This is a genomic window from Simiduia agarivorans SA1 = DSM 21679 (assembly GCF_000305785.2).
Taxonomy (GTDB): domain Bacteria; phylum Pseudomonadota; class Gammaproteobacteria; order Pseudomonadales; family Cellvibrionaceae; genus Simiduia; species Simiduia agarivorans.
In genome coordinates, this window is record NC_018868.3 from 2541371 (window position 1) to 2656713 (window position 115343).

A 115343-nucleotide genomic window follows, 5' to 3' on the forward strand; every position below is an offset into this window, starting at 1 on the left:
AACGAAGTTTCACTGCCCAAGGGCGTACTGGACGGGCAGAATCTGGGGCTGGTTCTGCAAGACATTTTTCAGCACACCAACAGCATATCCCAATTCGATCAGCTGCCGATTCCGTTCCGCGCGGTCGCCACCAACCTGGAAACCGGTGAGGCGGTCGTCTTGCACGATGGCAGTCTGCCCGCCGCCGTGCGCGCGAGCATGTCGATTCCCGGATTACTGGCCCCGGTTCAACACAATAAGATGTTGTTGGCCGATGGCGGCATGGCCAATAACATGCCCGTGGATGTGGCACGCGCCATGGGCGTAGACCGCGTGATCGCCGTGAATATCGGGTCACCTTTGCTTAAACGCGAAAATATCGATTCAATTTTTGCCGTGTCAGAACAGGTCACCACCTTTCTGACCATTAAGAGCACAGAGTACCAGAAAGCCAGCTTGCTACCCCAGGATTTGCTGTTGGAACCGGTACTCGAGGGTATTGGCTCGGTGGATTTCGACGCGGCAGCGGATGCAATCGAGCAAGGTTACCAAGCGACCATGGCGCAAGCCACTGCACTGGCCTCTTTCCAATCCGCCGGCGCGCAAGCACAAGCTGAACTTACGACTCACAAAGACCCGATTATCTCAGCTATCAGCCTTCAAAATAATTCCTATTTACACGATGAAGCGATTCTGTCCTTCATCCGGCAACCCAAGGGCGAGCCATTCAACCAGGCCTTGTTGATTCACAACATCAACACCCTGTATGGCTTGGATTATTTTGTCAGCGTTAATTACGAACTACATGACGCCGCCAACGGTACCAAACGGTTGCATATTTTGGTCAATGGCGACACCCGCCACATGAGTTTCGTTCGCCTGGGATTCAGCACCAGCGATGACCTCAGAGGCAATAATTACTACAACCTGGCCGCCAGTTTTAATAAAGCCGGCATTACCCAGTACGGTGCCGAATGGTATACACAACTGCAGCTGGGCAATAACGCTTTGTTGAGCTCCGAGTTTTTTCTGCCACTTGGCTACGAAACACCCCTGTATATCAAGCCGGTGTTGTCCTACACCGCGCGCGACATTCCGATTTATGACGAAGCGTTGAAAACCGAACGCCTGATCGTGCGCGACCGCAAATCCAGTGCCGGCATTGAAGGCGGATTTATGTTCAGCCAATACACCGACATATCATTGGGTGTGCATGTGGCCGATGGCCGACTCAACGTAAAAACCGGCGAAGCGCTCATCGATGAGCTCGGATACGATCAAGGTTATCTGGAAGCGTCTTTCCGCCTGGACAGTGAAGACCATGTGTACTTTCCAACACAAGGCGCCCGCACAGAACTCAACTACCGCAGTTATGAAAAATCACTGGGCTCGGATGAAAATTACTACGAAGCCGATGCATTACTGTCTTATGCCCACAGCCTGGACCGAAACACCTGGGTTTTCCGTGCACAGGCGGCGCGCACCAATGGCGAAAACGTGGTGCCGTCCAGCCGTTTTCTGTTAGGCGGACTGGGCCACCTCTCCGGCATGCCCGAAGGCAGCCTGGTGACCCAGAATAACGATTTACTGAGTTTGCGTTACACGCGGCTGCTGAATGACCCTTTACTGGTATTCAATACCCGTTATTACTTTCTCGCTACGCTTGAATACGGGCGCGCGTGGAACCGGGGCTTGAGCGACCTGCCGTTCGACTCTGGCTATCTCACGGCAGGCAGCCTGGGCGTGGGGATGGACTCACCCCTGGGGCCAATCATTTTTGCCTATGGCCGCAACAGTGCAGACCGTCACTCGGTGTATTTATCTATCGGCCGGGCACTCTGATCGGCCGGGCGCCATAAACTGCCGACAACCAAACAGGCTGTCGCGACAAGAAAGCCGACAAAATGCGGTGGCAACACCGCATCAGTGGCAACCCACTCCAGAATCAACCAGGTCGGCACGCCCAATATCAACCCAAGCCCCACGCCGAAGGTGGATGTCTTTTTCCAATAGAGACCAAACAGTAATGGCGACAGCGCCATCACCATGGTGACTTTGTAGGCGTTTTCCACCATATGGTGAATGGACGTTTCTTCGCTTTGTGAATACAGCGCGTAGACACACACCAGGCTGGCGAACACCACCACCACCACCCGGTTCATCCACAAAAACTGGTGATCCGACAAGGCATTGTCCGGTAAAAATTCTTTAATGACGTTTTCCGACAAGGTAACCGACGGCGCCAACAGCGTACCCGACGCCGTACTCATGATGACTGACATAAGCGCACCATAAAAAATAACCTGCGCATACAGCGGCATGTGCTCAATAATCAGCGTGGGCAGAATTTCCTGCGGATCACCGGCCAATTTTTCGGAGGCCATGGCCGGATCGATAATGAACGCTGAGTAGGCCAGAAAGATCGGTACGAAAGCAAAAATAAAGTAGGCCACGGCACCAATCACTGTTCCCCAAACGGCGATCTGTTCGTTTTTGGCGGAATTGGCGCGTTGGAAAATGTCCTGCTGGGGCGTCGAGCCAAACGCGATAGTGATCATGCCGGCCGAAAAGGTCACTATCGCCTCCCACTCCAAGGGCGGCCAGAATTCAAATTTATTCGCGGCGCGCGCATGGTCAATGACAGGCTGAACACCGCCAGTCATGTCCGTCGCCAAACCGGTTATCCACAACAGCCCCAAAACGATAATGACCATCTGGAAAGAGGTGGTGACGGCAACCGACCACATGCCACCAAACAATGTGTATAAGGTGACAATCAGGGTGCCGATGATAATGCCCATCTGCACCGTTACCTCGCCGCCGGTCAGCACTGAAAAAACGATCCCCAATGCCACCACCTGGGCTGACACCCAGCCCAGATAAGAGGCAGCAATCGCCAGACTCACCGACACCTCAATGGGCCGGTTGTAGCGCTGTTTGTAATAGTCGCCCAGCGTAAGAAGGTGCATGCGATAGAGGGGGCGAGCGAACAATAAGCCGAAAACAATCAGCGCGATGGACATGCCAAAGGGATCAGACGCCAAACCACCCAGGTTGTCCGCGGCAAAGGTGGCCGGAATGCCGAGCACGGTTTCCGCGCCGAACCAGGTGGCAAACACCATCGCGACCACCATCACCATGGGCAGGCTACGACCGGCTGAAATATAGTCCTCGGTATTCTTGACCCGCATGGAGGCCCACAGGCCCAACGCCACCGATAACACCAGATAGAGGCTGACAAAGCCGATTAACATAGTATTCCCCCCATAGTTTCGGCCAGTGTAGACCTTACGCGGCTAAATCCCAGCCCCCAATCGAGTCATTGTCAGGCCGGTAGCTGGGGTCCGCGTTACCAGAAAGCCGGCAATAATGACGCAAATACCCAAATTATACAGAGGTGCCAACTTGAACAATTAATAACCAAACAGCACAATGGCGCCCCAATTCGCGGCTCGTCCTAACCCAATAGCGCCTGCTACACTACAAGGTGCACGCATGCACCAATTTGGGCCAAAGGACAGCCCACAACCCAGACTGCAAGGCTGTTCAATGACATTGCATTACCGGACACGTACCCTTTCACTGATATCCGGCCTTGCGCTGATGTTTTTCAGTGCACTGACCCTGGCCGAATCCACGACCTATTCGGCCCTCACTCAGGCGAATCAGCCGATGTTTGCGGCCCGCCTGACCACGCCGGCGGCACCGGATGCCGGCGATTTACTCAGCCGCACACCAGCGGCCACCATGGAGTACCGGATTGTCTCTGAGCGGTTGAATAACCGGCGCTTCTTCAAACTCATCGCCGATGCCATCGCCGTCAATACCGATGCGCGTACCCTGGCCAAGAACGCCACCTACATATCCCGCTCCCGCGCCGCCGTGGCGGTAGAACTGGAGCCCGGCGATGCCATCGTGTATCGCTTTGATGGCCAGAAAACCGTTACCCTGAGCCTCAATGGCATTGAGCTGGCCAGCTACGACGCGCCCGATTTCTTCCGCATGCTGTTGTCTACCTGGATGGGCGATGTGCCCATCAGCAGCCGGTTCAAGCGTGAAATTCTGGGGCAAGAGAAGCCCGAGTCCGACGTGATCAGCTGGTTTAACAATACACTCCCGCGCGAAGGCCGGGTTGCCGCCATTGAGGCGACGCTCAAACCGGCCAGTCCTGAGCCTGTGCCCGTTGTCGCCGCGGCCGCCACCGTCGTGGCGGCAGCACCCAAGCCCGCGCCAGCCCCAAAACCCGTGGCCGCGCCCAAACCGACGCCCACTGCCGCGCCTAAAGCCACACCCAAACCAACGGTGACGCCCAAGCCTGTCGCAACGCCCACGCCCACCGCGACTCAGGTGGCCAAGGCTGCAGTCGAACCAAAACCCAAGGCGAGCCCGGAGGCCAAACCTGCGCCCGCTGCCAAAGTGGCCAAAGCAGCGCCGGTAAAAGTGCTTTCCGAGGAAGAAGAGGCGCGCCTGTTGCTCCTGCGCCAGGAATACCTGAAGACGCTGAATCGTGAAATCAACACCCACAAACACATCCCGCAGCGCGCCTTTACCCGCCGTGCCGAAGGCTCGGTGCGTCTGGCGATCAGCCTGGACAGCAATGGTAAGTTGCTGAAGGTTGAAGTGGTGGAGCCTTCCAAGCACAGCATGTTCAACGAACAGGCGTTGGAGGCCGTTGGCAACGCGCAACCCTTCCCGCCACCGCCCAGTGATCTGGAGTCAGATCCGTTCGAGTTTGAAACCACGCTGTATTACGATTTGCCTTTGTGAGTCGTGTAATGAAAAAGGGCCCTTGGGCCCTTTTTTGTTTTTGACTTAACCCACCGATTCGCCGCGCAGTTCATCGGCCGTTTTGGCTATCAACAAAAGCGTTAACGGGATACTGAGCATCTTTACCGCTTCATACACCCAGCCGCCAACCGGGCTGCCTATGGCACTCAGCACCAGGTAACAGGTGTAGGCAATATAAAGTGCCAACAGACCACCGGCTTCCACCCGTGAAATCTGGTGGCCGGTAAAGAAAACCGGCAAGCAGATCAACGCCACCATCACCATCAGGGGAATGTCGATGTGCAACATCACCTGGGGCACCGCCATGGGTTCAGGCGACACCCAGCCCGCCACACCCAACACGCCCAGCAGGTTAAAAATATTGCTGCCAATGACGTTGCCCACGGCGATGTCACGCTGGCCTTTTATCGTCGCAACCAAGGACGTCATCACCTCTGGTAACGAGGTGGCGGCGGCAACCAGCGTCAACCCGATCACCAGTTCGCTCACACCCAGCATCAGGGCGATAGCAACCGCGCCTTTTACCATCAGCTTCGAACCCACCACCAACAGGGCCAGGCCCAGTACCGCCATTAAGCCGTGGCGCCACATTGCGGTATTTTCCGCCAACGTGAAGCCCACATCATCCGGCGTCGGATTAGCGCGCGCCCGGTACACCAGGCTGACAAGATAAGCGGCCAGGCCGGCCAACAGTAGCATTCCTTCCCACCAGACCAGCGCGCCGTCAGCGGCGAACAACCAGGTCAGCAGACTGGCTCCGAGCATAATGGGCAGGTCCCATCGGATCAGTACCGAAGACACCATCAACGGTGCTACCAGGCCACACAGTCCGAGAATAAACAATACGTTGAAGATATTGCTGCCCACCACGTTGCCCAGGCCAACACTCGCCTGCCCAGCAAGGGCGGCATCGACGCTGACAGCCAGTTCCGGTGAGCTGGTGCCAAACGCCACCAGTGTCAATCCAATCAATAACGGGGGGATGCGGAAGCGGGCAGCAATATTGGCACTGCCCTGAATCAGAAATTCTGCGCCTTTCACCAACAAGAGCAGGCCAAGCACTACCCAAAGTAGATTCATCATAGTCGGGCACCTCATTGCCCGCACAGAATATAGAGCGCGCGCAAGTGACTTTAAAGTGGCTCACAAAAATAGATTTTTGCGCAGTTTTTTGGCACGTTATTTTCCCAACGAGGTATGATAGAAGTCAGGAATAACGCCGTATCAGGGACCCGGGCATGATCATCATTCCAACCGAAAAGCGCTTTGACTGGAGCCGGAAACCCTGGGTACTGGTTAGCCTGGTCTTGCTCAACGTACTGGTTTTCTTCTGGTACCAATCCGGTGACCAGGACAAACTGGAACAGGCAATGGAGACCTACGCACCCTTGCTGCCGCTGGAATGGCCCCTGTATCAAACCTACCTGGAGCAGTCCGGCGACCTGGAAACGCTGGAGCAAGCGCGCGAAGCACATGCGCTGGAACCTGAATTCAGTGCCCAGTTCATGCTGTTGGATCCCGATTTTTTCCAGCATCTGAGCACCGCGATGTTCAAGGCACAGAGCTACGATACCGCTACTCAGTGGCTGCGCGACCGTGAACAGGTGAATCAGCAAGTGGCTAAACTGAGTTGGATCCGCTGGGGCTTAATACCCAGTGAGTTAAAGGTCACACGCCTGATCAGCCACCAGTTTTTGCATGGCGATACCATGCATTTGTTGGGCAATCTGTTTTTTCTGCTGATCTGCGGGTTCGCGGTGGAAGCCGCCATTGGCCATTGGCGGTTTCTCGCCTTCTACTTAATCAGCGGTATCGCCGGCGGCTTGATGCACGCCATGTTTGAAGCGGATTCATCCATTCCCTTGGTGGGTGCATCCGGCGCCATTTCCGGCGTGATGGCCATGTACCTGGGTGTTTTCATGCTCAGGAAAATTGAATTCTTTTATTGGCTGTTTGTATTTGTCGGCTATTTCCGTGCGCCGGCATTGATTATCCTGCCACTGTACATTGGCAAAGAAATTTTCAGTTATTTATCTGATCCCGATGCAGGCGTTGCTTTCATGGCACATGCGGGCGGCTTTATCGTCGGTGCTGGCCTGAGCTTGCTCAACAACAAGTTCAGCCCGCAAACGCTCAATAACGATTATATTGAAACGCCCGACAGCGACCCGCAGGAAGATGCGGATCTGATAAAAGTGTTAAAGCACATTGAAGCCTATCAGTTTGAGCAGGCATTACGGGCCGTCAACACCGCACTCAAAACCCGGCCCGACAATTTCAGGTTGCACCAGATACGTTATAACCTTTGCAAAATCGCAGGCGGTCAACTGATGGAAAAAGCCGCTGCCGGCTTACTCGGCGCCGCACCGGAGACCAGCGCGGACATCCACACGCAGGTGCAACTTATCCGACGCACGCCCGATGCCGTCGGCTTTGTCGGTCGCGACGCTTTGATTGCACTGGTGGCGCGCCTTTGTGATGAAGGTGAAACCCAAGCCGCCGAACAAGCCTACAGGGCCGCAGAGAAACGTATTTCCGACAGCAAACAACTGATGCGCCTGGCGGTAAAACTGGCGCAAAGCTTTGCCGAGTTGGGCCAGATTCCCAAAAGCAAAGAGTATCAACAACGCGCCCATGCGCTACAGGAAGCCACCTCATGAGCCGCTGCTACTACCATCCCGCCAGCGCAGCCAAATGGGAATGCGAACACTGTTGCACGCCCTTGTGTGACAACTGCGCCGATGAAAGTGGCAGTCGCGGTGGGCCGCGCTGCTTCCAGTGCCAGGCCGAGCTGCACAACCTTGGCGCCAGTCATAGCGCAGAGCCGTTTTGGCGCAAGCTGTCCGATGCCTTCCGTTACCCGGCCAATGCGCAGGCTATCGTATTGATCGTTTTGTGCAGCGTTGGCAGTGCAATCGCCGGTTACATGCCTTTCAGCCTGATAATTTATCTGCTGGCACTGGGCGCCATATTGCGTTACGCCTTTACCTGCCTCAAAACCACGGCACTGGGTAAAACCCAGCCACCGGAATGGAACGAAACCAATGGCGGCGGTTTAACGCTGGTAATGCAACTGTTTGCTATTGCACTGGTATTGGGTGTGGTGGTGTTCGCGGCCTATCATTACGTGGGCGCTGGCATGGGTGGCTTTATGGCAACCCTCTCTATCCTGGTATTTCCCGCCATCGTGATTTTGTTTGCCGACCGCGACAACCTGGTTGAAGCACTCAATCCGCTGAACATTCTGCAACTGATACTTGCGCTCGGCACATCCTACGGGGTATTGCTGGGCATGATTATGATCATGATGGCCAGCGTAGAAGTGTTGCACAGTCTGGTGGGCGAACACGTGGGTTTTATCGGCTATATTCTCCAAGGCGCCATCAGCAATTATTACCTCATTGTCACCTTTCACATCATGGGCCTGATGATTTTTCAGCATCAGGGCGATCTCGGCTACATTGCCCGCGAGGACTCGGATGTTCATCAGCGCAGCGATAAAGACCGACACCTTTCAAAAATTGATATTGCGGTAAAGCAAGGCGACTACAACAAAGCCGTTGACCTGTATGTAGAAGCCAACAGTCTGTTTCCACAGGACATACAATTTTACGAACGCTGCTTTGATCTTTTGTGTGCTGCCCGTCTGAAAGTGCGGCTGGAAAAGTTTTTTCCTCACTTTATCCACCAACTGGAAAAGCACAATCAAACGCTGAAGGTCTATCCGGCACTGAAAAAAATCCGGGCCCTGTTGCCACAATACTGCCCGGAAGCACCGTCACAAAAGTTATTGCTGGCGCAGTACGCCAAGCGTCACGGCGACCCCAAGCTCGCGCTTCAGCTATTGTTGGATCTGCCCAAGAGTCACCCGCAATTTGCACAGTTAAATCTGGTCATGCGCACAATTTCTGAGGCATTTCTGGACATTGGCAAAGAATCGCAGGCACAGAAAGCGGCGGCCTTGGCCGACAAGCTGGACCAGAAATTAGCTGATGAAAAAGAACAGACCCAGGCGCCCACGCGCAAGCGCCGTGTGCCAAAGGCGTTGAAGACCGGCAATCAGAGTGAAGAATGGAATAAAGCAGAATCGGAAGACAAACTGAAGGGCGGGCAGGATGACAATGGCAACCTGCCGCCCATCGAATTCAAGCTGTGAGGAATCAGAGCCTGCAGCGGTATACGCCAAAGGTCATCGAGCCATCTTCACCAAGCTCCGATGACCGTACAATGGTATCGCCGCCCATCTTGTAGGCTTCATCTTTGGCCAGCGCCGCCAGCTCAGTAATGACTTTTTCGTCCTTGCGAACGTAGATACCCACTTTGCTGACCCCTTTGGAACTGGCATTCCCAAGGTGCTCACAATGCTGTACATCGCTGGCAGTGGCCAGTTTGATGCCCGCCGCCTCGGGTTTGGGTTCAACCCAGGTACAGGCACTCACCGCCAACACCGCCAGGGCTAAAATTGCTGATTTCATGTTGCCTCCAGGCTGTTTGAATCAGCGCCCACTTTAACCGCTTGTGGCGCCAACGCAAGGGCCGACGCCACAATTTGGCGGTTACTCGAACTCGATCCAGGTGGTTTTGAGTTCAGTGTAATCGTCGAACGCATGCATGGATTTATCCCGGCCATTGCCCGACTGTTTAAAGCCGCCAAAGGGCACGGTCATGTCGCCACCAAAGTAGTTGTTGATGCCCATGGTGCCCACACGGACCGCCTTGGCTACGCGATGTGCCACATTGATGTCCCGACTCCACACCGCACCGGCAAGACCAAAAATGGAATCATTGGCGATAGCGATGGCGTCGGCCTCCGTATCGAAAGGAATCACGGTCATGACCGGACCGAAAATTTCTTCCTGAGCGATGCGCATTTTATTGTGCGCGCCGGTAAAGATGGTGGGTTCGTGGAAATGGCCGCCGTCCACACACGCAACCCGTTTGCCACCAAAGGCCAGGGTCGCACCCTCGTCCAGACCAATGCGCACATACTCGGCCACGGTATTGAACTGCGCCTCATCCACCATCGGGCCCATACTGGTGGCCGGGTCCAGGGGATTACCCGGCATCCAGCCCTTGGCGTGCTCAATGACTTTGGCAATAAATGCATCGTGAATGCTGCGCTCTACCAGAAGGCGGGTACCGGCGGTGCAGGTCTGGCCACCGTTGTAAAATACCGCCGTGGCCGCCATGGCTGCCGCCTTGTCGAGGTTGGCATCAGCAAACACAATATTCGGGCTCTTGCCGCCAAGCTCCAGGAATGTGCGCTTCAGATTGGACTGGCCGGAGTACTCCATCAGGGTTTTACCCACGGGCGTTGAACCGGTAAAGGTCAGGCCTTCCACGTCCATATGGCGGGCCAAATGGCTGCCCAACGAGCCACCCGGTCCTGGCAGGACTTGCAGCACGCCATCGGGCAACCCGGCCTGCTTGGCAAGACCCGCCAGGCGAATGGCCGTCAACGGGGTGTTGGAGGCAGGTTTCAGAATCACGCTGTTGCCCGTGGCAATCGCCGGCGCCAGCTTCCAGGCAGTGGTCGAAAACGGGAAATTCCAGGGCACGATCGCCGCTACCACGCCCAAGGGCAGGCGCTGCACCAGGGCGAGAGAATCATGGGAAGTGGGCGCCACTTCATCGTAGAACTTATCAATGGCCTCGCCACTCCAGCGGATTGTGCGAGCAGCTGAAGGCACATCCACGTTCAGCGTATCGCTGATTGGCTTACCGACGTCCAGCGATTCCAGCAACGCAAGCTCTTCGGCATTGGCTTCAATGAGCTCTGCCCAGCGCACCATGACTTTTTTCCGGTCCGCAGGTGCCAGATTGGCCCAGGTACCAGCTTCAAATACGGCTTTGGCCGACGCGATAGCCCGGTCTGCATCTTCAGGACCGCAACTGGCTACATGAGCCAGGGTCGCGCCATTGGCGGGATTAATAGTGGGGCGGGTATTACCCGACGCCGCCGCTACATATTCACCATCGATAAATGCACGCGCTTCAATCTGTAAACCATCGGCCATCGCCGACCATTGCGCCAATGTCTTATTGCTCATGATAAATCCTCCAAAAACTGCCTCTATTGTAGTCAGCCAGCGCAAAGACCCAATGCCCCAAGTTGGTATCCACCAAGAGAATACTCAAGAGCAAAAAAATAATTTGCTGTGATGTTAAATGGATCCAGATCTCCGTCAAACCCGGCTGACAGCATCCCGGCAACACATAAAACTTATCTATTATCGTTATTGCTGACCTAAATCCTGTAAAAATTTTAGCCTTCCTCGGGGTTTTGAAGTCCGGATTTACCAAGTCCACTTGGCACATTCGCTCAAAATCCACGCTAATGACCCACTTTTTGTAGCATAACTACACAACAATCACCTTTATTTATCAGATCTATAGCTAGAAGTCGGCTAATAGGCTTCGTTAAGATGTGCGTCCGCTTAAATTTCGAGACCGGGCACACGGTCATAGCAAACACATTCAAAAAAGGGCGGGTGCATAGGAGGACTAATCATGCTTATCGGCATACCCCGTGAGCTGGACGCTGGCGAAACCCGCGTGCCACTACTGCCTGATGGCGTAAAAAAACTGGTGGCAGCCAACGCCACTGTCAGCATCGAATCCGGCCTGGGCCAATCGCTGCAGATCCCCGATCAGGTCTACATTGATGCGGGTGCTACGGTCGCTAGCGACCGCAAAACCCTGCTGGGTCAAAGTGATCTGGTCTTGCGCCTGCGCAAGCCCGATCTGGCAGAAGTGCCCCAGCTGAAAAAAGGTTCAATTCACATTTCGTTTCTGGACCCTTTCAACGAGCACGCACTGGTTGACGCCCTGGCGGCGCAGGGCGTAACCGCGATCAGCATGGAAATGATTCCGCGCATTACCCGCAGCCAGAAAATGGACGCCCTGTCATCCCAGGCCAACCTGGCCGGTTACGCCATGGTACTGCTGGCGGCCGAACGACTGGACCGCATTCTGCCCATGATGATGACACCGGCCGGCACCATCACTCCGGCACGGGTATTTATCATTGGCGCCGGCGTGGCGGGCCTGCAGGCCATTGCCACCGCTAAACGACTGGGCGCGCGGGTCGATGCATTCGACACCCGTCCGGTGGTAAAAGAGCAGGTGGAATCCCTGGGCGCCAAGTTCCTCGAAATCGATCTGGGCGAAACCGGCCAGACGGCTGGCGGCTACGCCAATCAGCTGACCGAAGAGCAAATCCAGAAGCAGCGCGAAGGCCAGATGGATGTGATGAAAAACGCCGATATTGTGATCACCACCGCACAGGTGTTTGGTCGCAAGGCGCCGCGCATTATCACCGCTGAAATGTTGTCGGTGATGAAGCCGGGTTCAATCGTGGTCGATATGGCGGTGGATTCCGGCGGCAATGTGGAAGGTTCACAACCGGATCAGGAAGTGGATCTCAACGGTGTGAAAGTCATTGGTTACCGCAACCTGCCCGGCCGCGTGGCCCAGAATGCCAGCCAGATGTATTCCAACAATCTGATCAATCTTATTTTTGATTATTGGAACAAGGAAACCGCCAATTTTGACCTGAAGCCCGACGAAGAAATTCTCAAAGGCTGCGTCATTACCCACGGTGGCGAATTGGTGAACCCGGTTATCAAAAATGCACGCCAGCCGGTTGAGAAATCGGCGGCGGCCTGATTAAAGGAATACGACAATGACTCCCGAATTACAGCAGATAGTGTATCTGTCTTTTATCCTCATGCTCGCCATCTTTCTGGGCTTTGAGCTGATCGCCAAGGTGCCGGCCACCTTGCACACGCCTTTGATGAGCGGTTCCAACGCCATTTCCGGTATCACTCTGGTGGGCGCCCTGGTAAGCGCCGGTGCCGAACAAACCGCCATGGCCACCTGGTTGGGCGCCGCCGCGGTAACGCTGGCCACCATTAATGTGGTGGGTGGTTACCTGGTAACCGACCGCATGCTCGCCATGTTCAAGAAGAAAAGTAGCGGAGGTGCACAATGAGCTCAGCCGTGATCATTAACTTCGCTTACATCGCCAGCGCGCTGGCATTTGTGTTCGGTCTCAAAATGCTGGGTTCGCCCGCCACGGCGCGCAAAGGCAATGCACTTTCCGCCATCGGCATGTTGCTCGCCATTGTTGTTACATTGCTGGACCAGCAAATCCTGACGTTTACCTGGATTGCAGTCGCCGTGCTGATTGGTTCGGTGATCGGTGTACTGACTGCGCGCCTGGTTGCCATGACCTCCATGCCGGAAATGGTGGCCTTGTTTAACGGCTTTGGTGGTGCCGCCAGTTTGCTGGTGGGTTGGGCTGCGCTGTTTGGCGGAGAAGCCAGCAGCTTTGTGGCCATTACCATTGTATTGTCAGTTCTGATCGGTGGCGTCACCCTGTCGGGCTCGTTAATTGCGTGGGCCAAACTGTCGGAGAAAATGCCGGGCAAGGCCATTACCTTTAAAGGTCAGGCGTTCGTCAATGGCTTGATCGTGCTGACGCTGGTATTGAATGCGATCTGGTTTGTGCAGCAGCCGGTGGGCGACTCGGTCTACCTGTATGCCGTCATTGGTGTGAGCCTGGTATTCGGCATTATGCTGGTGATCCCGATTGGTGGTGCCGACATGCCGGTAGTGATTTCTCTGTTGAATTCCTACTCGGGTCTGGCCGCCTGTGCTGCCGGCTTTGTATTGAATAACAATCTGTTGATTGTCTCCGGTGCATTAGTAGGCGCGAGCGGTATCATCCTCACCAACATCATGTGTAAGGCCATGAACCGGTCGCTCGCCAATGTATTGTTCTCTGGCTTCAAAGCGGTGAAAACCTCTACTGCCAAAGTGGAAGGCGAGATCAAACCAATCAACTGTGAAGATGCCTACCTGGTTCTGGAAGCCGCTTCCAATGTGGTATTCGTACCCGGTTACGGTATGGCGGTATCCCAGGCGCAGCACGTCGTGCGCGAGCTGGCTGATCACCTGGAAAATAACGGTTGCCAGGTGCGCTACGCCATTCACCCGGTGGCCGGCCGCATGCCGGGTCACATGAACGTGCTGTTGGCAGAAGCGAGTGTACCCTACGATCAGTTGGTGGAAATGGATGCGATTAACCCGCAAATGGATCAGGTGGACGTGGCCATTGTCATTGGTGCCAACGACACGGTGAACCCGGCAGCCACCGAAGATCAGGGCAGCCCGATCTATGGCATGCCAGTTATCCAGGTCGCCAACGCGCGCACCGTTTTCGTACTCAAGCGCGGTATGAATGCCGGTTATTCCGGCGTGGAAAACCCGCTGTTTTACAAAGACAATGTGCGCATGCTGTTTGGTGATGCCAAGCACAGCGTGCAGACCATTGCGGGTGAGTTTGCGGCGTAATGCGACGTAAAAGCTAGTTTGATGAGCCCTCAGATTTGAGGGCTTTTTTTATCCAGCGCTAGCTCAGCGAAGTTTTCACAATGAGATAGAGCGTTAAAATATTTCCGCGAAACTGGTAGTAGCTTTACCTCTCTGCCAAAGGGGCCTACAAGGGAGGCTCTTCGCCGCTCAACGATACGTCCTGTATCGATTCGCTCACACCCCATCCCTGGGGTTTGCGAAGTGCCCCCCTTGCAGTCCCCTGCGAGCAATGTCGAGTATTCCGCGGAAATCTCTTGCACCCAACCACGTGCTAAAAGCTAAGGTTGAAGATAGCGAAAGAGGCTGAACTGTCAAAATCCTCAATAATCTTGGTTTGGCGATTCGTTTAGGTCATTTGCAAGCCACAGGGATGTGGCGCGAGCGAATCGATACAGGACGTATCGTTGAGCGGTAAATGATCTAAACGAATCGCCACCCGAAGTGCCCAACTTTAGCCTTTACGATACTCAGATAAAACTTGAAGTAAAGTTATTCACACAATGGAATGCGTAGGATCGTCCCGCGATCCCCACGCTTTGCTTACTTTAATTCAACTTTAAGCTCATTGCCCTGAAAACGGATCACGCGCCAATAAAAACGCGCGCATATCCGCTTTGTTTTCCTGCTCGTTCAGCCATTCGCGGGTCGCCAACAGTTTTTCATAATTTGCATCGCCAAACTTCCGTCGGTATACCGCTTCCAGCGTAGCCTTGGCATCGTCTGTGCGGATTTTGCGCTGCCAGGCATCGGTGACAATATGGCCCACGCTGCCTGCCAGACCATACTCCTTCAACAGTGCCCATTCACCTTTATCGAGCCAAAGCCCGCCAGTGTGCGGCGAATAATCCAGCTTATGGTTTGAACCTGACGCAATGCGGTATTTTTGCATCAATCGCCCGGTGGCGGGACAGGTGAGAGCTGAAGCAGATTCCTCGATAACGGGCGGATGTTCAACTTCACCCAACACGCCGCCATTGGCTTTCCACTGAACAAAATCCTCCACATAGAGCCAATGACCACCACAATGATCACATTCGTGCGCACGGAGCCCCGGCTCCAGAAAGCAAGGATTCAGTTTGCCGGCTTTACAGGCTGTACATTGCATAGTTTATTCCTCCGGGTTGTCTGAAGCAGGTTTTTGACCCACCAACGCTCGCAGTTGATTGGACACATCCTGCATGCGGTCATGCGTACGCAGATCGATATCCAACTTTTTGTCCATATTGCGTACCAGCGGGAAAATACTGTGCTCCAACGTATTGGCGAGGGTTGTGAGGATTTGTTCGAGACCGGGCACCGGTTCGTTCACAACCTGCACCTGAGGCGACAGATTCTTGATACTGTGCGCAATCCGCACCATGCCCTTGGCAATTAACTGCGCGGTGGCATGGTTGCTATCTGCTGCCGGTTCTGAACTGCTACGTGAATGGGTCACGGTCGCGTTCAACTGTTCGAGCACACCGACAATATCGGTGAGTTGCGCCACCAGCTTCATGCCGGTATCCGCATCGTCTCCGCCCATGGACTTATTGCGCAGGAAGTCTTTCTTGATCGCGGCCCAACGGGCTTTTTGCTCGTCCGTCATCTGGTTACGGATTTCGGCCAGCTTGAGGAGGTTCGCTTCGGCACCGGTGGTCAGTAGTTGCGCTTCGCCCACATAGTGATCGGCAATCAGCTGATTGATTTCCTGCTCGTTCATTACCGCTGATAATTTTTCTGTCAGCTTGTTCATATTGCGGTAACTGCCCTGCAACTTGAACGGCGGCTCGGTACGATATTTATCATCCTTGGCGGCTGAGGCAATGTATTCCTGATTCACCCGCAACACCACATCGCGCACGCGCAGCATATTGCGCAGCACCCCGGTGATTTCTGCTACTTCACTGCCACTGTATTCATGGGACAGATCGGTGGTTGCCACCTCCTCACCTTGCGCCATGCGCACAAACTTATACAAATCCTTCAGATCGCGCGTGGCCAGGGGAGCCAACACCGGATTAGACGTCATGGAGTTTTCGATATAGCTCAGACCAAACTGTTCGTCCATGCCCCCGAGAATGTCACCCAGGTTATAAATATCGGCCCGGTTGGCGAGCATATCCGGAATTTTGAATACCTCACCGGACTCCGTATAAGGGTTACCTGCCATGACAACGCAGAATTTTTTCCCGCGCATGTCGTAGGTTTTGGTGTCACCCTTCCATACACCCTCGATGCGGCGTGTACCGTCACACAGTGAAATGAACTTCTGCAAAAACTCGGGGTGGGTATGTTGAATATCGTCCAGGTACAACATCACGTTGTTGGACATCTCCAACGCCAGGTTGAGTTTTTCCAGTTCCTTGCGCGAAGTAGCATTGGGCGCCTGCTCGGGATCCAGCGATAGCACCTCGTGACCCAAGGATGGACAGTTGATCTTCATGAAGATCAATCCGAGGCGATTTGCCACGTATTCCATTAATGTGGTTTTGCCATAGCCCGGCGGCGAAATCATCATCAACAGACCCATCAGGTCTGTCCGCTTGTTTTCACCCACTGTGCCCATTTGCTTGGCGAGGTTGTCACCAATCAGTGGCAGATAGGATTCATTGATCAGACGGTTCCGGACAAAGGAAGTCAGTGGCCGCGCCTTGAAGCTCGCCAGCCGCAAGTCTTTTTTCTCCCGCTCGGCAATGGTGGCGCGGATGTTCAGGTAGTTTTCGTAGCCTGGCTTTACGACCCGATCATGGTGGCGCATGCGCCCCAGGTAGTTGTCCGGAATCAGCGACAAGCGGCCCTGCTCGATACGCGCGTGGTTGCCTAAAAGCCCGTTTACCTGCACGTTCAGCTCGGCAGACAGGGCCCGATAAGCCAGCGTGGATTGCAACAGAAACAGGGCCACACATTCATCCGCATAGTGGCTCAATTGCGCCTGCCCTTCTTTGCCGATGACGGCCCGTACCCACGACGACACCATGGCCACCTGGTCTTTTAACGGCAGCGGTTTGGCAGCCGCGCGCAATTCCGCCATCGCCTGATCGCCCATGGCCGCGGTGAAGAGCTTGAGCAATTCCGATCCATACCGGCTGCTGGCAAATTGCAGCACCGGTAGCTCACATTCTGCCACCAGATATTCAGCCGCCTCTGCAATCACATCGCGGAACAGGCCGGACTCTTCCGAAAACAACGCAAGCGCTTGCTCAAGATCTGCAATCAGCAACTGGGTAGCCGCACGGCTTTGCAGGCGCTCCCGCATGGCCAGCCCCGCCCGGGCACGACTTTGCCAGTGCGACAGCTGGTCGGATTTGGCGGGCAATGAGGCCACGAAGTACTGTGCCAGTACTCGTGCCTGAGGCGAGTACTGCAGCGTGTCGGCAATTTCCAGTACCGACATCAACTGCTGCAAAATCAGCGCGGCGTCGTGATCGTGAATGCCTTTCTCATAGCCTTCCTTGTACCGCGGTGTGGCATAATCGCGCACCAGCCTCGCCAGTACCGCCTCATCCGTGCGCGCCTGCATTAAGGTCGGCTCGTCGTATTCGCCCGCCAGCATCGCCTGATGTACACAATAAGCCAGATACTCAGCGCGATAGACCTCGGCGGTTTCAGAGCCCAGGCTCATGCTCCAATAGGGCTTGAGCGCGTTCAACGCCGGATCGTCAATGACATCAAAGTAATCGGTACCGGTGAGATGAATAGCAAGCGCGTCATCGCGCGGAATAATGGTCAGATCCAGGTCCCGCTTGTTCACCGAAAAGCGATGACGCGGCCCCAGTTTGATCACACTGCCATCAGCTTCATAGATATCGGACTTATCGCGCAAGCCGCGTTTGGCCTGATCCACCAAGGCCTTGAATTTCGACTCAACGTCATCGGCTTTGACCGGATTGTTAAGGTCGCGCAATCGCTGCACCAGTTCGCGCACTTTGAGCACTAACGGGTCAGAGGCAAAAAAGGTATTGAGTTCGTCCGGCTGGGTAAATTTCTGGCTGCGCTTATCCAGACTTTCGATCACCCGGTAGGCAGCATCGGCCACTGCCTGTGATTGCTTTTGCTGTTCATCCAGCAACTGTTGCTTGTGCGACTCAAACGCTTCGTAGATTTCTTCGCGCTTGCTCAGGATGTCGGTAAGAAACTGGTCGTGCTCGCCAAACTGCCCCTCAAGTTCTTCCAGCTGCACCAACAGGCGGGACAGCTGCTCGTCGCACTTATCCGGTGTCGATGACAGACTCAGGGCATTGGCCACGCCCTGGCTCAACAACTTGAACTGGGCCGAAAACTGCGCCACCGCCTCGGACAGCCCCAGCGACTTGGACTTGTTGCGCGCACGCGCCTTGCATTGGTTGAGCGATGCGTACACCAGTGAAATGTTTTCCACGATGCGCGTGGTGGCATTCACATCGCCTCCGCTCAGGCCCGCCATCATTTCTGAGAGCAGATCCAGCTGACCGGACGTCTCATCAATGGATTCCAGTAACGCTTTGGCCTCAGCGCCGGTCTGCAGGGCTTCGGCAGCGGATTCAAACTCGCTGATTTTGGCTTCGTAGGGCGCCAGCGCAGTCTCGCCGGCAAGGAATCCCAGCGTCTGCTCCTGCAGGCCCTGCTCTTGCTCTACCAGTTGCTGCTCCAGCGACGACAATGTCTCCAGATCGATATAGCGGAGTTCTTTCAGCGATATCAGGTGACCGCGCTGTTTGCGCACCGCCACCAACGCTGCCACAAACTCATCCGTCGTCTGCCACTCGTCAGGACAAATACGCTGCAGTAAGGCCTGAGTTTCATTGCGCGCCTCGCCTAACGCCTTAGCCGAGGCCGCCTGAATGGATTGCACTTTGACGAATTCATCAATCACCAATTCGGCGGTGGCTTGTATCTCGCGCACGCTGGCGGCCACGCCCTCTACCTGGGTGTCATCCAGCCAGTAGTGATCATCAAAAATCCGGCCCGCTGCACTGATCAACTCTTCGTAGCCCGCGCGCGATACGGATTGCTGGCCGATCATTTTGCACAAACTGTAAAGATCCGATACGCCGCGCACCACCGCCGCATTGCCGATATTGCCCAGAAAACTCTGGCTCGCCGGCGCCCTGCTGGCATATTCCTCGGAGATAAACGGTGTATCCCATACCTGCATCGGATGCACGCGCGTAGGCTCGGCTTCGGCATTAAAAATCACCAACCGACCGTTGTCGGCCAGCGCATAGCCGTTGCACAGCAGCGGATTTCGCAAAGTTTTTTCAATCAGGTTATACGAGAGCAATACCAGCTGCCCACTGGCCGGCTCGTAAAAACAATAGAGCACATCTTCGCCATTGGGGGATTTAACCCGGCGCTTAAAGCGGAAACCTTTGTCCACCTGATCAAACAGTTTGGTTTCACCGCTCTCCAGATAGTAGCCTCCCGGAAAGATCACACCGTGGTCTTCCGGCAATTGCACACAGGAGCCGGCCAGCGCATCCTGACGCACCACGGCTTGGGTCAGCGTATTGAAAATAAAATAGCGCCAGACCTGTTCCCGATACGGCAGAATTTTCAGCAGGATGAGTTTACCGACCCGGGCGTAATGAATCTCGGCGTCGTCCAATGACTGGGTTTTATCTTCCACCGGCTCGCGGTAAATACCCAATCCGTCCTGGGTATTATTTTCCACCTTGATGGTCAGATCGCCACCTACCGTCTCCACAAACACCGTGTCTTCAATGTTCACGTGCGGGTGCTTACCGTGCACACTGTGTTCGCGGGTGGTGCGGACCCATTCAAAATCATAGGCCGGGGGCAGCTGGATGTCCCGCTCCCCGCGGTTATCCATATACGTCAGGGTTTTCTGGTCCGCAGACAGCGCCCAACGGAACACCCGGATATCGTCAAGCTTTTCGCCAATCTGAAAGCCTGCCAGTAGTTTGCCGTTTTTAACCGACAGCTCCACCAGACGGGTGTGCTTGTAGTAACGGTATAGCTCTTCGAAATCGCTGACAAATCCTCTGTCGGCCAGAAAGGTGTTGTCTTTGGCTTGCGGCTCAAGCGTGATATCGTCGCCGGTTTGCTGCAGACGGTAGAGTTCGAACACGTCCTCCACCCGCACTTCTTTTTTGAGGCCGATAAACACGTTGTATCCGAACAGCAGGTAAGGACCCACCTGCACCATATCGCGGGCGATACTGTTGTTTTCGGTACGCACCCGGGTGCGCGCCAACACCTGCATTTCAGTGGAACCAAACTCGCTGGTGCGGGCACTGTTCAGGGTATCGGCAAAGCCTTTGAGTTTCTGGCCCTGCTCGGTCAGCCGCTTGCGGATGACTTCGTAGGCGCCACCCGATGCTACCGCATCGTCCACGCGATTGTCGGCCGAATTCATTTCTGCCTTAGCCATGGTTTTTCCTTAATTTGTCACCTGCCAATGGTGGCCATTGGCGGGTGCGGCGTTATCGCCGCACCCGGTTCGGATCAAGCGTTGGCGTCTTCGGCTTTCGCTTTTTCAGTGGTGGCAACCACATCCTTGGGCTCCATCAATTTGCCCAGGATGGCCTGCAAGGTACCGCTCTTTTCGGCCAGACCATCGATCGCCTTGCCGATAGACAAGGACTTGGCGAAGTTGTTGAAGAAATGGTCTTCGCCGCCGACGATGTCGATCTTCGCGCGCTCCAGTGCGGTGGCCAGTACCTCGGCGTTTTCGCGCGCAATGTCCTTGCCTGCATCGATCGACGCCAGGGCTTCCTTGAGTGCGGTTTCCAGGCCCATGCGGAACTCTTCGTGCTCGCGCGCCTGTGTGCTCATGCTGTTCATGGCGTTGAACTTGTCCACCAGACCATCGGCCTCGGCTTTGAATTGCTCGCGGGTGACTTCCGCTTGTGCCAAACCAATCTGGCGCTTGGCGGCGGCTTCCGATTCGCCTTTCGCAGCCACAACCCGGGCTTCCGATTCGCCTTTCGACGCAATCACGCGCGCTTCAGACTCACCTTTCGCAGCAATCACTTCCGCTTCGGAGTTACCGGTACCGCGCATTGCATCCGCTTCGGCATCGCCCTTGGCGCGAATTACGGTGGCATCGGCAAGGCCCGGTGCTGAGCGCTCGGCCTGGATACCTTCGGCCAGTTTTTTCTTGGATTCCGCTTCTTTGGTCGCCGACTCCAGATTGGCCTGCGCCAGCGTGGTGATTTCAACCGCCTTGTGCTTGGCAGACAGCTCGTCAGCTTCTGCTGCCTTCACCTGTTTGACTTTGTCTTCTTCAGCGCGCGCTTCCGCATCCAGCACCTGGGTTTGCTTGCGGCGATCCGCTTCCGAGACTTCGCGTACTTCTTTAATGCGCTCTTCTTCGATCGCCACGGTTTTGTCCACTGCCACCCGCTCGCGGATCACGTTGGCAATTTCCTTGCGCTCTACTTCCAGTGCCTTTTCTGCTTCAATGCGCTGGATCTCCACTTCGCGTTCGCGTGCGACGATTTCCAGATCGCGCGCACGGGTGACCTTTTCTTCCTCAATGGCCACGGCGCGCAAACGGTTCTGCGCTGCCACTTCCACTTCGCGCTGCTGGTTTTCGGTTTTTACCGCGATTTCCTGATTCACCTGAATCGAGGTGCTTTCGGCGCGCAGGCGTTCTTCTTCCTGTACTTTCTTGGTTTCTGCCTCCTCGCGGGCGCGGATGGTGGCGATTTCACGCTCCTGTTTGGCCTTGGCATCGGATTCCTGACGCTCCAGTGCCAGCATGGCTTCCACGGTTTCTACGTTCTTTTTCTTGATTGCCAGTTCTTCGTCGCGTTCCAGTTCGTTGGTGCGCACATTCTGGCTTGCGGTCAGCTCGGTGATCTTCTTGATACCTTCCGCATCCATGATGTTGGAGGGATCAAGTGAGGCTTTCGGCGTTTGCTCCAGATAATCGATGGCCACGTCTTCCAGCACATAGCCGTTCAGATCCTGGCCGATAACCGCAACGATTTTCTCGCGGAACTCCATGCGATTTTCGAACAGATTGACGAATTCAATCTGCTTACCTACGGTTTTCAGCGCTTCAGAGAACTTCGCATTGAACAGCTGGTTGACTGCTTCGCGGTCCGAGGCGCGATCGGCGCCGATGGACTTAGCCACTTTGAGCACATCTTCCGCCGTTTCATTCACCCGCAGGTAGAAGGCCACGGTAATGTCGGCGCGCATATTGTCGCGACAGATCAAGCCATCCTTGCCCCGGCGATCCACTTCCAGCGTGATCAGCGAAATACGCATCAGCTCTTTCTTGTGGATGATGGGATATACCAGCGCACCGGTAAAATGCACCTTGGGCTTGGATGACATGTCGTTAACAATCAACGCCACGCCCTGCTCAACTTTTACATAAAAAGCTTTGAACAGCGCAGCCAGGCCCATGAGGACCACAAAGAAGATACCCACGCCGGTGACGATAGGCATCAGGACAGTTAAATCAGCCATAAAAACACTCCATTGGTAAACTGATTAATTACATACCGGAAAATTCTTGCTCCGACACAATCCGGTACAAATTGCTGGCTTCGTCGTGGCTGATAATCACCACCCGATCACCGGTTTTAAAACGCACACCCTCATCGGCGCGCACGTTGAGAAGCAGGCCAGCGCCGCCGTCGGCCAGCAGTGCTTCGCCAAAACTGGCATCGGCGTAGCTGGAACGGATAACGGCGGTCTGGCCGATGATGTAAGTTTTGGACTGCTGACGCGCGTTCAGAAACAGCGGTCGCAGTGGCTTGATCAATAGAGCCGTGGTCATCACCGCGCCCCACAGGGCACCCAGCAATATGGGCAGGCCCAATACATAGCGGAATATACCCGGCTCAATCCAGGCAATCAGAAAATGCGTGGCGTAGTAGGAAATCAGCCAGCCCACCAGTGACACTAATGAAATGATGATGGTCACCGGCACGCCGTGCAGGCCAAATTTCAGCATCAGACCCGCCAGCACGTCAGGGGTACTCAGGTCTTTATAGCTGCCTGCGTTCAGGTCACCGTCCACATCGGGGATATCAAAATCCAGCACATCAATGCTGACGAAGCCGAGCACCGCCACCAGCCAGTAAAGCACTGTCAGCAGCAGAAAAAACGTAAAGATGAACGTGGGAAAAGACGCAATATTCTGGTAGAACGGATCCATCTTCTCCGATAACAATATTGCAAACATACCCTGTCTCCTTTTCCCGAGTTTCCCGTCTTTGGGTTAAGACGATTTTTTCGCTTTCAGCCGCGCCAGCACATCGTCGGCATTTTTGCCGCTGCCGGTAATGCCGGCTTTTTCCAGCTTCTCCTGCAGTGATGCATCCGCAGAAGATTCACTCATCTCTTCCGCCGCCGCCATTTGTGCCGCTTTCAATGCCTGCTTTTCCTTGATGCGTTCCAGCGAATCCATGGCCGTGCGCATTTTGGAATTTGTGCCGCTGTGGCGTTCGGCCACCGCCGCCTGCGCGCGCTGCACGTTTTCCGTGGCTTTGACCGTATCCACCTGTTGTTTCATGCGCTTCAGGTTCAGTTCGGTTTGCGCAATGACCTGACGCAGTTTGTCGGCATTGGCTTTGAAATCCGCCTCGGCTTCCTGCTCCTGCGCCATCTGATTTTCCAGATCGGCAATTTTTACCGCCACTTCATGCGCCAGCGGCTCGTCGCCTTTTTCCAGCGCCTTGAGGGCATAGCCTTCATGCTCTTCTATTTTTGCGCCCAGATCCTTGGCTTTTTGCCGCGCCAGTTTTTCGCGCGCGATGATTTCCGCCAGGCTGTCTTTGCTTTGCTTGAGCGCCTCGGACGCTTCGCGCACTTCCTGATCCAGAATGCGCAGCGCCTGGCTGTCTACCACCGCTTCGCCCGCTTCGTTAATGCCACCCTTGAGGGCGGTCATCATTTTTGCCCAGATGTTCATAACTACCTCGCCTTATTTGAGATGTTCGCTATAGGCCTCAGTGGCCTGAATCACATTGCTTGCCAGCACTTCAATTTCGAACACGATGTTCGCCAGGCTGGAGGTGGCACTGAGCGCACCAAACATGTGGTAGTAGTCGCCCTCGTCACCCAGGTTGTCCAGACTGACGGTGGAGAGCGGGAAGTACTTGTGGGTGCGCAGCACCATTTCATTGAACGCCGCCACATCGCGCACGTCGCTCACAGACCACAGCACCGATTCGGCAATGATCTGGTCGCCCACCACAGTGAGAAACACCGGCAGGTCGCCATAGTCATTCATCGTCAGGTGAATGGCGGGCTCGACGCCGTCGATAAACTCAGCCTCGGCATTCAGACCGGCACCCGCTAACGCGTCGTACAACTCGGCGGTAGTCCAGCTTTTCACTCTTTCTTCCATATCCATAGCTCCTGCAGTGGGATTGGCCCCGGGCTCGCGCAATTGCTTTTCAATGGCCTGCAATTGCTTGGCGAATTCCGGGCGTATCCAGACCTCTTTTTTGACCAGACCCATTTCCCGCAGGCGCTTTCTGAACTCCCGCTGGTAGTGGGCCGACGACTTGGCTTTCATGACAGCTCTCTTACACGTGTTACATGTAATATACGCTAAATTACATGTAACACAATAAAAATATTACATGTAAAGCTGGAATTTTGTTAACCTGCTGATTTGTAAGGACTTTTATCTTTCCCTGAATCGAAAGGCAGGAGTGGCTGCGCAGACGAAAGGCTAACCCTACACCAGCACAGGGACTGCGCCAAGACATAAAACGCGGGTGAAAAGGCAGACGTTTTCACTGCAATCAGACGGCGTGTGCGCTTATCGGATGCTATGCAGTGGGAAGAAGACCGGCGCGAGGTGGCAGCCGGTTATTTGCGGGGTCGGATCTGCAACGAGGCCGATTGCAACAGAATCTGCGCCTGATGCACAAACAGCTCAAAGCTTTCCTGTTGTTCGGCGGTGATCGCCTCGCCGTCGTTATCGGCATAAAAGACGCCGCCCGTGCGATTGTTCATCACCACCGGGGCCACCAGGCAAGGGACCTGGCCGATCAGCTTGGCCACCGGTTCGGTAAACAGGTGCTGGCATTTGGCAAGCCGCGTTTCATCAAACAGCTGTGCTTCTGTGTAGTTCAGCGCCTCGGAAAAAAAGTGTACGTCCCGGGCGTTGAGCAGGAATTGTTTCCGCCAGACTTTTTCCAGACGCCCCGCGCAGAATTTGGCAATCAACTGGTCTTGCAGACGCAATACGATAGCCACGCGCGCGAACGCCACCCCCAGATACAAACCCTGCGCCACCATCTGAAAGATGCCGGAGAAATCCTGGCCCTGTCGAACCGCGGCCGAGAGCTTTTTCAACATCGCCATCTGCTGCTTGTTGTCGGGTATACCCACAACGATGCCATGCTGAGCATGCGCCGTTTCGGTTTCGGCATGGGCACTGCCAAGGCCGAACAACGCAATCACTTCGCCGGCCAGTTCGGCCGTGCGAATGGCATCCTCACGCGCCTGATCGACGCTGATCCGGCGGAATTTCGCCACCTCTTCAATGGTGTTTTTTGCGGTTTTACTGTCCCAGCCAAACTCGCTGGCGCGACTCAGGGCATCGCCTAATTGCACCGCACGCGACAAGGGGTCCTTAGCGCCGCCCCGGAAGGACGCATCCAGAATAGGACTGAGGTGCCAGCTCTGCACCAACGCACGTGTCAGCGACCGGAACTGGGTGCCCAGCACCTGCTCGCAGGCTTCGTGCTCCGACACCCCCAACAACATTTGCTGGTCCAGTTCATCGGCCTGTGATTCGCCTTTGGACCAAATGGCCATCTCGCCCACGTGCAGCAACAAGGCCGCAATAAACACCTGCTCGGAGTGTTCGCTGTTATTCGCGGGTGCAATGCATTTGGCCTGCAGGGCGGCATGGAATGCCAGCGCCATCACATGCAGTAAACGTTCACGCGGGTGAGCACTCAGCAATTGATCCACCAACATCAACGAGATACAGATGTTTTTCACGCCTTCAAAACCCACCTGTACGATGGCACGGGTGACGGTATTGATGCGGGTGCCACCCGGGTTGTAATGAATGGAATTGGCCACCCGCAGCAGCTGCGAGGTGAGGTTTGAGTCTTTCAGAATGAGATCAGACAACTGATTCACATGTGTTTGATCGCTGTCGGTGAGCTTGCTCAGGTCATTAATGACACCACCCAGCACAGGCAGCTCGCTCGCATTCAGGCGACCCAACCATGCATCTACGCCCTTCAGTGCCATCTTTGTCGCCTCAATCAACCCAATCTTAATACTGTAGACCAGCCCCGCGCTCTGCACCGACCGAGCCAGCCGCGAATGTCGACAGCGCCAAGAAAAACCTCAATCAACACCTATACTTAACCATCCACGCCCATGGAGGAACCCGTCCCATGCACCCAGCCGCCACCCGGTACTTGTGTACCTTATTCGCACTTGCCTGCGCCAGCAGCGTCCATTCAGCCGGCAATGCCGGGCGCACAGGCCCCGCCACCACCTTCGGCCCGGTGAGCCATGCACAACTTGGATTGAGCAACAGCGGTAACCCCGCCGCCCAGGCCTACGATCGCAGCCGCATGGATCAGGATGACGGCGTCATTGGCGGTTTACACCTGGGCGCAGGCCTGGAGTACGGCAATGTCAGTGAATTGTTCGATAAGGTTGATGACATCGCCGATAGCCTGCTATCGGATTCGGGCCTGGCCGAGAAGAATATCTACAACATTGATTTTAATAACCCGGATTTAAATGGCCTGGTCGATGCCATTGATCAGGAAGCAGACCGGGTCGACGATCTGCTGGCCTCCATCGGCGACAGCGGTTACGCCAATGCCACCGTCAACGGCCAGATTCCGATCGTGTTCGCAGCCGATGTGTTCGGCGGCACATTGGGCGTTGAGTATCGCTATGCGGCTACCGCCAGTGCCGTTGCGTTGCCGGAACTGCTGAACTTCGACACCCAGGCTGCACTCACTGCGCTGCAGACGGCATTTGATCCCAACAACCCGCAAACCAGCTACGACCTCACCGGAGGCGTGACCCTGGCGGTGGACCCGCTCACCGGAGACGTGGCCATCGGGTTCGACAACGACTCAACCCTTCTGACCCGCGCCGCCAAAATTTCCGAATTCGGGGTCAGCTGGAGTAAGGGCCTGAACATGAGCGGCGGAAAACTGTTTTTCGGCGTCACCCCCAAGTACACCAGCATGGGCCTCTCCAATGTGGCATCCCGGGTGGGTGACATTACAGACGCAGAAGAGCTGTTCGACGATATCCGCGATGCCAGTTTCAAAACAGAGGGCAAGATCGGCCTTGATGCCGGGCTGTTATGGGTCGCACAAAACTATCGGCTTGGCGTTACCGGCACCAACCTGCTCGAGCCCAGCTTCAAGTTCCCCGCGCTGGACACCAGCGGCTTTACCAATCCCGCCATTACTGCGCAACTGGCAGCTCTGGAAACTTACACACTCGAACGGCAATTCACCCTGGAGGGCGGATTGTTTACCGCAGACCACCAGTGGTCGCTGAATATTGCCTACGACACTCAAGCCATCACTGACCCGATCGGCAAAGAAGCGCAATGGCTGAGCATCAGTGGCGGTTGGCACAGCGACAATTTCTGGTTGCCCAACGTGCGACTGGGCTACCACAAAAATCAGACCGGTTCGGAGTTGGGCTACTACGCCTTTGGCCTGACCCTGTTTGGCTACGTCAACCTCGACCTCGGCTACAGCCCGGACAAGGTCACCATAGATGGCGACAGCCTGCCGCGCGGCGCCAGCGCCAGCCTGGGCTTTAATTTTGGGTTTTAAGCGATCGGGTTATAATCCTCCCTTTTAAGGGGGTGCACTATGATGCAGGGAATCAAATGGCGGTTGGCAACAGCGTTGGTCGCCGCTGCCAGCATCAATGCGCAAGCCGGCAACGGCTTTGCCGGCACCGGTCCCGCGGCCACAATGGGCAGTGCGGTGACCGGCCACTACTTGAGCGACGCGATCAATCCGGCCAACGTGGGCTTCGATCGCCAACAAATCAGTTCAACAAGCTTCAGTGCCGGTCGCCTGCATCTGTCCGGTGGGCTCGAATACGGCAATGTGCAGGAGTTATTCGACGGTTACGACGAATTATCCGCCTGGCTGAAAGACAACGATTCCGGCGGCAACAATGGTGGCGGTGGCAACCCCGATCAACCGCCCAAGCCAATTGACCCCATCGATCCGGATCTCGAAAGAATCATTGAAGAATTCAAGGCCGAAGCAACCCGGATTGGCGCTATTCTCGCCGTCATCGCCACCGAAGGTTACGCCAATACCGATCTGGGGACAGACCTGGCCCTGGTATTTAACCGCGAATGGTTGGGTGGCACCTGGGGTCTGGATGTGAGTTATGCGGGCAGTGCGTCGGCGGTCGGATTTGTGGAGGATCTGGACTTCAATGCGGAACAGGCACTCACAGAATTGCAAGCCGCCTACAACCTGCAACCCGGTGACCCTGCCACCAGCTTCGATTTATCGGGCGGCATAATCCTGCATATTGATCCCAACGCCGGCACTGTGCGGGGCGAGTTTAATAACGACAGTTTATTGGCCATTCGCGCGGCCAGGGAAACCACGGTCGCTTTAAACTACAGCCGGGCGTTCGCACTCGGCGATCAACAATGGTTTGTTGGCGTGAGACCCAAGTACGTCAACATGGGCCTGTCTGGTCTGATTACCCGCATCGGCGATATCACCGACTCCGAGAGCCTGTTTGATGATATCCGCGATGCCGATTTCAACAACACCGGCAACCTGAGCCTGGACGCCGGCGTTCTGTGGGCATCCGATCATTACACAGCTGGGCTTGCGGTAACCGATATTTTTGAGCCCACTTACGATTTCAATTTTGTCGGTTCCACAGGCTTCAACAATCCCGTAGTGGTTGCAGCCTTCGAGCGACTGCAAACCTTCAAACAGGCACGCCGCTGGCGCTTGGATTCCAGCTATATCAGTGACAACAAGCAATGGGCCGCCAGTGTTTCTGTGGACGCCAATGCAGTGCGCGATGCACTGGGCGAAAACCACCAATGGGCCAACGTGTCCGGCAGCTGGAAACCCGACAGCTTCTGGATTCCCAGTGTCCGGCTGGGTTATTCGGCCAATCTGGCCGGGACTCATACCAAGCTGTACAAATTGGGCCTGACGTTTTTTAACCACCTGGATCTGGATCTGGGGTTGAGTCAGGATACGGTGCGGATCAACGGCGACACCCTGCCTCGCGGGCTCAATGTGTCGCTCGGGTTTAGCTACGGTTTTTAAACCAAAAAAAAGCCTGCGTTTGCAGGCTTTTTTTCAGGCAAATGATCTGTCAGGGTTTCTGCAGTAATTCCATCAGTGCAATCACTGTTGCCTCCACGCCTTTGGTCACCGCCGGCTCCGGGGTGATTTTAAATAATGGACTGTGGTGGCTGGGGACGGGCTCGCCGCCGGCTTTTTCCCGCTCGAAATCGGCCTTGGGTGTTCCGCCCACGGCAAAATACACACTGGGGATATAGGGGTCGGTGGTGAAGAACGGGAAGTCTTCCGCCCCCATACCCAAACGACGATAGTGTTTGTCGAACGCTTCATCGCCCAGTTTTTCGCGCCATACGGCTTTCAGACGCTGGGTCATGGGAATGTCATTTACCGTAGGTGGCGTGGGCTCATCCGAGATGGTTACCACCGGCAACTTATCTTCCGGCATGCCCGCCGCCCGCGCCGTATTTATCGCCACGCGTTCGATTGCCTTGATGAGGTACTCGCGCGTTTCCCAGCTGTCGTTGCGCACCGTAATCTGCAACTTGGCCTGATCGGAAATAATGTTGTGCTTGGTACCCGCATGAAATGAACCCACGGTAATCACGGCCGGTTCTTTGGGCGCGATTTCGCGGCTGACAATGGTTTGCAACGCCAACACAATCTGTGCGCCAATCACCACCGGGTCTTTGCCGCGGTGGGGCGACGCGCCATGGGCACCGATACCGGGAATCACAATATCGATGGAGTCCACACCGGAATAGGGCGAACCTTCCACAGCCACCAATTTGCCCGCTTCAATTTCAGAACTGACGTGAAACGCCATGGCGTAATCCGGCTGGCCAAAGCGCTTCCAGATACCGTCTTCCATCATGCCCTTGGCACCACCCACGCGCTCTTCCGCCGGCTGACCAATCAGCATGAGCGTGCCCGACCATTCGTTTTTGCGTTTGGCCATTTGCCGCGCGGTGCCCACGAGGCTGGTGATATGCACATCGTGACCGCACGCATGCATCACGTTAACCAGATTACCATCCCAATCTTTTTGCGTGGCTTTGGAGGCATAGGGCAGGCCGGATTTTTCTTCCACCGGCAAGCCGTCCATGTCGGCACGCATCATCACCAACGGTCCCGGACCATTTTTCATGATGGCCACCACACCGGTTTTGCCTACGCCTTCGGTTACGTCAAAACCGGCATCGCGCAGTTCTTTTGCCAAGCGCTTGGCGGTTTTGAATTCCAGATGGGAAAGTTCGGGATTCTGATGGAAATGGGTGAACAGGGATTTCAGGTGTCGATCGTAATCGGCCTGCACATCCTTGCCGAGGTCGGCGATCGCCAAGGGCGCCGCCACCATCAGCACACCGGCCAGCGCCGAGTGCGCAACGCGTGAAAACAATCTCATATTTATCTCCTGCTTTTAATTAACCGGAAAAACGAAGCAACTGCGGGCTGCGTTTACTGTGCATTTGTCTGATTGACGGACAGAGCGCGCAAATCCTCCAGCCAGGTGTGTTCTGGCGTTTCAATAATACGACCCGCTTCAACCCCGTTGTGGTACACCACCAGGGTGGGCGTAAACTGCAACTGGTGCCGCTCCACAGCAACCATGGGCTCGCTTTTGTCGCGGGAAATGGCGATATAACGCACGCTAAAATCGCCCTGTTCCAATACCCGCATCAGCCGCGGCACTTCCCGTTCGCTGTCGTGGCACCAGGTGCCAAACAGAACCACCAGCTCCGCGCCTGTTAAAAATGCGCGCAGTTCTTCATCGAGCAGAACGGGTTCGGATTGGGCGTAATGACGTTCGAATGCAGGCAGCGAAAGAATGGCCTGCGCAGACACCTCACCGATTAACGGCGGTTGGTCGTCTGCCTGTACTGATGCACACACCCAAATCAACATAACTATTAACAGCGCGCGCATAATGACTCCTGATCGCAGACTAACTGGCGGCTTTTTTGTTGGCCAGATTGTTCATCACCTGGCTATAGGCCTTGGTGAGTTTATTGGCTGCATCGCTGCCACCGGCAATTACCGAGCCGGTGAGCAGAATGTCCAACATGTGAAACAGCCGGTTCTGCCATCCCTCCGGCACGTCCTGCACCAGACCGGCAAGAATCCGGATACCCACCAGCGCAATCATCAGGCCTAAGCCTAACGCCAGCTGCTGGGCGATCAAGCGCGAGTGCGCGCGGTAATCCGCCCGCTCACGCACTAACGCCAGATACGCGTCTGTGCCCGTCGGTGTATTAGCCAGCGCCAGATCCAGGCGATCAGCTCCGCCACTGCGCAGCGACGACAACACCACCTCCACCGCGCGCTCCACAAACAGACTGAGCATCACCACCGTAACGAGCAATGCCGGCACGCGCAGCAGCGGATCCCCAACCGGGATTGCCGCAGCGGGGTGATACCAGTAGGCCAGCAACGCCAGGAAAAACACCAACAATAAAGTTATCCAGTATCGGGTCATGCTGGCGGCCTCAGGTTAAACGCGCCAAAAGCGCAACCGGTATCCAACGTAACAGACGCGCAATAATTGCCCAGGGCCAACGCGGTACCGTGGCCCGTGCCACCCGCCGCTCAATCAGATCCGCCAGCAAGCGCCCGCCCTGTTCCAATGAAATACAAAATGGCCGGGAACGCGCCGCCTGGTTGATAGGCGTATCAATGTAGCCCGGCCACAACAGCGTCACGTCGATGCCGCGGCCATACACTTCCGCGCGCAGGGATTCCATGTAACTGGTGACCGCCGCTTTGGAGGCGCCATAGGCCCCACCCGCGGGTAAACCGCGAAAACCGGCGACACTGGAAACCGCCACAATATGCCCGTGACCCTGCTGCTTGAACAGCAGCACAGCGGCATCCACCGTGGCCATCAGGCCCAACACATTGGTGTCGATCGTGGCCTTGACCCTGTCCCAGGACAAGCGACCGATGTAATCGCTGTAACCAATACCCGCGTTGGCGATGACTGTGTCGAGCTGGCCAAAATATTCGCGCGCGGCTTCCAGTGCGGGTGCAATGGTCTCGAACCGGGTCACGTCCAGCGCCTGAATCCAGACCTGGGCCTCATATTCGGTTTCGAGTTTTTGTTTAAGCGTCGTCAGGCTTTCTTCACGCCGCGCAGTCAGCGCCAGCCTGTGGCCCCGGCGGGCAAATTCGATGGCCATTTGCCAACCCAGCCCGCTGGAGGCGCCGGTTATAAAGATCACATCGCTCATGGCATCCCTGTGTATTTATCGTTATTGAACCCGGGTCTGTACCCGTAAGATGGACCCCAACTCTGCCACCAGCTGGTCACCCGATGCAAGCGGCCCTACCCCGGCCGGTGTACCGGTGAGCAACACGTCGCCCGGCTCAAAGGTAAAAAAGCGGCTCGCGTAGGCCAACAAGGGCACTACCTGCGTCAGCATCTGGGCGGTATTGCCGTTTTGCGTGAGTTTGTCGTTGCGGGTCAGGCGCAGATCCAATGACTGGAAATTTTCCGGTACCGGCACGAACACCGACAACGGGCAGCTGCCATCAAAGCCCTTGGCTTTTTCCCAGGGGTGGCCGCGGGACTTCAGTTCCGCCTGCAGGTCGCGCAAGGTCAGGTCGAATGCCAGCCCCACCCCCACCATCGCCGACCTCGCCTCGGCTTCAGTGGCATTGCTCAGGCGTGCGCCCACCAGCACACTCATTTCCGTTTCGAAATGGCATTGGCCAAACCCCGTGGGAATGCCGAAAGGCTGCTCCATGGGCCGGGCACAGCTGGCGGTTTTGATAAACAGCATGGGCTCGGGCGCTACGTTTGAGCCCATTTCCGCGATGTGGTCAGCGTAGTTCTGCCCCACACAAACGATTTTTGACGGCACGGGCGGTAAATCGGGCACAGAGCCCGTTGCGAATCGGTGTTGATACATAGCAGCTTTCTCCTCGAAGCGCCCTATTCTAACGCCCGGCACCTGTGAAAACCCCATGGCTTAGCAGCATTCTTATGGAAAATAGCCGCAATGCAGCGGAGATTGCTCGAGAAGCCTTTGCGGCCCCATTGGCTGTGGTATTATGGCGCCCCATTTTTCCCAGCCCCAGGACCTTTTTCTGGGGCTTTGCGTTTGAGGTGTCAATCCATGGCCAAGGTCTCTCTGGACAAGAGCAAAATCAAATTCCTGCTGCTCGAGGGCGTGCACCAGTCCGCCGTCGACAAGCTGACCGCCGCCGGCTACACCAATGTGGAATACCACAAGACCGCGCTGCCCGAAGACGAATTGCTGGAACGCATTAAAGATGCCCACTTCGTTGGTTTGCGCTCGCGCACCCAGCTCACCCGCGAGGTGTTTGATGCCGCGGAAAAGCTGATTGCCGTGGGTTGCTTCTGCATCGGCACCAATCAGGTTGACCTGCAGGCCGCGCAGGAAAAAGGCGTGGCCGTGTTCAACGCGCCTTACTCCAATACCCGCTCGGTGGCTGAGCTGGTGATTGCCGAAGCCATCCTGTTGCTGCGCGGCATCCCGGAAAAGAACGCCGTATGCCACCGTGGCGGCTGGCAGAAATCGGCCGTGGGTTCCTTTGAAATCCGCGGTAAGACCCTGGGCATCATCGGCTATGGTTCCATCGGCAGTCAGGTGAGCGTGTTGGCGGAATCCCTCGGCATGAAGGTGATTTTTTCCGATGTGGTCACCAAATTGCCATTGGGCAACGCCGAGCAGGTCACCCAGTCCGAACTGCTGAGCCGGGCCGACATTGTCAGCCTGCACGTGCCGGAACTGGCGAGCACCAAAATGATGATCGGCGCCAATGAAATCGCCGCCATGAAGCAGGGTGCGATCCTGATCAACGCCTCGCGCGGTACAGTGGTGGATATCGACGCGCTGGCCAAAGCCCTGCGCGAAGAGCGCCTGGCCGGTGCAGCTATCGACGTATTCCCGGTGGAGCCCAAGGGCCCGCAGGATGAGTTCGTCTCGCCCTTGCGCGAATTCGATAACGTCATCCTCACACCCCACATCGGCGGCTCCACTATGGAGGCCCAAGCCAATATCGGCGTGGAAGTGGCGGAAAAACTGATCAAATACTCCGACAACGGCACCACCACCAGCTCGGTCAACTTCCCCGAAGTGGCCCTGTCGTCGCACGGCAATGTCCACCGCCTGCTGCACGTGCACCAGAACGTGCCCGGCGTTATGTCGGCCATTAACAAGGTATTCTCGGAAAACAACATCAACATCATTGGCCAGCACCTGCAGACCAACGAAAAAGTGGGCTATGTGGTGATTGAAGTGGATGCGGCCAACAGTGAAACTGCGCTGGAAAAAGTACGCGAAGTTGAGGGTACCATCCGCTGCCGCGTCTTGTTCTGATTCGCATCTGAATGCTTTTACCAAGGGCCGCTGATGCGGCCCTTTTTTGTTTAGTGCGCTGGTAAATGGGCACCAGGACCGGCGCCTCGGGGACGCGTGAATACGTCCATGTAGCTTGACGCCGCCGTCCTGGCGGCGACACCCCGAGGCACCACTCCTGGCACCCATCTGCAAAGAGCATCGCAACCCCGGATTTCTATATGGAATTTTCCCGCGAACAAAAACTTGGCGTCCTGCTCGCCATGGGCGCCTTCTTCCTTTGGGGCATCTTTCCCGTTTACCTGAAGGCCGTGGCTATCCTGCCGCCGCTGGAACTGGTAGCGCACCGCATCGTCTGGTCCTGGCTGTTTGTGCTGGCCATGATTCTGGTGCTTAAACAGCTGCCCAAGCTGAAAGCCCACGCCCGCAATCCGCGCATGATGCTGGCCCTTACCGCCTCCACCCTGTTGCTGGCCTTTAACTGGTACCTGTTTGTGTACGCGGTCAACACCAACCGGGTGCTAGAAGCCTCGCTGGCCTACTATATCAACCCCCTGCTCAATATGGCGTTGGGGGGCATTTTCCTGAGTGAACGCCTGCGTCCGTTGCAATGGCTGGCGGTGACACTGGCCGTGACCGGTGTGGCCGTGGAAATTGCCGTGTTTGGCTCCGTGCCCTGGTTGGCACTGGGCATGGCAGCGTCTTTCGCCCTCTACGGCCTGATCCGAAAGCTTGCGCCTATCGACAGCCTGAACGGCATGATGATTGAAACCAGCATGATGTTGATTCCCGCCGGGTTATACATCGCGCTCTGGGGCGAGGCTACCTTCAACCTGCTCACCGAAGAACACTGGGCGTTGCTGGCACTGTTCGGCCCCATCTCAGCGGTGCCATTGATGATGTTTGCTTCCGCCGCGCGCAAGATTCAGTACACCACCCTCGGCTTCCTGCAGTACATCGGCCCAACGCTCATGTTCCTGCTGGCCGTGTGGGTTTACCACGAGCCCTTCGGGCAAGCCAAGATGGTGACCTTCGGCTTTATCTGGGCCGGTGTGGCTTGTTTCAGCGCCTACGCACTGCTGCGCCGGCGTTGATTGGGTTGGGCCGTCCTGTTTACACTGGACGGCCTACCGCCAAAAGGACGTCGCCATGCGCAACGCGCTAACCGCAGCGGGACTGCTGCTAGCCCTGGCCACCCCGGCCACCCATGCAAACCCCGGCAGCTTTGAACAGGCTGCCCAATGGTTTGACGCTGGCGAATACGCGAGTGCGCACCCGTTGCTATTGGAACTCGATAAACACGGTGACCTGCGTGCCAGTTTTTTACTGTGCATACAGTTTTTGGATGGCTTGGGGGTTACCCAGGATTTGCCACGCGGCTTCCGGCTTTGCCACAAAGGCGCCGATCACGGTTTTCCGCCGGCCGTGCGCATGACCGCGGCAAATTACCTGCTGGGTCGCGGGACCGCGGCAAATCCCGAGCGCGGTATCGCGATGTTTGAGAAGGCCGCCCAGGCAGGCGATCTGGATGCCCAGATTTCCATGGCGGAAATCTACGCCGGCGCCATCGATCCTGCGCTGCTGGACCCGGAAAAAATGCTCGTTTACTTGCAGATGGCCGCCGATCAGGGACAGCCCGAGGGCCTGTTCATGAGTGGCAGCCTGCAACTGGCGCTGGCCGATGCCATTCCCAACACCTACTGGGAACGGCGGGAATCTGCCCTGGCGCAAGTGGTCCGCGCCGCCAACATGAATTACGGCCCGGCCCAGTACGCCCTGGGCGAACTCTACCTGAAAGGCACTCTGGTGGTGGGGAGCCTGGCGGATTCATTATTCTGGTTCACCCTGGCCGACCGGGCCGGACATCCGGATGCCCGCGAGAAGCGGTTTGAACTGGAGCTGGGCTCCAATGCCGGCATCCGCGCCGCCGTCAGTCGCCGGCTGAACAGCTGGAAACCCCTGCCAAGGCCAGAATTGACAAACCCGTAAAATGCCTCATACTGATATCACATTGATATCACACCGAGGAATATCCCATGCACACGGAACGCGACGGCAAAAGTTTGTCTGGCTACGCCATGATTGTGGTGTTGCTGGCTCTGCAACTGACCACGCTGTTTGTCATTGTCACCGGCCCCATTGTGTTTAAAGCGCTGGCGGCACTCGCCGCCGTGATCGTTTTCATCTGCTGGTTCGGCCTCTATATGGTGCACCCCAATCAGGGCAAGGTGTTGCAATTATTCGGCAACTACAAAGGCACAGAGCGCACGCCTGGCCTGCGCTGGAATAACCCGCTCTACAGCAAGCAGGCCGTATCGTTGCGGGTGCGCAACTTTGAAAGCGGCCGCCTGAAAGTGAACGATGCCAACGGCAACCCCATTGAAATTGCGGCCGTGATCGTCTGGCGCGTGGTGGATACCGCCGAGGCCGTGTTTGAGGTGGACGACTATGAAAACTATGTGTCCATCCAGTCTGAGGCGGCGCTGCGCAACCTCGCCACCAGCTACCCCTATGAGCACGACGAAGACGATCACCGGCTGACCCTGCGTGGCCATTCCAGTGCCATCGCCGAGAAGCTGCGCACCGAAGTGCAGGATCGCCTGGGCAAAGCCGGCGTGGATGTGCTGGAAGCGCGCCTGTCCCACCTGGCGTACGCGCCCGAAATCGCCCAGGCCATGTTGCAGCGCCAACAAGCGAGCGCCGTGCTGGCCGCCCGCCGGCTGATCGTACAAGGCGCGGTGGGCATGGTGAAAGACGCCATTGAACAACTGTCCACCGAAGGTGTGGTCGAACTGGATGACGAACGCAAAGCCGCCATGGTCAGCAACCTGCTGGTGGTGCTGTGCGGTGAACACAATGCGCAGCCGGTGCTGAATGCCGGCAGCCTCTACTGATTGGCGGACCCGTGTCGAAAAAAGCTTATCCACTGCGCATCAATGAATCGGTTCTGGCGGCCATGCAGCGCTGGGCCGATGATGACCTGCGCAGTCTCAATGCCCAAATCGAATACGTGTTGCGCGATGCGCTGGTTAAAAGCGGCCGGGTCAAACTCACGCAAAAAGTCGTGACCGAACTGGAAGATACCGCACAGGAGAAGAAGTCATGAAGCAATTCAACTCCAAAGTCGATGGTTTGCTGACCGTTGCACTCGCAGCAGCGGTGGCCGGGCCGTTGGTACCCGTCGTTCTGGAACCGGCGCCCGAGCGCGCCGAGTTCTGGATAATGATTGCCGTTTGCCTGCTACTGGCGGGCTTCATCTTCTGGCTCTACAAAGGCACCTATTACCGGGTGGACGGCAACCAGCTGCACGTACACGCGGGCCCGTTCAGCTGGCAGATCCGCATCAGCGAGATTGAATCCGTCACCCCCAGCCGCACCCTGCTGTCTGGCCCGGCACTCAGTCTGGACCGACTGCTAATCCGCTACAGCGGCGGCAAGCAACTGGTGATTTCGCCCGCAGACCAGGCCGCATTTCTTGCCGCACTGAAGCAATAAGCGCGCGCGGGGCGACATGCCCCGCTTGTTGTATTTTTCCCCGCAGGCAGTTGCCGTAATGTGTTGAAAACACTACAGGTCACTGCCATGGATTTTGCTTCCGCCGAAGAAGCCCGCGCGTTTCTCGCCCAACACCCCGACGTTCAGGCCATTGAAGCCTTTGTCATCGATCACAACGGCATTCCCCGCGGCAAGCTGTTGCACCGTGAAGAATTGCTGAGCGTGTACGAACACGGACGGCCCATCCCTTCCACCATGCTGGGCCTTACCGTGCGCGGCGAGGATGTGGAAGACACCGGGCTGGTGTGGGATGTGGGCGATATGGACTGCCCGGCTAAACCGCTGGCCGGCAGTCTGGTGTTACAACCCTGGCGCAAACGCCCCACCGCACAAGTGCAGCTGGCCATGACCGATGACGCCGCGCCTGCGCTTCACGCCGACCCACGCGCGGTCCTGAGCCGGGTTACACAGGCACTTGCTGCCGACGGCATGACCGCGGTGATGGCGTGCGAGCTGGAATTCTATTTGTTCGATCAGCAACGCGCCGCCGATGGCAGCCCGCAACTGGCGCGCCAGTATTACGGCGACCGGCCGGACAATACCCAGGTCTATGGATTGTATGAACTGGAACAACTGCAGGATTTTCTCGACGACCTTTACCGCGCATTTGAAGTGCAGGGCATTCCCGCCCGGACCGCGATTTCCGAATACGCCCCCGGGCAGCTGGAAATCACTCTGCAGCACCGAGCGAACGCACTGCAGGCAGTGGATGAAGCTGTTCGTTACAAGCGCTTGGTAAAAGGCATCGCCAACGCCCACGGGATGATGGCCTGCTTTATGGCCAAGCCGCTGCAAAGCCTTGCCGGCAATGGCATGCACATGCACCTGAGCCTGAATGATGCGGCCGGCAACAACCTCATGGCCGACGAACACCCGGAAGGCACACCGTTATTGCGCCACGCCATTGCCGGCATGGGCAAGTACCTGCCCGATTCGCTCGCCATCTTCTGCCCGCACGCCAACAGCTTCCGCCGTTTTCAGGCCAACTCCTACGCGCCGCTGGCGCCTACCTGGGGCGTGAACAACCGCACCGTGTCGTTCCGCGTACCGGGCGGTCCGGCCGCCAGCCGCCACATTGAGCACCGCATTTGCGGCGCCGATGCCAACCCTTACCTGGCCGCGGCCGCGATTCTGGCAGCGGCTCATTCCGGCATCCGTCAACAGCTCGACCCGGGCCCGGCGGTGACCGGCAACGGCTATGCCGTGGCGTCGGCGCCCCTGCCTACCCAATGGCATACGGCACAGGCAGCCTTTGCCGGTTCCAGTTGGGCAGAGGCTGCTTTCGGCAAAGAATTCTGCCGCATTTTCGCCGCGGTCAAACGCCAGGAGGCGGCCCAATTCGCCGCCGAAGTGGGCCAACAGGATTGGCGCTGGTACCTGTCACAGGTATAGCCACCAACAGGAACCCACTTCTAACCCATTGATTTATAAGTACTGTCGTGTAAATGTCACCTGGTTGGCGTGGTTGTCGCCCCCACGCCGGCCCTAAGGTGATGTCCAACACGGAGGCACTATGTTAATCAGGAAATTGCGACTCAAACGCGGCTGGTCACAAGAACAGCTGGCAGAAATGACCGGACTCTCTACCCGCACCATCCAACGGATCGAGCGTGGGCAGGCGCCGGGGCTGGAATCGCAAAAAGCATTGGCTGCCGTGTTTGAACTGGACCTGGCCGACCTGCAGTCGGCGCTCGGTCTTGAACCGGACACAGTAGAGGACGACACCATGCACAGCTCAGACGCTCACATCCCCGCACCAGAAACCCGCAAGCCGGAAGCCGGAAAGCCACTGGCAGACGACGAGCGCGAGGCGCTGGAGTATGTGCGCGACATCAAGGCGTTTTATTCTAACCTGGCCACCTATGTGTGCGTCATCGGCTTTCTCGCCTTTATTAACCTGATGACCGCACCCAGCCATTTGTGGTTTCTCTGGCCCGCCTTTGGCTGGGGCATCGGCATTGTGATTCACGCATTGAACGTATTTGAAATCACCCACTTTTTTGGCCACGATTGGGAAAAACGCCAGGTGGAAAAGCGCCTGGGCCGCAAACTCTGAGGCGCCCGATGGCACAAACACACCACTCACTCGATTACATGGAATGGCCGGCGGCCGATCTGGCCGCCACCCGGGCCTTTTTTGAACAGGCATTTGGCTGGCGCTTTACCGACTACGGACCAGACTATGTTGCCTTTGATCGCCGCGGTGTCGATGGCGGCTTCTTCCGTGCCGAGGCAAAAAGCCTGACCCAGCACGGCGCTGCTCTGGCCGTGCTCTACAGTGAAAATCTCGAAGCCACTTTGGCCACCGTGGAGCAATGCGGTGGCACAATTTGCAAAGCCATTTTCAGCTTTCCCGGCGGTCGCCGGTTCCATTTTCTGGAACCTTCCGGCAACGAATTTGCCGTCTGGTCGGACAAGGCCTGACCGGCAGCCCATAGCCCATCCCGCACTTGCACCGCCTTTCAATCCCGCATACCATTAGTTCACATACGAACTAATGGATATTTATGGCCTCTGAAAAACGCCTTTTTTTCCTGCTGAGCAAAGCCCATCGCAAGTTGTTCCGGCACCTGGACAGCGCCTGCCAGCAACAACTGGAGGTGACCCTGCCGCAACTGGGTGCACTCCTGTTTATCGGTAAACACCCGGGTTGCCCTCAGAAAGCGGTGGCCGATGCGCTGGATCTGAACAAATCTGCCATCACCGGCCTGCTGTCCCGCATGGAGGCCAACGGTCTGATCGAGCGGCGACTGGATGCCGACGACGCCCGTGTGGTCAAAGTATTTGCCAGTGACCGGGGCGTCCAGAAAGCCCGCACGGCCGACCCGCTTATCAAAGCCCTGAATCAGGAAATAGGACGCGAATTTTCCGAGCAGGAGATGGCCACCATCCTGCGTTTTTTACACTTTATTCTCGATCGATTTGAATGAACCCTTTCCAACAACTTCGGCTCAACACCCAGGCCGGTCACGCGATCACCGCCCGGTTATTTTCGCCCGCCAATCCCGTGCGCAACGCCATCTGCATCATCGCCCCCGCAACCGGCGTTGCCCAATACCACTATGAGGATTTCGCGCACTGGCTCAGTGAGCAGGGCTACCATGTGCTGACGTTTGATTACGAGGGCATGGGGTTATCCGTCAACGGCCATGTAAAACACAGCACCAGTGATATCGTGAGCTGGGCCGATCAGGATTGTCCGGCGGTACTGCATTATGTGCGACAGCATTTTGCTGACACCGCATGCATCTGGATCGGCCACAGTGTCGGCGGCCATCTGCTTGGCATGATGCCTGACACATCGCCCATCACGCGGGCCATCACCATTGCCGCGGGCGTAGGGACCTGGTGGTATAACGCCGCGCCCACCAAGCGCATCGTGTGGTTTTTATGGTATTTCCTGGTCCCGGTTACCGTGCCTTTATTGGGCTATTTTCCCGGCAATAAATTGGGATTGCTGTGTGACATGCCCAAAGGCGTGATCCTGCAATGGCGACGGTGGTGCCTGCAAGAAGACTATTCCGTGGGTTACGAAGGTCGCTGGCTGGCGGACCGCTACGCCGCGGTCAGATTGCCGATTACCGCCATTGAATTCAGCGACGATGAAATGATGTCATCCAAAAGCCTGGACAAACTGCACAGCTTTTTCACTGGCGCGCCTGTCACGCGCATTGTCGCTACACCAGAACACGCTGGCACCCGGCGCATCGGCCATATCGGTTGGTCCAAAAAATCCTTCCGCACACTGTGGGAGAAAATTATTGGTCCGCATATCGGTGCCAAAGATGCCTGATCACCCACCAACAGGCACCGTAAAACAGGTATTGTCCCACCAGCAATAGCAGCAGCTTGGTTGCAAACGGTAACTCTTCGCTGAAAAATCCCAACAAAAACACGCCCGGTTGAGCAAACAGTTGATAGCCGGGCAGGTTCAATTGCCAACTATAGTCCAGACCAAACAACACCAGTGTGACAGCAGAAACCCAGAAGGCAACGGTAGCAACACGGGCGTGGGGCCTGATCAAAAACATCACCGCTTGTCCGGTGCGATGGCTTTGATGGCCTGGGCAAAGTCCGACAGGGTTTCGCGGCTGTAACCGGTGTTAACCCTTACCTCCGAAGCGGGCTGGTATTTCAGGCTCACACCCGGCCGATAGGCGTTGGCCGGCCGCACGGGCCGCAAGGTAAAACCCCCACCGCAATTGGGGCACACATTTTCCAGCACGTTATCCACGCAATGTTTGCAAAAAGTGCATTCGTAACTGCAGATCATCGCCACACCCGAGTCTGGCGGCAAATCACAGTCGCAGCATTCACAATTCGGTTTCAGCACTAACATCTGACTCGCTCTCCTGCGTATCGCCTATCGCACCACCGGTTAATCTGTTAACGATCGCTCGATAATTTCTGTATCAAAGCCGTCCAGACTTTTTTGGTTTTTCTTTTGCCAATAGGTTTGAATTCCCTCAGACCCCTGCCGTTCAGTCCATTGCGCTAATTGAGTGCGGTCTTCAACGTAATCATAAAAAGGCACGGCAGTCCCGCACGAAGATTGCACCTGCTCGATTGATAATACAAACAGTTGGCGCGCGCCCACGCTTGCCGGAAACAGGCCGATCAATTCGCCCCATCCATTGTCGCCCCGGTGCAGCACGGCAGCCTGACCATAAGCGCGCAGGATCAGTGGCGCGCCGGAAAAGGCGCAGAACATAATGGTCATGCGCGGATTTTTCAGCACGTGGGCGGCAGATTCATTGCCGCTGCCAGTCAGATTCAGCCAAACAATTTCATTGGCATTGCGCACCCGCAAACTGTCGCCGCCCTTGGGCGACACATTGACTGTGCCGGTATCGGCAGCGGTGGCAACAAAAAACAATTTTTGCTCTGCAATAAACTGAATTTGCTGTTCTGTTAAAGCACTGTAAGTCTTACCCATTTCTGCGTCCCTGTAGGTAAATTATTTAAAGGTTGGCCTTGCCGAAACGATGTGTCGGCATGCCTTTGACGCCGGGGCAAACAGCAAATACACCGCCGGCGAGCGGTTGTTCGGCGAGCTGTTGCTCCGTTAACGCCCAGCGCGCCGTCGTAATGTAGAGCGTATCCAGATCATCGCCGCCAAAGGCGCACGAGGTGACATTCGACACCGGCAGCGTTATCGCCGACAGTTTTTTACCCCCGGGCGAGAGGCGCGAGAGCTGCCAACCAAAAAAATGGCACAACCAAATACAACCCTCGGCGTCACAGGTCATGCCATCGGGATACCCTTCACCCTCCGGCACGCGGTAAAACACCCGCTTGTGACTCAACCGACCATCGCCCGCCACATCAAACTGATAAATGGTCCGCTCGGTGGTGCTGGTATGGTAAAGGGTTTTACCGTCGGGTGAAAACGTCGGTCCGTTAGAAATACAATAAGGCTCATCCATAATCCGCAGACCACCGTCGGCATCCAGACAATACAACTTGCCGGTGGCCTCGCGTTCGCCATCGTCCATGGTGCCGGCCCAGTAACGACCGGCGGCATCCACTTTACCATCGTTAAAGCGCAGGGCCGGTCGATGGCTTTCGGGTAACACAATCGGTTTGATCGCGCCGTGGTCCGCCTCCAGTACCAGATAGGCGAATCCGGACCGGATGGTAACCACATAGTTGCCCCGGTAATCCTTGGCGATGGACGTTACCTGCTCTGCAATGTGCCAGGTGCGATGAGATTGATCGGCGAGGGATAAACGGTGCAACCGATGCTGCTGGATGTCGACCCAGTAAAGCGCGTTTTCATCGGCCATCCAGCACGGGCCTTCCGCCAGGGTGGCCTTGCCATCCCAGATGCAGCGGGGCTGATTCATAGCATATCCTTAGCATGTGAGCGCAGCCCGGTTGTCGGGCGGCTGAGGCTCACAGCATATAATAGTCTTAATGACTATTAAAAGGCATGCTGCCGCTCATTCCGCCAGCTGACAACAATTCCTGCCAGCGTCTTTGGCATCGTAAAGTTTTTTGTCAGCGCGGGCGAACAAGGTTGAAGGTGAATCGCCCTCAATGATTTCTGCGATGCCGCAGGAAAACGTAATCTGCAATGCCTGATCCTTGAACTTGAACGCCGTGCCGGCCACCGCTTCCCGTATGCGGTCCATTTTCAGTTTGCAATCGGGGCCGGTGGTTTCCGGCATGATCACGACAAATTCCTCGCCGCCGTAGCGGGCCATGAAATCCGTGTCGCGCAATTTTTTGGCAATGGCCTGGCCAATGACTTTCAACACCCGGTCGCCCGCCTGATGGCTGTAGTTGTCGTTGAAGGACTTGAAATGATCGATGTCACATACCGCCATGGACACTGGCCGCTGATAGCGCTTAAAGCGCTCCACTTCATGGTGTACCCGCTCGTTGTAGTGCTCACGATTGGGTAAACCGGTAAGCGCATCGGTGCGTGCTTTGGCTTTTTCGGTTTCCAGTTCCTGTTGGCGCCCGGCCGCTTCTGCCTGCAATTCGGCCACCTGGGTTTGCAGCGCCTGCACTTTTGCCAGCAAGCCCGATTCGGCATTTTGTTGTTTCCGGCGGGCAAGAATATCCCCCAGCGATTCCACTTTGGTTTGCACCAGCGTTTTCAGTTCAGCCACGTCATTCATTGACTGCAACGCCTGCGAGAAGGAACCCACATTCTGTTCAAGACTGGCAATGAAACCGGCCTCGTCCTGTTCGATATCAATCACCGCCTCGCCGGTGAGTTGCAGCAAGGTATTCAGTTTTTCCAACAGGCCCACGAGATAGGTCTGGTAATCGCTTTTGGCATTGACCAGCAGTGCCATCACCAGATCGCGGATGTCTTCCAGGGTGGGCACCAACTCATACCAGTTGAGGCCGCCATCGATACGCAGGCGCGCAGCACTGGCTTTTTCGGCCACCGCGGGCCATGGCGGCTCTATCTGGCGCAGAAAATCGCCCAACACCGTGGAAATCCGGTCACTGATTTTACTGAACGGCGGTTCGTGTAATCCCACATCCTGCGCCGCAATCCAGTGCCCACTCAGACTCTGACGTTGCGCGTGCGCCACGGATGAAAGCGACTCGGGTGCCGGCGCTTCGTCCGGGTCAGGCGCCGCGTTTGTCGGCGCAGGTTCATCGGCGTCAAGCAGTTCAGTTTGGGTGTCGTCGTTGCCGGCAGGTGCTGGGTCCTCGCTGATAGCGGCGGTCGCATCCTCGCGGGTAGCGACTTCGGATTCCGCTTCCGCGTCCGGTTTTTTGCCGCCAAACAAACGGCTCATCAGGCCCGGCTGTTCCGGGGCCGGGCCCGCCGGCTGTAGCTCCGCCAGCGCCTCAAACAGCTTGGCCCAATCGCTGGCGTGTTTTTGCTGCTTGTATAGCTTGGCGATTTTAGTTGCCAGCGCCTTACCATTGGCCAGATGGGGGATTGCGAGCGCGTCGGCTGCCGCCTTAACAGCTTGTTGTTCCCGCTCGCGCTGGAGCGACAGACGCTTTTCGAACTGATTGAGGCTTTCCTTCAACAGCGCCAGCTGGCCGGGCTTACCCCATTCATTGCGCTTGGCCTGCTTCAGCACCACCGCCATGGCACTGGCCAGCTCGGGTTCCAAGCCACCCAGCGCGTCGGCCAGCAAGGCGATGGCCTGCTGATAATCGCCGGTATCCACTTTCCGGCCCTGATCGCGCTCCAACAGTAATTCGCGGTATTTGTCGCGCCAGTAATTGGCGTCTTTTACGGTCACCTGCTGCTCCTTACACACAACCCTGTATCTGAGTGTAGAAGCGCACACAAAAAAAAGGGGGCCAAATGGCCCCCGGGGTCTTGCAAGCGACTGTCGTTTACTGGGCGGCGCGTGCAGCGCGTTCCTTTTCAATCAGGAAGTTGGCCACCTCCAGCATTTCCGGTTGGCCACCAGCATCGCGCGCAGAGATGCGGTACTTGCCTTCCACCACCAGCTCCGGAGTACCGGAAATGCGATAGCTACGGGCGCGGGCATCGGCCTGACGCACCTGACCGGTCACACCAAACGAATTGAACACCTTGTCAAACTTGGCGCCGTCCACACCGTTGGCTTCAAACAGGGCTTTGATTTCCGATTCTGAATCGAGCTTTTGCTTGCGCACATTCAGGGCTTCAAACAAAGGCAGGTTCAGCTGATCTTCTACGCCCAACGCCTTGGCAGCGTAGTAAGCGCGCGCATGCAGCTCCATGGTCTTGTGCCACATGGCCGGCGACTTCACAAACGCCACATCATCGGCCAGGCCGGCAACCCAGGGCTTGAGTGGGGTTTCGAAGTGGTAGCAATGACCGCAGCCGTACCAGAACACTTCGGTCACTTCGATCTTGTCAGGGTTGGCAGTGCGCACCGGGTTGTCCAGAACCTGGTAGTGCTTACCCGCTTGGTATTTCTCACCGCCTGCATCGGCGCAAGCAGCAAGGGACATGATCAGGGCGGCAAAGGCCACTAACAAACGCATAGGAAACTCCATATTGGTTTTTTGCCCGATTATTCGGGTTTGGACAGCTGGCTGCAAGTCTCTGCCGACCAGCTGAGTCAGTTGATCGCCAGTTTACGTCGTTGGCATGAACGAAAGCTGAACCGGTTTAACAATGCCGGCACGGCGAGCGCCATAACGCGGTGCCCAACGCCCGCCAAAAACAAAAAGGCGACCTGAGTCGCCTTTTGGTATCGCGCCTGACGCTTAGGGGTGCAGGCCGGCAATGTAGTTGGCCAGCGCACTGATCTCGGCATCGCTCAGGTGCTGAGCTACCTGACGCATGGTCTGGGTATCACCGTCATTGGTGCGGTTACCGGCGCGGAAGTCTTTCAGCTGCTTCTCGATGTAAGCGGCATGCTGACCACCCAAGCGGGGGTAAGCTGCAGGCTCGTTGCCGGAACCACCGGGGCTGTGGCAACCGGTACAAGCCGGTACCATGGTTTCCATGTTGCCGCCGCGGTAAGTCTTTTCACCCAGCGCCAGGCTGTTGACCTTGACACCGCTGTTGAGCTGCACTTCCAGCGCCTTGTCAGAGCCGGACAGTTGCATGGTTTTGCTGTCGAAGAATGCCGCGATATCGGCCAGCTCTTCATCGGAGAAGGTGGTCAGCATGCCGGTCATTTCGGGAATGTTGCGCGCACCGGACTGAATATCTTTCAACTGCTTGAGCAGGTATTTTTCACCCACGCCGGCCAGTTTGGGGAAGTTGGGCGCCGGGCTGTTGCCGTCTGCGCCATGACATGCACTGCACATGCCCACCAAAGTCTCACCATTTTTGGCATCACCCGCCAAAGCCATTTGCGACAGCGCCACCAGGCCGGCAACAGCAACTACCTGCTTAATCAGCTTGTTCATGCGATTAATCCGTTCGATTTGCTAGTAAGTTAGAATCTGCGTTAGCCGCGCAGTGACTCACGGGCTACAATCACCGCCTTCTTGGGGCGGCTTATGGCTCGGCATTATATACTAACCGCCTGATAACACACTATTTTTGCAGAATTCATGGCAGATCCAATCCACTTTAATAAAGCCCGCTACCTGATGAGCGCCCCCACCCTCGCCCTTTGCCCGCCCGAAACGGGTGTAGAGGTGTGCTTTGCCGGCCGTTCCAATGCCGGCAAATCGTCTGCCATCAATACACTCACCCGCAACGGCAAACTCGCCCGCACCAGTAAAACGCCGGGGCGCACGCAGATGATCAATTTTTTCACCCTGGGTGATCCCGATCTGCGGCTGGTAGACCTGCCCGGCTACGGCTTCGCCAAAGTCCCCCTGGCCATGAAGCGCGAGTGGGATAAGAACATGGGCGAATACCTGCAGGAGCGCCAGAGCCTGGTGGGCATGGTGCTGCTGATGGACGTGCGCCACCCCATGCAGGAATTCGATTCCACCATGATCAACTGGGCCGTGGACGCCGATATGCCGGTACACATACTGCTCACTAAAGCCGACAAACTGAAGCGCGGCCCCGCGCAAAGCACCTTGCTGGCTATTCGCAAGCACCTGAAAGACGCCCAGGTCGATGATCTGGTTTCTGTCCAGCTGTTTTCATCGCTCAAGCGCGACGGTCTGGATCAGCTGAATCAGGTACTGCAGGGCTGGATGCAGGTACCGCCGTCCGACAGCGACCCAAACGCTATTGACAATCATTCTCAATAAGTGACACACTCAGGCCTCATTTGATTGCCTACCGAGAGGTCGCCATGAATACCAGCAGTGAAACCGCCCGCCCCGTCATGGTGCGCAGCCATGCGGGCCACCAGGAACGCATCGCCAGCCAGGAACTGTTGGGCGGCTTAGGGCGAATTGTGATTGAGCATGCCGGTCAGGAATACTTCCTGCGCCAGACCAAAGCCGGCAAGCTGATACTCACCAAGTAAATTCATCGGCCGGTACTGCACCCCCTTGCACACACCGCTGGCCGTTGAAACCAGGGCACCGTCCCAGCCAGGCGGGCTGTCTCTCCCCGCCAGCCAAACCGGTTTTCTCGCTTGATCCCCGTTTTAGCACCACTCAACGTAAATAAATGTGAAGTTTGAAACCATTTGCGGCCGCGCGCGTCTTAACAGTGCTGGTCAGGGTTCCCCAAGCCCGGATCACGAGGTTGGGTACTAGCCCCAAACAAGGCTCGACCTTTTTCACCCCGGTAGCCCAAGGCGCCGGGGTTTTTTATGTGGGCATAACACTCCACCACGAAAGTACCAAGGGGTCAGACCCCTTGGTACTTATGTTGTTGGATGCCATTCCTATGGCCGAATTGGGCGTGGCAGTGTGATTGGGCTGGGTACCTCGAAGAGGATAGGCAGTGAACTGCGGCACGCCAGCTCGCCATCCATGGCTCCTGCTGGCATACAGTCCATCCCTGGACATAAAAAAACCCGCCGGAGGGGCGGGTTAAAAGATTCTTACATCCAAGGAATCCATGGGAGAGCAATACATCACATGTTACTGATTACTCTGACTGGCGGATTGCCGGGAAGTTCAAATTAATTTAAAAAATTTTTAATGGGCCTGGTCCCAGTTGTCGCCCACGCCGGCTTCCACCAACAGGGGCACCTTCAGATCGGCGGCGCGGCTCATGCGTTCGCACAGCTCGCCGGTGAGGGCATCCACCTGATCTTCGGCCACTTCCAGCACCAATTCGTCGTGAACCTGCATGATAATGCGGGCATCGGGCGCGTTCTCACCGCTCAACCACTGGTGCACATCCACCATGGCGCGCTTGATGATATCCGCCGCGCTGCCCTGCATGGGCGCATTGATAGCGGTGCGCTCGGCAGCCTGTTGGCGCATTTTGTTACTGGCGTTGATTTCCGGCAGGTACAGGCGCCGGCCGAACAGGGTTTCCACATAGCCCTGTTCGTGCGCAAGCGCGCGGGTGTTGTCCATGTAGCGGGCCACGCCCGGGTAGCGCTCGAAATAGGTATCGATGTATTGCTGGGCTTCGTTACGGCCCAGATGCAGTTGCTTGGCGAGGCCAAAAGCCGACATGCCGTAAATCAAACCGAAGTTAATCGCCTTGGCGCTGCGGCGCATGTCGGCGGTCACTGAGTCCAGGTCCACACCGAATACTTCGGCCGCCGTGGCCTTGTGCACATCCAACCCCTGAGCGAAGGCATCCAGCAAACCCTTGTCATCGGACAAATGCGCCATGATGCGCAGCTCAATCTGCGAATAGTCCGCCGCCACCAGCTTGTAACCCTTGGGCGCCACAAACGCCTGACGGATGCGCCGGCCTTCTTCGGTGCGTATCGGGATGTTCTGCAGGTTGGGGTCGGTGGAGGACAAGCGCCCGGTGGCCGTCACCGCCTGATGGTAAGAGGTATGAATCCGGCCGGTGCGCGGATTGATCATCTGCGGCAGCTTGTCGGTATAGGTGCTCTTGAGTTTGGCCAGACCGCGGTATTCCATCAGGATGTTTGGCAGCGGGTAGTCCAACGCCAGTTCCTGCAATACTTCTTCCGCCGTTGAGGGTGCCCCCTTGGGGGTCTTCTTAATGACCGGCAAGCCGAGTTTGTCGAACAGGATTTCCCCCAGCTGCTTGGGTGAGGACAAATTAAACGGCTGACCCGCCAGCTCAAACGCCTCGCGCTCGAGGGTTACCAGCCGCTCGCCGAGCTCCACACTCTGCTCACCCAGCCGCTTGGCATCCACCAGCGCACCGGTGCGCTCCACCGCGCTGAGCACCGGCAACAGCGGCAATTCGATGAATTCGAACACAGATTTGAGCGAGGGCGCGGCTTCCAGCTGGGGCCACAGGGCCTGGTGCAGGCGGAAGGTAATATCGGCGTCTTCGGCCGCATAAGGGCCGGCCTGCTCCAGCGCAATCTGATTAAAGGTGAGCTGTTTGGCGCCTTTACCGGCAATATCCTCGAATTTAACCGTGGTTTCGTCCAGATAGAAGCCCGCCAGGCTGTCCATATCGTGCCGGCTGGCCGTGGAGTTGAGTACGTAGCTTTCCAGCATGGTGTCGTAGCCAATGCCGTTGAGCGCTATCTGGTAATTGGCCAGTACCGAGGCGTCATACTTGAGGTTCTGGCCGATCTTCCTGGGCGTCTCGGCTTCCAGCAACGGCTTGAGTTTGGCCAGCACCCAGTTCCGGTCCAGCTGTTCGGGCGCTTCCATATAATCGTGCGCCACCGGCACATAGGCGGCGCGGCCCGGCTCCACCGAAAAAGACACCCCCACAATCTCAGCTTCCATGTAATCGAGACTGGTGGTTTCGGTATCAAACGCAAACGCCGGTTGGGATTCCAGCGTCAGCAACCAGCGTTCGAACGCTGCTTCGGTGGTAATGATTTCGTATTCGCGCGCCAGCGCGCCTTTGGTGTCCGGACCCTCTGCGGCGTGTGAAGACTCACTGACTTCCGCCACCACACCTTCGCCTTCCAGCTCGTTGACCCAGGTTTTGAATTCCATGTCCTGGAACAGCGCGAGCAGGCGCGCTTTATCGGGCTCGCCATTGGCCAGGGCCTGGATCGGCTCGGGCAGGTCGCAATCGAGCTTGATGGTGGCGAGTGCATAGGACATGTAGGCTTTGTCCTTATGCTCCTCCAGTTTGGCTGCCATGGTTTTGGCCCCGCGGAAACTCAGGTCTTTCACCTTGTCGAGATTGGCGTAAATGCTGTCCAGGCTGCCCAGCCCCTGTAACAGACCCAAAGCGGTTTTCTCCCCCACGCCCGGCACGCCGGGGATATTGTCGACCTTGTCGCCCATCAGCGCCAGAAAATCGATGATCAGACTGGGCGGCAGGCCGAACTTGGCTTCCACCCCGGCGGGGTCCATCACCGTGTCGGTCATGGTATTCACGAGCGTCACATGCTCATTCACCAGCTGCGCCATGTCTTTATCGCCGGTGGACACAATCACCGGAATACCCGCCGCCGTGGCCTGCTGGCAATAGGTACCAATCACGTCGTCGGCCTCTACCCCTTCTTCCACCAGCAGCGGCAGTCCCATGGCGCGCACTATGTCGTGGATGGGCTGCACTTGCGGGCGCAGGTCATCGGGCATGGGCGGACGTTGGGCCTTGTAGTCCGGGAACATGTCATCGCGGAAGGTTTTGCCCTTGGCATCAAACACCACCACCACCGGGCTGCCCGGGTAGTCCTTCAACAGGCGCCGGATCATATTAATCACGCCCTTCACCGCGCCCGTGGGCATACCCTTGCTATTGGTGAGTGGCGGCAGGGCGTGGAAGGCGCGGTAGAGATAGGACGAACCATCTACCAGGACAACAGGCGCGGTCATAAAAAATCCAGAGCTGAAAAGTGAAGGCAGCAAGGATACACCAAGCCGGTAACAACCGCGCCCATGGCCCCAGACTGGCGCCTGCGTACCGGGACTTTAGTGTTACCTATACTGTTACCGATGGAAAAACGATCAAAAACCGGAGCGTTTTGTGAAAAAACTCCCAAAAACCGTTGGTTACAAGGGAAACATCAGGTGTTTTTGTCATAATTCTGAAAAAGATCTAGCTTAATCTTTAAACAGTTGTTACCATGCGTAACATCTTGAGGCGGTCACCCACTGCCACCGAATTACCACCCGGTTACAGGCCACCAAGCCCGGTAACCGGATCACTCAAGCCTGATACGGAGGGCCGCATTATGAAAAAGCTTGGTTTTCTGTTGTTAGCACTCACTGCACCCGTTGCATTGGCTAATCCTCAGGCCGGAATCACCACTTCTATCGCCACCGCTGGTGCCGATGTGAGCTGGACTCAGGAACTGGCCGAGAAAAACGCCAACGCAAAGCAGTTGAAGCAGTTAAACAACAATTCCCTGACCATTGGCGACATGGTCAACAAAGATTTGGACGAAAAGATTGCAGCGCGCCTGCGCCTGCAAGCTCAAGTTCAGTAACCGCTCCGGCGGTTGAGCGCGGCGCCCTATTGCTCTGGGGTACCGCGTAGCTCTGGGTCTCTCCCCCATAGCGTCAGATTACATCGCTTATTAGGAAAACTATCCTGGCCGGGCTCTCCAAAACCCCGGCCTTTTTTTTATGTCCACGGATGGACTGGCCAAAAAATGCTCCTGCATTTTTGGCACTTCCGCCATCCATGACGGTCGTATGCCGAAAGGAGCCAGGGAGGGCGACGGTCCGACGTTTCGGTCGGCGCGCTGCAGTTCACTGCCAAAAATCTTTTACGCTACCCAGCACCACCGCCTACCCAATTCGACCATGAGTGAGCCTCTACCAAAGCACCAAGGGGCCAGGCTCGGCCAGAAGCTGCATTTTTGGCACTTCCGCCATCCATGGCGGTGGTCCGACACATCGGCGTATGCCGAAAGGAGCCAAGGAGGGCGACGGCCCGACGTTTCGGTCGGCACGCTGCATTCACTGCCCAACTTTTTTACCAAAGGGTCTGACCCCTTGGTACTTAGTCCGACCGAGTCAGACCCCTTGGTACTTTGGGGTGCCTACCTACCCCCAACGCAATACCCCGCCTAACCCCAAGGCCAAATTGGGCCCGCGGCAACCCCCCGATACACTGAAACACAACCATCAAAGGGGGTAACACATGAACCTGCTCGATATGCCCGTGGGCCAGATCGCCCGTCAAATTCCAGGTTCCACTGCCGTGTTCAACGCGCTTGGCCTGGATTACTGCTGTGGTGGCAAGACTCCGTTGGGATTGGCGATACACGAAAAAGGCCTGGACACCACCGAGACGGTAAACCGGCTCGAGTCGCTTACCGCGCGGACATCAGAAGGAAAGGATTGGTCGGCCGCGCCCGATGCTGAACTTATCGACCACCTGCTCAACCGCTACCACCGGGTCCACCGGGAGCAACTCAACGAATTGGTGCGCCTGGCCTCCCGGGTGGAGCAGGTACACGGGGCAAGGCCTGACTGTCCGGTTGGGCTGGCACAGCATCTGGCGGATATGGCACGGGAACTGGAAGCCCACATGCAGAAGGAAGAGCAGATATTGTTCCCGATGTTAAAGGCAGGCCAGCGCGCCATGGCAACCGGCCCGATTAAGGTCATGCGGCACGAACACGACGACCATGCACATGCTCTTGAACTTCTCAACGAACTGACCAACAACCTCACATTACCCAAAGGTGCATGCAATACCTGGCGCGCGCTGTTCGCTGGCCTGCAAGCCTTTGTGGACGACCTCAGGCAGCATATCCACCTGGAAAACAACATCCTGTTCGAAGGCAAGGCCACGCCGCAAACACCGTCGCTGTGTTGCGGCGCTTGCGGGGGCTAAACGCCGTACCGGGCCAGAAACAAATCCGCCGTCTGCTCTGCCAGCAGCCGCTTGGCCTGTGCATCCAGCATCGGCTCGATGTGCATCAACTGAGGCCAGAAGCAGCTGCCCTTAATCAGGTTGTGCAGCTGCTGCACCGCCAAGGTCACGTCCGGCACCCGCAGGCGGCCGTCTTTCACCGCCGCATTGATCCAACGCACGATGGCCTTTTCTGTCACCGCCAGTCGCGCCACCTCCTCTTTGATGGCGTCGGGCTGGTAGAAAAAATGCCCCAGTGCCACGCGATTCAGCTCGATATATTCCTGGCTGTTGATGGTTTCAATTTCGGCCTCCAGCGCCTCGCATAACTGGTCGCGCAAGGGCCGGGCCGGATCATAGACACAACTCCCAGCCTGCACTGCCTGGGTCCAGAGACTGGTAATGATGTAGGAAAACAGCGCTTCCTTGCTGTCGAAATGATTGTAGACAGTGCGCTTCGATACCCCCGCCTCAGCCGCCAGCACATCCATGCTCGTGCCCTGCACGCCATAGGTGAGAAACGCACGTTTGGCGGCGCGAATAATGTCCTGCCGCTTCTGTTCACTGCGGGTGATTTTCTGGGGGGCGTTCATGTTCAACTCGGCAACATAGAAGTCGGCTATTTTACACTAGCCAGTTTACTTATTGCCATCCCGACATTAAACTGCACCGTGTAGTTTACTTATGGAATACCATGAAAACCGTTAGCTTCCTCTTATCCCTGATGGCCTTTACCGCCGGAGTTTTGCCCATGCACGCCGACACAGCCCCTGTGCGCGACAATGGCCGCTATACCAATAGCCAGCTCGATTATTCCACCTCCGTGAGCACCCTGCTCGCGTTGGTCAAAGAACAGTTCACCGCCGCACCGGCCGAACCCAAACCAACGGCGCCCTTGCCTGTGGCCAAGCCCGATTTCACACTCACCAGCGCCAGTGAACCCCGCTTGTTCAAGCTGGGGCATTCGACCGTCTTAATCGAGCTGGACGGTCAGTGGCTGCTGACTGATCCCGTTTTCAGCGAACGCGCCTCACCGGTGCAGTGGCTCGGCCCCAAGCGTTTTCATCCCGTTCCGGTCGCATTGAATGCCCTGCCGCCTATCACTGCAGTCGTCATCAGCCACGACCATTACGATCATCTGGACCGGGCCAGCATCGAAGCCTTAGCTGAAAGCACAGAGTATTTTCTGGTGCCGCTGGGCGTGGGTGAGTACTTGCGCACCTGGGGCGTGGCGGCGGAAAAAATCATCGAACTGGACTGGTGGCAAAGCCATGCCATTGGCTCGCTGCGGCTGACCGCGACCCCGGCTCAGCACTTCTCCGGCCGCGGGCTGTTCGACAAAGACAGCACCCTCTGGGCCAGCTGGGCCATTGAAAGCCAGCAGGCCAAGGTGTTCTTCAGTGGCGACTCGGGCTACTTTTCCGGCTTCAAAACCATTGGCGACAGGCTCGGGCCCTTCGACATCACGCTGATTGAAACCGGCGCCTACAACCACCTGTGGGAGGCCATCCACATGCTGCCCGAACAAAGCGTGCAGGCGCACCTGGACCTGCGCGGCAAAGCCATGATTCCGATCCACAACAGCACCTTCGACCTGGCATTGCACGACTGGTTTGAACCGCTGGAGCGGGCTCAGGCCGCGGCCGATGCACGCGGTGTTCAACTGGTGACGCCCATCATGGGGGAAGCCGTGTCCATTTGCGCACCGGCCCCATCGCTCGCCTGGTGGCGGGCATTGGCGGGCGAGCCTTTGGTCGCCCTGTAATCCGGCGCAAGCCACGGGTGGACGATCTCAAGCGCCTTGCCCTTGCGGCAGCCACCCGGCACAGTCACCCAAAAATGCCGAGCGCAAGCCCATGACCCGATTAATCTTTTTACTCGCCAGCCTGAGCCTGCTCGCCTGCAGCCCCACCGGTACCCGCGCCAGCCCGGATGCAGAAATCGTGGTATTGCTGCACGGGCTCGGCCGCAACCAGCACGCCATGTGGTGGCTGGCGAACCAGCTGGAAGACGAAGGCTTTGACGTGGTGCGCATCGACTACAGTTCGTTCCGGCAAACGCCGGAGGCGATGCTGGCGTCGGTGAGCGCCGATATCAACGCCTGCTGCACCCAGGCACGCAGGGTACATTTTGTCGGGCACTCGCTCGGTGGCCTGATGATCCGCGCCCACCTGGCCCAGCATCCGCACCCCAATCTGGGCCGGGTGGTGACCATTGGCACGCCGCACCAAGGCACGGATTTTGTCGACAACTACCGGGACAGCTGGTGGATGCAGGCAGCGGGTGCCAGTGCGTTGGCACTCAGCACCGCGCCTGACAGCTTCCCCAATAGCCTGCCGGCGCCCGACTACCCCTTGGGTGGCATTGCCGGAGTGCGTACGGAGGGGGATGTGGACGATGGCATCTTCGGCCCGCACGATGGCTTAGTGCCGGCATGGTCGGCCCGGTTGCCGGCAATGCAGGACTTTGTGGTGCTTAAAAGCGGGCACGCGACCCTGCGTTATCACCCGGCGGTGGCGAGCCAGACAGTGCTTTTTTTGCGCACCGGACAATTCGACCACTCAACGGTGACAGGCTTCGAACACCTGAGCCAGGTTGAGTAATAGCGCTTCGTAACTGTCGGCCGCCTGACCCAAGGGATCGGCCATGACCAGCGGCAACCGCAGCTGGCGCGCAAGGCTTTCGCTGTTCTGATTGGCATACAGGCTCTCCGCCAGCAGGCACTCGGCCTCTGGCGCCAGCTTCTGCAGTGCATACAAATGCCGCGCACTGGGCTTCTGCTCGGGCGTGGAGCCCACCGCCGCCAGTTGCTGGCTGCCGAAGTGGCGATTCCAATGCCCGTAGGCATCGTGAAAACTGATGTACTTCGCCGGCTTTTCCAAGCGTGCCCGGATGGCCGCATCGGTCTGTGCCAAACGGTCCCTGAATGCCTGCCCCTGCTGCCGATAGTGGGCCGCCTGTGAAGGCCGCGCCGCCACCAGTGCCGCCTCTATGGCCGAGACCATCACCCGGGCATTGCCCGGATTCATCCACAGGTGCGGGTCCAGCCCATGCTGATGATCACCGTGATGCTGACTGCCCCCCACAGGCCACTCGATGCCGGCAATGCCCGCCATTTCCAGGGCCGCACCCGAACCCTCAAGCAGAGGCGCAAGCGCGGCTTCAAGGTCTGGCCCGATCCACAAAATCAGATCGGCATCCGCCAGCGCGCGGCGCTGGGACACCGACAAAGCAAAATGATGGGGCGACTGATTGGCAGGCAACAACTGGGTGATCTGGTCGCCTTCCGCCAACAGGGGTTGCACCAGCAAGGTCAAAGGCTGAATGGTGGTGACGAGGTTCACACCGGATTGCACGGGCAAACCAACAGAGAGAAGCAGAACCAATAAGCAAACGCGCAACATCACCGCACCGGGTCGTAAAAACGTTATATGATAACATAACGTTTTGCCCCCAGAAGACAGGATCATGCCCTCAACCTCCTTTGAGCCGCACAATCATCGCCAGTGTATCGACACGGCACTGGCGCGCGCGCGCGCGCTGGCCGGCGAACAGGGTTTCCGGCTCACTCGCCAGCGCGAACACGTGCTGCAATTAATCTGGGCCAACCATCAGCCGGTAGGCGCCTATCAGCTGATGGAACAACTGAGTCAGCACAACGGTAAAGCCGTGGCGCCGCCAACCGTCTACAGGGCCCTGGATTTTTTACTCGAGCACCGGCTCATCCATCGCATCAACAGCCTGAACGCGTTTGTGGGTTGCGACTGCCCGGGCGTGGCACACCCCGGCCAGTTCATGATTTGCCGGGCGTGCGGCAATGCCCACGAACTCAGCGGAGACGACCTCACCCGCGCACTCAACCAGCTCGCCGGCCAACAAGGCTTTGTTATCGATCAGATGGCGCTGGAACTCACCGGCCTGTGCGCCACCTGCCAGGAGCACGCTGCATGACCGCCCTGCTAAACGCTCAACATCTGGGCCTTCGCTTTGGCGATAAAACCGTGCTCGACGATGTGCAACTGACGCTCCAGCGCGGCAAGATCGTCACCCTGATCGGGCCCAATGGCGCCGGCAAAACCAGCCTGGTGCGCACCATTCTCGGACTACAAAAACCCACCAGCGGGCGCATAGAACGCGCGGCCGATCTGCGCATCGGCTACATGCCACAAAAGCTGCAGCTTGAGGCCAGCCTGCCATTAACCGCACAACGTTTTCTTGCGCTCGGCGGTGCCGGCGCCGCACAAATTGCCGAAGCGTCTGCGCTCACCGGCATCGGTCATCTGGCAGACAGCCCCATGCAGCAACTCTCTGGCGGTGAAGTGCAGCGGGTACTGCTGACCCGGGCACTCGCACGCGAGCCCAACCTGCTGGTGCTGGATGAACCGGTACAGGGCGTGGACATCAACGGCCAGCTGGCCTTGTACCAGCTCATCAACCGCATCCGGCACGAACGCGGCTGCGGCGTATTGATGGTCTCTCACGATTTACACCTGGTGATGGCAAACACCGACGAAGTGCTGTGCCTGAACCAGCACGTGTGCTGTCACGGCCACCCGGAAAGTGTGAGCAATCACCCCGCTTACCAAGAGCTGTTCGGCACCCGCGCGGCCGAAATGCTTGCGGTATACACCCACCACCACGACCACAAACACGACCTCCACGGCGATGTGGTGTGCAACCATTCGCACAAGGACTGACCATGCCTGAATTCATGATTACCGCGGCACTCGCCGGCCTGGGTGTGGCTGCCGTGGCCGGCCCGCTCGGCAGCTTTGCCGTGTGGCGGCGCATGGCCTACTTTGGCGATACGCTGGCCCATTCCGCATTGTTGGGCGTGGTATTCGGGTTATTGCTCGATATTAATTTAAGTCTGGCGGTGACCCTTGGCTGTTTGATCCTCGCCGTGATTCTGGTGGTGCTGCAAAAAAGCCGGCAGCTCGCCACCGACACCTTGCTCGGCATCTTGTCCCATTCCACCCTCGCGCTCGGTCTGGTGTGCATGGGTTTATTGGCCAACAACCGGGTGGATTTAATGGCCTACCTGTTCGGCGATTTGCTCATGGCGGATTGGACCGATGTGGGCGTGATTGCGTTAGTCGCTGGCCTTGTGTTGGTATTGCTCGCACGCTTCTGGCGTTCACTGCTGTCGATCACCGTGCATGAAGAACTCGCGCGCGTGGAAGGCATTAACGTCGAAGCCATTCGTTTGTTGCTGATGCTGTGCATGGCGCTGGTGATTGCCATCGCCATGAAAGTGGTGGGCGTATTGTTGATTACCGCCTTGTTGATTATTCCCGCCGCAAGTGCGCGCCGGCTCACCCGCACGCCGGAAGCCATGGCTATTGTGGCATCAGGCCTGGGCGCGGTAGCGGTATTTTCCGGCTTGGCGATATCCTTTTTTGCCGACACACCGGCCGGGCCCAGTATTGTGCTGAGTGCCGGTTTGATATTTGGTGTGTCTTTAATGAAACGGCAGGCCTGATCGCCTGCCGTTGAGAATAACATTCAGATATCAGCCAGTATGACGACGTAACCAGAACTTGCGCACCAGCCAAATCAGGAAAATCAATAGCACCAACCATGGCATGGAATAGGCAACGCCGGTAATGGCGAACGCAATCGCATTCGAAAGATTTTCTCCAAACCCTGATGCAGCCTCTGCTATCGGCTCGAAAAAAGAACCGTAACGCTCAGGCTCAAGGCTAATGTTAACGATATCCATCTGAATTCGCTGCATTAGCGCAGCTTTCTCGCCCTGCGCGTACTCGATATCCGATTGCACCCGCGCCAACTCGCCAGCAACACGGATAAGCGCATCAACATCCGCGGCAGACTCTTTCTCCAGCGCCTGCAGACGCGACTGATATTGTATTAACATGTCCATGCGTTTGCTGTTATCGGCAACGGCTGTTTGCAGATCTTCCACATCCATTGCCCGGGCATTGAGGTCTCCAGTCTCCGCCGCCTGCGCGATCAAAGGCTCAACCCCCGCTGGCGCCAGGCGCATGCGTAAACTAGCACGGGCATAATCCCCGGTATTCACCGACGCATGCAACACTGTGCATTGGTGTGCCCGGTCCTGACCACAATAATCCACCAACCGGTTAAAGCCCGCCTCGATCGATTCGCGCGCTAGGCGTACGGTTATCCTGTGCTCGTACGCCAGATACTCAGCACTACCACGCTGAGTATCTGCAACCATTTTCATTGATTGCGCCACACCAAAGGATTCATCCTGCTTCGAATCACTTGAACAGCCCGCAAATAAAAATAGACAAAGTGGCATAAGCCAAAGTTTTGCTTTACGCACCACAGACTCCATAGTTTTAGCTAGACAATGCCAGGTAGCAGATTTGGCAATAAATGGGGTCAACAATTGCTTGCTATGATTTAGCGAATTACTCAGGCTCCGCATCCTCTATGGCTTGCTTTCTTTTCTCCATTTCGTCCGTCATGTACTGATTCATCTTCGTATCATAACTCTGTAACTCACTGGGTGTTGTTGGCACCTTTGGCGGCGCAACGGTCGAATGCTCGCCTCCTGGCTCCGCCAGCAAATCTGAGCTTTTACTGGATTGCTTATAAACAAGAAACCCCACAATCAACATAGCGACTAACATTGAAACCATTCTCATTGCCAGATCCTCCCACAATTTATTGAGACTGACTTTAGAAAAATGTGGTCTACAATCAGAGACAAACTTACGGTTCACACCTGATCGCCCATACACGTGTGCGGACCGAACTATTACAATCGTAAAAAAACGTAAGACCATTGTATTTTTCAGTTCAACCCTGCACATAATGCGTAAACCATTACTGATTTTTCAACTTTTTGCTCAGCAACATCGTCAGCTGCTCGTATTTAGGACCGACGCCTATCTGTGGCGCGAGCAATGCATAAACCGGCGCGCCAAGAGCAACATAAACTAAAATCCGCTCTGAAATCATCCCTGAAAAGAAAGCTATCACGATGGCGCACAGAACCAAAAAGATCATAATGCGTACTACTTTTACAGACCTAACATTCTTTTCGGCCGATCTAATTATTTCAATTTCCTTATCTGTAAAATCCAAAACACTCTCCGCTTAATGAAAACAACATTAAAAGATGGACTAAAATCCCGGGCGCCCTAAACCAACTAATGGTCAATGTGATACGAAAAATAGAGTTGATTGGCAAACAAGTCAGGATTGATGCCTGAGATATTCAACTCTAAACCCCTTTTTTTCCATACAGGCATTTGCGCTGTGGACGATATCTTCAGCCATCTTCCCGGATTCGAGATAGGCAAGGCAATCAAGCAGCTCTGGCACAGGATCTGTTCCATCTTCTTTATGATAGAAAACTCCCCAATAGCTTAAAAAATTTAGAAGCTCTTGATCCGGCTCATCTTTCTCCTGTTCTGCACCGACTAAACAAGGAAAAAAGACAAAAAGAATTGCAATGACTCTAATCATGTGACCATCGCCAAGTACAATTCATTCATAACTCTACCAACGCTTACCCATTGATTTGTGTTAATCAACACATAGCTCTGAAAAATAATTTTGTACTGCTTGCAGCTCTTGACGACCATGAACGTCCTACGATGCAGACATCAGGGTAACACTTTAGTGCCAATCCAAAGCCAACCATAGAAACCACGTACTGGCTAGATTCCCAACTAGAAACGCTGCCACTGAAAAGCCTTATCGGACAGTACAAGCGCCTGTGTCACTGGCCGCCTACCGATTCACAATTGTGTTAAAACCACCAAATATCATGCGTTTGCCGTCAAACGGCATTTTGCTCATATCCCAGTCGGCAAAGCGTGGATCTTCCATTACAGCCTTGTTGCCTGCATCGCGCGCTTCCCTGGAGGGCCAGATAATCCAGGAAAACACCACCACTTCATCCTTTTCACATTTCACAGCCATAGGCAAACTGGTGACCTCCCCCTCGGGCACATCATCGGCCCAGTTCTCAACCACCGCAATCGCACCATGATCTTTAAACACTGCAGCCGAGGCTTCAGCCAACTCGATATACTGCGTTTTGTTCTTAAGGGGTACCGCTAATACGTAACCATCAACATAAGACATAACCCTGCTCCTTTATAATGAAATAGTCCAGCATACACCTTAGCAGGCCATTGAATACCAAGTCATTTCATTCTGAAAACAACATTTATGCCTTGGCTTATCGTAATCGTTTTGGGTACAAACATGACGACTCGAGCTCGACCAGTCGGAGATGCCAAATCAGCTAGAATTTGATCCGACCGCGCCCCAAAAGTGGCGAAAAAAGATCCAAAATCGGAGTTCTGAGATATTGCATATACTGAGCGTATTTTTGTGCCCAGGCCCTCTGCCATTTGCTCTGCTTTGTTTCGCGCGTCTTTGCTCGCAATTCCAACAAGCTCGCGCTCAATCTCAATTCGATCTGTTACATCAAATGCTGTCCGAACACCTGTAACATTATCGATCGCGACAATATCGCTAACCAGCTCCGAATACTTAGATAGATCGTTTAACTCTATAATTAGTGCTCTGGATACTTCGTAACCCAGTATTGCAAGGTTGTTGTACTCTGAGTCCCGTCTTCTCTTCGTGCTTTTCTCCATATCTGTCGCCTCAACAGCGCTGGCACTAATACCGTAAGACTGAAGCACTTTTAGAACACCATCTGTCGCCAATCCGACTTTTTCTATAGCGAGTTCCGAACTGCTTTCAAAAGACACTATGCCAAGATTAACGGTAGCAATATCCGGCTTAACCTCCCGCTCAGCCTTACCAACAGAGACAATAAAAGGAAAATCGGGTAGATTTGCGGCAACAGCAGCCTGTGAAATTAGCGCCAAAAATAAAACCAAAAAAATACGATGCATCTTAAGTTCCCTCTTTATAGCTTTCCTGAATCGGCTCTGGCCTCTTCTGACTGTTGCAGACCTTCATTATAGCGCTCTATCAATTCGTTTAACCCTACACGATACGCAGGTGCGCACATTAATACAGCACCACTTTCCGAAATCTGACTATAACTCGCTACTATCACTATCGATTCGATCAGCGAATCGGCAAGTACAAACCATGAACGCACATGTGTCTCATAGATTTCGTCCTCTTCATACAGTGACGCATCATGAAATTCAGTTGCTATATTGAAGACCACACTCTCCTGCACGACCGATCTGACCTCTAATTTCACGAGCTGTTGGCCATCTAAAGACTTTGCCACGAGCAGCTCATATCCGGACACCCCATTTTGGTTTTTCCGAAAGTCTATCTGAATCTGACCTACCGGCGCATCCTTGCCACAGGGATAAGTATCCATACAGGCCAGAAATAACAATAGAGCAAGAGTGATATGTTTCATTTAAAGCACTCGTTGTGTTATGAAATCGCTAATCAACCAGGTCGACGGAAAGTTGACATTGACATTAAGTATCTATGCCGAATACGTCATATTCTAAATACCCTTTATCGAACATGTGAATAAAATATACCCCTGGCTTTGCTTGGCCGCTCATATCACATAACCGCTGATCAAATTCAACTCTAAACATGACGGCTGATACTATGCACATATTTTTCCCACAATTGGAAGAGAAGCCGTTAGTAATAGTGAATTCATTTTTGTCGCTTGAAATCAGTACATTCCCATTTTTCGGCAACAGTTTTAGGTACTCGGGCTTTTCTGGTAAATCTACATTTCTTATATTTAATCGCTTTGATCTAAATCGCGGGAGAGTTATGTTCCATATGTAATCGAACCTTTTCTCGGCAACCATCTTCTTCTCAAGCAACATAAGGTTGTCGTAATTTTCTTTAACTCAGTGCTTGAAATCTGTTTGCTCGGGGAAATCGTCTGCAAATAGTCGTGCGGACATTAGCAACGATAAACTGGTGTTCCCCACAAAAAGTAGACACTCTACTTATGCAGCTATTGCTGCGTTCTCTTCGAAATCAACGGGACTTAGCCCATCGTTCGCTGAATGCCTTCTCTTGCGATTATAAAAGACTTCAATGTACCCAAATATACCCGAACGAGCTTCACCAATCGACTGATAGTTCTTGGCATAGATAAGCTCAACCTTTAGTCGTGCATAGAACGACTCCATTACTGCATTGTCCCAACAATTACCCTTTCTACTCATGCTGCGCGTGATCTTGTGCTTTTCCAAGAAGCCAACGTAGCTATTTGAGCGGTACTGTGTGCCTCGGTCCGAATGGACGATGAGACCTGGTGCCACACCTCTGGCATCAATCGCCATCTGCATTGCCCGCGTTATGAGCTGCTCAGTCATGCCGGTATCGAGGCTCCAGCCAATAATCCGACGGGAATACAGATCCATTACAGTTGCCAGATATAGCCACTGATTCTTCACCCAAACATACGTGATATCTGTGACCCATTTTTGATTCGGCCGGTCAGTCGAAAAGTCGCGCCAAAAGGAGGTTGTCCGCAACTTGTGCATCGTTAATGCGTGGCCGCCATAGTTAAAGGCTTTGCCGTTTCTGGCCAAAATCCCCTGTTCCTGCATGATTTTGGCACCCTGTTCCTGCATGATTTTGGCTACAAAATTGACTGAGCACCTATGCCCTAGGTCGTTCAGCTCCTGAGCGATTCTTGGGGCTCCATAGGCAGCCTCAAACTCCTCAAAGGTTGTCTTTCACCAGTTCGCCTAACTCTTCCTTACGAGCCTCACGTTTGTTTAGAGCATCCCACCAGCGATAGAAGCCAGATCTATGTACGCCTAGTACATCGCACATCAGGGATATGCTGTATTGGCCAACATACTCCAAAATCAATGCGTACTTCACTCTTGGTTTTTCGCGAAGTACGCAGACACCTTTTTTAAGAATTCCATCTCCTCTTTCAGGCGCTTATTCTCTCGCCGTAGTTCACGCATCTCCTCACTTTCTTTCTTCGAGTAATCCACACCATCCAAGGTATTGAATTGCTTATCAGATAGGCGGGTGAGTTGACGCTTCCAGTTGGCGATCTGCTGGGCACTAATCCCAAGCTCCTTCGCAACGGAAGCTTGGGTAGCACCCGGCTGTTCAGAGCGCTTTATCGCTTCTTTACGGAATTCTTCGGTGTAATGCTGATGCTTTTTGCGTGCCATAAGGACACCTCCATATAGGCTTAATATAACTATACAGGGTGTCTACTATTCGTGGGTAACTTGGACACATAACGCCCGCAGCACACGCGAGCGTAGCGAGTCGAGGCCGATAGGCCGGTGTGGCTGCGTTTGTTATGTGTTTTTAACATTGAATTTCCTTATGCACTCCATGTCGCTTTCATTGCCTCCATACCCCCATTCAAGAGCAACAGGCTTAAGCGTATCCATATTAATTAGCAGATAGTTACGATGCATGCCTTTACTGCCAATTGTAATGTATGGCGGTAATGAATCTTCCTCTTCAATATCGTGATACCAAGATGCAGTTACTTGAAGGTCGTCAACCTCAAAGGCAAACATATCCCTTACACATTCTGGAAAGGTAACTGTTTTGCCTGAAATCGATAGCGTTAAAGTATTGAAGTCAAATTTGGCGGGAGAGTAGTTCTCCGGCAATCCAATCAAATAACCGTCATTCAACTTCAAGTTTGTATCTGTATGTGAATGCACGTTAAAAGCTACTAGAAATAGCATCGCAAATAGAGCAATTCTCATATCTTTCCTCACACATAACGCCGTGCTAAGACGCGCGCGCTTTTCGCGCGTCGGCTCTTCAGCACTTTGTTATGGATTGATCTGTATGTAGTGTGCATAAGCCAGAACAATAGACCCCATTAATATTACAACTACACTAGGCCAAGCAAATGAGTGAGCCAAAAATGAAACTGCAGGATTGCTTGGCTTGTAGAATACCTTGACCTTATCTCCCTTATGGAGACCTTCTAGCTGCTGCCTATCTGTAACAACAGGTGCAGAATATAGCTTATTTCCAACATACTTATATCCATCAATTGCGTATACGTAACTAAGCGCCAACACTATTTCCTTATCGGTACCACCATACGACTTGCTCGAAAATGATCCCATTAATCCTGTTCTAAGCGGCGAAATAATATTTGAAGTGATTTTTCGCGTCTCATTTCTTTGAATAAGGCCAACTGTTTCAGGCCACTTTCTTCTACTTAGACACTTAAAAAGATTGTACACACCAACTAGCAAAATGACGCCGCCAAGCAAGTAAAACAGAAATACTTTGTCGTCCATGCTTCAACTATCCCTTATCCATAACGCCCGCAACAAACGCGAGCGTAGCGAGTCGAGGCCGATAGGCCGGTTTGGTTGCGTTTGTTATGCATTTTCTCTTCTCGCTTTTATTGCCCATTCATAAAATATTAGCAGGCATATACCAAGACCAAATAGTGCTAAAACAATTCTCCAATCTGCGCCACGCTTCAATACTGAGACCAAATTGAATGGTGCCAAGTAAACAGTAACGGTTTGTCCGTTTTCAAGTGGTTGCATATTTAGGTTTACTGGCAAGTAAAACCCTATCATACGTGAGTTATGCTCGTTGCCATTTAATATGTATCTGTACTCTACTGAAGCCCATGATGCGGTAGGAGATTCTTTGCCAGATAAAATCGGACTCTTATAGGTAGAAGAGCCACCACCAGCAGACCCGAACACTTCTTTCGAAACAACAATCTTGCCTGGGACGGCTTCAAAAGTATGGGTAAGCAACCCGAGAGCGAAGAATGCTAGCGATGCAGCGATACTTACTAAACCATAGCTTCTTAGTTTATTCATTCAGATTGCATAACGCCCGCAACAGCCGAGAGCGTAGCGAGTCGGATGCTTGCGCTTGTTACGTTGCATGTATCTCATATCTGACACCAAAATCTGGCACAGGCTCTCCATTACAGGGTGCATACTTCCAATATATGGCGTAAATCTTTAGATCTAACAGCTCGGATCTGCTTCCATTTAAAAAGTACTTTGCAACTCCATTACTTTTTGAGTAGCTTTCCAAATTAAACGAAAGAACTTCTTTACCATCTTCCTCTCGGCGCACGAGCAATAATCCAAGTTCCATATTATTGTATTTTGTAGGTACGCCTAGGTGGATTGTGAATCCTATATCAGTTTCATATAGCCCACTTTTGTACTGCTGCCTAGGCATTTCTACAGAGAATGCGCTTTCATCATATGTTATGGAAATTCCACAGGGGGGAGATGAAAGCACATTCAAGCTTAGAGCAAAGATGGGGAGCGCCAGTAATTGCTTTTTCGACATTATTTCCCCGAAACGTAACGCCCGCAACAAACGCGAGCGGAGCGCGATACTCATCCGATCGATATTCTGAGCCTTGGTCGCTGTGGAAGATGCAACCTGGAAGCCGCTCCTCCATCGCCAGCGCCATCTGTAGTGCGCCCTCAACCAGATCACTATTATGGGCTGAGGAAAAGCCCCAGCCAACGACCTTGCGATTGTAGAGATCCAAGACCGCAGCCATATACAGCTCCCCTTCCGCCGTCTTCAGATAGGTCATGTCTCCAGCCCAGCTTTCGCCTACTTGCGCAGCTTTTGGTCGAGCAGCCAATATGTTATCCGATACTGGAGCATTTGCTCCTTTGTAACGACGCGGACGCTGAGCATGATAAATAGAGCGTATGCCATGTGCCTTCATCAAGCGATTGATCCGGCGCCGACTACAGGCGTAATCGCGCGCCCTTAAGTAAGGGTGCACCCGTATCGCGCCATAGTTTTTTTGGTGGCCAACATGCATGCGACATATCTGGCTCACCAGGATAGCGTCGTACTGGGCTCGCTCACTCGGCTTCCTCTCGCGCCAGTCATAGTAACCACTGGTCGAAACATCAAGGTGTTCACACATCGTCACGACTTTATGAACGTCGCGGTTCTCCTCTATGAACGCATATCTTTCTTGCGCTGTTCCAAGAAGAACCGCTTTGCCTTTTTTAAAATGACGACCTCTTCTTCCTTAGCCGCCAAGCGTTTCTCAAGCTCCTTAATGCGCCTCTCGGCCACTTTAAGCTTGTCGCTGTCTTCGCGAGATTTTTTAGGTGGGGGCTCCGGCACCTTCATATGCTTGTTCTCCGATAGGCGACCTTCCTTATACTCCTGTCGCCATCTATACAACATAACCGGATGAATACCAAGCGCGTTCGCCACATCTATGGCCTTAACGCCTCGTTTTTTACTTTCTCTGACCGCTTTGACCTTAAAGGCCAATGTGTAGCTGTCGTAGTGTTTCTTCTTTGTTATTCCCATAACACACCTCTTTTGACTGACAGTAATTTACTGTCCGTCAAAGTGGTGCAAGTCTAAGTCGAGGCCGACAGGCCGGTTTGGTTGCGTTTGTTATGAGTTTTCACCTGTATAGCCACAATAATTTTGCTCCCTGAGCGTAGCGATCTTGTTTTTATATACCTCTATCTCTTCTTTTATTTCCGCAACCCGGCCTGGGCTTCCGCGGTAAACTTCAGGATCAATATGCTCAATGAACATGTCCATCAATTGGCAAGAGAAATTTAACAGGCCTTCACGGTCATTTTTTTCGACCAAATCGTAAATATTTGACCCCATACTTACGTTAAATTTACTACTCCAAGTACTTTCTTCTTTTAATATATCCGCCTTGAATGCCCATGCCCTTTCTGAGTAGTAGTTTGCAAACGAGACTGCGCATAACGTTCCCGATACAAAAGAACAGAGAAATATTGCAACGTGAATTATGTATTTTCTCATGGTCTACTCATAACGCCCGCAACAGCCGGGAGCGTAGCGAGTCGGATGCTTGCGTTTGTTATGTTCATTTCCTACACATTAGTTTTTGCAAGTTTGGTAAAACTACAGCAACAAATCCGCTAGAAATAAAATACATCGCAGAAAGTTCATAGTTATATCTATTAATAGATTCTTGGTCTATCCACCAAATTTTCAAAAGTAGGACCAGCGCCATAAAAATAAGAGTCCCTGTCAGCCTATTTACAAAGACCAAATATTCCCTGCTTCCTGAAAACTTTCTTTTAGCCGCTAGAAAGACAACAACAATACTTTCTACAGCTAGCAGGAAATATATAAACAATAAGATCATCGACTCGAGCAAACCTCTAAAGTCGCTTGCATGTGAATAAGCCTGAGAACAATATCCCATTAGGATAAGCGCAAGATATTTTTTCATATCAGTAAACATAACGCCCGCAACAGCCGGGAGCGCAGCGAGTCGGATGCTTGCGTTTGTTATGAGTTTTCACACATACCATCAATAGCACCAACTTCAAGCACCTTTCCTGTTTGTGAAAAATATAATGCTACAACAACCTGATCGTCTCCTACCGCGCACGGAAAAATCGCATATAGCAGCTTGTCTTTGCTTGTAGCCATTACTCCGGAATGTACGTCGATACTGGAAAAGTATGACAATTTGTCAAGCTCAATCTCTGCAGATATCCCCCTATCCTTAATTGTAACTTTTGGATTAGCGTTACCTGGGACCAATAGCTCAACATTATTTAAACCACCAACCTCAAAGACTTTGAGCGATGAACTCACTGGAAACACCATAAAGTGATCTGCAAAACTTGGCACTGACATCATAACAAGAAGAGTACTAAGGACTAATTTTTTCATAGACTCATAACGCCCGCATTTGGGGCGGCGGAGCGACAGCGTAGCCGTCCCGCCGCGTTTTACAGCGGCGCCCAAGATGCGCTTGTTATGTTGCATTTAGTATAAGCTCGTATCTTTCTAAGTGGCGGCAATCCATGAGCTTGGAAGCGTTAATTAGGTGAAGCCAGAATGTACTTGATGGTGATGGGTTATCTTCGATTACACCATCTAGCTCTTCCATCGCTAAAAGTAACTCATTTGCTTTAATGTAACTCAAGAAATCGTCTTTTCTATATCCGCAATCTGATTCGACTGTAGTCTCAGGTAGTAACACAAAGGCCGCCATCAATTCAGCTTCTATCAGCGCCCATCTCTCAATCTGCTCCATAGATCACTTGCCAACATAACAGTGTGAATAACAGACCCGTCCATATATAGACAATGTGCTACATCTGGACAATCGGATGCCACATTTAGACAATTTCTATTAATTTTGTCTATATCTGCATTGTCTATATGTAGCATGTCTATATGTAGCATCGTTGTCTATATGTGCAGGCCTAATAGCCCTTCTTTCGGTAGGGGTAATGGGGATTTTGGGTGGGCGGTCTTCTGTCTTCTGCATAAAAATCCACGTCAGTGCAGGCGCCGTAGGCGCCTTCTACGATCAGGTGTGCCAGGTTCAGCGCATGTACCAGACCTCTGGGCAGATACCACAGCTTTTGTTGTGCACTCCATTTGGCGTTGTGGCGTTTGATGAGTTGGCGGGTGGTGTTGTCGTCGTAGCGTACGCGCAAGGCCACAGGGAAGTGAGCGTTTATTTCATCCTGGGTTGTCATGCCACGCGGTGGCTCGGGCGCATCGCGCGCATCAACGACGAGCTCAACGGTAATCAGCCGGCGGTGCTTGTCTTGGCGGTAGCGTACGGCGATGAGGTTTTCGCCGTACGCGGCCCGGTATTTTTGCGCGCCTGGTTGATGGGCGCCGATAGTGCGGATTACTTTCATGTCACATCCTTGTGAGGGTTTGGTCATTAACGTTACAGCGGTAGACCCACGCTTTGCAAATAGGTCAGCAGTGAGGGCGAGTCCACATCCACCACCACGTCCTCGGGTAATCGTAACCACTGCCATTCGGTGTCAAAGCTGATCGACTGACCCGGCGCAATAGTCTGATAGGCGCCCTGCGCTTCTAACTCCATGTACCCCCGTGGGCTTATGTAGAGCTGGGTTTCGGCTTCGGTCGGTGCCTGCTGGTCTGTGCGCAGGTCCTTATAGCGCTTGATAAACAGATCGCGCCCATCTACCCAGGCAATCCAGCCGCGGCCATTGGCATTGAGTTTGCCTTCACTCAGTTCGCTGTGGCGCAAATCCACCCAGGTCACATCGCCAAATGTGGTGTAGGGAAAACTGCCGAACGTAAACCACAAGGGATCGGCTTCATGCGCAAACAACACCAAGCCACGAATCGGAACCCGCGTCACTTCCCAGGCGGCGGCTGGCGCGGCGGCTCCCGCCGGCCGCGTCAGCTGATACTGCCAGGCAATGCGATCGCCGCCGAGTAACCGAAAGGTTTTGTCGATGCGCAATCCGGTTTTCTGCTCGTCTACCGGCCCTTGTAGAGAACGTGAGTTACCAGAGCCTGTTAATGTATAAGGTAGATTGTCGAAGGAATCGGGCGGCGGCCAGCCCCAACTGGTTTGGGGACTGATCCAGAGCGTGGAGCCCCAATTAGCCGGGTCGCGTTCGGATTTCAGTGACAGTCGTTCCTGATCGCGATAGACCATAGAAGACAGCCGGCCACCGTGAGCCGGACTGACGGTCAGCACAAGCTGTCCGTCGGCCAGCTGATGACTTACCTGTTCCGGTGGCGGCGACACCAGTTTGGGTTCACAGGCACACAGTGCAAGCGCGAGACCCGACATGTAAAGTTGAAAACGCATAGTGCTTCCTTGTTGGTTTTGGTGAATGCGTTTTCTCTCGTCTACTACAGCGTTTTTTGTTTGACGCCTTTTATTGTTGACCGAATTTTTTATCCGCCTTGGGTGCAGGCAGCTCCGGCAAGTTATGGGTAATCATGGTCAAGCCCCGTTGATAATAGTCGGTGCTTAACTGGTGCTCGCCCAGGGCCGCGGTCAAGCGGGCCAGTTCGGCGTAGGTTTCGGGCTGCGGCATTATATTTGCGCTGGCCTCAAAATATTCGCGCGCCTTGCCCCACAATTGGTTGCGCAGTGCGATGCGGCCTAAGGCCAGCAGGAGTGTGGCATTGCGCGGCCGTTCTTTTAGCCAGCTTTCTGCGGTGATCAATTGACGGGCCACATCGTCACCTGCCAGTCGGCCATAACTGTCCAACAGGCTATCGTCCCATTCTTTATTGAGCGCCTTGCGCAAAATGGATTCCGCTTTGGCCTGAGCGTTATGCCTGACCAATAATTCCACGTACACCAGAATCAACGCGGGCAATTTTTGTGCGCGTTTGTCGAGCTTGGCCCACACCTCGGTCAACAGCTCAACGGGATTGCCGGCGCTGGCATCTGCCGCCGTGCGCAATTTATGCGACCAACAACGCAGCTCTATGTCTTGTAGTTGGGCATCGCTCATAGGTTTATACTTTTTCAGCGTGGGCAGCAGCGCTTCCAGATCGGCCCAGTCTTCCAATGCCATGTAGCATTGGCGCAACATATCCAGCACCACCGGATGATGCGGTGTTTCTTCATGCACGCGCTCCAGCGCGGCAATGCACTGCTCATAACGCTGATCCATCAACTCCATGCGCGCCTGCGCCAGCGCGGTTGCCAGCTTGTGCTGGCCGCCCACGGATTCGGCTTTGGCGAGCAATTGCTGCGCTTCGTCGCGATCACCCAGCTCATAGGCGGATCGCGCCGCCGCTAAATAGTTGATCACCGGTACCATACTGCGGTTGGCGGTTTTCAGCAGTTGTTTGCGCGCCTGCTTCCAGTTGCCTTCCATGAAATCCACCAAACCCGCTGCCAGTTGCTTGCGATGCTGTTCGTCACTGCCTTGCACAACATAGCGGGTGGCGCCCATCACGCCGCCTAAAATACCAAACAGAATTTTCAGGCTGTACCAGGTGATCAGTGTGGTGAGTACCAAAAAAATCACCGCAAACCAGACACTGGTTTCCAGGCTGTAACCGTAAATAGACACCAGGATATAGCCGCTGTCGCGCGCCAGTTCACCAATCAGCAATCCGCCGGCTAACAGTGCGGCGGCCATCAGCAGGAGTAGGCGCTTCACTGCGCGGCCTCCTGCTCAAAGCGCAATTGGGCGCGGAAGGTTTCCAGCGCCTGGTTGCTGCCGGAAATATCGGGCAGGGTCTGGCTTACGTTCAGCGCTTGCAATTGGGTGAGCGCATCAGCCAACTGATCGCGCTCTGGACTCACCGGAAAATAGCTGCGCATCCACTCGACCGCACGGCCGATACTGGCCTGATAGAGCCTGCTGTCGTTACGCAGCAGTGCCCATTGCGCGGTTTGCAATTGGTTTTTGATATTGGCGCGCAGGTTTGCTTCATGCTCCGGAGGCATTAACGGTTCTACCGGTTTGTCGTACCGGCGCACGCGCACAAACGCCGTGAGCTCTTCGGCAAAACGCCGCCAGGCAAAGGTAATTTCTTCCCACAGATTGTCGGCTTCGCGCTGCCATTTTTTTACGTTGGGCTCGCCTTCAAACTGGCGCGGTGCCGCCGCTAACGCAAGGCCATCCATCCGGCCCATCAGCGCATCCATTTGATAATAGATGCCGCTGTAATCCACATCGGTGACCGCGTTGAGCGCTTGCATGTCGGCGGCGATTTGTTTGCGCACGGCCAACAGGCCGGCGGGGTTACCCAATTCCGTGGCGGCCTGAGCCAGCAAGCCATCGGCCAGCACCATCAGGCGCTCGGCGCTCTCGGTCGATTTTTCCAGATGCAGCCGTTGATTGGCCTGGCGCATGAGAAAACGCGCTTCATCAATCAGGAACCGGGCCCGGCTGCTGCTGGACAATTGCGCCAGGCGGCGCGATTGTTCCGCCAGTTGGGTATTCACGCGCTCGTTGAAATCGCGCCAGGCCTGGTCGCGTTCTGCGCTCACCTGTTTGAAATCCAACAGCGCTGATTCCAATTGGCGCGTCACATCCTGACGGGCGTTCTGCAAGCTGGCAATGTCGGTCGCCTGCTTTTCAACCACCGCAGCGAGTGTCTGGTGGTGCTGACCGGTTTGTTGATGCAGCCAATATCCACCTCCGGCCGCTGCGGCTGTCACCAGCACCAGCGCAATCCAGATGGGCGCGGGGTTAAAGCGCTGCACTGCATCCGATGCCGGATTCTTCACGACAGGCGCTTCGGGCGCGGGCGTCGGGTTATGGGTCAATTCCTTGTTATCCGGATCGTCTGTGGTTTGCACCAACGTGAGTGTCCTCTGAAGATTAGTCGTGATGAGATGCCGAGCATCCGTGTCATTATCGCCCGAGAGACTGCAGCGCCTCGGCCATGGCGTTATCGGATGCGTTCACCGCTACCGTAATATGCCTGAATCCCCGGGTCTCGGCCAGCGCCGCCACCCGCTCACCGGGCACCACCAATGGCCAGGTCAGGCAGGCCTCGAGCGCCTGCTGGTTCGCCAGTGTCTGGCACAGGTTGTCCAACGACTCACCGCTGTGCACCGTCAGCACGGCATCGCCCGCCGCCAATGCGCCTGCCACCGAACTGGCAGCCTGGTCCGGCAGCACCCGTCGGTACAAGGCCAGCTGATCCACCCGGGCACCGCGCGCGCTGAGCGTGTCGGCCAGGTGCGTGCGGCCGCCCTCACCCCGGAACAATAGCACCGCCTGATCGGTCAGATCGGCCAGTTCGGGCAATGCCAGCAAGGCTTCACTGTTCATGGCGGAGTCGATGGCAGGCCGGCCCACCACCGGCAGGCCGGCCTGCTCCAGCGCCCGGCCCGTGGCCGCACCAATGGCCAGATAGCGGGTATGCAGCGGCAGTTGCGGCCAGTAGTCACTGAGCCATGCCACACCTTCGCGCACGGCGTTCTGGCTCACAAACACGGCCCAGTGGTAGCGATCGAAATCGAGGATGCGGGTGCGAATCGCCTGGCGTTCAGCTTCGCCGGTAACCGGTTCGATGGCCAGCACGGGTACATCCAACACCTCAAACCCGAGCGCGGCAAAGGCGGCGCGGGATTCGGCCGCCTGGGCGGCAGGTCGGGTCAACCACAGCCGGCGGCTCATGCCTGACCGTACACCTCGGCCAGAATGGCATCGGCGCCGGCGGCCAGCAGCCGCTCAGCCAGGGTCACCCCCAGCGTTTCGGCCTGCGCCACCGGGCCACGGATTTCGTCGCGCAGAATGCGCTTGCCATCGGTACTGGCCACCAGGCCACGCAAAAACAACTGGCCCTCCTGATGGATCGCAAAGCACCCGATGGGTACCTGACACCCGCCCTCCAGGCGCCGGTTCATGGCGCGCTCGGCGGTCACCTGCTGGGCAGACAGTTCGTGGTGCAGTGGCGCAATCAGCGCTTTGATGGCGTCGTCATCGGTGCGGCATTCAATGCCCACGGCACCCTGGCCACCGGCGGGCAGGGATACATCGGTCATCAGGTATTCGGCGATGCGGTCGTGAAAGCCCAGGCGGATCAGCCCGGCCGCGGCCAGGATGATAGCGTCGTAGTCACCGGCATCCAGTTTGGCCAGGCGGGTATTCACATTGCCGCGCAGGAATTTGATCTGCAGGTCCGGCCGCCGTTCCAGCAGCTGGGCCTGTCGGCGCAAACTGGAGGTGCCCACCACCGCGCCCTGTGGCAGATCGGCGAGCGATGGATAGGTGTTGGACACAAAGGCGTCGCGCGGGTCTTCGCGCTGGCAGATCACCGCCAGCCCGAGGCCGGCCGGAAATTCCATCGGTACATCTTTCATGGAGTGCACCGCAATGTCGGCTTCGCCGTCGAGCATGGCGGTTTCCAGCTCTTTCACGAACAGGCCTTTGCCACCCACTTTGGCCAGCGGAACGTCGAGGATTTTGTCGCCCTTGCTCACCAGCGGCACCAGCTCAACGGTGAGATCCGGGTGCAGCGCGGCCAGCCGGTCTTTCACGTAATTGGCCTGCCACAGGGCAAGGGCGGAGGTGCGGGTGGCGATGCGCAGGCGGGCAGTCATTGGGCGTCCTTTTATGGGCTGCAAAAAAACGCGCCAATGATACCAGAGGTTGGATCACAGCCGGGCCAGCAATTCCTTCAGTTCCGGCACGTGCCGGCGGCTGACCACCGGCTTGGTGTCCACGCCCTCTAACCGCAGGCGGAACTGGCCGTCGGGCGCGCGCTCCATGGCTTCAATGTGCGCCACGGACACCAGCGAGTTGCGGTGTACGCGCACAAAGCGCCCAGCCAGTTCGGTTTCAAGGTCTTTCAGGGTGTCGTCGATCAGGGTTTCGCCACCGAGATGATGCACGGTCACATACTTCTGATCGGCGATGAAGAAGCGCACGTCGGCCAGCGGAATCAGCTCCACCCCGCGCCGGGTTTTGGCGCTGATATTGGTGCGCCCGGTTTCGGCCACGGGCGCTTCCCGCAGGCTGGCCAGCTGCAATTTATTGACCTTGCCGGCCTTGTCCAGCACCTTGCGCAGGTCGTCGGCCTGCACCGGTTTCAGCAGGTAACCCACGGCTTCGGTATCAAAGGCATCCAGTGCGTACTGGTCGTAGGCCGTGCAGAAGACGATGGCGGGCGGGCAATCCATCTCCGCGATTTTACGCGCGGTGGCCAGGCCGTCATCGCCCGGCATGCGCACATCCAGCAGCACCACGGCCGGGTCGTGCTCGTCGATGGCCGCCAGGGCTGATTCGCAGTCTTCGGCTTCAGCCACCACGGTGTATTCCTTCAGGTCTTCCAGCAGCCGGCGCAAGCGCGCGCGGGCCAAGGGCTCATCGTCTACGATCAACACGTCCATTAGTTGTCTTCCCCCAGCGGATAGCTGATCCGCACGATAAAATGATCCTGTTCGGGCGCCGCCACGCACTCGGCTTTGCGGCCAAAATGGGCATCCAGGCGGGCGCGGATGTTGTTCAGCGCCAGGCCATTGCCCGGTTTGTGCGCACCTTCACCAAGTGGATTGCGCACCTCAATGGTGAGCCGATTATTGGCCGTGCGCACGGCAATCTCAAGCAGACCGCCGCCCTTGCGTGACCCAATACCGTGGTAGATGGCGTTTTCCAGCAGCGGCTGCAACATCAGGCTGGGCATGGTGGCCCCCTCGGGCAAGGCTTCCACCTGCCAGTTTACCTGCAGCTTGTCGCCCAGGCGCGCGGCTTCCATGTCCAGATAGCGTCGGCCCAGCGCCAGTTCCTGCTCAACCGGCACCAGCGCCGCCTCACTCAGGCTCGCGCGGAACAGGGCAGACAGGTCTTCCACCATGCGCTCGGCCCGGGCGGCATCGATGGCGATCAGGCTGGCAATGGAGTTCATGGAGTTGAACAGGAAATGCGGCCGGATGCGCGACTGCAGCGCCTGGATGCGCGCCTCCAGCTCGGCCCGTTCGCGCCGGCCCAGTTGCTGTTGTAAATAGAAATACTGCAGGCCAATGCCGGCAAAAATCGCCGCCACAAAGACATCGGCGGCCAGGCTGTACCAATCCAGCGGGGTGTCGGTCCACCAGTAGCCCAGATAGAACCACTGCCCCAGCAGGGCAAAAGTGAGGGTCATCAACAGGATCAGGCCATAGCTGAAAGCCACGGCCCCCCACAGGGGGATGGTGGACAACCAGGGCCGCAGGCGACAGATACAGGCGGCGCTGGCCAGTGCCACCCAGAGCACCAACAGCGACGACAGGGCCACGTCCATCCAGTTTAAATTCTGCAGGCCACCGTCATCATTGAGCGCCAGTACCAGAGACAGCATCACCACAATCGCCACCAGCCGCAGCAAAGACGGGCCGGTGCACAGGTTAGGCAGGAACTGCGTAGATTTATCCATGTTTGTAATTATTCGCTCCCGTTGGGCGTTTGCGCGCCGCTTTGTGGCGCTCAGCCGCCAGAAATCCTTTGAATATGCTGCCAGATACCGCCTGGACGATAGAGCCCGGGGGCCGGTATGGCTATAATGCACGCCGTTTTTTCACAGCCCCTATTTTCATAGCCCCTAGGACCAGACCATGAGCAAAGACACCAACCAATCCTGGGGCGGCCGCTTCAGTGAGGCGACAGACGCCTTCGTAGCCCGCTTTACCGCCAGCGTCGATTTTGACCGCCGCCTCTACCGCCAAGATATTCAAGGCTCCATTGCCCATGCCACCATGTTAGCGGAAGCCGGCGTGCTCACCGAGGCGGAAAAAACCCAGATTATCGATGGCCTGACCGGGATCCGCGCCGACATTGAAGCCGGTAAATTCGAGTGGTCGGTAGCACTGGAAGACGTGCACATGAACATCGAATCGGCCCTCACCCAACGCATTGGCATTACCGGTAAGAAACTTCATACCGGCCGCTCGCGCAACGATCAAGTGGCGACCGACATCCGTCTGTATTTGCGTGACGAAATCGACGCCATTGGGGCCGAACTCACCCGCTTGCAGCAGGGGTTGATTGGCCTGGCCGAGCGCAACGCCGATACCATCATGCCCGGTTTCACCCACTTGCAAACGGCCCAGCCGGTGACCTTTGGCCACCATTTGCTGGCCTGGAATGAAATGCTGGAGCGCGACCATGGCCGCCTGATGGATTGCCGCAAGCGGGTCAATCAATCGCCGCTGGGCGCCGCTGCGCTGGCCGGCACCACTTACCCGATTCAGCGCGAACTCACCGCCCGGCTGCTGGGCTTTGATGCCCCCACCGAGAACTCGCTCGATTCCGTATCGGACCGCGATTTTGCCATCGAATTCTGCGCCTTTGCCTCGCTGCTGATGACTCACCTGTCGCGCGCGAGCGAAGAGCTGGTGCTTTGGACCAGCGCCCAGTTCAACTTCATTCACCTGCCCGACCGCTTCTGCACCGGCAGCTCGATCATGCCGCAAAAGAAGAACCCCGATGTGCCCGAGCTGGTGCGGGGCAAGTCCGGCCGGGTCAACGGCCACCTGATCGCACTGCTGACGCTGATGAAATCCCAGCCGCTGGCCTACAACAAGGACAATCAGGAGGACAAGGAGCCCTTGTTCGACGCCGTGGATACGGTCAAAGACTGCCTGCGCGCCTTCGCCGACATGATCCCGGCCATTGAACCCAATGTAGCGTCCATGCGCGAAGCCGCCCGCCGGGGCTTTTCCACCGCCACCGATCTGGCCGATTATCTGGTGCGCAAGGGCGTCGCCTTCCGCGATGCCCACGAGATTGTGGGCAAGAGCGTGGCTTACGGCATCGCCCAGAAGAAGGATTTGTCGGAAATGCGCCTGGACGAATTGCGCCAGTTCAGCGACACCATTGAGCAGGATGTGTTCGATGTACTGACCCTGGAAGGTTCGGTCGCGGCCCGCAATCACGTGGGCGGTACCGCGCCCGATCAGGTGCGCGCCGCCTGCGGGCGCGCCAGGGACAAGCTCGCCACTCGGGGCTGAGGCGTCGGGCCGGGCAACGGACTGCCCGCAACCACCACTATTCAACCCGCCTCCAGAGCCTATACTGGGAATGAACCAGTAAGCGCGTAGTCATGGCTCAAGAACCCAAAATCGAAAAACTGCTCACCACCATTGAGCTGCTGAAGGCGGAAAACCGCCAATTGCAGGCGTCGCTCGACGCCTATACCTTGTCGGTGCAGGACAAAGAAGACCACGAGCGCTTTTTCGAGCACTGGGCCAACCGGCTGGCCAAGCCCGAGCTGAACCAGGAAATGGACAAAGCGCTGGCGGCGCTCAGCCTGCACCTGCAGCTGGATTTCATGACGCTGTTCGATTTCGACAGCGCGCAACCCGCCTTTGAATACAATACCGGTTACCCACCCAGGCAACAGTCCGATACCCACGCCGACCAACCCTCGCTCAATTACCCATGGATTTTCAGCGTTATCCGCCAGGGCATGACCAGCATCATCCACGACCGCGAACGCCTGCCCGCCGAAGCGAACACCGACCGGGACACGCTGGCACTGCACGAGATCCGTGCGCTGATTTCAGTGCCCTACTTCAATGCCAATGGCCTGGTGGGCGTGGGTACCTATGGCGTGAATCAGCACGCCAGAAACTGGGATCCGGCACACATCAAACTGCTGGAAGACTTTACCAAAATCGCCTTCAGCCACCAGGCGCAACAAGCCATGTTGCGCCGGGAAACCGTGCAACAGGATTTGTTGTTGTCGGTGATGGAATCGGCACAGGTGGGCTATTCCATCTGGCAAGACCAGGGCCCGGTAATCTACTCACCCAACTGCGGCCCTTTGTTTGGTTATCCCGCGGGCACCGCCATCGATGTGTTTGAACACGTTCATGAAGACGACAAAGAATTGGTGATGGGCAAAATCATGGAGGCCATCAAAACCTCTGCGCCCAACGAATTTATTTTCAGAGCCTATGATCGTTTGGGGCAATTGCACTGGTTTCACCATAAAACCAGTCTGATCCGGTCCGACGACAACGGCCGCGTGCAACGACTGGTCAGCAGCTTTACCAATATCGATGCCGAGCAGGAAGCCAAAAAGCAACGCAAGCTCACCCGCAAACTGGAATCGCAACTGGCCCGACTGGTGATCAACCTGCATCGCGAAGAAGGCAGTCAGGCGCAAACCTACGAGCGAACACTGAAAGAATTAGCGAAGCTGGTTGAGGCGGACCGCTGTTTTATTTTTTACCGGCGCGACGACAAAGATTCACCCCGGCTGCGTTATGAATGGCAGGCGCCCGGGTTGGAACCTGTGAGTCGGTTTTGGGACAAGGTGAAAACCAGCCAGTACTTTACCAAAGACACACCGCTGTTTTTTGACGCCAATAACGGCGCACATGCCCGGTTGATTCCGGCACAAGACAAAGCCCGGGCCGTGATGGTATTACCCATGCTGCCCATTTATTTGTTTGATGCTTATCTCGTTGTCGAACGGATGCAATCCGACAAAGCCTGGAGCGGCGTGGACAAGCGATTTGGCTCTACCGTGGCAGACGCCATTGGCATCTGTTATGTGCGCAACAAACTCAATGACCGGTTAATCCGCAGCGAGCAGCGGTTCCGCGATGCCATGGAAACCACCCGCGATGGCATTTGGGAATGGGATCTGGACACCGACGAGGTCTACATCAGCCCCAGCTTGTATCGCATGGCAGGCTATGAACCGGGCGAGCTACCCATGAGTGCAAGCACATTGCGGGGACTGGTACACCCCGACGATGAACCGATGGTTGTGGCGGAGATGCAAAAATTAAAGCAGGGCGGCCTGCCGTTTGAAGAGGGCCGGTTGCGCTGGCGCCACAAAAACGGGCGAACCCTGTGGGTCTATGGCCGCGCACGCTGCACCGAACGCAGGCCCGATGGCAGCGTGCGACGGATTCTGGCGGTGGTTTCGGATTTCACCCAGGTGGTCAGTCAGGAAAAAGCTCTCAAGCAGGCACGCGCGCAGGCCGAAAGCGCCAACGTGGCGAAGACCGAATTTCTGGCGCGTATGAGTCACGAGATCCGCACGCCCATGAATGCCATCATCGGCATGTGCCATCTGGCACAGGACACCCAGCTCGATGACCAGCAAAAAGCCTACCTCGAACACATTGATACTGCCGCCAACTCGCTGCTGCACATCATCAATGAAATTCTGGACTTCTCCAAAATCGAGGCCGGCAAGCTGGACCTGGAACAATTGCCGTTTCAGTTCGAGTCGCTGTTTGATCAGTTGGATAAATTGCTCAGCCTGAAAGCCGCGGAAAAAAACCTGGAGTTGTTATTCCAACCCGATCCCGATATTCCGCCCATGCTGGTAGGCGACAGTCTGCGCCTGGGTCAGGTGCTCACCAATCTGGTCTCCAATGCCATAAAGTTTACCGCCGAAGGCCAGGTGTTGGTGCGCGCCCGGCTCATCGGGAGTGAAGATGAACAGGTCGATGTCGAATTTGCCGTAAAAGATACCGGCATCGGATTGACGGAAGCCCAACGGGCGCAGTTGTTCAATCCTTTTACCCAGGCCGACGGTTCAACCACCCGCCAGTTTGGTGGCACCGGCCTTGGCCTGTCCATTTGTAAACGCTTGGTCAATCTCATGCACGGCGACATCCGGGTAGAAAGCCGGCCGGGTAAAGGTTCGGATTTCATATTCAATGTAAAACTGACCCGCGCCGCCAAAACCGACCTGTTGCACAGCCGGCAAATACCGGCGTTATCCAGTCTGCGGACCTTGATTGTCGATGACAATCCCACGGCACGGGAAGTGATCAGTGCCACTGCGCGCTCGCTCCAGCTGGAGGCGAGCACCGCCGACAGCGCCCGACAGGCCCTGACCGCCACCGGAGCATCCGGCGCCAACTACGACCTGATTCTGATGGACTACGCCATGCCGGATATGGATGGCATCACCGCCAGCAAGGCCATCAGGGCCAGCCAGGCGGATAGCCCGCCCATGATCATCATGGTGTCTGCCTGCGACCGGGACACCATCATGACGGAGGAAAACCGGGCTATCGTGGATGGCTTTGTGGCCAAACCGGTGACCCAATCGCGCCTGTACGACGCCATTACCCGGGTGTTGGGCACCCAACCGGAACCCAGCGCGGCCAAATCCGATGACCGGCCCGATCACTGGCCCGCGCTGGACGGCGCCAGGGTCTTGCTGGTGGAAGACAACCCCGTGAACCAGAAGGTGGCCCAGGGCCTGCTGAAAAAGCAATTGGTGGTCTGCGAGCTGGCCAACAATGGTCAGGAAGCCATCGACGCCCTGCTCGCGAAGGGACCGGATTTTTATCAGGCGGTGTTAATGGACGTGGAGATGCCATTGGTGGACGGCTATCAGGCCACCCGCTTCATCCGGCAGCGCAAAGCCTTCGACAGGCTGCCGGTGATCGCAATGACCGCCCATGCCATGGAAAGCGATCGCCAGCGCTGTCTGGAGGCCGGCATGAACGCCTTCATCCACAAGCCCATCAAGCCCGCCATGCTGTACCAGACCCTGGCGGAGCAATTGCAGTTAAGTCAGCGGCCCACCGCTGCGCCGGAATAGTTGGACAAGTAACCAATATCGTGCCATGTTGGCCTGTAAGGCCGTGGTTAATACCGCGAAATCAAGGCAGATAGTTTCTCGACAGCCTGCTAATCTGAAAGCTGGCCCTCAGGGATACCTAGAGATTCATGGATAAGAAATCGCTGGAGCAGCAACTGGCAGACGCACAGGCGCGCATCGCGCAGCTTGAGGCCCGCCTGCACGCCGAACCTGCGAATAATCTCATCGCCGAGAGCGAGGCCTGGCTGCGCAAGATAACGATTGAGCTGTTTGATCGGGATGACGTCGGGGCGCTCACCGATGCGATGGCCCAGTTGGGTGAATTTCTGCAGGTGGATGATTGCGTTCTGGCCCAGAACCAAGATGGCCAGTTTGTTAACGTCCTGCACTGGCAACGCTACCCGGACCGTTACCCACTGGAACAGTTGCTCGCCATCAAAATGGAGCACATGCCCGATGCCTATGCCCATATGCGCGAGGGTCGGGTTCGCCAGGATCCGGATGTGGTCGCCGGCGGTTACGTGAGCCCCGAAGCCGCCCAGCTGATCAGCCACATGAATATTGGCGCCTATATCACGGTGCCGGTGTTGCATCATGGTGAACTGCACAGCTTTCTGGTACTGATCCAGCGCGAGCGGCCGCGTCGCTGGACCGAAAACGATGTCCATGTGGCTGAAACTTTCAGCGCTTTATTAACCCTGGCGCTCACCCGTCAGGAATCCCTGCGTGCGCTGGGTGCCAGCCAGCAGCGTTATCAGGATGCGCTGGCAGCCACCCGCGACGGTATCTGGGAATGGGATTTGCGCAGCCAACGCATTTTCCTGAGCGAAGGCGTCTTCCGGATGCTGGGCTACGCACCGGAAGCCCGCACTGTGTCACCGGAGGAATTCAAGGCACTGTTGCACCCCGACGAACGCCACCAGTTCGAGCTGTTCGAGCGCTTCGCCGGTGGTGACCATGACATCGAACCCGAATTCAACTCGCGTGAGGTGCGCATGCGCCACAAAAGTGGCCGCGAGGTATGGTGTTTTGTCCGGGCAAAATTTGTCGGCGCCGAACACGGACAAAAGCCGACGAAAATCGTTGGCGTCAATGCCGACATTTCGCGCTTCAAAGCGGTACAAGAAGAACTCACGGTCGCAAAATCGCTGGCCGACTCTGCCAGCCAGGCGAAAAGTGAGTTTCTCACCCGCATGAGTCACGAGATACGCACGCCCATGAATGCCATCATCGGCATGGGCCATTTGCTGAGCGACACACGCCTGAGCCGCACGCAGAAAGATTATCTGTCGAATATTGATCAAGCGGCCAACTCACTGCTTGGTATCATCAACGAAATTCTGGATTTCGCCAAAATTGAAGCCGGCACCATTGTGCTGGAACACAATCACTTCGATCTTTCGGATGCACTCGCCAAGCTGGTGCGCAAAGCGGCACCCGCGGCCGAGCGGAAGAATCTCGAAGTCCTGGTTCACATGGCCCCAGAGGTGCCCCACTATTTACGCGGCGACTCCCTGCGGCTGCGCCAGGCACTGTTCAATCTGCTCGACAATGCGATCAAATTTACCCACAAGGGCGAAATCCAGATCAACGTCAGTGTGCATGAAACCAATACACACTATGTTGCATTAAAGTTCGATGTCTGCGATCGCGGCATCGGCATGACCCGCGAGCAACTGGCGGAATTATTCACCCCGTTCATGCAGGCAGATGGATCTACCCGCCGGCGCTTCGGCGGCACCGGACTCGGACTGACCGTCAGTAAACACCTGATAGAACTGATGCACGGCGAAATTTCGGTAAACAGCTCACCGGGTCAGGGCAGCCAATTCAGTTTCACCGCCCGTTTCGGCCACAGTGTAATAGGCGCGCTACCGGTGCGGGATAAATCACAGAAATTCCGCCACCTGAAAACGTTGGTTGTGGATGACAACAAGGCAGCCCGCCAGATTCTGACCAACCTGGCCACGCACCTGGATCTGCACGTCACGTCAGTGGCCAGTGCCGCCGAGGCGTTCAGCGCCATTGAACTGGCTGATCGCGATCAACCGTTTGATCTGGTCTTAATGGACTACCAGATGCCGGAAATTGATGGCCTGAGTGCAAGCCGGACCATCAAAGAAAAATTATCGCTGTCCCAGATACCTGCCATTATTCTGGTGTCTGCGTTCCACCGCGACGAAGTACTGGGCGACAAGCAATCACAGACTGACATTCCGGTTGAGAGTTTTATTTCCAAACCCATCAGCCAGAGCCACTTATTCGACGCTATTGCCGAAGTCTTTGGCGACAGCGTATTCCGCAGCGATGCCGACCAGTTACCGGCAGAACAGCTGGCGAAAACGCTCAAGGGCGTGCGCGTGTTGCTGGCTGAAGACAATGTGGTGAATCAGAAAGTGGCTGTGGGTATTCTGAATAAAATGGACGTGGCGGTGGATATCGCCAACAACGGCCAGGAAGCCATCGACCTGCTCAACTCCCACGCCTGCAATTACTATGGCGCGGTACTGATGGACATGGAAATGCCGGAAGTGGACGGCTACGACGCCACCCGCCGGATGCGCGCAGGCAATCACTGTAAGGATATCCCCATCATCGCCATGACCGCACACGCCATGCGCGGCGATAAAGAACGGTGCCTGGCCGCCGGTATGGATGCCTACATCACCAAGCCGGTGAAACCCGAATTGCTGTATCAGACACTGGCCAGTTTTATCGCTAAATCAAAACAGACCCAGCCGAATTGATGGCCGACGGTGAGCCCAATCACCACCCTCTGGACAGCGCGCGGGACCGCGAAACCACCGCCCAGATACGCGCGCGCTTTCACGCCCTGAATCAAAGCCGGTTAGCGCTTGCACAGATGTCACTGAGCGAACGCCAGTGCGACGCACTTCGCCTGTTACCCCTTTTGCTGCACATCAACCACCCACGCTTGCCCGGTTTTTGCGGCACTGCGGTGCCCAGTGGTATCAGCCAGTTCGATCCCGATCCACACCAGCTGCAATTGGCCCGCAAAATCACACCGGGATTCCGCTATGGTGGAACGCGCAACCGATCCAACCAACTCGCCGCGCTGTATGTGATGGGCAGCGTTGGCACTGTGGCGCAAGGCGCTCACAGCGACATGGATTTCTGGGTGTGTTGTGAATCTTCCGTCGGTCCTGACGATCGTCAGCAGTTAACCGATAAAACCCAGCGCCTGAGCCAATGGGCCAGCGGTCTAGGACTGGAATGGCATTTTTTTGTGATGGATGCCGACGCCTTTGCCCGTGGCACCTTGCAAACGCTGACCACGGAGAGCAGCGGCAGCGCGCAACATTTCCTGCTGCTCGATGAATTCTATCGCTCGGCCATATTGCTCGCCGGTCAGGAACCGCTTTGGTGGTACATGAACGCCGCCAATCGCGCGCGTTATTCTGAACAGCGCGCATTGTTTCAGAAAACCCGGTTCCTGCGCGAAGAACAGTGGCTCGATTTTGGCCCCGTTTGCGATGTGCCACCCGAGGAATTTGTTTCCGCTGCTGTCTGGCAGCTTTACAAGGCCATCAGTTCACCGCACAAATCGCTGCTGAAATTGTGGCTGCTTGAAGTCTATCTTGGTCGCTACCCACAGGTATTGACGCTGGCAGATAAAATGAAGCTGTTGGTTTATGCCGGCAATTTTCACCCCGAATCGCTCGACCCTTATTTATTGTTATTGCAGGAGCTCACCGACTATTTTGTCAGCCGTAAGGAGTTTGATCGCCTGGAATTAATGCGCCAGTGTTTTTATGTCAAACTGGCCAAACGCTACCGCGACCTTACCAAACCGCATCACGCACCATTGCGCAACGCGTTGGACGAATGGTTGTGGAACCCGATTGATTTTGAGCACCTCGACAACATGCATCAATGGAATGCGCAGCAGGTAATCAATGAACGCCGCAAATTAACCCACGAGCTCACCAACAGCTACCGGCACCTGTTGCACATGGCGCGCACCACCAGTCCAAACCTCGAACTGGCGCACGAAGACATTGGCGTACTCGGGCGCAAGCTGTTCGCCAGCTTTGAACGCAGCAGTGGAAAAATAGAACGGATCAATATGGGTATCAGCAGCGATCTGCAAGCGCGCTACCTGTTGATAGAGCAGGAACAGAATCAATGGTGTCTCTACATCACCAATCGTCGATGGGAAAAAACCCGCACGCCATTGATCGGTCACGGGCAATTGGCGTTCGTATTGCTGTGGGCCTATTGCAATGGCGTGCTCACCCCGCAGTCGCGGCTGCGCTGGCTGACTGAATCCGCCCATCAGGATCTGCGCCCATGGCTGCGCTGCATGACATCGCTACCCCTGTTACCCTGGCACGAAGCCAGACACGATGCGTTTACCCGCAAGGCCAGTGCAGAGCTTTGGGTGGTGTTGGTCAATGATCCGGGCCACTTACCGGATTTCAGTTTTTATTCAGACCGACCGGAAACCGATCCACTCAATACCAGTGCCGGCAGCCTGATCCGGCACCTGCAATTAATTACCCGCAACAGCTGGGGCGAAATTCATTGGCACAACCTTGGCGATTCACTGGCGGAATTAATCGCGCGCTTTGGCGATCAACAACCCAGACCCGGCCAGATGGAAGTCCGCAGCCTGTCGCGCGTCGCAGCGACATTGATTGAGCAACGCCTGAGCCAGTTGCTGCAGCGATTGCACTCGTTGGTTGATGCCAGGCTGTTGCTGGTCAATGGCGACCAGATCATTCTCTGGGATGGTGCCGACAGCGGCGGCTTTGACTCGGTCGATGCACTTTTTTGCCACCTTGCCAAACCCAGGCAACGCAAAACCCCCTGGCAATTGGACAACCCGGACCATCTACCGGATAACCTGATACTCCTGCGCGGACCGGCACAGTTTCAAACGGAAGGCTTGCAGGTATTTTATCGGATCACCGGCCAACACGCCGAAGTCCTGGTGCACGATGAATGCGGCAGCATGGTCCACTTCCGCACCAGCTACTACCAGCGCGATAACCTGCTCAAGCCGCTGCACCATTTCCTGCGCGCAATTGTCCAGCGGTTGCCGCTGGATCAGCATCGCTGGCTGTTCGGCATCATTCCCATCCAGTTTTATCAATGGCATGACACCGGCCGCTGGCAACAACAACATGCCACCAGCGATATCAGCCGGTTGCCTCTTGGGCGGCTGCATATCGCTGTGCTGGATATGAATGATGCGCCCACCGCGCCCGGGCAATGGCGACTGCAGGCCTGGCTGGACCATCAGGCCATCGAAGGTGAGCCCATGTGCCGGGCCATTGCTGCGGCGGTATTGGCTTGCCGCAGCTCCGGTGAGCGCTATCCCGTGCACATCACCGATCTGGAAATCGACGCCTGTAAACGTTCACTGCCCGTGCTGGGCCAGTTACAATCCAGCCATTATCTGACCGTCAAGGTGCAGCTGGAAGCCGCCATCAACAGCGCAATGCAAGCCTTATAACGCGAGGCATGCGTTTTACTGCAGTTGAGAGGACAGCCATCCTAACGGTATACTTTCGCCCCCTTTTTCAGAGCAAGATCATGAAACACATTTGCATCCTGTGCGCATTGTGTCTGTTCCTCACCCTGGCCGGTTGCGGTCAGAAGGGCCCGCTGGTGGTTCCTCAACCCGAACAGTCTGAATCCACCGCTGAACAATAACCCTCAGGTTTTAACCATGGCTTACTTTCCCCGCGTGCAGGGTCGCTTGCACGTTGAATCCCTGCCTCTGGCGGATATCGCGCACGAATTCGGGACCCCCACCTATGTGTACAGCCGCGCCGCCCTGACCGATGCCTTCCAGGCGTATCAGCACGCCCTCGGCGACCATCCCGGACTCGTGTGCTTTGCGGTAAAGGCCAATTCTAACCTGGGCGTTCTGGGGCTGTTGGCCGACCTGGGCGCGGGTTTCGATATTGTCTCTGAAGGTGAACTGGAGCGGGTCTTACTGGCCGGCGGCAAGCCCGAAAAAATTGTCTTTTCCGGCGTTGGCAAAACCCCGGCTGCCATGCGCAAAGCGCTGGAAGTGGGCGTGCATTGTTTCAATGTGGAATCGGAAGCCGAGCTGGAACTGCTGTCGGAGGTGGCCCTGCAATGCGGCACCACGGCGCCGGTTTCGCTGCGGGTGAACCCGGATGTGGATGCCAAAACCCACCCCTACATTTCCACCGGCCTGAAAGAGAACAAATTCGGGATCGATATTGCGCGCGCGCCCGAAGTTTACGCCCGTGCCGCGGCGTTAGCAGGCTTGCGGGTGGTGGGCGTGGATTGCCACATCGGTTCCCAGCTCACCGAACTGGACCCCTTTCTGGATGCGCTCGATCGCCTGCTGGCGCTGATTAATCAACTCAAACACCGCGGCATCTCGCTCGAACACATCGATATTGGCGGCGGCCTGGGCGTGACCTATCAACAGGAAACACCGCCGCCCATCGCCGAGCTGATCAATGCCGTCAAAGCGCGCCTGTCGGACTCGGGTCTGGCCCTGGTCATGGAGCCCGGCCGCTCCATTTGTGCCAATGCCGGTGTATTGCTGACCGAAGTGCTGTTCCTGAAGCCCACCGAGCACAAGAACTTTGCCATTATCGACGCCGCCATGAACGACAACATCCGGCCGGCCTTATACCAGGCCTGGCAAGGTGCGGAAGTGGTGGATCAGCACGCGGGCGAAACCAAAACCTGGGACCTGGTGGGCCCGGTCTGTGAAACCGGCGATTTTCTCGCCAAGGATCGCCCTCTGGCACTTGCAGCCGGCGACCTGATCGCAGTAATGTCCACGGGAGCTTACGGCTTTACCATGAGTTCCAATTACAACAGCCGGCCCCGCGCCGCTGAGGTGATGGTAGACGGCGACCGCGCCCACCTGGTGCGCGCACGTGAAACCCTGGCCGACCTGACTCGTGGCGAGAGCCTGTTACCCAATTGAACCCGTTTATCCAGGCCCGTGGGTCCTGGGATAGACGACCGGGAAAAGTAATACCATGCGCCTCCGCTTTACCAAAATGCACGGCCTCGGCAATGACTTTGTCATGATCGATGCCATCAGCCAGCGGGTCCGGCTGACCCCGGAAAAAGTCCGCCAGTTGGCCGACCGCCGCTTCGGAGTAGGTTGCGATCAGGTACTGATCGTAGAAGAACCCACCTCACCTGACGTGGATTTCCGCTACCGGATTTACAACGCCGATGGCAGCGAAGTGGAAAACTGCGGCAACGGCGCGCGTTGCTTCGCCAATTTCGTGCGCGAACGCAAACTCACCGGCAAGCAATCAATCGTGGTACAAACCGCCGCTGGCGTGATGACCCTGAACATTGCCGACGGCGATAAAGTGCAGGTGGATATGGGTGCGCCCGTGCTGGTGCCCGCGCAGGTGCCATTTCAGGCCAATGAGCAAGCGGCGACCTACGCCATCGAAGCGGATGGCCAGCAATGGCAGGTGAGCGCGGTGTCCATGGGTAATCCGCATTGCGTGCTGGTGGTGGACGACACCGAGACTGCCCCGGTGGCGACGCTCGGCCCCGTACTGGAAGCGCATCCGTCCTTCCCCAACAAAGCCAATGTGGGCTTTATGCAGATCCTGTCGCGACGCGAAATCAATCTTCGGGTCTACGAGCGCGGCGCCGGAGAAACCCTGGCCTGCGGCACCGGCGCGTGCGCGGCAGTGGTAGCGGGCCGGCTGCGCGACCTGTTAGACTCGGACGTTGTGGTCAACCTGCCGGGTGGCAGCCTGACCATCCAGTGGCAAGGCGGCGAACACCCGGTGGTGATGACCGGGCCTACGGCGCACGTTTTCCACGGCCAGATAAAAATCTAATCGCAAGGACTAAACCTGTGTCTGAGCACACGATCAGCGATGCCGAAGTGGCCAAGTACCTGGCCGACAACCCCGACTTTTTCAGCCGCCACGGCGACCTGCTCGCCGACCTGACGCTTCCGCATGAAAGTGGCGAGGCCATTTCGCTGGTGGAAAAACAGGTGTCGGTGCTGCGCGAGCGCAACATGGACATGCGCCACCGCTTGTCCAACCTGCTCGACAATGCGCGCGAAAACGACAAGCTGTTCGACAAAACCAAACGCCTGGTATTGGCGCTGCTCGAGGGCCGGCGCGCGGAAGACACCATCAATGCGTTGCACTACAGCTTTGACAAAGACTTCCAGATCCAATTCACCCGCCTGGTGTTGTTCCGGCCACAAACCGGCAAACTGGGCCAGGCCCGTTGCGTCACGCTCACCGACGCCAAGGCACCGCTGGGGCGTATTCTGAAAACCCAGAAAGCGTTTTGTGGCCAGCTGGCCAATGAAGAAAAAGCCTACCTGTTCGGCGAGCAGGCACCGCTGGTGGCGTCTGCTGCCTTGGTACCGCTGATGCACGGCACCTGTTATGGCTTGTTGGTAGTGGGCAATCGCGACGCCAACTATTACCGCTCCAGCATGGGCACCCTGTTTCTGAGTTACATCGCCGAAGTGTTGAACCGGGTCTTGCCCTACCAACTGGACGCTTGATGGACAGCGCGCCCTTCAGTCAGGAACTGGAATCCTTTCTGGTCTGGCTGGCGCGCGAACGCCGCCTCTCCTCCCACACCTGCGCCGCCTACGCCCGCGATCTGGCCAAGCTCCAGCAATTTTGCGCCCAGCGCAATCTCGGCCTGGCCGATCTGGACGTGCACGCCGTGCGCCAATGCCTGGCCCAACAACATCGCGCGGGTCTGGCCGGTAAAAGCTTGCGGCGCTGGCTCTCCGCCCTGCGCAGTTTTTTTGCCTACGGCGTACGCCAGCGCTGGTTGGCGGCCGACCCCGCCGCCGGCATCACCGCCCCTAAAGTCGAGAAAAAGCTGCCCGCCACTCTGGATGTGGACGAAGTGGGCCAGCTGTTGAACTTCAGCCAGGACGACAGTCTCTCCAGCCGGGATCTGGCCATGCTGGAGCTGACCTATTCGTCCGGCCTGCGCCTGGCCGAGCTGGCAGGGCTCGACGTCACCGATCTGGACCTGTCCGATGCCACGGTCCGCGTCACCGGTAAGGGCAACAAAAGCCGGGTACTGCCAGTGGGACGGATGGCCGTGAGGGCGCTCCGGCAATGGCTCAAGGAGCGCGCGGACCTCGCCGCCGCCGGCGAAACCGCGCTGTTTGTCAGCCAACGGGGTAGTCGCATCAGCCATCGCCGCATTCAGCAACTGTTTGGTGAACACAGTCTGCGCCAACAACTGGACAAAGCGGTACACCCGCACATGCTGCGCCACTCCTTTGCCAGCCACATGCTGGAATCCTCCAGCGACCTGCGCGCGGTGCAGGAGTTACTGGGTCACGCCAACATCTCCACCACCCAGATATACACTCACCTGGATTTCCAGCACCTCGCCAAGGTCTATGATCAGGCCCACCCACGCGCCCAGAAAAAAGGGCCCACCGACGCCGAGTAACGCGCGCCCGCCCGGCCTCTGTTCAGAACGCTGGGCGCATGATAGTCTCAATGATCAATCGCACGTCAGTCCAAGCCCAATAACATCGACGGCGATATAGGGGTAGGTGTATTTTGACCAGCACAATCAAGCTCATCAGTTTCGATCTGGACAACACGCTCTGGGATGCCACCCAGCTGTTGACGGCCGCGGAAATCCATACGCACCAGTGGCTGGAGCAGTTCTGCCCCAAGCTCACGCGCAAGTACAGCGCGGATCAGTTGCGCATGGCGCGCATGGAGTATTGGCAACGCCACCCCGAATTCCGTCATCTGATCACCCGCGTGCGCCGCGACAGCCTGCGCGCCAAACTGATCGAAGCCGGCTATTGCCTGAGCGAGGCCATTGAGCTGGCAGACCTGGCCATGGACGTGTTCATGGAAGCCCGTCACCGGGTGCACTATTACGACCATGCGCTCACCACGCTGGATGACCTGCACAATCACTACCGCCTCGCCGCCATATCCAACGGCAATGCCTGCACCCAGCGCCTGGGCCTGAAGCAATTTGATTTTCATCTCAGCGCCGAAACCGTGGGTGCCGCCAAACCCAGCCCGGAGCCGTTCGAATTGGCCCTGGCCATGGCCGATGCCAACCCTGCGGAGATGGTACATATCGGCGATAACCCGCAAGAAGACATTCAGGCGGCCGCCAATCTGGGCATCAATACCATCTGGTACAACCCCACCAACAAACCCTGGGAACTCCAGCCCTGTCGCCCCAGTGCGACGGTGCGGTGTTTGTCACAGATTCCCGCTGCGATCGCCGGACTGATGCAGGCGCCGCTGGCTGCGCAGTGGGCGTAAGTAAAACCCGCACCAGCTTTTACCGCCGGCTCTATCTCGCCTGGTTGATCAACCGGGGCATCAATAACGTACCGGCCATTCAAGCCGCTACCGGCATGCCCCGACGCACCGCGCAGGACACCCTGAACGCTATCCATGAGCTGGATATTGCCTGCGTATTTGAAGGTGCCAATAAAAATGGTGGCTATGAAATCGCAGACTGGGGGCCAATCAATCCAGCGTGGCTGGAGGCCAATGCCGGCCGGTTAGCGGAAGTGCTGGAATACCCCTTCCCACCTACGCCCACTGCGTGAAAAGCATATACCGTAGGGTGGATTAGCAAAGCGTAATCCACCAAAAAAACCCGGTAAATCGCTGGCTCGCCCTGAATGCCGCAGCCGCGCAAACGCCGCGGAATCCCGGTTCACACCTCAGACCAGAGCGCAAAAGGCACATGCCGTAGGGTGGATTAGCGAAGCGTAATCCACCAAAACAACCCGGCAGGTGCCCGGCCTCTCTGGCATACACTCACTACGCGCATGTGCTGCTTTACCCCATGGGTATCGCGGTGGATTACGCTTCGCTAATCCACCCTACAACAATTTCCTCGGGATGAGCTCCCGTTGGTCGCTGGCCTTCGCTGCGCTTCGATTGACTCAGGGGCGTCCTGCCCCTGACCGCTGCGCGGCGCTGGCGCGGCCCAAATCGTTCCTGACGATTTGTCGAACCGGGGGTTCGAACCAAGACCTTCGGATTTGCCATATAAAAAAGCCCACGCGGGAATGGGTAGAGGGGCTTTTTCAGGGTTGGGCACTGCCCTCGGGATGAGCTCCCGTTGGTCGCTGGCCTTCGCTGCGCTTCGGCTCGAACCCGGGGGTTCGAACCAAGACCTTCGGATTTGCCATATAAAAAAGCCCACGCGGTTGCGTGGGCTTTTTTATATGGCGCACCCGAAGGGATTCGAACCCCAGACCTCTGCCTCCGGAGGGCAGCGCTCTATCCAGCTGAGCTACGGGTGCTTAAACGGAGTCGCGTTCAGCGAGAGCGCGCATGATACGCAGTTGGGGGGCGTTCGTCTATGGTTCACTGGTTTTCGCCGTGGCTGCTTTGTGGCTATAATGCGGGCTTTCGGGCCAATGGTGGCTCAGGTGAAAACAAGGGGAATTTCGTGGCGCAGATGAACAAGGTATGGGGTCTGTTTGCAGCAGCTGGTTTGGGGCTGTGTTTGTCCGTAGTAGCAATGGCCGATCGCCAGCAAGACATTGCAGACCGGATCAAGCCGGCGGGCAAATCCTGCCTGGTGGGCGAAGAGTGCGCGGCCGCGCCCGTCGCAGTGGCGTCCAGTGACGGTCCCCGCAGTGGTGAACAGGTCTATACCACCAAATGCTTCAGCTGCCATGCCACCGGTGCCGCAGGCGCACCCAAGCTGGGTGATGCAGCCGCCTGGGCTCCCCGCATTGCCCAGGGTGCAGAAACACTTTACACCCACGCCATTGGCGGCCTGAACGGCATGCCAGCCAAGGGCCTGTGCATGGATTGCTCTGATGATGAAATCAAAGCGGCAGTGGATCACATGGTGGCCGGCTCTCAGTAACGCCGTTCACTCCATAAAAAAACCCGGCATATGCCGGGTTTTTTTATGCTTGGTCGAATTCGCCATTCAGATCCAGTTACTGCCCGAGACGGATAAACACGTGTTCCTCATCGTAATTATCAAAATACGCGGGTCGCTGCTTATCGGCGGACCGGGTTTCCAACCGACGCTGCTCACGGAACGCTGCAATGCCACCTTCCTGACCATAACCGTTAACGCCGATTTGCAGGGAATCAACAGACACCGCATCCAGTTCTAACGCCGTTTCGATATCGGCGGGCAAACTCAGATTCGGTATAGTGCCTTGCAAGGCGCCATCGATCTGCCATTTGAAATTGTCGCCGAGCGCAGAAACATACACCGACGCCCGGTTAGTGCCAAAACCTGAAAAATCGTAGGCGGCCGACTCATCGTTTAACACCTTGGTGGCGAGCGCTTCTATCTCGCTCACCAGCGTTACTTCGTTCTCGGCGATCAATACCTGAACCTGATCGGCCTGATCCACTTTCACCCGGCGGATAGCCCGATAAGTCAACTGATCTCCATTGGGTTTTGTCGTTGTGGAGCTCCGATAGCCCTGCACCATATTGCTGTCATTCAGCCCCGGGAAAACAAAATTTTTGTCCAGGCGGCGCTGGTTCCATATGCGACCGTAGGCGGAGTTGGCATAAACCCAGTAGTGGGTGATGTCGGAGGCATTGCTGGAAATGGTCAATGCCTCCCCGATTTGATTGTTGTTTTCGAACAGTTCGGGCGACAGCGCATAGCTGACCACGCCATTCGTCACAGTCAGAGTGGCGGCTACTGCGTCCGCGCTGATGTTTTCGGGATAGAGCATGAGATTGACAACGCTGGTATCCGCACCTGCATCAAAACAGACAGACACTGTATCCGTACCGCCAACGAGTCCGAGGTCGGGTTCAGAAGCAAAATCCACTGTCTGTAAGCGCAAGTTGTATTGTGCGTAGCTGTCGATCAATGCGTCACTGTCAAAGCTCACATCCTGACAACTGCAACCGGCGTCAAACCCGCTCTCTACATTGCTCCACACGCCCACATCGCCAGCGGGAACATCCAGCCAGGTGTTTAAACGCCAGACGTTGCCGATTTTACTGACAGACGTCAGGTGCTTTGCAGCTTCGGGCCAAGCCATAGTGGCGGTCCCCTCGGCATCGGGCTGATAGGTTTCCAATACCGCGCCATCCTCGTCATGCACGACCCAGGTCGCTGTGGTATCGGGCACGGTGGACTCACAGTCTGAGCCTTTGGTTACCAACGACGCCGTCAATTCCGGTGTTGGTGTTGGCGTAGGCGTTGGACTCGGGGTTGGAGTTGGCGTAGGTGTTGGGCTCGGTGTCGGTGCCGGCGCGCCACCGCCGCCGCCACAGGCTGCCAGTAACAGTCCTCCCAACATTATCCCCAGGATCTTGTTCATATTGTTATCTCTTCCATGGTCTGATTTTATCGGCCAAAATTAGATCAAAGCATGGCACCTAAAACAACATGGAATCATTGCAAAAATCCGCCCGCTGGCGCCGGCATTGATTAGTATTCATCACCGGTTGTTTGAATTGTTTCGCACAGGAAATGACTGGAAAGTCGATTACACAAATGTACTGCCAATTCAGGGCGATTGAACCAGCACTACCTTGCCGACCGATTGGCCTGAACGCAGGCAATCCAAAGCGGCTTTTGCATCCGCAAAGGCGAACACATGACCTACGTGTGGGGGCGACAGATTCAATGCAACACAACCCTCCAGAAGCGCGTCAAACAACGCTTGCTCCTGCCAAAGCCAGATCAGATTGAATCCAAGTACAGACTTGTTCTCGCTGATCATATTCAGCAAGTCATAGCGCGGACGGGTTAAATAGCGCCAGGCGATCTTTAACCAATTGGGTTTATTGCCAGGGGTGAACTCGGCCGCACCAAATGCCACCAGACGCCCCATGGGCGCCAGTAAATCAAAGGCGTTTTTCTGAACAGCGCCACCGATGCCATCCAACACCAGATGCAGGGGGCGCTCGCCTAAATGCGATTGCAGTTGCTTACCGAAGTCCGGGCCACGCACCAGCACGTCGGTAAAGCCCAGAGCGTGCAGAAACCGTTTTTTGTGTTCATTGCCGACGGTGCCAATCGGATTAGCGCCCATCGCCCGCGCCATCTTCATGGCCTGCAACCCCACACCACCGGCAGCACTTTGAACCAGCACCTGCTGCCCCGGTTTGATATTGCCAAGCTCCGTTAACGCATAAAACGCGGTCAATGCCTGCACGGCAAAAGCCGCGCCCTGTTCGTAGGTCCAATCGTCAGGCAGCCCACGGCAGTGTTGTGGCAATACATCCACGCTATCGGCATAGGCGCCAAAGCGGATGCAGCCAAAGATGCGATCGCCGGGTTTGAAGTCGGTTGCGGCCTGTTCGCCCACAGCAACAACCACACCGGAAAACTCCAGCCCGGGCACAAAACTGCCCGCGGGCGTTGCGGAGTACAAACCGGTGAGGGCAAAAATATCGGCAAAGTTAAGCCCGACGGCTTGCACTGACACGCGGATTTTTTCCGGTGCCAGCGCCGGCATTGGCTCAGTGCACATTGCCAGATCAGACAGAGCGCCCGCTTTGGGCGTGCGCCACACCTGGCGGGTGCATGCTTCGTCGCGCGTCATCGGGGCATCAGTGTCCGGCCAGTCGGGTCAACTCCGCTTTGCCTTCGGCTTCGGCTTCTTTGCGCATCACGCGGATATGGGGTACACCGTTGATGGTCTGAACCCCGTGCATTTCCAGATCTTTGCGTTCGTACACATAGTTGGCAATGGCGGACAGAATATCTGCGGTCAACTCCTGGCCGGGCACCACCAACGGAATACCCGGCGGGTAGGGCACGATTTCATCGCACGCCACCCGCGCCACCAATTCACCTTTGTGGGCGTCCTGGGTCAATGGCAGCTTTTCGCCCTCCGCAAAATAGGCTGTGCGAGGCAGTACCCGCATGGGCGGTAAAGACGGAATGGATTGATGTTTGTGCTCAAGTGGTACGCCGGGCGCTTTTTGCGAAATTTTCTGCAACGCCTGTTTCAGACGCAGCACTTTGCTTTCGGTCGTGCCAATGGTCACCAATACCGTCAGGGTATTGTGGGTATTCTTTTCAATCTGGATGCCGTAGTCGTTAAACAATTCCGCTTGCACGGTGGGTGCCGACATGCCGGCCACGCCCACATCAATGGTGACCTTGGTCACATCCAACCGGATACCATCGTCTTTCAACGATGGATCACACAGGTCCTCCACATCCAATACCCGGAACGCCGTGTGCTCTTTCACGTAATCACGGATTTCCTGCACAAAGCCGAGCGTGCGACTCATGACCGAAAATCCTTCAATACTCATTTGTTTACGCGCCACATCCAGGCTCGCAATCATGCCGTACTGGGGACTGGTGGACGTGTGCATGTTGATGTCTTCACGAAAACGCGCGGCGTCGAAATTTTTCACCCCGTGGCCCACGTGAATCATCGATGCCTGTGAAAATGCCGACAGCATTTTGTGCGTGGAATGGGTCACAAAATCGGCGCCGCATTCCAGCGCGGTGGGACGGAATTCGGGATGGAACCGCCCGTGCGCATACCAGGCTTCGTCGATCAGTACGCGGATGTTGTGTGCGTGCGCATATTCAATAATGGGCTTCAGATCGTAGCGCATGCCGTCGTAGGTACAGCTGGTAAGGATCAGCAGGCGGGCTTCCGGGTTTTCATCGATGGCCGCAAAAATGCGGGCCTTGGACACCGGACCATAAACGCCGTAATTCTGATTCACCGAGGATTCCAGATACACGGGAATGGAACCACTCATGATCATGGCGTGGTGCACAGACTTGTGACAATTGCGGTCCACAATGACCTTGTCACCGTGTCGCATCAGGTACTGCAAGACAATTTTATTTGAGGTGCTGGTGCCATTGGTGACGTAGTAGGTGTGCCGTGCGCCAAAGGTTTTGGCCGCCAGATTCTGGGCATTGCGGATCACACTCACCGGCTCCATCAGCGAGTCCAGCATTTTCACGCTCACCGACAGATCGGTGTTGAACATGTGCTCGCCCATAAACCGGTAGAAATCCACCACCCAGGGACTGGAGCTCAGGCTGTCGCCACTGGAGTGGCCCGGCGTGTGCCAGGAATCGCGCGCGGCAAATACGTACTCTTTCAAGGCGTCGGCAAAAGGCGTGGCGGTTCGCTCGAGCAAAACCCGCCGAAGGCTGCGGTACACCACGCCATAGTTGGATTCGGCCCGCGACAAGACACCTTCATACACGGTTTCGGTGACCGGATTGGTACTGCTGGTAAGCAGGAAGCAGTCGATTTCCGCACGGGTTGCCCGCACCTGCTGGTAACAGCTGTCCAGGCCTTTATCGCCCAGCGAGTGCTCATCCAGGGCGACAATCTGTGTCATCCCGTCGGCCAGGTAACTGGCCAGCTTGTCGGCGCGCCCCTGGCTGATATGCAGCCGGATGGGCGAGCCATCGTCTGTTTCGGCCACCTGTTTCAGCTCGCGTATCCAGCGCTCGCCGAAGCCGGGCTCCTCGGTGACCAATAAAACTCTGCATTTCGCCTGGGGATTTCCCGCCATTCTTTATCTCACTGTCTGATCAATTGCACATTAATCGGGGTCTACGCCCCTGTTTGGCCATCTGGCACTACGCTGGTATGACGCCCGGGGCATTATCACCCCCAACACTTTCACCGCCATGCCCTGTATAGGGTAGCCGAAGAGGTCTGTCCGATGTTGCTGGATACTGTAGACGCCTGTTGCCCCTACTGCGGGGAGCCCATAACACTGATTATCGATAGCTCGGGCGGCGACCAGGACTACATCGAGGACTGCAGCGTGTGCTGCCAGCCCATTCAGGTTCACTTGCGCTGTGACCCGGTTGAGATCACACTGCGCCATCAGAATGAGACGTGAGTTCCGCATTTTTTCAGGAGACTCCTGCTCCTTGATTCGTCTAGTAACCTGAATTGCCTGAAATTTGTTCTGTGAACACCACGAAAAATCACAATAACCCCCTGCTGCTCGCCTGTGCCGCATTGCTTTGTGGCGCACTGCTGGTCATCGGCCTGTTTATCTTTGCCGAAGATGATCACTACCAGCTCGAAATCGCCCTGGCGGATATTCCAGAAGACCAGATTCTGTACAAAGACTGGCACGGCCAGTGGCTGTTGATAGTCCGCCCACGTGCAGAGTTAGCCGATGATCAGGCTGACCTGTCCATTCGCAAGGCCAAGGAGGTGGTCGATCCACCGGCCCGCACGGCCAGGGATGCCTACCCGGTGAAGGTCTATTTGCTGGATCGCAACCAGAGCTACCTGATGTTCGGCTTTAACAAGTGGTACAACACCATCGTCCCCTGCGCCTCCTTCCACTACATCGATCAGCCCTTCAGGCACGAAGACAAAATCGTCAGGGGTGGCTTCAAGTGCACCCAAAGCCTCGACGACTTCTGGCAGGACAAGCTGGTGTTTAATCTGTTCGGGCGCGCCCAGAGCAAGGAAGTGCCCGACCTCTATAGTCCCTGGTACCGCATTGTGGACGATAAATTGATTGTGGGGATGAAGTAAACGCTACTCTGCTTTTGCCGGGAATCGATCTACCACCTGGCCCTCTGTATCAAATACCCTCAGACTGGCATTGTCATTTTTCAGGTAGAGCACCAAGGCACCTCTGGCGTTTTTGCCATGCAGCGCGACGCCACCCCCACCGTGGGCAAACTGTGCGATACCAATACGATGAGTACCTTGCTCATCAAACAGGTAAAGCCCTGCATCACCGTTGGCATAGGTCAGCTTAATGCGGGCCTCACCTGATTCATCCAGCATCAGCAATTCCGGCGCCCCACCGGCCGATAACTGCAATTGCCCCCTTGGCGTCCCTCCGTCATCCACCAGATGTAACGCTTTGACCCTGAGCTGGTCATTGGTCAGCCAATAGATCACAAAGCAAAATTGCAGTAATACCAGGGCGGTCAAACCACCGATCAACCAGTAAAGCCTGTTGAATTTTCCGTCCATCAGCGCCTCAATTGGGGATTCCAGAGTTTTACCAGTGTACCAATATCCCCACTCAGGTGATTTACGCTAGAGTATTGCCCCAGTAGTCTCACACTTCAGTCACGCTTGGATTTTCAGCGCATGCCCAGCCACTTTGCTTCACCTTATGCCCTACGTCAGGCCATCCGCGCCGGCGACTTTGCCGCCAATACCTCCGGCCAGGCGCCGGGATTTGTGCAGTGCAACCTGGCCATCCTGCCACGCGACTGGGCCATGGATTTCCTGCAGTTCTGCCAGGCCAACCCCAAGCCCTGCCCGCTGGTGGCGGTAAGCGACCAGCCCGGCAACCCCCTGCTGGCTGCCGCCGGTGAGGACGTGGATATCCGCACCGACCTACCGCGCTACCGCATCTGGCAAAATGGCGCATTGACCGAGGAAGTGAGCGACATTTCCGCCCACTGGCGGGATGATCTGGTGACATTCCTGATTGGTTGCTCTTTCTCTTTTGAAGAAGCGCTGGTGGCCGATGGCCTGGAAATCCGCAATGTGAGCGAGGGCGTGAACGTGCCCATGTACAACACCAACCTCGCCTGCACCCCAGCCGGCCGCTTTCACGGCAATATGGTGGTGAGCATGCGCCCGTTTGTACCGCGCGATGCCATCCGCATGATCCAGATCTGCTCGCGCTTTCCGAGCGTGCACGGCGCGCCGGTGCATTTTGGCGACCCGCAGGCGATTGGCATTAACAACATTGATACTCCTGATTACGGCGATGCGGTCACCATCAAACCGGACGAAGTGCCCGTGTTCACCGCCTGCGGCGTCACGCCCCAGGCAGCCATCATGCAGGCCAAACCGGATTTCTGTATTACCCACAGCCCCGGCTGTATGCTGGTGACCGATATTCCCAACTCCAAGCTGGCGATTTTATAAATGAGTTTGTTACTTAACTGCGACCTGGGTGAATCCTTCGGCTCCTGGACCATGGGCATGGACGAGCAGGTCATGCCGCACATCGATCAGGCCAACATTGCCTGCGGCTTCCACGCCGGCGATCCGGTGACCATGCTGCACACCCTGAATCTCGCCTCCGACAACAAGGTGATGATCGGCGCCCACCCCGCCTACCCGGATCTGGTGGGTTTCGGCCGCCGCTCGATGAATTGTTCGGTGAACGAAATGCGCGCACTGGTGCTGTACCAGCTGTCGGCGCTGGACGGCATGGCCCAGAGCACGGGCCAGCAGGTGGAATACGTCAAACCCCACGGCGCCCTCTACAACGACATGATGGCCAACGCGCTGGTGCGCGAAGCGATCATGGAGGCACTGGCCAGCTACCACCGCCCCGTGCGGCTGATGCTGCAGGCCACGCCCCAGTTTGAAACCCACAAGCAAGAAGCCGAAAAACACGGCCTCGAACTCTGGTTTGAAGCCTTCGCCGACCGCTGCTACGACGACGACGGCAAGCTGCTGTCGCGCGCCAAAACCGGCGCCGTGCACAGTCACGACAAGATGATGGCGCAGGTGCGCCAGCTGGCCGAGCAGGGCACCATCACCACCGTCAGCGGCCACACGCTGCAATTGCAGGTGGATACCCTGTGCGTGCACGGCGATAACGCCGCCGGCGTGGCCGCGATTCAGGACATCCGCGCATTGATCAAAGGTGGTGTAACCCATGAGTGACGCCTTGCGTCTGGTCATCGCCGGCACCAACAGCGTGATGGCCTATTTCGGCGAAGGCATCAGTGAACAGGCCGCCGCCCGCGTGGCCGCCTGCGCTCAGGCCCTGCGCCAAGCGCCGCCCGTGTGGCTGATCGATATGGTGCCCTCCTACGGTTCGCTGCTGGTCATTTACGATCCGTTCATGACCGATGCCCTGGCCGTGCGCGCCCACCTGCGTGAGCTCAATGCCAAAGCCACCCAGGGTGACATTAAAACCAGCCAATTGGTGCGGCTGCCGGTGTATTACCACGAGTCTGTCGGGCCGGACCTGATTGCACTGGCCGACAAAGCCGGCCTCACCCCCGAGCAAGTGATCGAGATTCACACCCAACAGATTTACCGCGTTTACGCCATCGGCTTCGCACCCGGCTTTGCCTATCTGGGCGAAGTGGACCCGCGCATTGCCGCGCCGCGCCTCGCCACACCGCGTACCAAGGTGCCCAAGGGCGCCGTGGCCATTGCCGACCGCCAGACCGCCGTCTACCCAGCCGCCAGCCCCGGCGGCTGGAACCTGATCGGCCGCTGCCCCACGCCCATGTTCAACCCCAAGGCCGAGCCCACCATGCCGGTACAAAGTGGCGATCAGGTGCAGTTTTACGCCATCGACAAAGACGAATACTTAAGCCTGGGAGGTAAGCTATGAGCCACCTGCAGGTACTGCAGCCCGGCATGCTGGCGCTGCTGATGGACACCGGCCGCACCGGCCAGCACGGCCTTGGCCTCACCACCGGCGGCCCGCTGGATGCACCGGCGTTTTTCTGGGCCAACACCCTGGCCGGCAACCCGGCCAACGCCACCGCCATTGAAGTGGCCGTGGGCGGGCTGGAATTGCGCGCCAATACCGACCTGATGATTGCGGTGACCGGCGCCGAGGTGCCGCTGACCATTGACGGCCAGAAAGCAGCACTGTGGACCAGCCACTGGGTCAACCGCGACAGCAAAATCAAGCTCGGCTTTGCCAGCAAGGGCGCGCGCGCCTATCTGGCGGCTAACGGTGGCTTTGACGTGGCACCACAATTCGGCTCCACCGCCACCGTGGTGCGCGAAGGCATCGGCGGCCTGAACGGCAAGCCGCTGGCCGCGGGCGACAGCCTGACCGTGCACGATTGCCCGGACGGCCACCCACTCGTCACCCTGCCCGAGGCATTGCGACCGCAGTATCCCGATCAACCCGTTCTGCGGGTGATTGAAGGCTACCAGGCCGACCAGTTCAGCCCGGCCGCCAAGGCGGTGTTCTATTCCAGCGACTACACATTGAGCCCACAGTGCGACCGCATGGGCTTCCGCCTGCAGGGGCCGAAGTTGGCCTGCGCCATCAGCGGTATCGTATCGGAAGGCATCAGCCTGGGCGCGATTCAGGTGCCCGCCGACGGCCAGCCCATCGTGCTGTTACACGACCGCCAGACCATCGGCGGTTACCCAAAAATCGGCAATGTGTTCAGCGGCGATCTATACCAATTAGGGCAGTTAATGCCAGGCGCCAGCGTGCGCTTTGCGCCCATGAGCCTGGAGCAGGCTCATGCTGAACTGCTGCTTGCGCGCCGGCGCCAGCATTTGGCCAAGGAACAACTGGAGTTAGTGGAATGACGCTCGACCCGAAACACCTGGCCCTTTCGGTCACGCTGGAAGACCTGCTAGTGCGGCGCAACCCGCGCGGCATGAAAGACCTGCAACCGGCACTTGTACCTGGCTACGTGGCGCGCGCCACCCAACTGATTCAGCAGGCCACCGGCACCGTGCTGATTGCCACCGGCTTTCCGGTGGTGGGCACCTTTGAAACCGACGGCCCGGTGGGCGCCATCGCCCTGTATGAAACGCTGGAACGCATCGGGCTCAACCCGGTACTCGTGTGCGGGCCGCCCTTGTCGAAAGCGCTGGCCGAGCGCTTCCGCGTTCACGAAATCCGCGTGGGCAAACCCGATTGTCTGGACGAACATGAAGCCGAAGTCAAAGCGGCCCTGGCGCAACTGAAACCCTCTTTGATTATCGCCATTGAACGGCCCGGGCTCGCCAAAAACGGCCACTACCACAACATGCGCGGCGAAGATATTTCCGCCGGCGCGGCGCGCTTTGATACCTTTATCGAACTGGCCGATTGCCCCTCCATCGGCATCGGCGATGGCGGCAACGAAATCGGCATGGGCAATGTGTACGAACACCTGGCCAAGCTCCCTATCGTCCCGGCTGCGACCTGTGTGGATGAACTGGTGATTGCCGATGTGTCCAACTGGGCCGCACACGGATTAATTGCCATGCTGGGCTATTTGCGCGGCGAAGATTTACTGGCCCATATCGACGTTATGCCCATGCTGGCATTTTTATCCGAAGGCAACAGCGTGGACGGCGTAACCCGGCGCAATGAATTGACCGAAGATGGTTTAGCGCCGGAAGTTGGTTTGGAATTGATTGAAGATTTACGCAAGGCTACCGGTTTTCTCCGATAGTCAGCGTGGGTTGGGGTTGAAGTTTTGGGGGCCTTGCCGGCAGGGGTTTCAGCGATTGAATACAAAGTATACTTTGTGATTGCTGAAACGCCCTCAATCTTTGATTGAGGGCTGGCCCCGAAGGGCCGGCGAGGAGCTACAGGGATGTATTCACAGCGACCCCAAAACTTCGGCCCCAACCCTCGCCTTACCATTATTACTAAGGAATAGCCTATGTCTATTGCATATTTAAACGGCGAATTTTTACCCCTGGAACAAGCCCGCATTTCCCCCCTCGACCGCGGCTTTTTATTTGGCGACGGTATCTACGAAGTGATTCCCTCCTACGGCGGCAAGCTGGTGGGTTTTGGCCCGCACATTGATCGCATGAAAGAAGGTCTGAGCCTGATTGAAATCGGCCTGGATTGGGACCATCAGCAATGGCGCGATTTGTGCGAACAACTCTGTGCCAAAAACGGCAACGGCAACCTAGGCGTGTATCTGCATGTATCGCGCGGTGCCGACACCAAACGCTACCACGCCTACCCCGAAGGCGTACAACCCACCGTGTTCGGCTTCACCTTTGACATCGCCGAGCCGCCGGTGGCCGACAAAACCAAAGCCAAGGCCTACAAAGTCTCCACCACCGAAGATATGCGCTGGCGCCGCTGCCACATCAAATCCACCGCACTGCTCGGCAACGTCATGCATTTCCAGCAAGGCTACGCCGCCGGCAACAATGAAACCATTTTGTACAATGCCGACAAGCTGGTAACCGAAGCCAGTGCGTGCAACGTGTTCATGGTCAAAAACGGCACCGTCTTCACCGCGCCACTGGACAATCAACTGCTGCCCGGCATCACCCGCTTAATGCTGTTGGACGTGTTGAAAAAATACACCGACATCCCGGTGAAAGAAGAATTTTTCAGCCTGGCAGATTTAATGGCAGCTGACGAAGTGTGGCTTACCAGCTCCTCCAAAGAAGTGGCGCCGGTCACGCATGTGGATGGAAAAGCCATTGGCAACGGCCAGATCGGTGCCGTGTGGGAAAAAGCGCAGACCGCGTTTGAGGCGCACCGGTACGATTATTAAGAGAAAAAAGGGAGGCGTATACCTCCCTATTATCGATAGCTCCGGGATAAAGAAGTCGGGCTTGCAATTCTCCGCGCCCCCTTTATCCCGACCACTTCATCCTTATCTGTAAACGTACACAGCGCCAGACGCAGTTTTACTCCCTGTAGGTGTGCTATTTATTCCTGTGGCAGCACTATTTTCTCCATCAGCGCCGATCACAATCGTATTCGCATTATCACTTACCGCAACTGAACGGCCTAACGTAATGTTACTTCCTGTATGTGGCGATTTTATATAATGTGTTTGGATCCAATGATCATTCGGCTCGGAGCTTCTGAATAAATATGCAGCCCCCCGTTGAGCATTGAAATTGTTTTCATCAATTGGATTTATTCCAACGGAGTTACTGGCTTCGAATACAGAACCCACAACCACACTTTTTCCATCAGGGGAAATAGAAACACTAAAGCCAAAGTTATCCTTTGCAGCTGGTGTACTTGCCTTTAGATGGTCCCACTGATACCAATACGTAGTTTTTTTGAACATAAATACAGCGCCAGAATTAGACACGTTATTGTTTATCGGATTCTGTCCAGACCAATCCTCACCAATAGCACCTACAGCAAAGTCCCTACCATCTGCAGAAACACTTACGCTATAACCAAACTGATCATCAGAATCAGTATTGTTGGCCTTTACGTATGAATCTTGAACCCATTCTGTTCCTTCATAGTTAAATACATAGACTGCTCCGGAGCTGCTTTTTCCGTTTGATGATTGATCCACCGAATATATTCCAGTAGATGCGCCATCTTCACCAGGTGCTCCAACGACTAAAGTATTGCCATCACCTGAAAGGCCAACGCTAAAACCAAACATGTCCGAGGCATCAGTATTGCTGGCTTTTACGTACGCCGACTGACTCCAATTTATACCGTCGCGATTGAACACATACGCAGCCCCTGACCCCGCTGCCAGATTGTCAACTACGCCATTAACTCCGGTTGCAGAGCCACCTTCATTGTAGGCTCCTACAGCGAGAACATTACCATCCGTGGACAAGCTAACGGAGAACCCAAAGTAGTCGTAATGGCCTATGTTTTGAGCTTTAAGGTAAGCTTGACTAGCCCAAACACCTGCGTTTTGAGTGAAGATATATACGGCACCTGAATCAGTCCCAGTGTTATTGTAAGGTGCGTTTGATCCAGTAAGTTCACTGTCTTCGCCATAGGCACCAACGGCTAACGTACTGCCATCACCGGACAAACTCACGCTATATCCAAAAAAGTCAGACGCGCCCGAAGCCAATGGCGCCTTAATATAGGCTTGTTGCTGCCAGACGCCATTTAACTTGGAGTAAACGTAGACTGCTCCTGAATCTGTAAATGATGAATTACCTGCCGAGATATTACCATATACACCATTTCCGGCACTATCTTCAAACTTAGCGCCAACCGCAATTACAGTTCCATCATTCGATACACTCACGCTTGACCCAAATCTATCACCTGCATCAGTATTGCTGGCTTTGATGTATGTCACAAGATCACTACTACTCAATCCGTTTACTAGAACCAACCCATCTTCTAATACATTTTCGCTGGAATCTCGAAGCTCTAGCATGTAACTCGCATTGATAAAATCGTAATTCAATACACTTACTTCTATATCGTAGTAAATCGTATCAACCAGCAACATCTCTGCACCCGCCACCGGCGTATAGCCAGATGCTCCATCCGGATTTACCAGCAACGTGTAATGACTCACATTTGCACCTGGCTGTGCATCCCAACTCACACGAATCTGCCCGTGCTTTTCGCTGGCACTCACGGTCAAACTGCGGATTCCACCTATTGTCAGGTCGACCAAGGCTTGGGTTGTAGAGCCGCTGCCGTCGGCGATTTCATAGGTAAACTGGTCAGAACCCATGTAGCCATCTGCCGGAATAAACCGAAGCTGATCATCGGAGGCGTCCTCCGGCGTTCCATTGTCATCCAGTGAAACAGACCCGTGCGATGGTTGAACCGCGATGGAAAGGCTACCTGCACCATCGAGGCCGAAGGTGTCATTGGACAGCACATTCAGTAAAGCGCCGGCCGGCGTAACCGCGAAGGTATCCAGGGTGTAACTTTCGCCCATTGCGCTTGGTACATCTTTATCAGGATCAGCATTGTCGCCGATGCCATCACCATCGGTGTCGGTGGTTTCGCTCGCGTCCAACGGGAAAGCATCGGATTCATCGGCAACACCGTCATTATCATCATCGGGGTCTGCGTTATTCCCGATTCCATCACCATCGGTATCCAGTGATTCCTGGTTATCGAGCGGGAAGGCATCATCCACATCTGCCACACCGTCGCCGTCGTCGTCGGTATCTGCATTGTTGCCAATGCCGTCACCATCCGTATCCAGGGTCTCGCTCGGGTCCTGACGCATTTCATCATCAACGTCTAAAACACCGTCGTTATCATCATCAGTATCGGTAGTATCAATAATGCCGTCGCCATCCGTATCCAAATGGTAGGTAATAGTGCGACTGAGCCCGCTCGCGCTGTCGGCAATCAACAAATCGCTTTGGACAAAATCGAGACCGACATTTAACACCTGCTGATTGGTACCTTCGATGGCCGTCAAGGTGGCCTCGGCACCGCTTGTATTACTCCAGCTATAACCGAATGCAGGCGTGATATTCGCCCAGCGCAGTTTAGACGTGAGTGTGATGTCGGTATCCGGTGTTACCGCCCAGTTATTGGTGCTGACTTCTTTGCCCTTGTCATGGCTTACGTAAATTTCCGGGATCACATCGGTAAAGCCATTAGAATTGAATGTGCCGGAGAGCCCCGTAATACAGCCAGAGATTTGCGCATCGCAGGTGTATTCCGGGCTCAGTGACAAGATCACTTCATGCGTGCCGGAGCGCTTGGGCGTGGCATAGAATACCCGGTACAGACCTTTGGTCTGGTCAATGGCAGCTTGCTGGATTTCATCCAGTTGGGCATTCAGCGCGCCAATGTCCGCCACGGTAAATACCCGGTCGGCCGAGCCTGTAACCTGTTCCAGGTTCGCCAGGGTTACATCGCCACCCACTGCGATGGCATAGATATCCTTGCCGGTGGTGGAGGCGCTGATATCGGCCGCGGTGCGGCTATCGGCGTTGTGGTCACCGTCGGTAATGACAATGGTGTAACCAAATTGGGCGCTGGTGAGGGTAAAGCTGTTGGTCCAGCGGCCTACGGCGGTCTGGATAGCGCCGTAAAGGTTGGTAGAGTTACCACGGTTCACCAGGCTGGAGTCGATGGAATCTATCTGCTGGTCCAGCGCGGTAATATCATCGCTGAAATCGCTCACGAGCTTTACAGTAGAGTCAAACGTATAAATCGCCACGCGCTGACCGGGCACCAGATTGCTGGTTTTGCTGCCATCGCCATTGGTGGTGAAAATTGCCTGTTTTGCCGCTACCTTAATGTCTTCAACATCCGTTGGCGTCAGTGACTGGCTAATATCCAGAACGATTACCGTGCGCAAATCCAGTGCCGCGTTGGCTACTGGTTCTGCGGAAATGAACGATTCACTGCCTACCGAAGAACCGTTTTCTTTCACTACAAAGTGTGAATCGGAAAAGCTGTTTTCCGGGGCCGGGCTGCCAGAGGCCAGATCTGTCACGCGCAGACCCATCACCACAATGCTGGGCGACTGGGTTTGCAGCCCGTACCCTTGCAGTGTGTAGCCGTTGGCACCAAAGCAACTCAGCGACAGGTTACTTACGTTAGCTGCGCCAATCACGCCCTCGCCACCAGCCAGGGTACAGAACTGGGTGCTGTTTTCACCCGAGGCAACGACCTGGTAGCTGGCGTCGGTAGACAGTAGCGTCTGGAAGCTGAAGCTGGATGCGTTCGCTTCAACGGTAACTGATTCCGTGCCGTTCAGTGTGAGTGTGTAATAGCCGTTGTTCAGACCGGACACAGACCCGCTGACGGCAAAGCCGGTGGGTGTAGGTGTTGGTGTAGGCGTCGGTGTAGGCGTCGGCTCAGGTGTAGGTGTCGGCGTAGGCGTAGGCGTAGGCGTCGGCTCAGGTGTAGGCGTCGGCTCAGGTGTAGGCGTCGGCTCAGGTGTAGGTGTCGGCGTAGGCGTAGGCGTAGGCGTCGGCTCAGGTGTAGGCGTAGGTGTCGGCGTAGGCGTCGGCGAAGGGGCCGGGGTTGGCGCAGGCGTCGGTGTTGGTGCCGGTGCACCTCCTCCCCCGCCGCCACAGGCAACCAAAAGACTAATACTGGTAGAAAGCAACAGCTTCCCTGCGACAGAAGTATTCCATCCGCTCATCAAGTTATCCCCAATCAAATGTTTTATTCGTACTATTTGCCAACACCAATGGCTAAAAAGTATTAGCCAGCTCAGCGCAGGCTCGATTTGATAGGATTTTTTTACTAATCAATACTCCCATTTGGTAGTGGAACTTAAGTACCATATGGAACTAGATTCCATCGCCTTTCGAACTACACAGGCTTCAGACTATATGAACAAGGATGTTGATTTTCCGCTTGAGGCGATCTACGAGTGTGTAGCCTCCCCCGAGAAATACACCAGTGTACTTGCCGCACTTTCCGAGGTTTTGGGATCCAGCCATGCCTTTGTGGCCATGCGCAGCGGGGTCGATGACAGCCCGGTAGGGTTTTTTCAGAGCGGGTTTGACGAGGGGTATTTTGAGCGTTACCAAGCCCATTTTTATCAGGTAGACCTCTGGACCCACGGGCTGGCCCGATACAAGTTCAACGAATTCCATCCCAGCCATATCGTTTGTAATGACAAGGCGTTTCTCAACTCCGAAATCTATACAGACTTTGCCCAGCCAGCCGGAATCCGGCACAGTATCGGCCAGTTGAATGTCGAAAATGATCAGAATTTGATCACTGAAATTGCATTTATGCGCGGCAAGGATCGCCAGCACTACGCCGGCGATCAGGTGAAAACAGCAAATTTCTTCTCCCGACATTTACTGCATGCGTTAGCGCTATCCAACCGCTTACTCAGCTACCAAGCAATGAGCCACAATCTCGCATGCATTGTTGATCAGCTGGCCGAACCAGCGTTCATCTGTAACCGCGACGGGCAGGTGCAATATGCCAACGAAGCCGCCAACCGGTTTTTCCGCCGCTGCCCCTGGTTTACTGAAGCTGGCGGCTCGATCCGTATCTTTGATTCGTCGCTGAGGGCGCTGTTTCTTAATGGCCTGCAACACATTTGCGACAGCCACATTATCGGCAGCAAAACCGAGCTGGAACGTTCCTTCCAACAAGACGGTAGCCATTATCAATTGAGTTTTTCCGCACTGCCCTATTCCACCGTCATGTCCTGGGGGCGCAGTACATCCATCAGTTGTCTGATCAAATTAAAAATCATGCAGCACGAGCGGCAAATAAGCCCAGGCCAGATCGCCGAGGTATTTGGGCTTACAGAATCTGAAGCAACCACTGTCGCCTACCTTTGCAACGGCCTGAGTCCTGAAGACATCAGTGAAAAACGCGCGCTGAAAATCAGCTCCGTACGGCAACAAATCAAGGCTGCTTTGCAAAAAACCGACACCGGCTCACAGGCGCAATTGGTGAGTAAGGTGCTCAGGCTGCTGCTATAAGGAAAAAATGCCGCCGGTACGAGGGAGAGTGCCGGCGGCCAGCAGTATGAGATACCCAATAAACGCGAGAGGTCATCCCTGACCAAGCAAATGCTGCTGATCCATGAGCAGCACAAACTCATTGCAAGACCAGGAGGCAATGAGCATAGGGTTCAAGGCATTCATACAGCCACTACCAAATGGTAGGCATAAAAAAAGCCGCCAGCACGAGGGAGTGCACTGGCGGCCCGAAACCACGACTTCAAAAATTAATATCCGCTTGCAGCTGCAGATCGCACGCCGCTTCTGCTTCCAGTGCCGCCGGGGGTACCTGATCCTGATCGTTCACCGCCCGGTCGCCTGTGGGTAACACCAGTACACAGCGTGCGGCCTGGGTGCTTAAGCCGCTTGAATCCGTCACGGTGACCTCGAACCGGGCAAGGGTCTTGTGTTCCACTTCCGGTGCAAAAATGCGCAACCAGGGCTGGTCGGTGTCTGCCATATTGATGGCCGGGCCACCCAATTGACGCCAGTGGTAGGCGAGCTTCTCGCCGTCACAGTCATAGGCCGCCACCGGCAACATGACCCAACTGCCCCCCTCCACCAACAACAATCCGCCGGTACTGATCCGGGGCGGCGCATTGCTGCTGTCCGGCCCGGCTTCAAAGCAGCCGGTTAGCAGCGCAAGCAGCACCAACAGAGCAGTTTTAATTGGCGGGTAATTCAACTTTCCGGGCTCGCCTTCAACATCCTTAGGGCCAATATACAAAGCCCGGCGTTGAACCGGTGTGAAAGCTTATGAAATATGATTAATCGTTATAAAACAGGGACTTATCGTGAATTGTGAAACGGGGGCAACTAGTCTTTAGTGCTGCCTGAGGGCTGGATCAGGCCCTGAAGCTGAAGGTACAGCGCCTCCTGGGTGTCGGCCGCGCCCTGACCACCCCGGGTGACAACCTCCTGCAGGAAAGGAGGATTGACCACCAGTGTGTAGAACAACACCGGGATGGTGTTGCCGTCAGAGCGCAGGTCATCCAGTAATTCCAGGCCGGCAACCGGGTTGTCGTTGCGCCCCATGTCGGAAATGAGAAGATCAAACCGGTAGATGGCCATCAGCGTAAATGCGTCGGCCGATTCACGCACCTGATGCACGCCATAACCCAGGCTGCGCAGGTACTCGGCTTCTTCCTGGTTGTTTTCCGGGTGATCATCGACCCAGAGAATACGCACTTGCGTGGCCGGGTCTTCGCTATAGCGGAGCGGCTTCGGGTCTGGCCAAAACCACCAGCTGGCCCCCGACAGGACCAGACCACACACCATCGCAGTAAACAGAGGCCAGATACGCCGAGAGCCGGAGGCCGGCGAAGCCACCTGATGAGAGGTTATTTTACGGGCAAGCGGTGCTGCCAGCCGGTAACCGCGTCCGTGGCAGGTTTCAATAGCCGGGCCCGTGAGCCCGGCCTGCTTGAGCGCTTTGCGGGTATCGGCCACCAGGCGGGCTACCGATTGCTGGGTCACCACCCGGCCCGGCCAAAGCGAGGCCAGCAGATCGTCGTGGCTGACGATTTCCGGCATGGCTTCCACCAGCAATACCAACAACGCCAATTCCTTTTCGGCGAGCGATGCCGGCCCTGCCTCAGTCCGGAGTGAGGGAGTATCGGTGTCGAGAGTGAACGGGTCGAATTGATACTGCACGGGTTGTTATGAGGCACCTGCTTTGAGCGCATTGTCGCAAATGCAGACCCGACAACCAATACCCCAAAAAAAGCCCGCTGCAGACAGCAGCGGGCAAGAGAGCACGGTGAATCACCGCCAGTAAAACGCTGGGTCAGAATTGCAAACGCGCTTGCAGGGCTATGCTGCGGGGGCGATCGTAAAAGCCGTAATAGGCCAGCCCCTGTTGCCCGGTGGCTGCTCCCACCAGGGTGGCCGATGTCGGCACTTCGGCGCCATAAGTCAGCACGGCTTCGTCGGTGAGGTTTTTACCCACCAGGGCAATTTCCCAGAACCCGTCTGTAGCGGCCAGCGCCAGGCGCGCATTCACTTTCACAAAGGCATCCTGGGTCAGACGCGGGTCCAACGAAGGACTGGCAAGGTATTCTGATGAGTAGATCAGGTCCAGATCCGCATTCAACACCAGGCCACCCTGGAACTGATGCTGATAATTGGTGATCAGGCTACCGGTCAGCTCGGGCGTATAGGCCTGGCGCTTGCCGTCAAAGCTGCACATATCCAGTGCCGCATTGGTGACTGTATCCGGCTCGAATTCAGCCTGCCGGAAATAGCACTCGCCATTGTCGTAATCGGTGAATTCAAAATCCAAATAGCCAATGGCCGCGGTAAAGGTCAGCGATTCACTCGCGCGCAAGCGTCCGTCCAGTTCAATACCCTGGCTAATGGCTGCCGCCGCATTGCCCACATTGAAGCCCAGGCCGCCATCAAAAATACTCACCTGCAAGTTGTCGTATTCGGTGCGGAAAACTGCCGCATTCAGCTCGGCCCTGTCGTCCAGCAAACTGGTTTTTGCACCCAGCTCGAAACTGGTGGCTTCTTCTTCCTCAAATTCAAACACACCTACCGGGCTGGGCGGCTGGCCTAACGCAGAAGTTACCGCACCGGGCACACCCACGGCAGGGTCTGAGCTGGCGTTCGAGCGCACGTCAAAGCCACCGGATTTGAACCCGGTGGTGTAAGTGGCGTAGAGCATGGCGCTGTCGGATATCTGGTATTGCAGATTGATCAGCGGCGTGAAGCTGTCTTCGTCGCGCTTGCCGGCTTCACTGTGGGGCTCAGCCCGCAACACATTCTCGGCCAGATCCAACAAGGTAACACCCGGTATAACGTCCGGGTTGGGTGCCTGCGTGCTCGACTGACTGAACCGCGACGCGGTTTTTTGTTCAGTGGTATAGCGACCGCCCAAGGTCAGTGACCATTGATCGTTCACGTGATAGGTCGCTTGCGCAAAAGCAGCCCACAGCTGACTGTCTTGTTCAAAAAAGCGCTGCGAATTGTAGCCCGCCAAAGCCGAACTCACTGCGGTCAATGCGCTGGTGGTGGGTACATTGAAGTCATCGTGAAATTCCAGATGACTGTCCTGATAAAACACGCCGGCAATATATTCCAACGCTTCACCCACTGGCGACACGATGCGCAACTCCTGGCTCCACTGGCGATACGCTTCATCCAGACCCAGGGTAAAGGTATTCAAGCCTGTGTATTCACAATCGCACAGCTCATCGTATTCGTAACCGGCCAATCCGGTAATCGCTGTGACCTGATGCTCACCCCACTGATAGTCGATATTCAGGGTGGCGTTGTGGGTTTTGTTTTCGCTGGTATCACCATTGGCCTGACGCTTGCCATTCTGATCGGCATCCAGCGCTTCACCGCCGGAAAAAATCGGGTAGACGGTCGACAAGCCCACGCCGGTTTCACCGGCGGTATCGCCAATCACTTCGATGTTACGACCACTCACATCGAATTGACTTTGTTCCAGCTTTAATCCCAGCGCGAGATTGTCAGAGGCATCCCAACGCACCTGGCCCCGCACCAACCACTCATCGGCAGCGGGTTCTTTTTTACCGGTACTGGTGTTGTCCACGTAGCCATCAAAATCGCGCTTCATCACACTCAGGCGACCAGCGAGGTCGTCAGTCAAGCCGCCGGAGATGACCGCCCGAAGATCTTTTTCACCGTGCTCGGGTTCGTACAACGCGGTGATTCTGGATTCAAAATCCTGCGAGGGTTTTGCACTGGTCTGGCTCACCGCACCCGCAATACTGTTTTTACCAAACAGAATGCCTTGCGGGCCGCGCAGCACCTCTACCCGCTCCATGTCAAACAGCGGAGCCCTGGCGAGCTGCGCGCGGCCATAGTAGATGCCGTCCACATACATACCCACGGATTGTTCAAAGCCCTGGTTAATACCCGAGCTGATACCGCGAATACTGATGGTGGTGCTGATACCGGTTTGATTGATACTGAAGTTGGGCACATAGGTGCTC

At 56.0% G+C, this 115343-nt stretch carries 111 protein-coding genes, 1 tRNA gene and 1 pseudogene (2 of these 113 running past the window's edge); 50 read left to right on the forward strand and 63 right to left on the reverse strand.

The window, feature by feature from the left end:
* Window positions 1-1821 carry the 3' portion of a patatin-like phospholipase family protein gene (locus tag M5M_RS11250; protein ID WP_015047619.1) on the forward strand. Its footprint begins 372 nt before the window's first position, so the window shows 1821 of its 2193 coding nt (coding positions 373-2193); its start codon lies beyond the left edge, outside the window; its stop codon occupies window positions 1819-1821.
* Here the strand turns inward: M5M_RS11250 and M5M_RS11255 are convergent.
* On the reverse strand, window positions 1785-3233 hold the full coding sequence (locus tag M5M_RS11255; RefSeq protein ID WP_015047620.1) for a high affinity choline transporter 1: 1449 nt from the start codon (window positions 3231-3233) through the stop codon (window positions 1785-1787). The two genes, M5M_RS11250 and M5M_RS11255, sit on opposite strands and share 37 nt — an antisense overlap.
* Window positions 3234-3528: 295 nt before the next feature.
* On the opposite strand from M5M_RS11255, the gene M5M_RS19555 reads away from it, so the two are divergent.
* Complete coding sequence (locus M5M_RS19555; protein ID WP_015047621.1) at window positions 3529-4746, forward strand: TonB family protein; 1218 nt, start codon at window positions 3529-3531, stop codon at window positions 4744-4746.
* A 45-nt stretch (window positions 4747-4791) separates the two neighbouring features.
* On the opposite strand, the gene M5M_RS11265 is transcribed toward M5M_RS19555, so the two are convergent.
* The gene (locus M5M_RS11265; protein ID WP_015047622.1) at window positions 4792-5850 is read right to left on the reverse strand and encodes a calcium/sodium antiporter; all 1059 of its coding nucleotides are present in this window, start codon (window positions 5848-5850) and stop codon (window positions 4792-4794) included.
* A 155-nt stretch (window positions 5851-6005) separates the two neighbouring features.
* Here M5M_RS11265 and M5M_RS19560 point away from each other — a divergent pair, with 155 nt between their 5' ends.
* Window positions 6006-7427: a rhomboid family intramembrane serine protease gene (locus M5M_RS19560; protein WP_015047623.1), complete on the forward strand. Its 1422-nt coding sequence runs from the start codon at window positions 6006-6008 to the stop codon at window positions 7425-7427.
* Window positions 7424-8923, forward strand: coding sequence for a DUF4013 domain-containing protein (locus tag M5M_RS11275; protein ID WP_015047624.1), 1500 nt, complete (start codon window positions 7424-7426; stop codon window positions 8921-8923). The genes M5M_RS19560 and M5M_RS11275 overlap by 4 nt, the downstream gene beginning before the upstream one ends.
* Before the next feature lie 4 nt (window positions 8924-8927).
* Here the strand turns inward: M5M_RS11275 and M5M_RS11280 are convergent, their stop codons facing one another.
* Together M5M_RS11280 and M5M_RS11285 are read right to left on the reverse strand one after the other, a co-directional pair.
* On the reverse strand, window positions 8928-9242 hold the full coding sequence (locus tag M5M_RS11280; RefSeq protein WP_015047625.1) for a DUF4156 domain-containing protein: 315 nt from the start codon (window positions 9240-9242) through the stop codon (window positions 8928-8930).
* 81 nt (window positions 9243-9323) lie between these two features.
* Entirely contained in the window at window positions 9324-10817 is a 1494-nt protein-coding gene (locus M5M_RS11285; protein ID WP_015047626.1) for an aldehyde dehydrogenase, read from the reverse strand.
* A gap of 460 nt (window positions 10818-11277) precedes the next feature.
* On the opposite strand from M5M_RS11285, the gene M5M_RS11295 reads away from it, so the two are divergent.
* From M5M_RS11295 to M5M_RS11305, 3 genes are read left to right on the forward strand one after another with little or no spacing between them, the layout of a single operon-like run.
* On the forward strand, window positions 11278-12435 hold the full coding sequence (locus M5M_RS11295) for a Re/Si-specific NAD(P)(+) transhydrogenase subunit alpha (protein ID WP_015047628.1): 1158 nt from the start codon (window positions 11278-11280) through the stop codon (window positions 12433-12435).
* 16 nt (window positions 12436-12451) lie between these two features.
* Entirely contained in the window at window positions 12452-12760 is a 309-nt protein-coding gene (locus M5M_RS11300) for an NAD(P) transhydrogenase subunit alpha part 2 (protein ID WP_015047629.1), read from the forward strand.
* Window positions 12757-14124: an NAD(P)(+) transhydrogenase (Re/Si-specific) subunit beta gene (locus M5M_RS11305; RefSeq protein ID WP_015047630.1), complete on the forward strand. Its 1368-nt coding sequence runs from the start codon at window positions 12757-12759 to the stop codon at window positions 14122-14124. The genes M5M_RS11300 and M5M_RS11305 overlap by 4 nt, the downstream gene beginning before the upstream one ends.
* Window positions 14125-14707: 583 nt before the next feature.
* On the opposite strand, the gene M5M_RS11310 is transcribed toward M5M_RS11305, so the two are convergent.
* From M5M_RS11310 to M5M_RS19565, 7 genes are all read right to left on the reverse strand, one after another.
* A complete protein-coding gene (locus tag M5M_RS11310; RefSeq protein WP_015047631.1) occupies window positions 14708-15250 on the reverse strand; it encodes a zf-TFIIB domain-containing protein in 543 nt (180 codons plus the stop codon).
* Window positions 15251-15253: 3 nt separating this feature from the next.
* A complete protein-coding gene (locus M5M_RS11315; protein WP_015047632.1) occupies window positions 15254-20494 on the reverse strand; it encodes a DNA repair ATPase in 5241 nt (1746 codons plus the stop codon).
* Between the two features lie 74 nt (window positions 20495-20568).
* Window positions 20569-22545, reverse strand: a complete 1977-nt coding sequence (locus M5M_RS11320) for a flotillin family protein (RefSeq protein ID WP_015047633.1) — start codon at window positions 22543-22545, stop codon at window positions 20569-20571.
* A gap of 28 nt (window positions 22546-22573) precedes the next feature.
* Entirely contained in the window at window positions 22574-23266 is a 693-nt protein-coding gene (locus tag M5M_RS11325; protein ID WP_015047634.1) for a hypothetical protein, read from the reverse strand.
* 36 nt (window positions 23267-23302) lie between these two features.
* On the reverse strand, window positions 23303-23995 hold the full coding sequence (locus M5M_RS11330) for a PspA/IM30 family protein (protein WP_015047635.1): 693 nt from the start codon (window positions 23993-23995) through the stop codon (window positions 23303-23305).
* Between the two features lie 12 nt (window positions 23996-24007).
* Window positions 24008-24604, reverse strand: coding sequence for a biofilm formation regulator BacA (gene bacA / locus M5M_RS11335; RefSeq protein ID WP_015047636.1), 597 nt, complete (start codon window positions 24602-24604; stop codon window positions 24008-24010).
* 299 nt (window positions 24605-24903) lie between these two features.
* Entirely contained in the window at window positions 24904-26304 is a 1401-nt protein-coding gene (locus M5M_RS19565) for an HDOD domain-containing protein (RefSeq protein ID WP_015047637.1), read from the reverse strand.
* Window positions 26305-26453: 149 nt separating this feature from the next.
* On the opposite strand from M5M_RS19565, the gene M5M_RS11345 reads away from it, so the two are divergent.
* Together M5M_RS11345 and M5M_RS11350 are read left to right on the forward strand one after the other, a co-directional pair.
* Window positions 26454-27872 carry a conjugal transfer protein TraF gene (locus M5M_RS11345; protein WP_016389362.1) on the forward strand — a complete coding sequence of 473 codons (1419 nt, stop codon included), beginning with the start codon at window positions 26454-26456 and terminating at the stop codon, window positions 27870-27872.
* Between the two features lie 39 nt (window positions 27873-27911).
* Window positions 27912-29357 (forward strand): conjugal transfer protein TraF, encoded by a 1446-nt coding sequence (locus M5M_RS11350; protein ID WP_015047639.1) that lies wholly within the window; start codon window positions 27912-27914, stop codon window positions 29355-29357.
* Between the two features lie 49 nt (window positions 29358-29406).
* Here M5M_RS11350 and M5M_RS11355 read toward each other — a convergent pair whose 3' ends face one another.
* The 5 genes from M5M_RS11355 to M5M_RS11375 are packed head-to-tail and all read right to left on the reverse strand — an operon-like array spanning window position 29407 to window position 33241.
* The gene (locus M5M_RS11355; RefSeq protein WP_015047640.1) at window positions 29407-30738 is read right to left on the reverse strand and encodes an amidohydrolase; all 1332 of its coding nucleotides are present in this window, start codon (window positions 30736-30738) and stop codon (window positions 29407-29409) included.
* 53 nt (window positions 30739-30791) lie between these two features.
* On the reverse strand, window positions 30792-31259 hold the full coding sequence (locus M5M_RS11360) for a thioredoxin family protein (protein WP_015047641.1): 468 nt from the start codon (window positions 31257-31259) through the stop codon (window positions 30792-30794).
* Between the two features lie 19 nt (window positions 31260-31278).
* On the reverse strand, window positions 31279-31809 hold the full coding sequence (locus tag M5M_RS11365) for a hypothetical protein (RefSeq protein ID WP_016389363.1): 531 nt from the start codon (window positions 31807-31809) through the stop codon (window positions 31279-31281).
* Window positions 31810-31819: 10 nt separating this feature from the next.
* Window positions 31820-32560, reverse strand: coding sequence for an SDR family oxidoreductase (locus M5M_RS11370; protein WP_015047643.1), 741 nt, complete (start codon window positions 32558-32560; stop codon window positions 31820-31822).
* Window positions 32561-32581: 21 nt separating this feature from the next.
* Window positions 32582-33241 carry a fumarylacetoacetate hydrolase family protein gene (locus M5M_RS11375; protein WP_015047644.1) on the reverse strand — a complete coding sequence of 220 codons (660 nt, stop codon included), beginning with the start codon at window positions 33239-33241 and terminating at the stop codon, window positions 32582-32584.
* Window positions 33242-33448: 207 nt separating this feature from the next.
* On the opposite strand from M5M_RS11375, the gene serA reads away from it, so the two are divergent.
* From serA to M5M_RS11430, 11 genes are all read left to right on the forward strand, one after another.
* Window positions 33449-34675 (forward strand): phosphoglycerate dehydrogenase, encoded by a 1227-nt coding sequence (gene serA, locus M5M_RS11380; RefSeq protein WP_015047645.1) that lies wholly within the window; start codon window positions 33449-33451, stop codon window positions 34673-34675.
* Window positions 34676-34875: 200 nt separating this feature from the next.
* Window positions 34876-35748, forward strand: coding sequence for an EamA family transporter RarD (gene rarD / locus M5M_RS11385; RefSeq protein WP_015047646.1), 873 nt, complete (start codon window positions 34876-34878; stop codon window positions 35746-35748).
* 55 nt (window positions 35749-35803) lie between these two features.
* Window positions 35804-36643 (forward strand): tetratricopeptide repeat protein, encoded by an 840-nt coding sequence (locus tag M5M_RS11390; protein WP_015047647.1) that lies wholly within the window; start codon window positions 35804-35806, stop codon window positions 36641-36643.
* A gap of 47 nt (window positions 36644-36690) precedes the next feature.
* The gene (locus tag M5M_RS11395) at window positions 36691-37548 is read left to right on the forward strand and encodes an SPFH domain-containing protein (protein WP_015047648.1); all 858 of its coding nucleotides are present in this window, start codon (window positions 36691-36693) and stop codon (window positions 37546-37548) included.
* 11 nt (window positions 37549-37559) lie between these two features.
* Window positions 37560-37760 (forward strand): type II toxin-antitoxin system antitoxin, encoded by a 201-nt coding sequence (locus M5M_RS11400; RefSeq protein ID WP_015047649.1) that lies wholly within the window; start codon window positions 37560-37562, stop codon window positions 37758-37760.
* Window positions 37757-38149: a PH domain-containing protein gene (locus tag M5M_RS11405; RefSeq protein WP_015047650.1), complete on the forward strand. Its 393-nt coding sequence runs from the start codon at window positions 37757-37759 to the stop codon at window positions 38147-38149. Before M5M_RS11400 ends, M5M_RS11405 begins: the two co-directional genes overlap by 4 nt.
* 87 nt (window positions 38150-38236) lie before the next feature.
* Window positions 38237-39601 carry a glutamine synthetase family protein gene (locus M5M_RS11410; RefSeq protein WP_015047651.1) on the forward strand — a complete coding sequence of 455 codons (1365 nt, stop codon included), beginning with the start codon at window positions 38237-38239 and terminating at the stop codon, window positions 39599-39601.
* A gap of 121 nt (window positions 39602-39722) precedes the next feature.
* On the forward strand, window positions 39723-40265 hold the full coding sequence (locus M5M_RS11415; RefSeq protein ID WP_015047652.1) for a helix-turn-helix domain-containing protein: 543 nt from the start codon (window positions 39723-39725) through the stop codon (window positions 40263-40265).
* An 8-nt stretch (window positions 40266-40273) separates the two neighbouring features.
* Entirely contained in the window at window positions 40274-40633 is a 360-nt protein-coding gene (locus M5M_RS11420) for a VOC family protein (RefSeq protein ID WP_015047653.1), read from the forward strand.
* 83 nt (window positions 40634-40716) lie between these two features.
* Window positions 40717-41139, forward strand: coding sequence for a MarR family winged helix-turn-helix transcriptional regulator (locus tag M5M_RS11425; protein ID WP_015047654.1), 423 nt, complete (start codon window positions 40717-40719; stop codon window positions 41137-41139).
* Window positions 41136-42002 carry an alpha/beta hydrolase family protein gene (locus M5M_RS11430; RefSeq protein WP_015047655.1) on the forward strand — a complete coding sequence of 289 codons (867 nt, stop codon included), beginning with the start codon at window positions 41136-41138 and terminating at the stop codon, window positions 42000-42002. The genes M5M_RS11425 and M5M_RS11430 overlap by 4 nt, the downstream gene beginning before the upstream one ends.
* On the opposite strand, the gene M5M_RS11435 is transcribed toward M5M_RS11430, so the two are convergent.
* The 7 genes from M5M_RS11435 to M5M_RS11465 all read right to left on the reverse strand — a co-directional run bounded on the left by M5M_RS11435 (window position 41968) and on the right by M5M_RS11465 (window position 47542).
* Entirely contained in the window at window positions 41968-42234 is a 267-nt protein-coding gene (locus M5M_RS11435) for a hypothetical protein (protein WP_211216984.1), read from the reverse strand. The two genes, M5M_RS11430 and M5M_RS11435, sit on opposite strands and share 35 nt — an antisense overlap.
* Before the next feature lie 5 nt (window positions 42235-42239).
* Window positions 42240-42548, reverse strand: coding sequence for a DUF1272 domain-containing protein (locus M5M_RS11440; protein WP_015047657.1), 309 nt, complete (start codon window positions 42546-42548; stop codon window positions 42240-42242).
* A gap of 39 nt (window positions 42549-42587) precedes the next feature.
* Window positions 42588-43145: a pyridoxamine 5'-phosphate oxidase family protein gene (locus tag M5M_RS11445; protein ID WP_016389364.1), complete on the reverse strand. Its 558-nt coding sequence runs from the start codon at window positions 43143-43145 to the stop codon at window positions 42588-42590.
* A gap of 25 nt (window positions 43146-43170) precedes the next feature.
* Window positions 43171-44055: an SMP-30/gluconolactonase/LRE family protein gene (locus M5M_RS11450; protein ID WP_015047659.1), complete on the reverse strand. Its 885-nt coding sequence runs from the start codon at window positions 44053-44055 to the stop codon at window positions 43171-43173.
* A 96-nt stretch (window positions 44056-44151) separates the two neighbouring features.
* Window positions 44152-45930 (reverse strand): GGDEF domain-containing protein, encoded by a 1779-nt coding sequence (locus tag M5M_RS19570; RefSeq protein WP_015047660.1) that lies wholly within the window; start codon window positions 45928-45930, stop codon window positions 44152-44154.
* Window positions 45931-46027: 97 nt separating this feature from the next.
* The gene (locus tag M5M_RS11460; protein WP_015047661.1) at window positions 46028-46666 is read right to left on the reverse strand and encodes a thiol:disulfide interchange protein DsbA/DsbL; all 639 of its coding nucleotides are present in this window, start codon (window positions 46664-46666) and stop codon (window positions 46028-46030) included.
* 225 nt (window positions 46667-46891) lie between these two features.
* On the reverse strand, window positions 46892-47542 hold the full coding sequence (locus M5M_RS11465) for a c-type cytochrome (RefSeq protein ID WP_015047663.1): 651 nt from the start codon (window positions 47540-47542) through the stop codon (window positions 46892-46894).
* Window positions 47543-47689: 147 nt separating this feature from the next.
* Between M5M_RS11465 and yihA the strand changes: the two genes are divergently transcribed.
* Window positions 47690-48346: a ribosome biogenesis GTP-binding protein YihA/YsxC gene (gene yihA, locus M5M_RS11470; RefSeq protein ID WP_015047664.1), complete on the forward strand. Its 657-nt coding sequence runs from the start codon at window positions 47690-47692 to the stop codon at window positions 48344-48346.
* Window positions 48347-48390: 44 nt separating this feature from the next.
* A complete protein-coding gene (hemP, locus tag M5M_RS19890) occupies window positions 48391-48567 on the forward strand; it encodes a hemin uptake protein HemP (protein WP_015047665.1) in 177 nt (58 codons plus the stop codon).
* A 622-nt stretch (window positions 48568-49189) separates the two neighbouring features.
* On the opposite strand, the gene polA is transcribed toward hemP, so the two are convergent.
* The gene (gene polA / locus M5M_RS11475; protein ID WP_015047666.1) at window positions 49190-51937 is read right to left on the reverse strand and encodes a DNA polymerase I; all 2748 of its coding nucleotides are present in this window, start codon (window positions 51935-51937) and stop codon (window positions 49190-49192) included.
* Window positions 51938-52296: 359 nt separating this feature from the next.
* On the opposite strand from polA, the gene M5M_RS11480 reads away from it, so the two are divergent.
* Together M5M_RS11480 and ytfE are read left to right on the forward strand one after the other, a co-directional pair.
* A complete protein-coding gene (locus M5M_RS11480; RefSeq protein ID WP_015047667.1) occupies window positions 52297-52551 on the forward strand; it encodes a hypothetical protein in 255 nt (84 codons plus the stop codon).
* A gap of 659 nt (window positions 52552-53210) precedes the next feature.
* Complete coding sequence (gene ytfE, locus M5M_RS11485; RefSeq protein ID WP_015047668.1) at window positions 53211-53909, forward strand: iron-sulfur cluster repair protein YtfE; 699 nt, start codon at window positions 53211-53213, stop codon at window positions 53907-53909.
* Here the strand turns inward: ytfE and M5M_RS11490 are convergent.
* Window positions 53906-54520, reverse strand: a complete 615-nt coding sequence (locus M5M_RS11490; protein WP_015047669.1) for a TetR/AcrR family transcriptional regulator — start codon at window positions 54518-54520, stop codon at window positions 53906-53908. The two genes, ytfE and M5M_RS11490, sit on opposite strands and share 4 nt — an antisense overlap.
* A gap of 101 nt (window positions 54521-54621) precedes the next feature.
* Between M5M_RS11490 and M5M_RS11495 the strand changes: the two genes are divergently transcribed.
* Together M5M_RS11495 and M5M_RS11500 are read left to right on the forward strand one after the other, a co-directional pair.
* Window positions 54622-55692 carry an MBL fold metallo-hydrolase gene (locus tag M5M_RS11495; RefSeq protein ID WP_016389365.1) on the forward strand — a complete coding sequence of 357 codons (1071 nt, stop codon included), beginning with the start codon at window positions 54622-54624 and terminating at the stop codon, window positions 55690-55692.
* Between the two features lie 91 nt (window positions 55693-55783).
* Entirely contained in the window at window positions 55784-56530 is a 747-nt protein-coding gene (locus M5M_RS11500) for an alpha/beta fold hydrolase (RefSeq protein WP_015047671.1), read from the forward strand.
* Here M5M_RS11500 and M5M_RS11505 read toward each other — a convergent pair.
* On the reverse strand, window positions 56489-57331 hold the full coding sequence (locus M5M_RS11505; RefSeq protein ID WP_162141159.1) for a metal ABC transporter substrate-binding protein: 843 nt from the start codon (window positions 57329-57331) through the stop codon (window positions 56489-56491). The genes M5M_RS11500 and M5M_RS11505 overlap by 42 nt on opposite strands.
* A 64-nt stretch (window positions 57332-57395) precedes the next feature.
* On the opposite strand from M5M_RS11505, the gene M5M_RS11510 reads away from it, so the two are divergent.
* The 3 genes from M5M_RS11510 to znuB are packed head-to-tail and all read left to right on the forward strand — an operon-like array spanning window position 57396 to window position 59409.
* Entirely contained in the window at window positions 57396-57878 is a 483-nt protein-coding gene (locus M5M_RS11510; RefSeq protein WP_015047673.1) for a Fur family transcriptional regulator, read from the forward strand.
* Entirely contained in the window at window positions 57875-58624 is a 750-nt protein-coding gene (znuC, locus tag M5M_RS11515) for a zinc ABC transporter ATP-binding protein ZnuC (RefSeq protein WP_015047674.1), read from the forward strand. Before M5M_RS11510 ends, znuC begins: the two co-directional genes overlap by 4 nt.
* A gap of 2 nt (window positions 58625-58626) precedes the next feature.
* Window positions 58627-59409: a zinc ABC transporter permease subunit ZnuB gene (gene znuB, locus M5M_RS11520; RefSeq protein WP_016389366.1), complete on the forward strand. Its 783-nt coding sequence runs from the start codon at window positions 58627-58629 to the stop codon at window positions 59407-59409.
* 30 nt (window positions 59410-59439) lie between these two features.
* Here znuB and M5M_RS11525 read toward each other — a convergent pair whose 3' ends face one another.
* From M5M_RS11525 to M5M_RS11650, 27 genes and pseudogenes are all read right to left on the reverse strand, one after another.
* A complete protein-coding gene (locus M5M_RS11525; RefSeq protein WP_016389367.1) occupies window positions 59440-60237 on the reverse strand; it encodes a DUF4349 domain-containing protein in 798 nt (265 codons plus the stop codon).
* Window positions 60238-60325: 88 nt separating this feature from the next.
* The gene (locus M5M_RS11530) at window positions 60326-60640 is read right to left on the reverse strand and encodes a hypothetical protein (protein WP_144062432.1); all 315 of its coding nucleotides are present in this window, start codon (window positions 60638-60640) and stop codon (window positions 60326-60328) included.
* 103 nt (window positions 60641-60743) lie between these two features.
* Window positions 60744-61004, reverse strand: coding sequence for a hypothetical protein (locus M5M_RS11535; protein WP_015047678.1), 261 nt, complete (start codon window positions 61002-61004; stop codon window positions 60744-60746).
* 111 nt (window positions 61005-61115) lie between these two features.
* Entirely contained in the window at window positions 61116-61388 is a 273-nt protein-coding gene (locus tag M5M_RS11540; RefSeq protein ID WP_015047679.1) for a hypothetical protein, read from the reverse strand.
* A 267-nt stretch (window positions 61389-61655) separates the two neighbouring features.
* Window positions 61656-62012 (reverse strand): DUF1428 domain-containing protein, encoded by a 357-nt coding sequence (locus tag M5M_RS11545; RefSeq protein ID WP_015047680.1) that lies wholly within the window; start codon window positions 62010-62012, stop codon window positions 61656-61658.
* Window positions 62013-62074: 62 nt separating this feature from the next.
* Window positions 62075-62797: an SIMPL domain-containing protein gene (locus M5M_RS11550; RefSeq protein WP_015047681.1), complete on the reverse strand. Its 723-nt coding sequence runs from the start codon at window positions 62795-62797 to the stop codon at window positions 62075-62077.
* A 14-nt stretch (window positions 62798-62811) separates the two neighbouring features.
* Complete coding sequence (locus M5M_RS11555) at window positions 62812-63285, reverse strand: hypothetical protein (protein ID WP_015047682.1); 474 nt, start codon at window positions 63283-63285, stop codon at window positions 62812-62814.
* Between the two features lie 559 nt (window positions 63286-63844).
* Window positions 63845-64567 (reverse strand): annotated as a pseudogene (locus M5M_RS11565) (IS3 family transposase); the annotation flags it as partial.
* A 162-nt stretch (window positions 64568-64729) separates the two neighbouring features.
* Window positions 64730-65038, reverse strand: coding sequence for a transposase (locus M5M_RS11570; protein WP_015047685.1), 309 nt, complete (start codon window positions 65036-65038; stop codon window positions 64730-64732).
* Window positions 65039-65170: 132 nt separating this feature from the next.
* Window positions 65171-65593 carry a hypothetical protein gene (locus tag M5M_RS11575; RefSeq protein WP_015047686.1) on the reverse strand — a complete coding sequence of 141 codons (423 nt, stop codon included), beginning with the start codon at window positions 65591-65593 and terminating at the stop codon, window positions 65171-65173.
* 69 nt (window positions 65594-65662) lie between these two features.
* On the reverse strand, window positions 65663-66142 hold the full coding sequence (locus M5M_RS11580) for a DUF3592 domain-containing protein (RefSeq protein WP_015047687.1): 480 nt from the start codon (window positions 66140-66142) through the stop codon (window positions 65663-65665).
* A gap of 84 nt (window positions 66143-66226) precedes the next feature.
* Window positions 66227-66685 carry a hypothetical protein gene (locus M5M_RS20175; RefSeq protein ID WP_144062434.1) on the reverse strand — a complete coding sequence of 153 codons (459 nt, stop codon included), beginning with the start codon at window positions 66683-66685 and terminating at the stop codon, window positions 66227-66229.
* A gap of 58 nt (window positions 66686-66743) precedes the next feature.
* On the reverse strand, window positions 66744-67121 hold the full coding sequence (locus M5M_RS20180) for a hypothetical protein (RefSeq protein WP_169528920.1): 378 nt from the start codon (window positions 67119-67121) through the stop codon (window positions 66744-66746).
* Window positions 67081-67809, reverse strand: coding sequence for an IS3 family transposase (locus M5M_RS20355; protein WP_244431088.1), 729 nt, complete (start codon window positions 67807-67809; stop codon window positions 67081-67083). Before M5M_RS20355 ends, M5M_RS20180 begins: the two co-directional genes overlap by 41 nt.
* Window positions 67806-68171, reverse strand: coding sequence for a transposase (locus M5M_RS11590; protein WP_015047689.1), 366 nt, complete (start codon window positions 68169-68171; stop codon window positions 67806-67808). The genes M5M_RS20355 and M5M_RS11590 overlap by 4 nt, the downstream gene beginning before the upstream one ends.
* Before the next feature lie 90 nt (window positions 68172-68261).
* The gene (locus tag M5M_RS20770; RefSeq protein WP_244431028.1) at window positions 68262-68648 is read right to left on the reverse strand and encodes a hypothetical protein; all 387 of its coding nucleotides are present in this window, start codon (window positions 68646-68648) and stop codon (window positions 68262-68264) included.
* 64 nt (window positions 68649-68712) lie between these two features.
* The gene (locus tag M5M_RS11600; protein WP_015047691.1) at window positions 68713-69096 is read right to left on the reverse strand and encodes a hypothetical protein; all 384 of its coding nucleotides are present in this window, start codon (window positions 69094-69096) and stop codon (window positions 68713-68715) included.
* A gap of 47 nt (window positions 69097-69143) precedes the next feature.
* Entirely contained in the window at window positions 69144-69629 is a 486-nt protein-coding gene (locus M5M_RS11605) for a hypothetical protein (protein ID WP_015047692.1), read from the reverse strand.
* On the reverse strand, window positions 69619-69900 hold the full coding sequence (locus M5M_RS11610; RefSeq protein WP_015047693.1) for a hypothetical protein: 282 nt from the start codon (window positions 69898-69900) through the stop codon (window positions 69619-69621). The genes M5M_RS11605 and M5M_RS11610 overlap by 11 nt, the downstream gene beginning before the upstream one ends.
* Window positions 69901-70072: 172 nt before the next feature.
* A complete protein-coding gene (locus M5M_RS11615; RefSeq protein WP_015047694.1) occupies window positions 70073-70519 on the reverse strand; it encodes a prevent-host-death protein in 447 nt (148 codons plus the stop codon).
* Window positions 70520-70551: 32 nt separating this feature from the next.
* Window positions 70552-71454, reverse strand: coding sequence for a hypothetical protein (locus M5M_RS11620; protein WP_015047695.1), 903 nt, complete (start codon window positions 71452-71454; stop codon window positions 70552-70554).
* Window positions 71455-71524: 70 nt separating this feature from the next.
* Window positions 71525-72769, reverse strand: coding sequence for a heme biosynthesis HemY N-terminal domain-containing protein (locus tag M5M_RS11625; protein WP_015047696.1), 1245 nt, complete (start codon window positions 72767-72769; stop codon window positions 71525-71527).
* Window positions 72766-73917: a uroporphyrinogen-III C-methyltransferase gene (locus M5M_RS11630; protein WP_162141168.1), complete on the reverse strand. Its 1152-nt coding sequence runs from the start codon at window positions 73915-73917 to the stop codon at window positions 72766-72768. Before M5M_RS11630 ends, M5M_RS11625 begins: the two co-directional genes overlap by 4 nt.
* Window positions 73918-73972: 55 nt before the next feature.
* Window positions 73973-74743 carry a uroporphyrinogen-III synthase gene (locus M5M_RS11635; RefSeq protein ID WP_015047698.1) on the reverse strand — a complete coding sequence of 257 codons (771 nt, stop codon included), beginning with the start codon at window positions 74741-74743 and terminating at the stop codon, window positions 73973-73975.
* Entirely contained in the window at window positions 74740-75669 is a 930-nt protein-coding gene (gene hemC, locus M5M_RS11640) for a hydroxymethylbilane synthase (protein WP_015047699.1), read from the reverse strand. The genes M5M_RS11635 and hemC overlap by 4 nt, the downstream gene beginning before the upstream one ends.
* 54 nt (window positions 75670-75723) lie before the next feature.
* Window positions 75724-76458 carry a LytR/AlgR family response regulator transcription factor gene (locus M5M_RS11645; RefSeq protein ID WP_015047700.1) on the reverse strand — a complete coding sequence of 245 codons (735 nt, stop codon included), beginning with the start codon at window positions 76456-76458 and terminating at the stop codon, window positions 75724-75726.
* Window positions 76458-77480 carry a sensor histidine kinase gene (locus tag M5M_RS11650; RefSeq protein WP_015047701.1) on the reverse strand — a complete coding sequence of 341 codons (1023 nt, stop codon included), beginning with the start codon at window positions 77478-77480 and terminating at the stop codon, window positions 76458-76460. The genes M5M_RS11645 and M5M_RS11650 overlap by 1 nt, the downstream gene beginning before the upstream one ends.
* A 178-nt stretch (window positions 77481-77658) precedes the next feature.
* Between M5M_RS11650 and argH the strand changes: the two genes are divergently transcribed.
* Entirely contained in the window at window positions 77659-79053 is a 1395-nt protein-coding gene (gene argH / locus M5M_RS11655) for an argininosuccinate lyase (RefSeq protein WP_015047702.1), read from the forward strand.
* A gap of 92 nt (window positions 79054-79145) precedes the next feature.
* Window positions 79146-82622, forward strand: a complete 3477-nt coding sequence (locus tag M5M_RS19580) for a PAS domain-containing hybrid sensor histidine kinase/response regulator (RefSeq protein ID WP_015047703.1) — start codon at window positions 79146-79148, stop codon at window positions 82620-82622.
* Here the strand turns inward: M5M_RS19580 and M5M_RS21070 are convergent.
* Window positions 82590-82694, reverse strand: coding sequence for a hypothetical protein (locus M5M_RS21070; protein ID WP_144062546.1), 105 nt, complete (start codon window positions 82692-82694; stop codon window positions 82590-82592). The genes M5M_RS19580 and M5M_RS21070 overlap by 33 nt on opposite strands.
* 56 nt (window positions 82695-82750) lie before the next feature.
* Here M5M_RS21070 and M5M_RS11665 point away from each other — a divergent pair, with 56 nt between their 5' ends.
* From M5M_RS11665 to M5M_RS11700, 9 genes are all read left to right on the forward strand, one after another.
* Window positions 82751-85369 carry a hybrid sensor histidine kinase/response regulator gene (locus tag M5M_RS11665; RefSeq protein WP_015047704.1) on the forward strand — a complete coding sequence of 873 codons (2619 nt, stop codon included), beginning with the start codon at window positions 82751-82753 and terminating at the stop codon, window positions 85367-85369.
* Complete coding sequence (locus tag M5M_RS19585; protein ID WP_015047705.1) at window positions 85369-88101, forward strand: class I adenylate cyclase; 2733 nt, start codon at window positions 85369-85371, stop codon at window positions 88099-88101. The genes M5M_RS11665 and M5M_RS19585 overlap by 1 nt, the downstream gene beginning before the upstream one ends.
* 80 nt (window positions 88102-88181) lie before the next feature.
* Window positions 88182-88301, forward strand: coding sequence for an LPS translocon maturation chaperone LptM (lptM, locus tag M5M_RS20775; RefSeq protein ID WP_015047706.1), 120 nt, complete (start codon window positions 88182-88184; stop codon window positions 88299-88301).
* 16 nt (window positions 88302-88317) lie between these two features.
* On the forward strand, window positions 88318-89565 hold the full coding sequence (lysA, locus tag M5M_RS11675) for a diaminopimelate decarboxylase (protein ID WP_015047707.1): 1248 nt from the start codon (window positions 88318-88320) through the stop codon (window positions 89563-89565).
* A gap of 55 nt (window positions 89566-89620) precedes the next feature.
* The gene (gene dapF, locus M5M_RS11680) at window positions 89621-90451 is read left to right on the forward strand and encodes a diaminopimelate epimerase (protein WP_015047708.1); all 831 of its coding nucleotides are present in this window, start codon (window positions 89621-89623) and stop codon (window positions 90449-90451) included.
* 17 nt (window positions 90452-90468) lie between these two features.
* Window positions 90469-91140 (forward strand): DUF484 family protein, encoded by a 672-nt coding sequence (locus M5M_RS11685; protein WP_015047709.1) that lies wholly within the window; start codon window positions 90469-90471, stop codon window positions 91138-91140.
* Entirely contained in the window at window positions 91140-92057 is a 918-nt protein-coding gene (xerC, locus tag M5M_RS11690) for a tyrosine recombinase XerC (protein WP_015047710.1), read from the forward strand. Before M5M_RS11685 ends, xerC begins: the two co-directional genes overlap by 1 nt.
* A 113-nt stretch (window positions 92058-92170) precedes the next feature.
* Window positions 92171-92902: an HAD family hydrolase gene (locus tag M5M_RS11695; protein WP_015047711.1), complete on the forward strand. Its 732-nt coding sequence runs from the start codon at window positions 92171-92173 to the stop codon at window positions 92900-92902.
* Window positions 92893-93195, forward strand: a complete 303-nt coding sequence (locus M5M_RS11700) for a winged helix-turn-helix domain-containing protein (RefSeq protein WP_015047712.1) — start codon at window positions 92893-92895, stop codon at window positions 93193-93195. The genes M5M_RS11695 and M5M_RS11700 overlap by 10 nt, the downstream gene beginning before the upstream one ends.
* A gap of 628 nt (window positions 93196-93823) precedes the next feature.
* On the opposite strand, the gene M5M_RS11705 is transcribed toward M5M_RS11700, so the two are convergent.
* Window positions 93824-93900: transfer RNA gene (locus tag M5M_RS11705), tRNA-Arg, on the reverse strand.
* Window positions 93901-94058: 158 nt separating this feature from the next.
* Between M5M_RS11705 and M5M_RS11710 the strand changes: the two genes are divergently transcribed.
* Window positions 94059-94475, forward strand: a complete 417-nt coding sequence (locus M5M_RS11710) for a c-type cytochrome (RefSeq protein WP_024330429.1) — start codon at window positions 94059-94061, stop codon at window positions 94473-94475.
* Window positions 94476-94551: 76 nt separating this feature from the next.
* On the opposite strand, the gene M5M_RS11715 is transcribed toward M5M_RS11710, so the two are convergent.
* The 3 genes from M5M_RS11715 to M5M_RS11725 all read right to left on the reverse strand — a co-directional run bounded on the left by M5M_RS11715 (window position 94552) and on the right by M5M_RS11725 (window position 99097).
* A complete protein-coding gene (locus M5M_RS11715) occupies window positions 94552-95910 on the reverse strand; it encodes a hypothetical protein (RefSeq protein WP_016389370.1) in 1359 nt (452 codons plus the stop codon).
* 189 nt (window positions 95911-96099) lie between these two features.
* Window positions 96100-97140: a zinc-binding dehydrogenase gene (locus M5M_RS11720; protein ID WP_015047715.1), complete on the reverse strand. Its 1041-nt coding sequence runs from the start codon at window positions 97138-97140 to the stop codon at window positions 96100-96102.
* A gap of 7 nt (window positions 97141-97147) precedes the next feature.
* Window positions 97148-99097 (reverse strand): aminotransferase class I/II-fold pyridoxal phosphate-dependent enzyme, encoded by a 1950-nt coding sequence (locus M5M_RS11725; RefSeq protein WP_016389371.1) that lies wholly within the window; start codon window positions 99095-99097, stop codon window positions 97148-97150.
* A gap of 153 nt (window positions 99098-99250) precedes the next feature.
* Between M5M_RS11725 and M5M_RS19905 the strand changes: the two genes are divergently transcribed.
* Window positions 99251-99433, forward strand: coding sequence for a CPXCG motif-containing cysteine-rich protein (locus M5M_RS19905; RefSeq protein WP_211216985.1), 183 nt, complete (start codon window positions 99251-99253; stop codon window positions 99431-99433).
* Window positions 99434-99504: 71 nt separating this feature from the next.
* Window positions 99505-100086, forward strand: a complete 582-nt coding sequence (locus M5M_RS11735) for a hypothetical protein (protein WP_015047718.1) — start codon at window positions 99505-99507, stop codon at window positions 100084-100086.
* Window positions 100087-100089: 3 nt separating this feature from the next.
* On the opposite strand, the gene M5M_RS11740 is transcribed toward M5M_RS11735, so the two are convergent.
* Entirely contained in the window at window positions 100090-100536 is a 447-nt protein-coding gene (locus M5M_RS11740; RefSeq protein WP_015047719.1) for a hypothetical protein, read from the reverse strand.
* 120 nt (window positions 100537-100656) lie between these two features.
* Between M5M_RS11740 and M5M_RS11745 the strand changes: the two genes are divergently transcribed.
* The 6 genes from M5M_RS11745 to M5M_RS11770 all read left to right on the forward strand — a co-directional run bounded on the left by M5M_RS11745 (window position 100657) and on the right by M5M_RS11770 (window position 105752).
* Complete coding sequence (locus tag M5M_RS11745) at window positions 100657-101448, forward strand: putative hydro-lyase (RefSeq protein ID WP_024330431.1); 792 nt, start codon at window positions 100657-100659, stop codon at window positions 101446-101448.
* Window positions 101449-102198, forward strand: a complete 750-nt coding sequence (locus M5M_RS11750) for a 5-oxoprolinase subunit PxpA (RefSeq protein WP_015047721.1) — start codon at window positions 101449-101451, stop codon at window positions 102196-102198.
* Window positions 102191-102880 carry a 5-oxoprolinase subunit PxpB gene (gene pxpB, locus M5M_RS11755; protein WP_015047722.1) on the forward strand — a complete coding sequence of 230 codons (690 nt, stop codon included), beginning with the start codon at window positions 102191-102193 and terminating at the stop codon, window positions 102878-102880. Before M5M_RS11750 ends, pxpB begins: the two co-directional genes overlap by 8 nt.
* Complete coding sequence (locus M5M_RS11760; protein ID WP_015047723.1) at window positions 102877-103824, forward strand: 5-oxoprolinase subunit C family protein; 948 nt, start codon at window positions 102877-102879, stop codon at window positions 103822-103824. Before pxpB ends, M5M_RS11760 begins: the two co-directional genes overlap by 4 nt.
* A complete protein-coding gene (locus M5M_RS11765; RefSeq protein WP_015047724.1) occupies window positions 103821-104681 on the forward strand; it encodes a DUF4392 domain-containing protein in 861 nt (286 codons plus the stop codon). Before M5M_RS11760 ends, M5M_RS11765 begins: the two co-directional genes overlap by 4 nt.
* A 213-nt stretch (window positions 104682-104894) precedes the next feature.
* The gene (locus M5M_RS11770) at window positions 104895-105752 is read left to right on the forward strand and encodes a D-amino acid aminotransferase (protein ID WP_016389373.1); all 858 of its coding nucleotides are present in this window, start codon (window positions 104895-104897) and stop codon (window positions 105750-105752) included.
* 102 nt (window positions 105753-105854) lie between these two features.
* Here M5M_RS11770 and M5M_RS20500 read toward each other — a convergent pair whose 3' ends face one another.
* On the reverse strand, window positions 105855-109697 hold the full coding sequence (locus M5M_RS20500; protein WP_024330433.1) for a VWA domain-containing protein: 3843 nt from the start codon (window positions 109695-109697) through the stop codon (window positions 105855-105857).
* Window positions 109698-110244: 547 nt separating this feature from the next.
* Between M5M_RS20500 and M5M_RS11780 the strand changes: the two genes are divergently transcribed.
* On the forward strand, window positions 110245-111360 hold the full coding sequence (locus M5M_RS11780) for a DNA-binding HTH domain-containing protein (protein ID WP_015047726.1): 1116 nt from the start codon (window positions 110245-110247) through the stop codon (window positions 111358-111360).
* Between the two features lie 241 nt (window positions 111361-111601).
* Here M5M_RS11780 and M5M_RS19595 read toward each other — a convergent pair whose 3' ends face one another.
* The 3 genes from M5M_RS19595 to M5M_RS11795 form a co-directional block, all read right to left on the reverse strand.
* A complete protein-coding gene (locus M5M_RS19595; protein WP_016389375.1) occupies window positions 111602-112066 on the reverse strand; it encodes a hypothetical protein in 465 nt (154 codons plus the stop codon).
* 131 nt (window positions 112067-112197) lie between these two features.
* Window positions 112198-113034: a winged helix-turn-helix domain-containing protein gene (locus M5M_RS19600; protein WP_016389376.1), complete on the reverse strand. Its 837-nt coding sequence runs from the start codon at window positions 113032-113034 to the stop codon at window positions 112198-112200.
* Window positions 113035-113167: 133 nt separating this feature from the next.
* Window positions 113168-115343, reverse strand: partial view of a TonB-dependent receptor gene (locus M5M_RS11795; RefSeq protein ID WP_016389377.1) — the 3' portion only. It continues 215 nt past the right edge of the window; only the last 2176 of its 2391 coding nucleotides appear in the window; the start codon falls outside the window, past its right edge; the stop codon is at window positions 113168-113170.

Bases quoted from the DNA above. Each gene is read 5' to 3' on its own strand.
- M5M_RS11645 (WP_015047700.1), bottom strand. From the start codon at position 76,458: ATGGACGTGTTGATCGTAGACGATGAGCCCTTGGCCCGCGCGCGCTTG.
- M5M_RS11300 (WP_015047629.1), top strand. From the start codon at position 12,452: ATGACTCCCGAATTACAGCAGATAGTGTATCTGTCTTTTATCCTCATG.
- M5M_RS11495 (WP_016389365.1), top strand. From the start codon at position 54,622: ATGAAAACCGTTAGCTTCCTCTTATCCCTGATGGCCTTTACCGCCGGA.
- M5M_RS20175 (WP_144062434.1), bottom strand. From the start codon at position 66,685: ATGAATAAACTAAGAAGCTATGGTTTAGTAAGTATCGCTGCATCGCTA.
- M5M_RS11465 (WP_015047663.1), bottom strand. From the start codon at position 47,542: ATGAACAAGCTGATTAAGCAGGTAGTTGCTGTTGCCGGCCTGGTGGCG.
- yihA (WP_015047664.1), top strand. From the start codon at position 47,690: ATGGCAGATCCAATCCACTTTAATAAAGCCCGCTACCTGATGAGCGCC.
- M5M_RS11265 (WP_015047622.1), bottom strand. From the start codon at position 5,850: ATGATGAATCTACTTTGGGTAGTGCTTGGCCTGCTCTTGTTGGTGAAA.
- M5M_RS11365 (WP_016389363.1), bottom strand. From the start codon at position 31,809: ATGACCCGATACTGGATAACTTTATTGTTGGTGTTTTTCCTGGCGTTG.
- M5M_RS11615 (WP_015047694.1), bottom strand. From the start codon at position 70,519: ATGAAAGTAATCCGCACTATCGGCGCCCATCAACCAGGCGCGCAAAAA.
- M5M_RS11490 (WP_015047669.1), bottom strand. From the start codon at position 54,520: ATGAACGCCCCCCAGAAAATCACCCGCAGTGAACAGAAGCGGCAGGAC.
- lptM (WP_015047706.1), top strand. From the start codon at position 88,182: ATGAAACACATTTGCATCCTGTGCGCATTGTGTCTGTTCCTCACCCTG.
- M5M_RS11405 (WP_015047650.1), top strand. From the start codon at position 37,757: ATGAAGCAATTCAACTCCAAAGTCGATGGTTTGCTGACCGTTGCACTC.
- M5M_RS19905 (WP_211216985.1), top strand. From the start codon at position 99,251: ATGTTGCTGGATACTGTAGACGCCTGTTGCCCCTACTGCGGGGAGCCC.
- M5M_RS11420 (WP_015047653.1), top strand. From the start codon at position 40,274: ATGGCACAAACACACCACTCACTCGATTACATGGAATGGCCGGCGGCC.
- M5M_RS19555 (WP_015047621.1), top strand. From the start codon at position 3,529: ATGACATTGCATTACCGGACACGTACCCTTTCACTGATATCCGGCCTT.
- M5M_RS11370 (WP_015047643.1), bottom strand. From the start codon at position 32,560: ATGAGCGATGTGATCTTTATAACCGGCGCCTCCAGCGGGCTGGGTTGG.
- M5M_RS11505 (WP_162141159.1), bottom strand. From the start codon at position 57,331: ATGTTGCGCGTTTGCTTATTGGTTCTGCTTCTCTCTGTTGGTTTGCCC.
- M5M_RS11425 (WP_015047654.1), top strand. From the start codon at position 40,717: ATGGCCTCTGAAAAACGCCTTTTTTTCCTGCTGAGCAAAGCCCATCGC.
- lysA (WP_015047707.1), top strand. From the start codon at position 88,318: ATGGCTTACTTTCCCCGCGTGCAGGGTCGCTTGCACGTTGAATCCCTG.
- M5M_RS11780 (WP_015047726.1), top strand. From the start codon at position 110,245: ATGAACAAGGATGTTGATTTTCCGCTTGAGGCGATCTACGAGTGTGTA.
- M5M_RS11320 (WP_015047633.1), bottom strand. From the start codon at position 22,545: ATGGCTGATTTAACTGTCCTGATGCCTATCGTCACCGGCGTGGGTATC.
- M5M_RS11550 (WP_015047681.1), bottom strand. From the start codon at position 62,797: ATGCATCGTATTTTTTTGGTTTTATTTTTGGCGCTAATTTCACAGGCT.
- M5M_RS11275 (WP_015047624.1), top strand. From the start codon at position 7,424: ATGAGCCGCTGCTACTACCATCCCGCCAGCGCAGCCAAATGGGAATGC.
- M5M_RS11375 (WP_015047644.1), bottom strand. From the start codon at position 33,241: ATGTATCAACACCGATTCGCAACGGGCTCTGTGCCCGATTTACCGCCC.
- M5M_RS11555 (WP_015047682.1), bottom strand. From the start codon at position 63,285: ATGAAACATATCACTCTTGCTCTATTGTTATTTCTGGCCTGTATGGAT.
- ytfE (WP_015047668.1), top strand. From the start codon at position 53,211: ATGAACCTGCTCGATATGCCCGTGGGCCAGATCGCCCGTCAAATTCCA.
- M5M_RS11605 (WP_015047692.1), bottom strand. From the start codon at position 69,629: ATGCAACATAACAAGCGCATCTTGGGCGCCGCTGTAAAACGCGGCGGG.
- M5M_RS11770 (WP_016389373.1), top strand. From the start codon at position 104,895: ATGTCTATTGCATATTTAAACGGCGAATTTTTACCCCTGGAACAAGCC.
- M5M_RS11360 (WP_015047641.1), bottom strand. From the start codon at position 31,259: ATGCGCGCGCTGTTAATAGTTATGTTGATTTGGGTGTGTGCATCAGTA.
- hemC (WP_015047699.1), bottom strand. From the start codon at position 75,669: ATGACTGCCCGCCTGCGCATCGCCACCCGCACCTCCGCCCTTGCCCTG.
- M5M_RS19585 (WP_015047705.1), top strand. From the start codon at position 85,369: ATGGCCGACGGTGAGCCCAATCACCACCCTCTGGACAGCGCGCGGGAC.
- M5M_RS20770 (WP_244431028.1), bottom strand. From the start codon at position 68,648: ATGAGAAAATACATAATTCACGTTGCAATATTTCTCTGTTCTTTTGTA.
- M5M_RS19580 (WP_015047703.1), top strand. From the start codon at position 79,146: ATGGCTCAAGAACCCAAAATCGAAAAACTGCTCACCACCATTGAGCTG.
- M5M_RS11280 (WP_015047625.1), bottom strand. From the start codon at position 9,242: ATGAAATCAGCAATTTTAGCCCTGGCGGTGTTGGCGGTGAGTGCCTGT.
- M5M_RS11350 (WP_015047639.1), top strand. From the start codon at position 27,912: ATGATGCAGGGAATCAAATGGCGGTTGGCAACAGCGTTGGTCGCCGCT.
- M5M_RS11720 (WP_015047715.1), bottom strand. From the start codon at position 97,140: ATGACGCGCGACGAAGCATGCACCCGCCAGGTGTGGCGCACGCCCAAA.
- M5M_RS11610 (WP_015047693.1), bottom strand. From the start codon at position 69,900: ATGGAGCAGATTGAGAGATGGGCGCTGATAGAAGCTGAATTGATGGCG.
- M5M_RS11510 (WP_015047673.1), top strand. From the start codon at position 57,396: ATGCCCTCAACCTCCTTTGAGCCGCACAATCATCGCCAGTGTATCGAC.
- M5M_RS11330 (WP_015047635.1), bottom strand. From the start codon at position 23,995: ATGAACATCTGGGCAAAAATGATGACCGCCCTCAAGGGTGGCATTAAC.
- M5M_RS11710 (WP_024330429.1), top strand. From the start codon at position 94,059: ATGAACAAGGTATGGGGTCTGTTTGCAGCAGCTGGTTTGGGGCTGTGT.
- M5M_RS11460 (WP_015047661.1), bottom strand. From the start codon at position 46,666: ATGCGTTTGTTAGTGGCCTTTGCCGCCCTGATCATGTCCCTTGCTGCT.
- M5M_RS11570 (WP_015047685.1), bottom strand. From the start codon at position 65,038: ATGGCACGCAAAAAGCATCAGCATTACACCGAAGAATTCCGTAAAGAA.
- xerC (WP_015047710.1), top strand. From the start codon at position 91,140: ATGGACAGCGCGCCCTTCAGTCAGGAACTGGAATCCTTTCTGGTCTGG.
- bacA (WP_015047636.1), bottom strand. From the start codon at position 24,604: ATGAAAGCCAAGTCGTCGGCCCACTACCAGCGGGAGTTCAGAAAGCGC.
- M5M_RS19565 (WP_015047637.1), bottom strand. From the start codon at position 26,304: ATGGCACTGAAGGGCGTAGATGCATGGTTGGGTCGCCTGAATGCGAGC.
- M5M_RS11315 (WP_015047632.1), bottom strand. From the start codon at position 20,494: ATGGCTAAGGCAGAAATGAATTCGGCCGACAATCGCGTGGACGATGCG.
- M5M_RS11390 (WP_015047647.1), top strand. From the start codon at position 35,804: ATGCGCAACGCGCTAACCGCAGCGGGACTGCTGCTAGCCCTGGCCACC.
- M5M_RS11600 (WP_015047691.1), bottom strand. From the start codon at position 69,096: ATGTTTACTGATATGAAAAAATATCTTGCGCTTATCCTAATGGGATAT.
- M5M_RS11575 (WP_015047686.1), bottom strand. From the start codon at position 65,593: ATGAGAATTGCTCTATTTGCGATGCTATTTCTAGTAGCTTTTAACGTG.
- znuC (WP_015047674.1), top strand. From the start codon at position 57,875: ATGACCGCCCTGCTAAACGCTCAACATCTGGGCCTTCGCTTTGGCGAT.
- polA (WP_015047666.1), bottom strand. From the start codon at position 51,937: ATGACCGCGCCTGTTGTCCTGGTAGATGGTTCGTCCTATCTCTACCGC.
- M5M_RS11450 (WP_015047659.1), bottom strand. From the start codon at position 44,055: ATGAATCAGCCCCGCTGCATCTGGGATGGCAAGGCCACCCTGGCGGAA.
- M5M_RS11285 (WP_015047626.1), bottom strand. From the start codon at position 10,817: ATGAGCAATAAGACATTGGCGCAATGGTCGGCGATGGCCGATGGTTTA.
- serA (WP_015047645.1), top strand. From the start codon at position 33,449: ATGGCCAAGGTCTCTCTGGACAAGAGCAAAATCAAATTCCTGCTGCTC.
- M5M_RS19560 (WP_015047623.1), top strand. From the start codon at position 6,006: ATGATCATCATTCCAACCGAAAAGCGCTTTGACTGGAGCCGGAAACCC.
- M5M_RS11540 (WP_015047679.1), bottom strand. From the start codon at position 61,388: ATGATTAGAGTCATTGCAATTCTTTTTGTCTTTTTTCCTTGTTTAGTC.
- M5M_RS11760 (WP_015047723.1), top strand. From the start codon at position 102,877: ATGAGCCACCTGCAGGTACTGCAGCCCGGCATGCTGGCGCTGCTGATG.
- M5M_RS11580 (WP_015047687.1), bottom strand. From the start codon at position 66,142: ATGGACGACAAAGTATTTCTGTTTTACTTGCTTGGCGGCGTCATTTTG.
- M5M_RS11740 (WP_015047719.1), bottom strand. From the start codon at position 100,536: ATGGACGGAAAATTCAACAGGCTTTACTGGTTGATCGGTGGTTTGACC.
- pxpB (WP_015047722.1), top strand. From the start codon at position 102,191: ATGAGTGACGCCTTGCGTCTGGTCATCGCCGGCACCAACAGCGTGATG.
- M5M_RS11665 (WP_015047704.1), top strand. From the start codon at position 82,751: ATGGATAAGAAATCGCTGGAGCAGCAACTGGCAGACGCACAGGCGCGC.
- M5M_RS11620 (WP_015047695.1), bottom strand. From the start codon at position 71,454: ATGCGTTTTCAACTTTACATGTCGGGTCTCGCGCTTGCACTGTGTGCC.
- M5M_RS11650 (WP_015047701.1), bottom strand. From the start codon at position 77,480: ATGGATAAATCTACGCAGTTCCTGCCTAACCTGTGCACCGGCCCGTCT.
- M5M_RS11480 (WP_015047667.1), top strand. From the start codon at position 52,297: ATGAAAAAGCTTGGTTTTCTGTTGTTAGCACTCACTGCACCCGTTGCA.
- M5M_RS11415 (WP_015047652.1), top strand. From the start codon at position 39,723: ATGTTAATCAGGAAATTGCGACTCAAACGCGGCTGGTCACAAGAACAG.
- M5M_RS11725 (WP_016389371.1), bottom strand. From the start codon at position 99,097: ATGGCGGGAAATCCCCAGGCGAAATGCAGAGTTTTATTGGTCACCGAG.
- M5M_RS11410 (WP_015047651.1), top strand. From the start codon at position 38,237: ATGGATTTTGCTTCCGCCGAAGAAGCCCGCGCGTTTCTCGCCCAACAC.
- M5M_RS11635 (WP_015047698.1), bottom strand. From the start codon at position 74,743: ATGAGCCGCCGGCTGTGGTTGACCCGACCTGCCGCCCAGGCGGCCGAA.
- M5M_RS11325 (WP_015047634.1), bottom strand. From the start codon at position 23,266: ATGTTTGCAATATTGTTATCGGAGAAGATGGATCCGTTCTACCAGAAT.
- argH (WP_015047702.1), top strand. From the start codon at position 77,659: ATGAGCAAAGACACCAACCAATCCTGGGGCGGCCGCTTCAGTGAGGCG.
- M5M_RS11590 (WP_015047689.1), bottom strand. From the start codon at position 68,171: ATGGGAATAACAAAGAAGAAACACTACGACAGCTACACATTGGCCTTT.
- rarD (WP_015047646.1), top strand. From the start codon at position 34,876: ATGGAATTTTCCCGCGAACAAAAACTTGGCGTCCTGCTCGCCATGGGC.
- M5M_RS11355 (WP_015047640.1), bottom strand. From the start codon at position 30,738: ATGAGATTGTTTTCACGCGTTGCGCACTCGGCGCTGGCCGGTGTGCTG.
- M5M_RS11545 (WP_015047680.1), bottom strand. From the start codon at position 62,012: ATGTCTTATGTTGATGGTTACGTATTAGCGGTACCCCTTAAGAACAAA.
- hemP (WP_015047665.1), top strand. From the start codon at position 48,391: ATGAATACCAGCAGTGAAACCGCCCGCCCCGTCATGGTGCGCAGCCAT.
- znuB (WP_016389366.1), top strand. From the start codon at position 58,627: ATGCCTGAATTCATGATTACCGCGGCACTCGCCGGCCTGGGTGTGGCT.
- M5M_RS11310 (WP_015047631.1), bottom strand. From the start codon at position 15,250: ATGCAATGTACAGCCTGTAAAGCCGGCAAACTGAATCCTTGCTTTCTG.
- M5M_RS11715 (WP_016389370.1), bottom strand. From the start codon at position 95,910: ATGAACAAGATCCTGGGGATAATGTTGGGAGGACTGTTACTGGCAGCC.
- dapF (WP_015047708.1), top strand. From the start codon at position 89,621: ATGCGCCTCCGCTTTACCAAAATGCACGGCCTCGGCAATGACTTTGTC.
- M5M_RS11745 (WP_024330431.1), top strand. From the start codon at position 100,657: ATGCCCAGCCACTTTGCTTCACCTTATGCCCTACGTCAGGCCATCCGC.
- M5M_RS11345 (WP_016389362.1), top strand. From the start codon at position 26,454: ATGCACCCAGCCGCCACCCGGTACTTGTGTACCTTATTCGCACTTGCC.
- M5M_RS11445 (WP_016389364.1), bottom strand. From the start codon at position 43,145: ATGGGTAAGACTTACAGTGCTTTAACAGAACAGCAAATTCAGTTTATT.
- M5M_RS11305 (WP_015047630.1), top strand. From the start codon at position 12,757: ATGAGCTCAGCCGTGATCATTAACTTCGCTTACATCGCCAGCGCGCTG.
- M5M_RS11750 (WP_015047721.1), top strand. From the start codon at position 101,449: ATGAGTTTGTTACTTAACTGCGACCTGGGTGAATCCTTCGGCTCCTGG.
- M5M_RS11255 (WP_015047620.1), bottom strand. From the start codon at position 3,233: ATGTTAATCGGCTTTGTCAGCCTCTATCTGGTGTTATCGGTGGCGTTG.
- M5M_RS11440 (WP_015047657.1), bottom strand. From the start codon at position 42,548: ATGTTAGTGCTGAAACCGAATTGTGAATGCTGCGACTGTGATTTGCCG.
- M5M_RS11295 (WP_015047628.1), top strand. From the start codon at position 11,278: ATGCTTATCGGCATACCCCGTGAGCTGGACGCTGGCGAAACCCGCGTG.
- M5M_RS11395 (WP_015047648.1), top strand. From the start codon at position 36,691: ATGCACACGGAACGCGACGGCAAAAGTTTGTCTGGCTACGCCATGATT.
- M5M_RS11430 (WP_015047655.1), top strand. From the start codon at position 41,136: ATGAACCCTTTCCAACAACTTCGGCTCAACACCCAGGCCGGTCACGCG.
- M5M_RS11500 (WP_015047671.1), top strand. From the start codon at position 55,784: ATGACCCGATTAATCTTTTTACTCGCCAGCCTGAGCCTGCTCGCCTGC.
- M5M_RS11765 (WP_015047724.1), top strand. From the start codon at position 103,821: ATGACGCTCGACCCGAAACACCTGGCCCTTTCGGTCACGCTGGAAGAC.